The organism is Curtobacterium sp. DN_7.5, from assembly GCF_022655355.1.
GTDB lineage: Bacteria > Actinomycetota > Actinomycetes > Actinomycetales > Microbacteriaceae > Curtobacterium > Curtobacterium luteum.
Window position 1 is genome coordinate 2,916,867 of record NZ_CP093378.1, and the last position, 112,936, is coordinate 3,029,802.

The 112,936-nt window shown below is 71.8% G+C and carries 117 protein-coding genes and 1 pseudogene (1 of these 118 running past the window's edge); 64 read left to right on the forward strand and 54 right to left on the reverse strand.

Annotated elements, in window-relative coordinates:
- The 11 genes from MON03_RS13470 to MON03_RS13520 form a co-directional block, all read left to right on the forward strand.
- Positions 1-287: the 3' portion of a hypothetical protein gene (locus MON03_RS13470; protein WP_022903009.1), read on the forward strand. 289 nt of this gene lie to the left of the window's left edge; only the last 287 of its 576 coding nucleotides appear in the window; its start codon lies beyond the left edge, outside the window; it ends in the stop codon at positions 285-287.
- A 9-nt stretch (positions 288-296) separates the two neighbouring features.
- Positions 297-1,454 carry a helix-turn-helix domain-containing protein gene (locus MON03_RS13475; protein WP_242088917.1) on the forward strand — a complete coding sequence of 386 codons (1,158 nt, stop codon included), beginning with the start codon at positions 297-299 and terminating at the stop codon, positions 1,452-1,454.
- A 187-nt stretch (positions 1,455-1,641) separates the two neighbouring features.
- Positions 1,642-2,091, forward strand: coding sequence for an Asp23/Gls24 family envelope stress response protein (locus MON03_RS13480; protein ID WP_242088919.1), 450 nt, complete (start codon positions 1,642-1,644; stop codon positions 2,089-2,091).
- On the forward strand, positions 2,084-2,275 hold the full coding sequence (locus MON03_RS13485; RefSeq protein ID WP_022902999.1) for a DUF2273 domain-containing protein: 192 nt from the start codon (positions 2,084-2,086) through the stop codon (positions 2,273-2,275). Before MON03_RS13480 ends, MON03_RS13485 begins: the two co-directional genes overlap by 8 nt.
- The gene (locus MON03_RS13490; RefSeq protein WP_242088921.1) at positions 2,272-2,586 is read left to right on the forward strand and encodes a hypothetical protein; all 315 of its coding nucleotides are present in this window, start codon (positions 2,272-2,274) and stop codon (positions 2,584-2,586) included. Before MON03_RS13485 ends, MON03_RS13490 begins: the two co-directional genes overlap by 4 nt.
- A gap of 9 nt (positions 2,587-2,595) precedes the next feature.
- Positions 2,596-3,171: a DUF6286 domain-containing protein gene (locus MON03_RS13495; protein ID WP_242088923.1), complete on the forward strand. Its 576-nt coding sequence runs from the start codon at positions 2,596-2,598 to the stop codon at positions 3,169-3,171.
- Positions 3,168-3,731, forward strand: coding sequence for a hypothetical protein (locus tag MON03_RS13500; RefSeq protein ID WP_242088925.1), 564 nt, complete (start codon positions 3,168-3,170; stop codon positions 3,729-3,731). Before MON03_RS13495 ends, MON03_RS13500 begins: the two co-directional genes overlap by 4 nt.
- A 107-nt stretch (positions 3,732-3,838) precedes the next feature.
- Entirely contained in the window at positions 3,839-4,009 is a 171-nt protein-coding gene (locus MON03_RS13505) for a CsbD family protein (RefSeq protein WP_022903127.1), read from the forward strand.
- Positions 4,010-4,079: 70 nt separating this feature from the next.
- Positions 4,080-5,258: an Asp23/Gls24 family envelope stress response protein gene (locus tag MON03_RS13510; protein ID WP_175327527.1), complete on the forward strand. Its 1,179-nt coding sequence runs from the start codon at positions 4,080-4,082 to the stop codon at positions 5,256-5,258.
- Positions 5,255-5,674 carry an MFS transporter permease gene (locus MON03_RS13515; RefSeq protein ID WP_242088927.1) on the forward strand — a complete coding sequence of 140 codons (420 nt, stop codon included), beginning with the start codon at positions 5,255-5,257 and terminating at the stop codon, positions 5,672-5,674. The genes MON03_RS13510 and MON03_RS13515 overlap by 4 nt, the downstream gene beginning before the upstream one ends.
- Before the next feature lie 36 nt (positions 5,675-5,710).
- Complete coding sequence (locus tag MON03_RS13520; RefSeq protein WP_175327528.1) at positions 5,711-5,887, forward strand: hypothetical protein; 177 nt, start codon at positions 5,711-5,713, stop codon at positions 5,885-5,887.
- 251 nt (positions 5,888-6,138) lie between these two features.
- Here the strand turns inward: MON03_RS13520 and MON03_RS13525 are convergent, their stop codons facing one another.
- The 4 genes from MON03_RS13525 to rimK are packed head-to-tail and all read right to left on the reverse strand — an operon-like array spanning position 6,139 to position 12,261.
- The gene (locus tag MON03_RS13525; protein ID WP_031273618.1) at positions 6,139-7,107 is read right to left on the reverse strand and encodes an NAD-dependent epimerase/dehydratase family protein; all 969 of its coding nucleotides are present in this window, start codon (positions 7,105-7,107) and stop codon (positions 6,139-6,141) included.
- Positions 7,104-9,932, reverse strand: coding sequence for an alpha/beta fold hydrolase (locus MON03_RS13530; RefSeq protein ID WP_502798673.1), 2,829 nt, complete (start codon positions 9,930-9,932; stop codon positions 7,104-7,106). Before MON03_RS13530 ends, MON03_RS13525 begins: the two co-directional genes overlap by 4 nt.
- Positions 9,929-11,011: a 3-oxoacyl-ACP synthase III gene (locus MON03_RS13535; protein ID WP_022903890.1), complete on the reverse strand. Its 1,083-nt coding sequence runs from the start codon at positions 11,009-11,011 to the stop codon at positions 9,929-9,931. The genes MON03_RS13530 and MON03_RS13535 overlap by 4 nt, the downstream gene beginning before the upstream one ends.
- Positions 11,012-11,067: 56 nt before the next feature.
- Positions 11,068-12,261, reverse strand: coding sequence for a 30S ribosomal protein S6--L-glutamate ligase (rimK, locus tag MON03_RS13540; RefSeq protein WP_242088931.1), 1,194 nt, complete (start codon positions 12,259-12,261; stop codon positions 11,068-11,070).
- 71 nt (positions 12,262-12,332) lie between these two features.
- On the opposite strand from rimK, the gene MON03_RS13545 reads away from it, so the two are divergent.
- The 3 genes from MON03_RS13545 (at position 12,333) to MON03_RS13555 (ending at position 14,788) form a co-directional block, all read left to right on the forward strand.
- Positions 12,333-12,794 carry an ATP-dependent zinc protease family protein gene (locus MON03_RS13545; RefSeq protein ID WP_022903892.1) on the forward strand — a complete coding sequence of 154 codons (462 nt, stop codon included), beginning with the start codon at positions 12,333-12,335 and terminating at the stop codon, positions 12,792-12,794.
- Positions 12,791-13,708 (forward strand): serine hydrolase domain-containing protein, encoded by a 918-nt coding sequence (locus MON03_RS13550; RefSeq protein ID WP_242088933.1) that lies wholly within the window; start codon positions 12,791-12,793, stop codon positions 13,706-13,708. The genes MON03_RS13545 and MON03_RS13550 overlap by 4 nt, the downstream gene beginning before the upstream one ends.
- A 408-nt stretch (positions 13,709-14,116) precedes the next feature.
- Positions 14,117-14,788 carry a peroxiredoxin-like family protein gene (locus tag MON03_RS13555; RefSeq protein ID WP_242088935.1) on the forward strand — a complete coding sequence of 224 codons (672 nt, stop codon included), beginning with the start codon at positions 14,117-14,119 and terminating at the stop codon, positions 14,786-14,788.
- A 94-nt stretch (positions 14,789-14,882) separates the two neighbouring features.
- Here the strand turns inward: MON03_RS13555 and MON03_RS13560 are convergent, their stop codons facing one another.
- Positions 14,883-15,773, reverse strand: a complete 891-nt coding sequence (locus tag MON03_RS13560; protein WP_175327532.1) for an alpha/beta hydrolase — start codon at positions 15,771-15,773, stop codon at positions 14,883-14,885.
- Between the two features lie 86 nt (positions 15,774-15,859).
- Between MON03_RS13560 and MON03_RS13565 the strand changes: the two genes are divergently transcribed.
- Positions 15,860-16,330 (forward strand): hypothetical protein, encoded by a 471-nt coding sequence (locus MON03_RS13565; protein WP_242088937.1) that lies wholly within the window; start codon positions 15,860-15,862, stop codon positions 16,328-16,330.
- Here MON03_RS13565 and MON03_RS13570 read toward each other — a convergent pair.
- A complete protein-coding gene (locus tag MON03_RS13570) occupies positions 16,286-16,630 on the reverse strand; it encodes a YciI family protein (RefSeq protein WP_242088939.1) in 345 nt (114 codons plus the stop codon). The genes MON03_RS13565 and MON03_RS13570 overlap by 45 nt on opposite strands.
- Positions 16,631-16,699: 69 nt before the next feature.
- Here MON03_RS13570 and MON03_RS13575 point away from each other — a divergent pair, with 69 nt between their 5' ends.
- Both MON03_RS13575 and MON03_RS13580 read left to right on the forward strand, forming a co-directional pair.
- A complete protein-coding gene (locus tag MON03_RS13575) occupies positions 16,700-18,061 on the forward strand; it encodes a sensor histidine kinase (protein ID WP_242088941.1) in 1,362 nt (453 codons plus the stop codon).
- Positions 18,043-18,726, forward strand: coding sequence for a response regulator (locus tag MON03_RS13580; protein WP_242088943.1), 684 nt, complete (start codon positions 18,043-18,045; stop codon positions 18,724-18,726). The genes MON03_RS13575 and MON03_RS13580 overlap by 19 nt, the downstream gene beginning before the upstream one ends.
- Positions 18,727-18,742: 16 nt before the next feature.
- On the opposite strand, the gene MON03_RS13585 is transcribed toward MON03_RS13580, so the two are convergent.
- Positions 18,743-20,227 carry an LCP family protein gene (locus MON03_RS13585; protein ID WP_242088945.1) on the reverse strand — a complete coding sequence of 495 codons (1,485 nt, stop codon included), beginning with the start codon at positions 20,225-20,227 and terminating at the stop codon, positions 18,743-18,745.
- 205 nt (positions 20,228-20,432) lie between these two features.
- Here MON03_RS13585 and MON03_RS13590 point away from each other — a divergent pair, with 205 nt between their 5' ends.
- Both MON03_RS13590 and MON03_RS13595 read left to right on the forward strand, forming a co-directional pair.
- Positions 20,433-21,314 carry an ABC transporter ATP-binding protein gene (locus MON03_RS13590; RefSeq protein WP_242088947.1) on the forward strand — a complete coding sequence of 294 codons (882 nt, stop codon included), beginning with the start codon at positions 20,433-20,435 and terminating at the stop codon, positions 21,312-21,314.
- An 11-nt stretch (positions 21,315-21,325) separates the two neighbouring features.
- The gene (locus MON03_RS13595; protein ID WP_242088949.1) at positions 21,326-22,387 is read left to right on the forward strand and encodes an ABC transporter permease; all 1,062 of its coding nucleotides are present in this window, start codon (positions 21,326-21,328) and stop codon (positions 22,385-22,387) included.
- Positions 22,388-22,502: 115 nt separating this feature from the next.
- Here MON03_RS13595 and MON03_RS13600 read toward each other — a convergent pair whose 3' ends face one another.
- Complete coding sequence (locus MON03_RS13600) at positions 22,503-23,006, reverse strand: flavin reductase family protein (RefSeq protein ID WP_175327540.1); 504 nt, start codon at positions 23,004-23,006, stop codon at positions 22,503-22,505.
- Positions 23,003-23,518, reverse strand: a complete 516-nt coding sequence (locus MON03_RS13605) for an NADPH-dependent FMN reductase (protein ID WP_242088951.1) — start codon at positions 23,516-23,518, stop codon at positions 23,003-23,005. Before MON03_RS13605 ends, MON03_RS13600 begins: the two co-directional genes overlap by 4 nt.
- A gap of 625 nt (positions 23,519-24,143) precedes the next feature.
- On the opposite strand from MON03_RS13605, the gene MON03_RS13610 reads away from it, so the two are divergent.
- The 11 genes from MON03_RS13610 (at position 24,144) to MON03_RS13660 (ending at position 35,809) form a co-directional block, all read left to right on the forward strand.
- On the forward strand, positions 24,144-25,325 hold the full coding sequence (locus tag MON03_RS13610) for a sugar ABC transporter substrate-binding protein (RefSeq protein ID WP_242088953.1): 1,182 nt from the start codon (positions 24,144-24,146) through the stop codon (positions 25,323-25,325).
- On the forward strand, positions 25,322-26,950 hold the full coding sequence (locus MON03_RS13615; RefSeq protein WP_175327543.1) for a sugar ABC transporter ATP-binding protein: 1,629 nt from the start codon (positions 25,322-25,324) through the stop codon (positions 26,948-26,950). Before MON03_RS13610 ends, MON03_RS13615 begins: the two co-directional genes overlap by 4 nt.
- The gene (locus MON03_RS13620) at positions 26,950-27,987 is read left to right on the forward strand and encodes an ABC transporter permease (RefSeq protein WP_242088955.1); all 1,038 of its coding nucleotides are present in this window, start codon (positions 26,950-26,952) and stop codon (positions 27,985-27,987) included. The genes MON03_RS13615 and MON03_RS13620 overlap by 1 nt, the downstream gene beginning before the upstream one ends.
- A 25-nt stretch (positions 27,988-28,012) precedes the next feature.
- The gene (rutA, locus tag MON03_RS13625; RefSeq protein ID WP_242088957.1) at positions 28,013-29,149 is read left to right on the forward strand and encodes a pyrimidine utilization protein A; all 1,137 of its coding nucleotides are present in this window, start codon (positions 28,013-28,015) and stop codon (positions 29,147-29,149) included.
- Positions 29,146-30,054, forward strand: a complete 909-nt coding sequence (locus MON03_RS13630) for a carbon-nitrogen hydrolase family protein (RefSeq protein ID WP_022903907.1) — start codon at positions 29,146-29,148, stop codon at positions 30,052-30,054. Before rutA ends, MON03_RS13630 begins: the two co-directional genes overlap by 4 nt.
- Positions 30,051-31,754, forward strand: coding sequence for an amidase (locus MON03_RS13635; RefSeq protein ID WP_242088959.1), 1,704 nt, complete (start codon positions 30,051-30,053; stop codon positions 31,752-31,754). The genes MON03_RS13630 and MON03_RS13635 overlap by 4 nt, the downstream gene beginning before the upstream one ends.
- Before the next feature lie 46 nt (positions 31,755-31,800).
- A complete protein-coding gene (locus MON03_RS13640) occupies positions 31,801-33,255 on the forward strand; it encodes an MFS transporter (protein ID WP_277927292.1) in 1,455 nt (484 codons plus the stop codon).
- A gap of 112 nt (positions 33,256-33,367) precedes the next feature.
- The gene (locus tag MON03_RS13645; protein WP_242088961.1) at positions 33,368-33,991 is read left to right on the forward strand and encodes an isochorismatase family protein; all 624 of its coding nucleotides are present in this window, start codon (positions 33,368-33,370) and stop codon (positions 33,989-33,991) included.
- On the forward strand, positions 33,988-34,620 hold the full coding sequence (locus tag MON03_RS13650; RefSeq protein WP_242088963.1) for a TetR/AcrR family transcriptional regulator: 633 nt from the start codon (positions 33,988-33,990) through the stop codon (positions 34,618-34,620). The genes MON03_RS13645 and MON03_RS13650 overlap by 4 nt, the downstream gene beginning before the upstream one ends.
- 22 nt (positions 34,621-34,642) lie before the next feature.
- Positions 34,643-35,476 carry a GntR family transcriptional regulator gene (locus tag MON03_RS13655; RefSeq protein WP_175327548.1) on the forward strand — a complete coding sequence of 278 codons (834 nt, stop codon included), beginning with the start codon at positions 34,643-34,645 and terminating at the stop codon, positions 35,474-35,476.
- 147 nt (positions 35,477-35,623) lie between these two features.
- Positions 35,624-35,809 (forward strand): hypothetical protein, encoded by a 186-nt coding sequence (locus MON03_RS13660; RefSeq protein WP_242088965.1) that lies wholly within the window; start codon positions 35,624-35,626, stop codon positions 35,807-35,809.
- A 69-nt stretch (positions 35,810-35,878) separates the two neighbouring features.
- Here MON03_RS13660 and MON03_RS13665 read toward each other — a convergent pair whose 3' ends face one another.
- Positions 35,879-36,103: a cold-shock protein gene (locus tag MON03_RS13665; protein WP_031273308.1), complete on the reverse strand. Its 225-nt coding sequence runs from the start codon at positions 36,101-36,103 to the stop codon at positions 35,879-35,881.
- 100 nt (positions 36,104-36,203) lie between these two features.
- On the opposite strand from MON03_RS13665, the gene MON03_RS13670 reads away from it, so the two are divergent.
- On the forward strand, positions 36,204-36,491 hold the full coding sequence (locus MON03_RS13670; protein ID WP_188889282.1) for a hypothetical protein: 288 nt from the start codon (positions 36,204-36,206) through the stop codon (positions 36,489-36,491).
- 336 nt (positions 36,492-36,827) lie between these two features.
- On the opposite strand, the gene MON03_RS13675 is transcribed toward MON03_RS13670, so the two are convergent.
- The 3 genes from MON03_RS13675 to MON03_RS13685 all read right to left on the reverse strand — a co-directional run bounded on the left by MON03_RS13675 (position 36,828) and on the right by MON03_RS13685 (position 39,357).
- Positions 36,828-37,052 carry a hypothetical protein gene (locus MON03_RS13675; RefSeq protein WP_148286133.1) on the reverse strand — a complete coding sequence of 75 codons (225 nt, stop codon included), beginning with the start codon at positions 37,050-37,052 and terminating at the stop codon, positions 36,828-36,830.
- A gap of 735 nt (positions 37,053-37,787) precedes the next feature.
- Positions 37,788-38,216: a hypothetical protein gene (locus MON03_RS13680; RefSeq protein ID WP_022903364.1), complete on the reverse strand. Its 429-nt coding sequence runs from the start codon at positions 38,214-38,216 to the stop codon at positions 37,788-37,790.
- Between the two features lie 91 nt (positions 38,217-38,307).
- Complete coding sequence (locus tag MON03_RS13685) at positions 38,308-39,357, reverse strand: YeiH family protein (protein WP_242088968.1); 1,050 nt, start codon at positions 39,355-39,357, stop codon at positions 38,308-38,310.
- Positions 39,358-39,783: 426 nt separating this feature from the next.
- Here MON03_RS13685 and MON03_RS13690 point away from each other — a divergent pair, with 426 nt between their 5' ends.
- On the forward strand, positions 39,784-40,113 hold the full coding sequence (locus MON03_RS13690) for a hypothetical protein (RefSeq protein ID WP_031273302.1): 330 nt from the start codon (positions 39,784-39,786) through the stop codon (positions 40,111-40,113).
- Between the two features lie 129 nt (positions 40,114-40,242).
- On the opposite strand, the gene MON03_RS13695 is transcribed toward MON03_RS13690, so the two are convergent.
- The 3 genes from MON03_RS13695 to MON03_RS13705 all read right to left on the reverse strand — a co-directional run bounded on the left by MON03_RS13695 (position 40,243) and on the right by MON03_RS13705 (position 42,532).
- A complete protein-coding gene (locus MON03_RS13695) occupies positions 40,243-40,677 on the reverse strand; it encodes a hypothetical protein (RefSeq protein WP_242088970.1) in 435 nt (144 codons plus the stop codon).
- A gap of 107 nt (positions 40,678-40,784) precedes the next feature.
- Positions 40,785-41,615 (reverse strand): ABC transporter permease, encoded by an 831-nt coding sequence (locus MON03_RS13700; RefSeq protein ID WP_022903361.1) that lies wholly within the window; start codon positions 41,613-41,615, stop codon positions 40,785-40,787.
- Positions 41,612-42,532, reverse strand: a complete 921-nt coding sequence (locus MON03_RS13705) for an ABC transporter ATP-binding protein (protein ID WP_242088972.1) — start codon at positions 42,530-42,532, stop codon at positions 41,612-41,614. Before MON03_RS13705 ends, MON03_RS13700 begins: the two co-directional genes overlap by 4 nt.
- A 308-nt stretch (positions 42,533-42,840) precedes the next feature.
- On the opposite strand from MON03_RS13705, the gene MON03_RS13710 reads away from it, so the two are divergent.
- Positions 42,841-43,302 (forward strand): DUF4383 domain-containing protein, encoded by a 462-nt coding sequence (locus MON03_RS13710; protein WP_022903359.1) that lies wholly within the window; start codon positions 42,841-42,843, stop codon positions 43,300-43,302.
- Positions 43,303-43,537: 235 nt separating this feature from the next.
- Here the strand turns inward: MON03_RS13710 and MON03_RS13715 are convergent, their stop codons facing one another.
- A complete protein-coding gene (locus MON03_RS13715) occupies positions 43,538-45,274 on the reverse strand; it encodes an APC family permease (protein ID WP_175327555.1) in 1,737 nt (578 codons plus the stop codon).
- A gap of 148 nt (positions 45,275-45,422) precedes the next feature.
- Here MON03_RS13715 and MON03_RS13720 point away from each other — a divergent pair, with 148 nt between their 5' ends.
- Positions 45,423-46,751, forward strand: coding sequence for a flavin monoamine oxidase family protein (locus tag MON03_RS13720; RefSeq protein WP_242088974.1), 1,329 nt, complete (start codon positions 45,423-45,425; stop codon positions 46,749-46,751).
- Positions 46,752-46,840: 89 nt separating this feature from the next.
- Here MON03_RS13720 and MON03_RS13725 read toward each other — a convergent pair whose 3' ends face one another.
- The 3 genes from MON03_RS13725 to MON03_RS13735 all read right to left on the reverse strand — a co-directional run bounded on the left by MON03_RS13725 (position 46,841) and on the right by MON03_RS13735 (position 50,300).
- Positions 46,841-47,998 (reverse strand): Gfo/Idh/MocA family protein, encoded by a 1,158-nt coding sequence (locus MON03_RS13725; protein ID WP_242088976.1) that lies wholly within the window; start codon positions 47,996-47,998, stop codon positions 46,841-46,843.
- The gene (locus MON03_RS13730) at positions 47,995-48,825 is read right to left on the reverse strand and encodes a sugar phosphate isomerase/epimerase family protein (protein WP_242088978.1); all 831 of its coding nucleotides are present in this window, start codon (positions 48,823-48,825) and stop codon (positions 47,995-47,997) included. The genes MON03_RS13725 and MON03_RS13730 overlap by 4 nt, the downstream gene beginning before the upstream one ends.
- A gap of 107 nt (positions 48,826-48,932) precedes the next feature.
- A complete protein-coding gene (locus tag MON03_RS13735) occupies positions 48,933-50,300 on the reverse strand; it encodes an MFS transporter (RefSeq protein ID WP_242088980.1) in 1,368 nt (455 codons plus the stop codon).
- A 156-nt stretch (positions 50,301-50,456) separates the two neighbouring features.
- Here MON03_RS13735 and MON03_RS13740 point away from each other — a divergent pair, with 156 nt between their 5' ends.
- Positions 50,457-51,041: a TetR/AcrR family transcriptional regulator gene (locus MON03_RS13740; protein WP_242088982.1), complete on the forward strand. Its 585-nt coding sequence runs from the start codon at positions 50,457-50,459 to the stop codon at positions 51,039-51,041.
- A 22-nt stretch (positions 51,042-51,063) separates the two neighbouring features.
- On the opposite strand, the gene MON03_RS13745 is transcribed toward MON03_RS13740, so the two are convergent.
- The 11 genes from MON03_RS13745 to MON03_RS13795 all read right to left on the reverse strand — a co-directional run bounded on the left by MON03_RS13745 (position 51,064) and on the right by MON03_RS13795 (position 64,637).
- On the reverse strand, positions 51,064-51,870 hold the full coding sequence (locus tag MON03_RS13745) for a DNA-formamidopyrimidine glycosylase family protein (protein ID WP_242088984.1): 807 nt from the start codon (positions 51,868-51,870) through the stop codon (positions 51,064-51,066).
- Between the two features lie 68 nt (positions 51,871-51,938).
- The gene (arr, locus tag MON03_RS13750; protein WP_242088986.1) at positions 51,939-52,355 is read right to left on the reverse strand and encodes an NAD(+)--rifampin ADP-ribosyltransferase; all 417 of its coding nucleotides are present in this window, start codon (positions 52,353-52,355) and stop codon (positions 51,939-51,941) included.
- Between the two features lie 2 nt (positions 52,356-52,357).
- Complete coding sequence (locus MON03_RS13755) at positions 52,358-52,579, reverse strand: hypothetical protein (protein WP_242088988.1); 222 nt, start codon at positions 52,577-52,579, stop codon at positions 52,358-52,360.
- 162 nt (positions 52,580-52,741) lie between these two features.
- On the reverse strand, positions 52,742-53,599 hold the full coding sequence (locus MON03_RS13760) for a phosphate ABC transporter ATP-binding protein (RefSeq protein WP_031273184.1): 858 nt from the start codon (positions 53,597-53,599) through the stop codon (positions 52,742-52,744).
- A gap of 14 nt (positions 53,600-53,613) precedes the next feature.
- Positions 53,614-54,624 (reverse strand): sortase, encoded by a 1,011-nt coding sequence (locus tag MON03_RS13765; RefSeq protein WP_242088990.1) that lies wholly within the window; start codon positions 54,622-54,624, stop codon positions 53,614-53,616.
- Positions 54,625-54,710: 86 nt separating this feature from the next.
- Positions 54,711-56,771 carry an Ig-like domain-containing protein gene (locus tag MON03_RS13770; protein ID WP_242088991.1) on the reverse strand — a complete coding sequence of 687 codons (2,061 nt, stop codon included), beginning with the start codon at positions 56,769-56,771 and terminating at the stop codon, positions 54,711-54,713.
- Between the two features lie 67 nt (positions 56,772-56,838).
- Positions 56,839-59,586, reverse strand: a complete 2,748-nt coding sequence (locus MON03_RS13775; protein WP_242088993.1) for a peptidase associated/transthyretin-like domain-containing protein — start codon at positions 59,584-59,586, stop codon at positions 56,839-56,841.
- Complete coding sequence (gene pstS, locus MON03_RS13780) at positions 59,583-61,304, reverse strand: phosphate ABC transporter substrate-binding protein PstS (RefSeq protein WP_242088996.1); 1,722 nt, start codon at positions 61,302-61,304, stop codon at positions 59,583-59,585. The genes MON03_RS13775 and pstS overlap by 4 nt, the downstream gene beginning before the upstream one ends.
- Complete coding sequence (gene pstA / locus MON03_RS13785; protein WP_242088998.1) at positions 61,301-62,671, reverse strand: phosphate ABC transporter permease PstA; 1,371 nt, start codon at positions 62,669-62,671, stop codon at positions 61,301-61,303. Before pstA ends, pstS begins: the two co-directional genes overlap by 4 nt.
- A 2-nt stretch (positions 62,672-62,673) precedes the next feature.
- Complete coding sequence (gene pstC, locus MON03_RS13790) at positions 62,674-63,657, reverse strand: phosphate ABC transporter permease subunit PstC (protein WP_502798674.1); 984 nt, start codon at positions 63,655-63,657, stop codon at positions 62,674-62,676.
- A gap of 413 nt (positions 63,658-64,070) precedes the next feature.
- Positions 64,071-64,637: a TetR/AcrR family transcriptional regulator gene (locus MON03_RS13795; protein WP_175327566.1), complete on the reverse strand. Its 567-nt coding sequence runs from the start codon at positions 64,635-64,637 to the stop codon at positions 64,071-64,073.
- Positions 64,638-64,747: 110 nt separating this feature from the next.
- Between MON03_RS13795 and MON03_RS13800 the strand changes: the two genes are divergently transcribed.
- The 3 genes from MON03_RS13800 to MON03_RS13810 all read left to right on the forward strand — a co-directional run bounded on the left by MON03_RS13800 (position 64,748) and on the right by MON03_RS13810 (position 67,731).
- Positions 64,748-64,903 carry a hypothetical protein gene (locus MON03_RS13800; RefSeq protein ID WP_175327567.1) on the forward strand — a complete coding sequence of 52 codons (156 nt, stop codon included), beginning with the start codon at positions 64,748-64,750 and terminating at the stop codon, positions 64,901-64,903.
- 24 nt (positions 64,904-64,927) lie between these two features.
- Complete coding sequence (locus MON03_RS13805; RefSeq protein ID WP_175327568.1) at positions 64,928-65,572, forward strand: TetR family transcriptional regulator; 645 nt, start codon at positions 64,928-64,930, stop codon at positions 65,570-65,572.
- Positions 65,573-65,658: 86 nt separating this feature from the next.
- On the forward strand, positions 65,659-67,731 hold the full coding sequence (locus MON03_RS13810; protein ID WP_242089002.1) for an ArnT family glycosyltransferase: 2,073 nt from the start codon (positions 65,659-65,661) through the stop codon (positions 67,729-67,731).
- A 24-nt stretch (positions 67,732-67,755) separates the two neighbouring features.
- Here MON03_RS13810 and MON03_RS13815 read toward each other — a convergent pair whose 3' ends face one another.
- A complete protein-coding gene (locus MON03_RS13815) occupies positions 67,756-68,034 on the reverse strand; it encodes a DUF4190 domain-containing protein (RefSeq protein ID WP_242089004.1) in 279 nt (92 codons plus the stop codon).
- Positions 68,035-68,121: 87 nt separating this feature from the next.
- Between MON03_RS13815 and mobA the strand changes: the two genes are divergently transcribed.
- From mobA to MON03_RS13845, 6 genes are all read left to right on the forward strand, one after another.
- Complete coding sequence (gene mobA, locus MON03_RS13820) at positions 68,122-68,748, forward strand: molybdenum cofactor guanylyltransferase (RefSeq protein WP_175327571.1); 627 nt, start codon at positions 68,122-68,124, stop codon at positions 68,746-68,748.
- 8 nt (positions 68,749-68,756) lie between these two features.
- The gene (locus tag MON03_RS13825) at positions 68,757-69,023 is read left to right on the forward strand and encodes a DUF6457 domain-containing protein (protein ID WP_204620560.1); all 267 of its coding nucleotides are present in this window, start codon (positions 68,757-68,759) and stop codon (positions 69,021-69,023) included.
- On the forward strand, positions 69,020-70,183 hold the full coding sequence (locus tag MON03_RS13830) for a molybdopterin molybdotransferase MoeA (RefSeq protein ID WP_242089006.1): 1,164 nt from the start codon (positions 69,020-69,022) through the stop codon (positions 70,181-70,183). The genes MON03_RS13825 and MON03_RS13830 overlap by 4 nt, the downstream gene beginning before the upstream one ends.
- 71 nt (positions 70,184-70,254) lie before the next feature.
- Complete coding sequence (gene fdhD, locus MON03_RS13835; protein ID WP_242089008.1) at positions 70,255-71,130, forward strand: formate dehydrogenase accessory sulfurtransferase FdhD; 876 nt, start codon at positions 70,255-70,257, stop codon at positions 71,128-71,130.
- Entirely contained in the window at positions 71,127-73,436 is a 2,310-nt protein-coding gene (locus MON03_RS13840) for an FdhF/YdeP family oxidoreductase (RefSeq protein ID WP_242089010.1), read from the forward strand. Before fdhD ends, MON03_RS13840 begins: the two co-directional genes overlap by 4 nt.
- 93 nt (positions 73,437-73,529) lie before the next feature.
- Positions 73,530-74,414, forward strand: coding sequence for an aminoglycoside phosphotransferase family protein (locus MON03_RS13845; protein WP_242089012.1), 885 nt, complete (start codon positions 73,530-73,532; stop codon positions 74,412-74,414).
- Positions 74,415-74,521: 107 nt separating this feature from the next.
- Here MON03_RS13845 and MON03_RS13850 read toward each other — a convergent pair whose 3' ends face one another.
- The 3 genes from MON03_RS13850 to MON03_RS13860 form a co-directional block, all read right to left on the reverse strand.
- Positions 74,522-75,223 (reverse strand): HAD family hydrolase, encoded by a 702-nt coding sequence (locus tag MON03_RS13850; RefSeq protein ID WP_242089014.1) that lies wholly within the window; start codon positions 75,221-75,223, stop codon positions 74,522-74,524.
- Positions 75,220-76,170 (reverse strand): DUF389 domain-containing protein, encoded by a 951-nt coding sequence (locus MON03_RS13855; protein ID WP_022903393.1) that lies wholly within the window; start codon positions 76,168-76,170, stop codon positions 75,220-75,222. The genes MON03_RS13850 and MON03_RS13855 overlap by 4 nt, the downstream gene beginning before the upstream one ends.
- Before the next feature lie 71 nt (positions 76,171-76,241).
- A complete protein-coding gene (locus MON03_RS13860; RefSeq protein WP_242089016.1) occupies positions 76,242-76,847 on the reverse strand; it encodes a TetR/AcrR family transcriptional regulator in 606 nt (201 codons plus the stop codon).
- Between the two features lie 62 nt (positions 76,848-76,909).
- Between MON03_RS13860 and MON03_RS13865 the strand changes: the two genes are divergently transcribed.
- Complete coding sequence (locus tag MON03_RS13865; protein WP_242089018.1) at positions 76,910-77,557, forward strand: NAD(P)-dependent oxidoreductase; 648 nt, start codon at positions 76,910-76,912, stop codon at positions 77,555-77,557.
- A gap of 123 nt (positions 77,558-77,680) precedes the next feature.
- On the opposite strand, the gene MON03_RS13870 is transcribed toward MON03_RS13865, so the two are convergent.
- Positions 77,681-80,512, reverse strand: coding sequence for an alpha/beta hydrolase family protein (locus tag MON03_RS13870; protein ID WP_242089020.1), 2,832 nt, complete (start codon positions 80,510-80,512; stop codon positions 77,681-77,683).
- A 315-nt stretch (positions 80,513-80,827) separates the two neighbouring features.
- Here MON03_RS13870 and MON03_RS13875 point away from each other — a divergent pair, with 315 nt between their 5' ends.
- The 6 genes from MON03_RS13875 to MON03_RS13900 all read left to right on the forward strand — a co-directional run bounded on the left by MON03_RS13875 (position 80,828) and on the right by MON03_RS13900 (position 85,183).
- Complete coding sequence (locus MON03_RS13875) at positions 80,828-82,291, forward strand: DUF6421 family protein (RefSeq protein ID WP_242089022.1); 1,464 nt, start codon at positions 80,828-80,830, stop codon at positions 82,289-82,291.
- Complete coding sequence (locus MON03_RS13880) at positions 82,288-82,983, forward strand: SDR family NAD(P)-dependent oxidoreductase (protein ID WP_175327580.1); 696 nt, start codon at positions 82,288-82,290, stop codon at positions 82,981-82,983. Before MON03_RS13875 ends, MON03_RS13880 begins: the two co-directional genes overlap by 4 nt.
- A complete protein-coding gene (locus MON03_RS13885) occupies positions 82,980-84,053 on the forward strand; it encodes a threonine aldolase family protein (RefSeq protein ID WP_175327581.1) in 1,074 nt (357 codons plus the stop codon). Before MON03_RS13880 ends, MON03_RS13885 begins: the two co-directional genes overlap by 4 nt.
- 95 nt (positions 84,054-84,148) lie before the next feature.
- Positions 84,149-84,709: a hypothetical protein gene (locus tag MON03_RS13890; RefSeq protein ID WP_242089025.1), complete on the forward strand. Its 561-nt coding sequence runs from the start codon at positions 84,149-84,151 to the stop codon at positions 84,707-84,709.
- Between the two features lie 16 nt (positions 84,710-84,725).
- Entirely contained in the window at positions 84,726-84,920 is a 195-nt protein-coding gene (locus tag MON03_RS13895) for a hypothetical protein (protein ID WP_022902991.1), read from the forward strand.
- Positions 84,917-85,183 carry a hypothetical protein gene (locus MON03_RS13900; protein WP_175327583.1) on the forward strand — a complete coding sequence of 89 codons (267 nt, stop codon included), beginning with the start codon at positions 84,917-84,919 and terminating at the stop codon, positions 85,181-85,183. Before MON03_RS13895 ends, MON03_RS13900 begins: the two co-directional genes overlap by 4 nt.
- An 80-nt stretch (positions 85,184-85,263) precedes the next feature.
- Here MON03_RS13900 and MON03_RS13905 read toward each other — a convergent pair whose 3' ends face one another.
- The 9 genes from MON03_RS13905 to MON03_RS13945 all read right to left on the reverse strand — a co-directional run bounded on the left by MON03_RS13905 (position 85,264) and on the right by MON03_RS13945 (position 91,670).
- Positions 85,264-85,866, reverse strand: coding sequence for a hypothetical protein (locus MON03_RS13905; RefSeq protein WP_022902993.1), 603 nt, complete (start codon positions 85,864-85,866; stop codon positions 85,264-85,266).
- Positions 85,863-88,007, reverse strand: coding sequence for an alkaline phosphatase family protein (locus MON03_RS13910; protein ID WP_242089027.1), 2,145 nt, complete (start codon positions 88,005-88,007; stop codon positions 85,863-85,865). The genes MON03_RS13905 and MON03_RS13910 overlap by 4 nt, the downstream gene beginning before the upstream one ends.
- 126 nt (positions 88,008-88,133) lie before the next feature.
- Positions 88,134-88,925 (reverse strand): aquaporin Z, encoded by a 792-nt coding sequence (aqpZ, locus tag MON03_RS13915; protein WP_242089029.1) that lies wholly within the window; start codon positions 88,923-88,925, stop codon positions 88,134-88,136.
- A gap of 136 nt (positions 88,926-89,061) precedes the next feature.
- Positions 89,062-89,625, reverse strand: coding sequence for a hypothetical protein (locus tag MON03_RS13920; protein WP_242089031.1), 564 nt, complete (start codon positions 89,623-89,625; stop codon positions 89,062-89,064).
- Positions 89,622-90,197: a DUF6286 domain-containing protein gene (locus MON03_RS13925; protein WP_242089033.1), complete on the reverse strand. Its 576-nt coding sequence runs from the start codon at positions 90,195-90,197 to the stop codon at positions 89,622-89,624. The genes MON03_RS13920 and MON03_RS13925 overlap by 4 nt, the downstream gene beginning before the upstream one ends.
- A 12-nt stretch (positions 90,198-90,209) precedes the next feature.
- Entirely contained in the window at positions 90,210-90,524 is a 315-nt protein-coding gene (locus tag MON03_RS13930; protein WP_242089035.1) for a hypothetical protein, read from the reverse strand.
- Positions 90,521-90,712, reverse strand: a complete 192-nt coding sequence (locus MON03_RS13935) for a DUF2273 domain-containing protein (protein WP_022902999.1) — start codon at positions 90,710-90,712, stop codon at positions 90,521-90,523. Before MON03_RS13935 ends, MON03_RS13930 begins: the two co-directional genes overlap by 4 nt.
- A complete protein-coding gene (locus tag MON03_RS13940) occupies positions 90,705-91,157 on the reverse strand; it encodes an Asp23/Gls24 family envelope stress response protein (RefSeq protein WP_022903000.1) in 453 nt (150 codons plus the stop codon). Before MON03_RS13940 ends, MON03_RS13935 begins: the two co-directional genes overlap by 8 nt.
- 279 nt (positions 91,158-91,436) lie before the next feature.
- The gene (locus MON03_RS13945) at positions 91,437-91,670 is read right to left on the reverse strand and encodes a hypothetical protein (protein WP_242089037.1); all 234 of its coding nucleotides are present in this window, start codon (positions 91,668-91,670) and stop codon (positions 91,437-91,439) included.
- Positions 91,671-91,839: 169 nt separating this feature from the next.
- Here MON03_RS13945 and MON03_RS13950 point away from each other — a divergent pair, with 169 nt between their 5' ends.
- The 5 genes from MON03_RS13950 (at position 91,840) to MON03_RS13970 (ending at position 95,159) form a co-directional block, all read left to right on the forward strand.
- A complete protein-coding gene (locus MON03_RS13950; RefSeq protein ID WP_022903002.1) occupies positions 91,840-92,397 on the forward strand; it encodes an RNA polymerase sigma factor in 558 nt (185 codons plus the stop codon).
- Positions 92,394-92,972 carry an Asp23/Gls24 family envelope stress response protein gene (locus MON03_RS13955; RefSeq protein ID WP_242089038.1) on the forward strand — a complete coding sequence of 193 codons (579 nt, stop codon included), beginning with the start codon at positions 92,394-92,396 and terminating at the stop codon, positions 92,970-92,972. The genes MON03_RS13950 and MON03_RS13955 overlap by 4 nt, the downstream gene beginning before the upstream one ends.
- An 11-nt stretch (positions 92,973-92,983) precedes the next feature.
- Positions 92,984-93,334: a hypothetical protein gene (locus MON03_RS13960; protein WP_022903004.1), complete on the forward strand. Its 351-nt coding sequence runs from the start codon at positions 92,984-92,986 to the stop codon at positions 93,332-93,334.
- A 74-nt stretch (positions 93,335-93,408) separates the two neighbouring features.
- On the forward strand, positions 93,409-93,969 hold the full coding sequence (locus MON03_RS13965; RefSeq protein ID WP_175327272.1) for a phospholipase D-like domain-containing protein: 561 nt from the start codon (positions 93,409-93,411) through the stop codon (positions 93,967-93,969).
- Positions 93,966-95,159, forward strand: a complete 1,194-nt coding sequence (locus MON03_RS13970; RefSeq protein WP_242089040.1) for an FAD-binding domain-containing protein — start codon at positions 93,966-93,968, stop codon at positions 95,157-95,159. Before MON03_RS13965 ends, MON03_RS13970 begins: the two co-directional genes overlap by 4 nt.
- 3 nt (positions 95,160-95,162) lie before the next feature.
- Here MON03_RS13970 and MON03_RS13975 read toward each other — a convergent pair whose 3' ends face one another.
- Together MON03_RS13975 and MON03_RS13980 are read right to left on the reverse strand one after the other, a co-directional pair.
- Positions 95,163-95,735, reverse strand: coding sequence for a DUF2510 domain-containing protein (locus tag MON03_RS13975; protein ID WP_175327274.1), 573 nt, complete (start codon positions 95,733-95,735; stop codon positions 95,163-95,165).
- 350 nt (positions 95,736-96,085) lie between these two features.
- A complete protein-coding gene (locus MON03_RS13980; RefSeq protein WP_242089041.1) occupies positions 96,086-97,984 on the reverse strand; it encodes an ABC transporter ATP-binding protein in 1,899 nt (632 codons plus the stop codon).
- Between the two features lie 142 nt (positions 97,985-98,126).
- Between MON03_RS13980 and MON03_RS13985 the strand changes: the two genes are divergently transcribed.
- On the forward strand, positions 98,127-98,666 hold the full coding sequence (locus MON03_RS13985) for a mycothiol transferase (RefSeq protein ID WP_242089042.1): 540 nt from the start codon (positions 98,127-98,129) through the stop codon (positions 98,664-98,666).
- Between the two features lie 97 nt (positions 98,667-98,763).
- Here MON03_RS13985 and MON03_RS13990 read toward each other — a convergent pair whose 3' ends face one another.
- The gene (locus MON03_RS13990; protein ID WP_022902192.1) at positions 98,764-99,705 is read right to left on the reverse strand and encodes a LysR family transcriptional regulator; all 942 of its coding nucleotides are present in this window, start codon (positions 99,703-99,705) and stop codon (positions 98,764-98,766) included.
- A 120-nt stretch (positions 99,706-99,825) separates the two neighbouring features.
- Between MON03_RS13990 and MON03_RS13995 the strand changes: the two genes are divergently transcribed.
- The gene (locus tag MON03_RS13995) at positions 99,826-100,785 is read left to right on the forward strand and encodes a putative oxygenase MesX (RefSeq protein ID WP_242089043.1); all 960 of its coding nucleotides are present in this window, start codon (positions 99,826-99,828) and stop codon (positions 100,783-100,785) included.
- Between the two features lie 20 nt (positions 100,786-100,805).
- Positions 100,806-101,858: a methionine synthase gene (locus MON03_RS14000; protein ID WP_242089044.1), complete on the forward strand. Its 1,053-nt coding sequence runs from the start codon at positions 100,806-100,808 to the stop codon at positions 101,856-101,858.
- A gap of 190 nt (positions 101,859-102,048) precedes the next feature.
- Here MON03_RS14000 and MON03_RS14005 read toward each other — a convergent pair whose 3' ends face one another.
- Positions 102,049-102,252 carry a hypothetical protein gene (locus MON03_RS14005; protein WP_049976492.1) on the reverse strand — a complete coding sequence of 68 codons (204 nt, stop codon included), beginning with the start codon at positions 102,250-102,252 and terminating at the stop codon, positions 102,049-102,051.
- Positions 102,253-102,333: 81 nt separating this feature from the next.
- Between MON03_RS14005 and MON03_RS14010 the strand changes: the two genes are divergently transcribed.
- From MON03_RS14010 to MON03_RS14020, 3 genes are all read left to right on the forward strand, one after another.
- Entirely contained in the window at positions 102,334-102,603 is a 270-nt protein-coding gene (locus tag MON03_RS14010) for a response regulator transcription factor (RefSeq protein ID WP_229728153.1), read from the forward strand.
- A gap of 20 nt (positions 102,604-102,623) precedes the next feature.
- Complete coding sequence (locus MON03_RS14015) at positions 102,624-103,253, forward strand: DUF1345 domain-containing protein (protein ID WP_242089045.1); 630 nt, start codon at positions 102,624-102,626, stop codon at positions 103,251-103,253.
- Positions 103,254-103,537: 284 nt separating this feature from the next.
- Positions 103,538-103,963 (forward strand): PRC-barrel domain-containing protein, encoded by a 426-nt coding sequence (locus MON03_RS14020; protein WP_022902186.1) that lies wholly within the window; start codon positions 103,538-103,540, stop codon positions 103,961-103,963.
- A 106-nt stretch (positions 103,964-104,069) separates the two neighbouring features.
- On the opposite strand, the gene MON03_RS14025 is transcribed toward MON03_RS14020, so the two are convergent.
- The 3 genes and pseudogenes from MON03_RS14025 to MON03_RS14035 all read right to left on the reverse strand — a co-directional run bounded on the left by MON03_RS14025 (position 104,070) and on the right by MON03_RS14035 (position 107,612).
- On the reverse strand, positions 104,070-104,471 hold the full coding sequence (locus tag MON03_RS14025) for a hypothetical protein (protein WP_175327280.1): 402 nt from the start codon (positions 104,469-104,471) through the stop codon (positions 104,070-104,072).
- 936 nt (positions 104,472-105,407) lie between these two features.
- On the reverse strand, positions 105,408-106,442 hold the full coding sequence (locus MON03_RS14030; RefSeq protein ID WP_502798700.1) for an RHS repeat-associated core domain-containing protein: 1,035 nt from the start codon (positions 106,440-106,442) through the stop codon (positions 105,408-105,410).
- A 19-nt stretch (positions 106,443-106,461) separates the two neighbouring features.
- Positions 106,462-107,612, reverse strand: a pseudogene (locus tag MON03_RS14035) (IS3 family transposase).
- A 360-nt stretch (positions 107,613-107,972) separates the two neighbouring features.
- Between MON03_RS14035 and MON03_RS14040 the strand changes: the two are divergent.
- On the forward strand, positions 107,973-110,384 hold the full coding sequence (locus MON03_RS14040; RefSeq protein ID WP_148286029.1) for a hypothetical protein: 2,412 nt from the start codon (positions 107,973-107,975) through the stop codon (positions 110,382-110,384).
- The gene (locus tag MON03_RS14045; RefSeq protein WP_148286028.1) at positions 110,384-110,683 is read left to right on the forward strand and encodes a hypothetical protein; all 300 of its coding nucleotides are present in this window, start codon (positions 110,384-110,386) and stop codon (positions 110,681-110,683) included. Before MON03_RS14040 ends, MON03_RS14045 begins: the two co-directional genes overlap by 1 nt.
- Positions 110,684-111,284: 601 nt before the next feature.
- On the opposite strand, the gene MON03_RS14050 is transcribed toward MON03_RS14045, so the two are convergent.
- Complete coding sequence (locus MON03_RS14050; RefSeq protein ID WP_022902178.1) at positions 111,285-111,629, reverse strand: histone-like nucleoid-structuring protein Lsr2; 345 nt, start codon at positions 111,627-111,629, stop codon at positions 111,285-111,287.
- A 79-nt stretch (positions 111,630-111,708) separates the two neighbouring features.
- On the reverse strand, positions 111,709-112,851 hold the full coding sequence (locus MON03_RS14055) for an ATP-binding protein (RefSeq protein ID WP_031272284.1): 1,143 nt from the start codon (positions 112,849-112,851) through the stop codon (positions 111,709-111,711).
- Positions 112,852-112,936 lie beyond the last annotated feature (85 nt).

Here is a 112,936-nt window from a genome sequence, read left to right on the forward strand (position 1 = left end):
CCGAGTTCCAGGTCTTCACGACCGGCGACCTCCGGGACCCGTCGACGCAGGACGCGGTGTTCGGACGCCTGTTCCGGACGACCGAGGACGTGCTGCCCGGCTGGCTGGTCGAGGACGGCGTGGTCCGTCCCGGCGGTCCCGACGACGCGGTCGCGGGTGCCCTCCTGCACCTCGACGACGAATGGGAGCTCGCGATCCTCGACCGCAGGGCCGGCAGCGGCGTGCGACGGGTCCGGATCGAGCTCACCTCCGGGGCGACGGCGTGGGTCTTCACCCCGGTCGTGTAGACATTCCCCATGAGCACCGCGCCGCCCAACGGGTTCCGGAAAGCGCGGTACACGCACGACGACGGCACCGACTACGCCACGATCTTCACTGCCGAGTACGCGGGCCGCGAGTTCGCGACCGACACCTTCGCGACGGCCGACACCCGGTACGAGTACACGATGGTGGGCGACGACGACCTCACCCTGCGGTCGATGCGGGCGCTCGGGGGGCGTCGGGGCGGTGTGATCGGGCCCCGGACGGACCACGTCGTGTTCTGGTTGACCGCGGGCGAGCTCGAGATGCACTTCCCCGACCGCACCCGTGTCGTCAGACCGGGGACCCCGTACATCGCGTCCGCGTCGGAGGCGTACCGGTTCGAGTCGTCCGGCACCGTCTACCACGGCATCCACATCGCGGACGCGTTCCTCCGGGAGGTCGGTCGCCAGCTCGGCTTCCGGCTGCCGGACGGCCCCCTGCTGTTCGACCAGCAGGACGAGGCGATCGCCCGACGCGAGCCCCTGCGTCACCTGATCCGCGAGCTCCAGGGCTCGCTCTTGGACGACCGGGTGACCGGTCCGATGCGCACGGCACTCAACCGGCGGCTGGCGACCGTCGTCCTCGACACGTTCCCGATCCGCAACCGCGGCGAGGACGTCCCTGTCGCGAACCGGCTGCGGGACGCCGTGCGGTTCATCGAGGAGCACGCCGCGGAACGCCCGTCCGTGACGCGGATCGCCGCGGCCTGCGGACTGAGCGAGCGCGGCCTGCAGGAGGTCTTCGCGCGGACCATGGGCACCACACCCCGCCGCTTCCTCCGGGACCACCGACTCGACCGCGCCCGCGACGAGCTGCTGCAGGCCGACGACCCGTCGGTCGGGATGGTCGCGAACCACTGGGGCTTCACGAACCCGGGGCGCTTCGCGCGGGACTACCGCGAGCGGTTCGGAGAGGACCCGGCGACCACGCGCCGCGACCGGTCGAACCCCCGGGTCCGTGCCGCCGTCACGTTCATCGAGCAGCACCTCGACGGGAGGCTCACGGTCGCGAGCATCGCCGAGGCCGCCGGCGTCCGACCACGTCGGCTCCAGCAGCTGTTCCGAGCCGAACACGGCACCACGCCCACCGAGTTCGTGGCCGATCTGCGGCGCCGGAAGGCCGCGACGGGGGCGCTCGCCGACACGCACTGACGCGGCCGGTTCCGGCGTCGGTGCGAGCCGTTCTCCGCACAGGGGTACAACGTGCACGGCGCTCGGACCCGTTCTCTGGGAGTCGGCTGATTCCTCTCAGGACGGCGTGACGACCGTCGGGGGAGTCCCGTCTCATCCGTGAACAGCAACCGCTGGGAACGCCCGGCGGGACACGGAAGGAGCAATCATGGCTGACACCACGACCACCACCTCGACGACCGCCACGGCGCCGCGCACCGCGGCCGCGGGCAACCTGTCCGGCAAGACCACGATCGACGACACCGTCGTCGCGAAGGTCGCCGGCATCGCCGCCCGCGAGGTCAACGGCGTGCACTCGCTCGGCAAGGGCGCTGCCCGCGCGATCGGTGCGATCCGCGACGCGATCGGGCAGCGGGACTTCGGCCAGGGCGTCAAGGTCGAGGTCGGCGAGAAGCAGGTCGCCGCGGACATCGTGATCGTCGCCGAGTACCCGGTCGCCCTGCAGCAGGTCGCCGATGGCGTCCGCACCGGTGTCGCGCGCGCCCTCGAGCAGATCGTCGGCATGGAGGTCGCCGAGGTCAACGTCACCGTCCAGGACGTCTACATCCCGGGCGACGACGACGAGGCCGACGAGAAGCAGGAGTCCCGCGTTGAGTAACACACTCGTCGGCGCCCTCATCGGCGCCATCCTCGCCGTCGTGGCACTCCAGTTCGGCTTCTGGGGCTTCGTCCTGGTGATCGTGTTCGGCGCGATCGGTGCCCTCGTGGCCGCGATCAGCTCCGGCAAGATCGACCGGGGTGCCCTGACCGACGTGCTGACCGGACGTCGGAGCTCCCGGTGACCGCCGGCCCGGGCGTGCCCGGCCGCGTCGAGGTCACCGCCCGGGCTCTCACCTCGCTCGCGCGGGCCGTCGCAGCCGAACGGCTCGGCGCCCCCGCCAAGCGGGTCCGGGTCGGACTCGGCGACGCTTCCGGAGCCCTGACGCTCGACGTCGAGAGCCCCGTCCGCGCGCAGGACGACCTCATCACCGCCGCCGGCCACGCCGCCGGCGACATCCGGGACCGCGTGGCCGCCCTCACCGGCCGGCGCGTCGGTCCCACCCACGTCGAACTGACCGGCATCGTGCACGAGCACGACGGCCGCGTCCGTTAGGAGGCCACCATGAGCAACGGTTCCGTCGAACGACGCATCCGCCGCCGCAGCGTGCACCCCTCCCGCTCCACGGCGGTGTCGGTCGCGCTCGTGGTGCTCGTCCTCGTGGCTGCGTGGATCGGGACGGAGTCGGTCTTGCAGGCGGTGGGGTCCGCGCCGTTGGTGGCGGACCCGCAGACCGTCGTGGACGCGGCCCTGCAGCCCGACGGCGCGTTCGTGACGATCGCCGAGGTGATCGCTGTGGTCCTGGTGGTCCTCGGGATCGTGCTGGTCGTGCTGGCGCTCAAGCCCGGCCGGCAGCACCGGTCCGCGGTCGAGCACGACCGCGGCGCCGTGGTCATCGACACCGCGATCCTCGCCTCGACCGCCGCGAACGCCGCCGCGCTCGCTGCCGGCCTGCCCGAGGACCACGCCAAGGCCTCCGCCCGCGGCCGGTCCTCCGAGGTCCGCCTCGTGCCCCTGTCCGGGGTGCCCGTCGACCAGGCAGCGGTCCGCTCCGCGGTCGAGGACCGCCTCGGCCGCCTCGACGCCCGGTTCGGCAAGCGGGTGAAGGTCCGCGTGGACGAGAAGGGAACCCTGGCATGACCAAGAGCAACCGCACCCTGAACCGCATCATCCTGCTCGTGCTCGGCCTGGTCGCCGTCATCGCTGGCCTGACCATCGGCGCCGGCGTGCTGCCCGCGGTCCGTGACGCCCTGAAGCCGTACGTGACGTTGCCGAGCAACGTGAGCGTGCCGGCGGCGTCGCTGTGGATCGTCGCCGGCGTGTGTGTCGTGGTGATCGTGCTCGCGTTGGCGTGGGTGTTCACCCGCGGCCGCGGCGGCACCAGCGTCGCCGTCCGGGAACGTAACGGCGAGGACCAGGTCACGATCAACGTCGCGCTCGTGCGGGACGTGATCGACCACGAACTCCACGGCGTCCGCGACGTCGTCGGCGCCAAGGTCGACACGTACCTCGTCAAGCGGCAGCGCGCGGCCCGGATCCGGGTCAACGTCCGCCGCGGCGGTGACGCGGTCACCGTCCTCGACGCCGTCGACCACGCCATCGGCGTGCTGGACCGCACCCTGGGCCGGCAGGTCCCGGTCCTGGTCCACCTCACCGGCGGCACCCGCGCCGCCCTCGCGAAACCCACCCGCGTGCAGTAGACCGCACCACCCACCGACCACCCCAGACCCCGGGAGGCACACCGCGCCTCCCGGCTGCACCACCAAGGAAACCGGGCTGACGCCCGGACGAGAGAGAGGAGCCCGTCATGGGTCTCGACGACAAGATCAAGAACGCTGCCCAGGACCTCGCCGGCAAGGCCAAGGAGGCCGTCGGCAAGGCGACCAACGACGACCAGAAGGTCGCGGAGGGGCAGAAGGACCAGGCCGCGGCCAGCGCCAAGAAGGCCGGCGAGGACGTCAAGGACGTCTTCAAGTAACCCGTCTCGGACCCGGACGCCGCCCGCCCATGGTGGGCGGCGTCCGTCGTCCCGGAGCAAGGAGGAAGTCATGCAGCACGACCCGAACGCCAGGACACAGATCACCGAGGTGCCCCTGCCCGCGGAGCTCACCGAGCCCCTGCCCGCGGACGCCTCGCCCGTCACCGTCGCCGCCCGCACCGCCGCCGAGACCGCACTCGGTGTCCACGGCGTCCACCACCTCGGCAACCTCCTGGCCCGCGCAGCCGACAAGGTGCGCTCCCAGTTCGGCCGCTCCGCCGGGACGACCGGGGTGCAGGTCGACGAGACCGACGGTGCACTCGACGTCGTCGTGTCGATCGTCGTGGAGTACCCCGAGCCCGTGATCGGCGTCGCCGACGAGGTCCGCCGACAGGTCCGCGAGGCCGTCTCGCAACTCGACTTCGCCGCCGTCTCGGTCGACGTCCGGGTGCTTGACGTGCACGGTCCCTTCGACGACGAACCCAGCGCGCTCGACCGGGCCGTCGAGTCCGGGAAGGACGCCGTCGGCCGTGTCCGCGACGCCGCGTCCGAGGCCGCCGCCGACGCCAAGGAGAACGCCGCCGACGTCGCCGAGCGGGCTCGCGATGCCGCATCCCGCGCCGTCGACCGTGCAGGCGACGCCGCGGACACCGCGCGCGAGGCCGTGGCCGACGCCACCGACCGGGCGCGGGACGCGGTCGCGGACGCGACGGACCGGGCTCGCGACGCTGCCGCGGAGACCGCAGACCGCGCCCGCGACGCTGCCGCGGAGCTCGGGGAGCGCGGTCGTGACCTCGCTGACCGGGCTCGTGACGGTGCCGCGGAGGCTGCCGATCGCGCGCGTGACGGTGCCGACCGTGCCCGCGGTGCCGCCGCCGACGCCGTCGACCACGCGGCCGAGGCCGCCGGCGCCGCACGCGACGCCGCAGTGGACGCGGGTGCCGAGGTCGCGGACCGCGCCGCCCGTGCAGCGGACGACGCCGCTGACTCGGCACGGACCGCCGGCGCGCACGCGGAGGACGCGGTCGCCGACGCTGCCGACGCAGCGGACGAGCACGCTGCCGCCGCGGACGCGCATGATGCCGCCGGGGACGCGAACGCAGCCGCCGGGGACGGGCACACGGCCGCCACCGAGGAGTCCGCGGAGGACACCGCCGATGCGCTCGACGAGGCGTCGGCCACCCTCGCCCGTGCTGCGGACGCCCTCCGCGAGGACGCCGAGTCCCACCGCGACGAGGACCGGAAGTGACCACGCTCCGCGGGTTCCGGCGTGGTCGGGGCGGCATGCCTCGTCCGCGCCCCCGCGGGGTGTGGGTGGCGTCGGGGATCGGGATCGTCCTGCTCCTCGCGATCACCCTCGGAGCGTTCTTCCCGCTCGTCGGCTTCCTCGGCGGCGTCACGGCCACCACCGCGGGACTCGTCCCGTTCCCGTTCGTACGGGTGACCCTGGTCGCGCTGCTCGGCGCGGTCGTGGTGCTCGCCCTCGTCCTCCTGGCCCTCACACGCCGGCACACCGCGACCTCCGTCGTCGCGGTCGTGTTCGCCGTGCTCGTCGCCCTCGCGGTGACCATCTACCCGGTCGTCACGGTCGCGATCTCGTCGGCGGACCGCGCCGGCGACGTCTGGCCGATCGTGACCGACCTCTGGCAGCGGTTCACGGGCTGAGGCCCGCGGCACCGCACCCTCGAAGGGAACACCACCATGCGCAACCGCATCATCCTCGTCGGACTCGTCGTCCTGTTCGGCTTCTGGCTCGGCGCTCGTGCCAACCGTCCGGTCGTGAAGGGTTCGAAGGCCGAGACCGCCCGGCGTGCACTGGCTGACCGGCGAGCCCGGAAGCGCCGGAAGGCCCTGAAGCGCCGCTTCGGGCTCGGCTGACGCCGCCTGCACCGACGGCCCGGCGCGAGACTCGGGCGGGATCCGCGACCTGAGACTCGGGCGGGCCGGCGCGAGACTCGGGCGGGCCGGCGCGAGACTCGGGCACAGCGACGGTTCTCGGGCTCCTGCGCGCGAGATATGTCGCTCAGCCCGAGACTCGGGCACAGCGACAATTCTTGCGCTCAAGCCCCCGAGAACTGTCGCTGGGGCCGGATCTCGGGCGCCGGCCCCGGCCGCGGCCGCGGCCAGCGTCAGCGGGCAGCGGCCAGCCGCGCCAGACCCTCGTCGATCGACACGGCCGGCACCCACCGCAGCTCCGCCCGGGTCCGGCGCTGGTCGAACCAGTGCGCCGTCGACAGCTGCTCCGCCAGGAACCGCGTCATCGGCGGCTCGTCCTGCCCCGGGCGGACCCGCCACACCGCCTCGACGACCGAGCCGGCCACCCGGGCGACCCCGGCGGGCACGTGCCACCGCGGCGCCGGCACTCCGGACGCCGTGCAGATCCCGGCGAGCAGGTCGGCCACCGGTCGGGGCTCGCCGTTCGTCACCACGTACGCCGATCCGTGCACGCCGTCGTCCGTCGCACGGTCGAGCGCCGCGACCATCGCCGACGCCGCGTTGTCGACGTAGAGCGTGTCGATGAGCGCGGCGCCGGAGTCGAGCAGCGGCAGCCGTCCGGCGCGGGCCCGCTCGACGATGCGTCCGACGAGCTGGGTGTCCCCCGGGCCCCACACGAGGTGCGGTCGGACCGCCACGACCGCGAAGCCGGGCTCGTCGGCGGCCAGTGCGAGGAGTTCGGCGGCCGCCTTCGTGCGGGCGTACTCCCCGCGCGCACGCTCGGGCTCGGCCGGGCCGGCCGGGGCCCCGGCGAGCGACGTGCCGGTGTGCGCGACCGACGGGGACGACACGAACACGAACCGCTCGGTGCCGGCGGCCCGTGCGGCGTCGAGGAGCGCCCGGGTGCCGTCGACGTTCACGCGGCGGAAGTCGTCCGGGTCGCCGGCGAGCGAGACCTTCGCGGCGAGGTGCACGACGGCGTCGACACGGTCGACCGCGCGGGCGAGGGCGTCCGGGTCGGTCACCGTCCCGAGCACGTCGTCGACGCCGGAGACCCCGGACGGCCGTCGCTGGAAGGTCCTGACCTCGTGCCCGGCCTCCCGCACGGCTGCCGCGGTCGCACGCCCGAGGAAGCCGCTGGCCCCGGTGACGAGGACCTTCACGGCCGCACCATCCGGCCGCCGGCGAGCACGGACGATGCCCACCGGCCGAGTCGCGTCCGGTCGATCTTCGAGTTGTGCCGGACGTCGGTCGGGAGCACGGGCACGACGAGCACGGCGGCCACGGGGACCCCTGCCGCTGCACGGACGGCGGACGCCACCGACGGCGGCGCGAGGCCCGGTCGTCGCTGCGGTGCGACGGTCTCGACGACTGCCACGACCTGCTGCGTGCCCTCCGGACCGATCCCGGTGACACCGGCCCGACGGACCCCGGGCACCCGTTCGATGCGCTGTTCGGGTCCGACCGGCGTGAGGACACCCTCGGGCGTGGTGACGACGTGCTGCAGGCGGCCCTCGACCCACAGCCGGCCGGCCTCGTCCAGGTGCCCGACGTCACCGGTGCGGTGTCCGCGTGCGTCGTCGACGCCGAGGCGCGAGGCCCGGTCCGTCCGCCAGAGCTTGTCGTAGTGGTCACGGACGTGCGGCGCGGCGACGACGATCTCCCCCGTCACGCCCGCGGTGTCGGTCAGCACCCCGGTCGCGGCGCCGCGTGCGTCGAGCGGGGCGATCCGGACCGTGACCCCGGCCGCGGGCACACCGACGCAGACGCCGGACGCGTCGGCGGCAGCAGCCGCCCGGACCCCGTCGAGGTCCACGTCGGTCATGAGGAGCCCCTCCGTCATGCCGTAGGGGGTGTGCGCCGTCGCGTTCGGCATCAGCTCCGTCGCCGCGGCGAGCAGCGAGTCCGCCACCGGCGCTCCCGCGGAGAGGAACAGCTCGACGCGGCGCAGCGCGGTGCGGTCACCTTCCGTCAGCGCGGACGCCGTGGCGACGACGTTCGCGATCGCGGCCGGCGACAGGAAGACCACCGTGGCGTCGGCCGCCCGGACGGCCTCCGCGACGGCGGTCGCCGTCAGGGTCCGCGGCGAAGTGACGTCCATGTCCGGCGCGACCGACCGGGCTCCGAGCGCGGGCCCGAGGAGCGCGAACGGGGCGAAGCCGGCGACGAGCCCGGTGCCGGTGCCGACGCCGTACTGCGTGGCGAGGGCGTCCCGGACGGCGCCGAGCTGCCCGTGCGTGTAGACGACGCCCTTCGCCGGACCGGTCGACCCGGAGGTGAAGAGCACGGCGGCCGTCGAGTCCGGCGTCGGGGCGTCCGGGAGGGCTCCGCCCGCCGCGAGCCGTACGGCCCCGGCCCGGGCCACCTCGGCGAGCGTGTGGGACACGCCGAGCGCGCGACGAGCCACCGTCGGGAGCGCCACGGTCGCGATGCGCCGACCGGGCCACCCGAGCGCGCGTGCCGCCGACAGCCCCGGCAGCGCACCGACGATCCAGTCCGGTCGGGCACCGCGCACGGCTCGCGTCAGGCCGCGCAGCCCGAGCCCGGCATCGGCCACGACCACGACGGCGCCGATCCGGACGCACGCGTAGAGCACGGCGGTCAGGTCGGCTCCGGGCGTCACGAGCAACGACACGCGGTCGCCCGCACGGACGCCGACGACGCCGAGTCCGGCCACGATCTCGTCCACACGGCGCGCCAGGAGCCGCCAGCTGACGCTCCGGACGCCGCCGGGCGCGGCCATCTCGACGAGGGCGGGTCCGTCATCGTCGCGCAGCTCGTCGAGTGCGGCCCAGAGCGGGCGGCTCGCGTCCCCGACGTGGTCGGTGTCGGCCTGGAGGTGGGCCCCACCAGCCGGTTCCGGCGCACCGCGCCAGCGGGGTGACGGCCGTGCCTGGAGGGACGGCTCGGCCCCGGTGGGTACGGTCCCCTCCGGCAGGCGGTCTCCCAGCCAGTCGGTGACGGTCCCGGCGACGTCGACGTCCTCCGGCAGGAGGTGTCCGGCGCCCTCGAACCGGTGCACGTCGGCGTGCGGCAAGCGTCGGAGGAGGTCGTCGAGGTAGCGCTCGAGGAACACCGGGTCGCGCGGCCCCCAGAGGAGCAGTGCGGGGACGTCGAGCGCCGCGACCCCGGCGGCGATCCGGTCGAGCTCGGGCGCGGACGGGTGGGCGCTGTCGACGGGGATGTCCGCCACGAAGCCGCCGATGCCCCCGCGGCGTGCAGCGCCTCGGTAGGGCGCGCGGAAGGCGTCGGCGACGGCGCGGTCGAGCTTCGGGTGCGCGATCGCGAGCGTGGTCTCGAGGAACGCGGGTGTCAGCACCGTGCCCCGGCCGAGCACCCCGGGGCTCAGGGCGAACCGGAGCGGCGCGGGGATCGACGCGTCGCCTGGCTGGTGCACGGCGGTGTTGCACGTTGCGACCCCGACGACGAGGTCCGGGTGGTCGACGGCCCAGCCGAGCGACACCACCCCGCCCCAGTCGTGTCCGAGGGTGACGACGGGACCGGTCAGCGCGAGTGCGTCGGTGAGCGCTCCGAGGTCCGCGACGCGCTGTGCGAGCCCGCGCTGCACGCCGGTCCGCTCCGAGAAGCCCATGTCGAGCTGGTCGACCGCGACGACCCGCCACGCGGGACCTCCGGCGCGGGCGACGTCGAGCGTGCGCTGCGCGACCGAGCGCCACAGGTAGGACCACGTGGGGTTGCCGTGCACGCAGAGCAGGGTGCCCACCGGACGCGCGCCGAGCGCGTCGAGGGAACCGGCCGTGTCGAGGAGGTGCCAGGTGCGCTCGTGGCGATCCGCGCCTCTCCCCACCGGCACGGCCGGACCGCCGCTGGCGCGTCGCTCCGGAACCGGCGGCGTGGGCCCAGGCCGGTCGTCGACACCACCCGGCACGGTGACCAGTCGAGACCAGGCCGGGTCGAGTCCGGGCAGGGGCGGCGGGAGCGTCGCCGGCGCGGTGGTCGCAGCGACGCGGGGGAGGCCGGACCTCACCAGTGCAGTTCCAGCATCGCGGTGTTGATGCCGGAGCCGACGCCGCCGAGGAACACCCGGTCGCCACTGCGGATCGAGCCCTTCGCGACCTCGTCCGCGAGGGTGATCGGGATCGACGCGGGACCGACGTTGCCGAACCGCTCGTACGTCGTCGGCACCTTCGACCGGGGCACCCCGATGGCGTTCACGAACGCGTTGGTGTGCACGTCGGAGACCTGGTGCAGCACGTAGCGGTCCATGTCGGCCCAGTCGAAGTGCGCCTTCGCCTCGTTCCAGGCCTCGACCACGAGCTCCATGCCGCCCTTGAGCAGCATCTTCGCGTCGGTGAACATGCCGTCCGGGCTGCCGACGCACAGGTCGTACCACTGCGTCGCCGCGCGGGTCACGCCGCCGATCAACCGGTGCCCGCGGGGGTGGGCGTCGGTCCGCCCGAGCACGGCGGCGGCGGCGCCCGACCCGAGCGTCAGGCTGGCGAACTCGCTCATGAAGTCCTTGCGGTTCCGGCTGCCCTGGTTGAGGCGGTCGATGGTGTTGAGCTGCACCTGGTCGGCGTCCTCGCCGTCGACGATGAGCGCGTACTGGATCTGACCGGAGTCGATCATGCCCGCGGCGACGCTCATGGCGTTGACGAACCCGAGGCACGCGTTCGCGATGTCGAAGTTGATCGCCGACGACGGCAGCCCGAGGCCGTGGTGCAGCCGCACGGCGACGCTCGGCTCCAGGTGCGGCCGGGTCACCGACGTGTTGATGAGCAGCCCGACGTCGTGGGGCTGGATGCCCGCCTCGGCCATGGCACGGCGTCCGGCGTCGATGGCGGCCTCGTGGAAGGTCTGGCCCTCGCCCCAGTTCCGACGCTCCTTGACGCCCGCCACGCGCTCGAGCAGGCCGCTCGGCAGACGGAGACGACGGAGGGCGCCGCGGAGGCGTTCCTCGATGTCGGCGGAGGTCGTCACGCGGTCCGCGGTGGTCGTCGCGACCGACAGCAACGAGACGTTGCGGTGCTTCGCGGTGGCGTTGCCGGGTCGCACTGTCTCCGCTTCGGACGTCGGGTCGACGGGGCGGTCAGCGAGGATGGTCACCGCCTCATCATTCCGCACATGTGCTGGACGTGCGGTCCGGGTGCCCTGCGCGCGCACTAGGACTGCTCCGTGACCGCGTCCTTTGGCAGTTTCCGGACCTTGCTCCGGCGCTTCCGGCGGTCCGGGATCATCGACCGCATCTCCTCGAGCTTGCCGAAGCAGAGCAGGCGGTCACTGGCCTGCAGCGTCACGCCGCTCCGCGGGTTCGGGATCACCGACGCCCCGCGGTGGAGCGTCAGCACCGTGATGTCGCGGTCCCAGAGCCCGGACTCCTTGATGGTCTTGCCCACCAGGTCGGCGTTCGTGTGCACGAGCAGCTCGGCGACGCCGTACCCCGTCGAGACGCTGAGGCGCTGGCGGACGTCGATCTCCGGGAAGGCCACCTGGTTGCCGATGAAGTCGATGATCGCGCCGGCGACGTCGAGGCCGGTGGCGCGCTCGATGCCCTCGAGGCCCGGCGAGGAGTTCACCTCCATCACGAGGGGTCCCTCGTTGCCCTCGAGCATGTCGACCCCGGCGACCCGGAGCCCCATGATCTGGGCGGACCGGACGGCGGCCTCCTCGTACTCGGGCGTGAGGGTGACCTTCTCGACCGTGCCGCCGCGGTGCACGTTCGACCGGAACTCGTCGCCGGAGGCACTGCGCCGCATCGCCGCGACGACCCGGTCGCCGACGACGAGGGCGCGGATGTCCTTCCCGCGGCTCTCCGAGATGAACGACTGGATGAGGACGTTCTGCTTCGTCGAGTGCAGCGTCTCGACGATGGACTCCGCGACCTTCGCCTCCGGCGCGAGGATCACGCCGATGCCCTGGGTGCCCTCCAGGAGCTTGATGACGACCGGGGCGCCGCCGACGCGGTCGATCGCCCCGCGGACGTCGGCACGGCTGTTCACGAAGGTGGTCGCGGGCATGCCGATGTGGTGCCGGGACAGGATCTGGTTCGCCCGCAGCTTGTCGCGCGAGTTCGTGATGCCCGTGGCCGTGTTCGGCGTGTAGACGTCCATCTGCTCGAACTGCCGCACGACGGCGGTGCCGTAGTACGTGATGGAGTTCCCGATGCGCGGGAGGACGGCGTCGTAGTCGCTGAGGAGCTTGCCGCGGTACAGCAGGTCGGGCTCCTCGGCGGTCAGGTCGATCGCGAACCGGAGCGTGTTCAGCACCTTGACGTCGTGCCCGCGGTCGATCGCCGCGGCGCGGAGACGCTGGGTCGAGTACGCGTGCGGGGCGCGCGACAGGATGGCGAGTTTCATCGGTGGGGCTCCGCTGGGTGTTCGGGGTATCGACGGCGACGTTCAATCAAAGCATGCGACAGGATGGGCACATGAGCCGCACTCCCACGATCGCAGGTTGGCGGGAGTGGGCCGCCCTCCCGGGCCTCGCGCTGCCGTGGATCAAGGTCAAGCTGGACACGGGCGCCCGGAGCTCGGCGCTGCACGCCTTCGACCTCGAGGAGCTGCCCGGCGAGCGGGTGCGCTTCTCGGTGCACCCGTGGCAGGACACCGACGCCGACGCGGTCACCGTCGAGTGCGACATCCACGACCGGCGGACGATCCGCAGCTCCACGGGGCACACCCAGGAGCGCATCGTCATCCTCACGCCGATCACCCTGCACGAGCAGACGGTCGACGCCGAGGTCACGCTGAGCAACCGCGACCAGATGGGCTTCCGGATGCTCGTCGGCCGCGAGGCGCTGCGGCAGGCCTTCCTCGTCGACCCGGCGCGGTCGTTCCTCGGCGGCCGTGCGCCGAAGGCGATCCGCCGGCGGAACCGCGGCCGCGCGTGACCCCGCCGGGACCGCGGCCGGGCGCGACGCCGACCGGACCGTCGCCGGCTGACGCGCTCGCCCGGTTCGTCGCGGCGGTGGGCGACGAGGGGCTCGGCGCGTACGGCGTGCACGTCCGGATCGGCGACGACGAGGTCGCGCACCGGTGGCGCAGCGACGACCGCGAGAACGTGTACTCCGTGTCGAAGGGGGTGTGCGCACTGGCCGTCGGGATCGCCGTCGACGAGGGATTGCTGACGCTCGACACGCGGGTCCCCGAGCTGCTCCCCGGCATCCGGCTCGGAGCGGGCGTCGAGCAGGTGACCGTCCGGCACCTCCTGTCGATGACGAGTGGGATCGACTTCGCCTGGTTCGGCGACGAGCCGGTCCCGGGCGACGACCTCGCCGCGACGATGCTGGCCCTGCCCGCCGACGGGACGGGCGAACGTTTCCGCTACACCGACTCCGGCCCGTACGTGGCGATGCGCATGCTCGCGTCGGTCGTGGGCGACGTGCGCGACTGGCTGCTCCCACGGCTCTTCGGCCCGCTCGGCATCGACAACCCGCAGTGGCACCGCTGCCCGCTCGGCTTCGTCGTCGGCGGGAGCGGACTCGAGCTCCGGACCTCCGAGCTCGCCCGGGTCGGTCGGCTCCTGCGGGACCGCGGCTCGTTCGACGGACGGCAGCTCGTGTCTGCGGCTTGGATCGACGCGATGCACGCGGACTGGGTCGAGGTCAGCAGCGACGGCCCGTTCCGCCGGTACGGCCTCGCGGTCTGGGACGGGCCGGGCGACGCCTGGCGGCTCGACGGGCGCTACGGGCAGTACGTCGTCGTCGACCAGGCGCGCGACGCCGTCGTCACGATCACCGCGCACGAGGAGTCGGCCGACCACCGGCTCGCCGAGCTCGCGGTGTCGACACTCGCCCCGCGCTGAGCTCCCGACCGGAGCACGTTCCCCGTCCGGTGCCTGGCAGTCCTGGTTCGTCGGACCCGGGGATCGCGAACCGGAACTGCCACCGATCGAGCGGAACGTCGGCGCTAGCGTGCCGGGGACCGCCGCGTCCGTCACCGCCGCCCACCGCCGCGCGTCCGCCCGGCACGTCCCCCATGGCCGCACGCCCGCCCGCCGCGTCGGTCTCCGCCGCGTCGGTCTCCGCCGCGTGCACCGTCCCGCGCACACCGCTGCGTGACACTGCGTGACGCGGGCCGTTCCCCGTCGCCGGCGACGTGCCTACGCTCCACGCACCGGCATCGCTGCCGGACCCGACCCGACTCATCCGACCCGACTCGACCCGACTCGACTCGACCCGCCCCGACCCGACCCGACCCGAGGAGCCCCACCGTGACCGACCAGACCATCGCCCGCCAGGTGGACGAGTTCAACGAGGGCTTCACCGCCCAGATCGGCCCGGAGCTCTCCGCGGTGTTCGACGGCGAGCAGCGCGACCTCCGCGACGCCGGCGTCCCGGACGGCGTCCTCACCGAGGGCGACACCGCGCCGGACGCCCCGCTGGTGACCCCGACCGGTGCGACGACGTCGCTCGCCGAGGTCCGCGGGACCACGCCCACGGTCCTCGTCTTCTACCGCGGAGCCTGGTGCCCCTACTGCAACATCACGTTGCGCACCTACCAGCAGGAGCTCCTCCCGGCGCTGCAGGAGCGCGGCGTGCAGCTCGTGGCCGTGTCGCCGCAGACCCCCGAGGGCGCGGAGCAGTCGATCGCGAACGGCGAGCTCGCGTTCCCGGTGCTGACCGACCCGGAGAACGTCCTCGCAGGCCGCTTCGGCATCGTGACGGAGCCGAGTGCAGCCGCCCGTGGCGCACACACGCAGCTCGGGTTCGACGTGGCCGACAGCAACGCGGACGCCACGGCGGCGATCCCGTTCCCGTCGGTGTTCATGATCGACGCGGGCGGCACGGTCCGGTTCGCGGACGTGCACGTGGACTACACGACCCGCACCGAGGTGGCGACGGTCGTCGCCGCGGTCGACGACCTCCTGGTCGCGTCCCGCTGACGCGGACGGGTCGCGCCGCGGGGACCTGCCTGGAGGCGCGGCCCGGGTGACGCGCGTGGCGGACGCGGGGCGGGCCTCCCGTCCGGCACCGGGGTCAGGCGTGCAGGTGCCGCGCGAGGAACGCGATCTGCTGCGGGGCCATGCGTCGCCAGAAGGCGTTGTCGTGCGCACCCGGTTCGAACCCGCCGGCCGGCGTCGTGGTGAACCCGTCGACGTAGGTCCGGACGGCGGGCTCGAACCCGTCACCGGTGCCGACGTCGATCCGGACCGCGACACCGTCGAGCTCGTGCTGGCGTCCGATGACCGTGTTCGCGCGGAAGTCCTCGGCGTCGTCGAAGGCACCGCGGGCGGTTTCGCCCGCACTCGTCCAGAGCGCCGGGCTCAAGGCGGCGACCGCCCGGACCTTCCTCGGCCCGAGGAGGCCCCCGAAGCGGAGCGCACCGTACCCGCCCATGGAGTTGCCGGTGAAGGCGAGGCGGCCGGTGTCGAAGCCGCGCTGCTCGAGCATCGGGACGAACTCGTCGAGCACCATCGCGCCCGGGTCGTCGCCGTCCGCGCGCCGGTGCCAGTAGCGGTTGCCGCCGTCGACGCCCGCGACCGCGAACGGCGCCCCGCCCCGTGCGACGTGCTGGGCGAGGAAGCGCTCGTAGCCGAGGCCGTTCCCGAAGAACGTGCGGTGCGATCCGCCGTAGCCGTGGAGGGCGACGGCGATCGGCAGCGGGCGGTCGGACTGCGGCGCGGCGATGGTCCAGCCGACGGTGCGGCCGCCACGCGCTCGGGAGACGAACGATCCGGAGGTCGTCGGCACGGGCGTCACATCGGGGATGTGGCCGGGCTCGCCGTCCAGTCCGAGGGTCCGGTACATGGTGGAGCGCCCCGGGAGCCAGCGGAGGTCGACGGCCTCGGCGACCGCGACCGCGGCCACCACCGCTCCACCGCCGACGATGAGGGCACGGCGGGTGACTCTGGACCTGGTCGGGTGCACGTCCGCAGCGTAGCGAGCAGCAGCGCGGAGGTGAGCGGTGTTCAGCCGGGTGTTCCGTGTGAGGTCGTGCAGGTGGTCGCCGCGAGGTGGGCACGGACCACCGCGTCCGCGACCGTCCGCGCCGTGGCCGTCCCGGTCCGCTGGTCCCGGAGCCGCATCGCGAGGGCGCCGGAGACGACGAGGAGCAGGTCCTCGGCGAGCGCTGCCGCGTCGGCTGGTCCGACGAGCGGTACGGCGGCGACGGTGAGCCGGCTGCGGAGCGTGTCGGTCTCGCGGGCGAGGACCCGCCCGACCTCCTCGGGGGCGTCGGCGTACTCGGCGGCGGTGCAGAGATCACCCCCGAACGGTCTGCGGCGGGGACGTCGGTCCTGTTCGTCGTGCTCGTGCTCGGACAGGCCGTCGGGGCCGCGGGGCTCGGGGGCCTCGTCGACGGCCTCGGTCCGGCGACGACGTTCGCGCTCGCGGCCGTCGTGACGGCGGCGTGCGCAGCCCTCGCCGTGCGGCGACGGCGGTCAGAGGACCGGCCGGAGCTCGACCTTCCGGTTGCAGGCTCGTGACGCCTCCGTCGCGGTCCTGAGCGCGGTCTCGGCGTCGGGCAGCTCGAGCACCCAGAAGCCGGCGACGTACTCGGCGACGTCGAGGACCGGCCCGGGACGGACGACCGGCTCGTCCCCGCGCGCGTCCACCACGGTCGCGTCCGACGGTGCCGCGAGTCCGACGGCGAGGACGATGCTCCCGTCGCGGTCGAGTCGCTCGTTGAGCGCGTCGACCGCCGCTGCCTCCGCCTCGGTCGCGGACGCGGTCCGACCGATCGTCACTGCCTGGCCGTCGTCGATGACGTTGACGAGGAACCGCATCGTGCCTCCCCGCTCCGTTGCCCCCGAGACTAATCCCGCCCGGTGCCGGCCGTTCGGTACCGTGGTGGCATGGGGGCGATGACGGGTTCGTGGTCGCGGCCGCCGGACACCGCGTGGTCGCGGCCGCCGGACACCGCGTGGTCGCGCTTGCCGGTCGGGCGGCGGGAGTGGCGGCAGGACGTGCTGCTGGCGGCGGTGCTCGCGGTCGGGATGGCGATCACCACCGTGCTGTACGGGGCGTCCGGTGCGTACGACGACGACCAGGCCGCGTGGTGGGTGTCCGCGCTCATGGTGCTCGCGAACACGGCGCCGATCGCGTTCCGGCGGCGGTGGCCGATGACCGCGCTCGTGGTCGTCGCGCTCGCCTTCGTGGGGACGCAGCTGCTGCACGTGCCGGAGCTCTTCGTCGTCAACTTCACGCTGTTCATCGGGATCTACACCGTGGGCGCCTGGTGCTCCGACCGGGTCCGCTCCGAGGCCGTGCGGTGGGTGGTGATCGGCGGCATGTTCGCGTGGCTGTTCCTCGCGATCGTCTTCGGCTGGTCGATGCCGACCTCGCTGCCGAACGACGACGGTGCCGTCATCCCGCCGTACATCGCGTACTCGCTGCTCAACGTGCTCATCAACGTCGTCTACTTCGGGGCCGCCTGGTACGCGGGCAACCGGGCGTGGGGCGCTGCGGTCGCCCGGCACGAACTCGACGTCCGCACCGCTGAGCTCGCCGCCGAGCGCGAGCGGTCGGCTGCGCAGGCGGTCACGCTCGAGCGACTGCGGATCGCGCGGGAGCTCCACGACGTCGTCGCGCACCACGTGGCGCTCATGGGCGTGCAGGCCGGAGCCGCACGACGGGTGATCGGCAGCGATCCCGGGCAGGCCACCGCGTCGCTCGGCGTGGTGGAGCAGAGCGCCCGCACCGCGGTGGAGGAACTCCGGCGGATGCTCGGCACCCTGCGCGACAGCGACAGCGACAGCGACGGCGACGGCCACGGCCACGGCCACGGCGGCACGACCGGATCCGCCGCGGGGGCCGACGGGGACGCGCCGAGCACGGAGGGCATCGGCCGCATCGCCGAGGTCGTCGAGGCGGCCCGCACCGCCGGGCACCCCGCCGAGTGGTCGGTCGTGGGCGACGAGCGTCCCGTCCCGCCGACGGTCGCTTCGGTGGCCTTCCGCGTCGCCCAGGAGGCCGTGACGAACGTGCTCAAGCACGCCGGGCAGGGCGCACGGGCCGACGTCCGCGTGCGCTACCTGACGGACGCGCTCGAGGTCGAGGTGGCCGACGACGGCCGCGGCGGCGTGCGGGACACCACCGGCAGCGGGCTCGGCCACGTCGGGATGCGCGAACGGGTCGCCGCGGTCGACGGCACCGTCGAGATCGGGCCGCGCGCCCGGGGAGGGTACCTGGTGCGGGCATGGCTGCCGACGACCTGACCATCGTGCTGGTGGACGACCAGGAGCTCGTCCGGGCCGGCTTCCGGGTGATCCTCGAGTCGGAACCCGGGCTGCGGGTGGTGGGCGAAGCGGCGGACGGTGCGCAGGCCGTCGACGCGGTCGTGCGGCTCCGTCCGGACGTGGTCTGCCTCGACGTGCAGATGCCCGGCATCGACGGCCTCGAGGCCGCTCGGCGGATCGCGGCGCTCGACGACCCGCCCGCGGTGCTCGTGCTGACCACGTTCGACCACGATGACGCCCTCTTCCAGGCGCTCGAAGCGGGGGCGAGCGGGTTCCTGCTGAAGAACGCCTCCCCCGAGCGACTGATCGAGGCCGTCCGGACCGTCGCCGCCGGGGACGCCCTGCTCGCCCCCGACGTGACGCGCCGGGTCATCAGCCGGGCCACCGCCACGCCCGCACCCCACTCCTCCGCACGTCCGGGCGCTTCCGCTTCCGCCGCCGTCGCCGCGGCCGGGCTCACCGAGCGCGAGACCGAGGTGCTGCGCCTGCTCGCGCGGGGACTCAGCAACGCCGAGATCGCCCGCGAGCTGTTCGTCGGCGACGCCACGGTCAAGACGCACGTGTCGAACGTGCTGCAGAAGCTCGCGCTGCGGGACCGGATCCAGGCGGTGGTCTGGGCGTTCGAGCAGGGCGTCGCGGGCTAGCCCGGGCGACCCGGGCTCAGCCGTCGCGCTTCGCGCAGGTCACGGTGTCCGCGCTCTGCCCGGACACGATGTCCGGCAGCGGCGAGGACGTCCGAGTCGGCGTCCCGGTCGCGCCGGGGGTGCCGGGGGACGCGGAGCCCGTCGGACCGGCCGTCGTCCCACCACCGGGAGCGACCGTCGGCGTCGGCGTCGGCGCCGCAGAGCTGCTCGCCGACGGCGACGCGCTCGCCGACGGGTCGCGGACCGCCGAACGCCCGAGGCTGCCGGAGCCGAGGACGACGGGCTCGTTCGCCTGGAGCACGGCGTCGAGCTGTGCTGCCGCCTCGTCGGCGACGACCACACGGTTGGGATCCGTCGGGTCGTCGACGACGGGGTACTGCACGAACACCATCTCCGACAGCCCGACGTTCTGCACGGCGAGGGCCATGCGTGCCAGCGTCGTCGCGTCGGCGAGCGTGTCGGACAGGGTCATGTGCTTGGCGGCGGTCTCCGCGAGCCGCAGCACCCGCGCCGGGTTCGTGAGGGTGCCCGCCGACACCGATTGCCGGGCGAGCGCGGACATGAAGGTCTGCTGGTTGCTGATCCGGCCGAGGTCGCTCGCGTCGCCGACGCCGTGACGGGAGCGCAGGAACGCGGCCGCTTGGGCGCCGGAGAGCTCCCGGACGCCGGCGGGCAGGTCGAGCGCCGGCGTCACGTCGTCGTCGACGATCGGGGTGGCGAGACAGACGTCCACGCCCCCGACCGCGTCGGCCATCGCGACGACGCCGTCGAACGTGATCATGCCGGCGTAGGGGATCTGCAGCCCGGTGAGGTCCTCGATGGTCTTCGCGACGCACCCGAGTCCGTGCTGCTCGCCGCCGCGCGACAGGGCGGTGTTGAGCATCGCCGCATCGGTCGCCGGGGTCACGGAGCCGTTGTCGTTCGTGCACGCCGGGATCGGGATGACGAGGTCACGAGGGAAGCTGACGACCGCCATGTTCGTGTGGTCGGCCGAGATGTGCACGAGCAGTGTCGTGTCGTTGTTGCCGACACCCGAGCTGGCCCGGCGGTTGGCCGCGTCGTCGAACCCGGCACCCTGTCCGTCCCGGGTGTCGGTGGCGACCAGGAGCATGTTGACCTCGCCGGACTGCGCGGTGAGCTCGGGCGCGGGCTTGGCGGTCGTCCCCGGCATCGCGAGCGACACCGGCGGCTTGGCCGTGCGCACGACCTGCCACGACGCGATCGCCGCGACGGAGCTGGCGCCGAGGACTGCCACGGCGGCTGCGATCGCCAGGGTGCGCGCTGCGAAGCCGAGCGGGCTCCGGGTGCGGAGCCGGCCGTGCCGCACGACACCGGGTCGGTGTTCAGCGGTCTCCGCCCGCGGCAACCCGGTGGCCGCACCGGCGGCGGAGGCCGCCCCGGCGGCGGAGGCCGCACCGTCGACGGTGTCCTGACCGTCCGCTCCCGGCTCCGGCCCGTCCGAACGCTCCGGCCCGTCCGCCCCCTGTACTGCGTCGCCCACGGTCGTCCCCTCGGTGTTCCCGGGCCCTTCGGCACCGATCGCCGCATCGTATCCAGGACCGCCCCGGAACCGCTGTGACCGCCCCACTCCCCCGCGTGGCGGAGGCGACCACACCGGAACACCCGCCGACAGCCGGAGGTGGGCCGTGCCTTCCGGCCGTAGCGTCGGGGTGTCGGCGAGGTGCGCCGACGGGAGGGGACCAGCGATGCTCACCATCGACGGTGTGACGAAGCACTTCGGCGACCGCCGGGTGCTCGACGACGTCGGCTTCGCGGTCGGCCGCGGACGCCTGACGGGGTTCGTCGGCGGCAACGGGGCCGGCAAGACGACGACCATGCGCATCCTGCTCGGGGTGCTCGACGCCGACGCGGGGACGGTGTCGGTCGACGGGACCGCGCTCCGGCCGGCCGACCGGAAGCGGTTCGGGTACATGCCGGAGGAGCGCGGGCTGTACCCGAAGATGCGGGTCGCGGAGCAGGTCACCTACCTGGCCCGCCTGCACGGGGTGGGGAAGCGGGAGGCCGCCGACCGGACCGCAGGCCTGCTGGAACGGCTCGGGCTCGGCGAGCACGCGGACGACGAGGTCGAGAAGCTCTCCCTCGGCAACCAGCAGCGCGTGCAGGTCGCCGCCGCACTCGCGCACGACCCGGAGGTACTCGTCCTCGACGAGCCGTTCTCCGGGCTCGACCCGATGGCCGTGGACGTGGTGCTCGGGGTTCTCCGGGAAGCCGCCGCCGACGGGGTCCCGGTGCTGTTCTCGAGCCACCAGCTCGACGTGGTGGAGCGCCTCTGCGACGACGTCGTCGTGATCGCCGACGGACGGATCCTTGCGTCCGGTCCGCAGGAGGACCTCCGGAGGCAGGCGGGGCCGCCCGCGTGGGAACTGCTCGTCGACGGCGACGTCGCCTGGCTCCGGGACGAGCCGGGCGTCACGGTCCGCGACTTCGACGGCGGCTACGCCGTGTTCGAGGCCTCCGACGCGGTCGCCCAGTCCGTGCTGCAGCGTGCGGTGTCGTCCGGCACCGTCGGGTCGTTCGCTCCCCGGGTGCCCCGGTTGAGCGAGGTCTTCCGGGAGGTCATCCGGTGAACGGTTCGTTCGTGTCCGCCGTCCGGCTGGTCAGCGCCCGGGAGATCCAGGCGCGGGTCCGGAGCAAGGCGTTCATCGTCTCCGCGCTCGTCCTCGTCCTGATGGTCGTCGCGTCGATCGTCGTGTCCGGCATCGTCGGCGGTGCGACGGCCGACGACAAGACCCCCGTCGCCGTGGCGGAGGGCGTCTCCCTGCCGTCGTCCGCGGGACTCGACGTCACGCCGACGGCCACGACCGCGGCCGCCGAACGGCTCGTGCGCGACGGGGAGGTCGACGCCGCGATCGTGCCCTCCGACGACCCGCTCGGGTTCTCGGTCGTCGGGCTCGACTCGACCCCCACGGCGGTCGTGCAGGCGCTCAGCGTCTCGCCGGAGGTCGAGTTGCTCGACCCGGACGCGCTGCCCGAAGGCCTCGTGTACATCGTCGCGCTGGCGTTCGGCGTCGTGTTCTTCGCCTCGGCGGTGACGTTCGGGCAGTCGATCGCGCAGAGCGTGGTGGAGGAGAAGTCCACCCGGGTCGTCGAGATCCTGATGGCGGCGATCCCGGCCCGGGCCCTGCTGGCCGGGAAGGTGCTCGGCAACAGCGTCATGGCGTTCGCGCAGATCGTCGCGGTGGCGATCGCGGCGACCATCGCGCTCGCCGTGACCGGCCAGGACAACCTGTTCACCCTGCTCGGCCCGAGCATGCTGTGGTTCGTCGGGTTCTTCGCGGTCGGGTTCGTGCTCATCGCGGCGCTCTTCGCGGCCTCCGCGGTGCTCGTCTCCCGGCAGGAGGACGTCGGCAGCGTCACCACCCCGGTGATGATGCTCGTGATGATCCCGTACGTGCTCATCATCGTCGCGTACTCGAACCCGACGGTCCTCGGCGTGATGTCGTACGTGCCGTTCAGCGCCGCGATCGGCATGCCGATGCGGATCTTCCTCGGGTCGGCCGCCTGGTGGGAGCCCGTGCTGTCGCTCCTGGTGCTCCTCGCGTCCGTGGTCGTGGTCATCCTCGTCGGCGCGCGGATCTACGAGAACGCGTTGCTGCGGACCGGCAGTCGCGTGAAGCTGGCGGAGGCGATCCGCGGCTGACGCCGCGAGGGACGGACTGGAGGCCCGGATCACGTGCGCAGACCTGCTCACGTGATCCGGGCCTCCCGTCCGTCGACCGGTTCCGGGTCGGTCACGTCGACCGGCCCCCGGTCGGTCACGCGGTGAGCGTCGCGAACCCTGACCGGTGCCAGACGAGCGGGCTGTGCGCGAAGTCCGACATGAGCCCGAGGACCCGCAGGACGACGATGTCGTGGTCGCCCGCCGGGTAGGTGTGCTCGACGGAGCACTCCATCCAGATCGGCGCCCCCTGCAGGAACACCGACCCCGTCTCGGAGACCGAGGTGTCCACCCCGACGAACCGCACGGACTTGTCCTTCGACGCGAGCTGGCGCGTCACCTGGGCGTGCCCCTCGCCGAGCACCGAGACGCCGATGGTCTCGGCGCCGCGCAGCACGGGCCAGGTCGAGGACGTGTGCTGCACCGCGAACATCACGAGGGGCGGGTCCTGCGAGACGCCGACCGTGAACGACGACGCGACGAGCACGGTGGGCTCGCCGTCGACGATCGCGGACAGGGCCGCCACACCGCACGGGAAGCCGGAGAAGGCCTCGCGGAGCGCGGAGAGGTCGGGGGCCTCGGTCGAGTACGGGCTGATCATGAGCGGGTTCCTTCCTGGAGGCTCGTGGCCGCACCGAGGACGACGTCGCGCCAGCGCGCGGTCCAGGCATCCGTCGACGCGGGCTCCGAGTACTGCTTGTCGTTGAGGTACAGGGCGGGGGCGGGCACGGTCGCGCCGAGTTCGACGAGGACCGGCTTGAGGAAGACCTCGGGGGCGAGCGCGTGCGCTGGTCCGGCGCCGAGCATGAGCGGGACGGCGACGACCCCGGCGAGACCGTCAGCGGTGGCGAACTGGTCGAGGAACAGCTTGAGCACGCCGGTGTAGGTCGCCTTGTACGTGGGCGACGCGACCACGACGAGGTCCGAGGCGGCGGTGGTCCGCACGGCCTCGGCCACGCCCTCGTCGCCCCAGCCGAGGAGCCCCGCACCGAGCTCGACGACGTCGACGACGTGGTCGGGTGCACGACCGGTGAGGCGCTCGAGGACGACCGTCGCGGCGTCGAGGGTCCGCGAGGCCGGCTTCGGGTTGCCGACGACGACGGTGGTGATCATCCGGTGCGCTCCTGTGCTCGGGGTGGTGTGGTGGCGGTGTCCGCTGCGTGCAGTCCACTCCCGGCGCGTTTCGCCGTCGTGGCGCGTCGGTGTCGAGTCCGTTACGCCAGGGGCGTCGAGGTCGATCCGCACGGAACGGCCTGGTCAGGACCCAGTCACCGCCGGTCCACGGCGGCAATGCGCCGGTCGCCGACCGCCGACTTGTGAGAGACGTGTTCCCGGAATCCGTCCGTCGCGGGTCCGCCGTGTTGCGCCCACCCGCCGCCGCCCCGGAACGGCGCCGATCCGCACATCGACGCGGGTCCGTGGCGCGGACGGGATCGCCGCGGGCGCGCGGTTCGCGGGTCCGTCCGGGCACCCCGGCACGGTGGCCTAACACCAGCGAAACAAATGCCTAACAGGACCGTTACCGCGCAGGCCCCTGCACGCTCGCCCGGGCCGTTACATTCGCATCAGCCCCACCGGAGCGGCCCCGTCCCACCGACGCCATCGCCGCCGGTGCAGCAGCACCCTCCCCCGTGACCGGTCGTCCCACGCCGTCACGCCCACCCCGCGCCGCGGGGTGTTCGTCGTTCCCGCAGCACCCCCACCCGTCCCCGCACCACGTCCTGGAGGTCACCGACCGATGTCGTCCCCCGCACCGACCCGAACACGCTTCGCCCGCCCCGCGATCCTCGCCGCCGCCCTCAGCGGCGTCCTCGTCCTCTCCGCCTGCTCCGCCACGAGCACCGCGTCCACCGGCTCGAAGGACGACGCGGCCGGCGTGACCCACGCGACCAGGCAGATCACCGCCGCGAGCGTCGACCCCGAGTTCACGTTCGAGGGCAAGCCCTTCGACCTGTCGAAGATCGCCGGCAAGACCATCTTCAACATCCCGAACTCGTCCGCCGTCCCGTTCATCGTCTCCGTCGACGAGGCGGGCGAGGCGCTCGCGGAGCGGTACGGGGCGAAGTGGATCGAGTACACGAACCAGGGCACGCCGACCGAGCAGTCGGCCGGCATCGACCAGGCGATCAGCCGCAAGGCGGACATCATCGTCCTCGCACAGGGCGTCAACGGCGAACTGATCGTCCCGGCGCTGAAGCGGGCGAAGGCGGCGGGCATCCCGGTGCTGGTCAGCCACACCTACCAGACCGGGCAGGCGCTCCCGTCGCAGCTCCAGTCGCTCGTCGCCGCCCAGGTCACCGCGCCGTTCCACGAGGCCGCGAAGCTCAACGCCGACTGGGCCATCAAGGAGACCAAGGGCACGGGTGACGTCCTCATCATCACCTCCTCCGAGGTGCCGCCGTCGAACGGGATCGTCGAGGCCATGCAGGAGGAGTTCGACCAGTACTGCTCCGGCTGCACGGTGAAGGTCACGAACGTCCCGGTCGCCGACTGGGCGACGAAGATCTCGTCGACCGTGCAGTCCGCGATCCAGTCCGACCCGAACCTCGACTACGTGCTGCCGATCTACGACTCGATGGCGCTCTTCGTCGAGGCCGGCGTCACGGCAGCGGGCAAGACCGGCCAGGTGCACACGTCCTCGTACAACGGCACCCCGGCGGTCATGAAGATCCTGCAGCAGGGGAACGTCATGACGATGGACATCGGCGAGAACATGGAGTGGCTCGCCTACGCCACGATCGACCAGGCCGGTCGCGTGCTCACCGACACCCCGATCATCGAGGACGGCGACGAGCAGACGCCCCTCAAGGTCTTCACGAAGGACAACGTCGACGAGACGGGCACGCCGCCCGAGCCGAGCAAGGGCTACGGCGACGCCTACAAGACCGGGTACGAGAAGATCTGGGGCCCGGCGAAGTGACCGACACCCGGGAGGCACGGCTCGGCTCCGCAGCGTCCGCTGCGGCCGCCGGGGTCGGTGCGGACACCGCGCCCGTCCTGCGCATCAGCGGGCTCACCAAGCGCTTCGGCGGACTGACCGCCCTCGACGACGTCGACCTCGAGGTCCGTCCGGGCCAGGTGCACGCGCTGCTCGGCGAGAACGGGTCGGGCAAGTCCACCCTCATCAAGGTGCTCTCGGGCACCTACGCCCCGGACCCCGGGGCGACGATCGAGGTCCGCGGCGACCGACTCCCCCTCCCCGTGCCTCCCGGGCACTTCCGACGCGTCGGCATCAGCTTCGTCCACCAGGACCTCGCCCTCGTGCCGTCGCTCGGCGTGACCGAGAACCTCCGGCTCGCGTCCGTCGTGGCCGGCCGCGGACCGTTCGTCCGGTGGGGGGCCGAGCACCGCGCCGCCGCCGCCCTGTTCGAGCGGTACGGGGTCGACATCGACCCCCGTGCCCGGGTCGAAGCGCTCACGGACACGCAGAAGGCGCTCGTCGCCATCCTCCGCGCGGTCTCCGAGCTCGGCGACGAGCGGTCCCTCATCGTCCTCGACGAGCCGACGGTGTTCCTGCCGCCGGACGACGCCGACCTGCTCTTCCGGGTCGTCAAGGACCTCGTGTCCGACGGTCGGACGTCGGCGCTCCTGGTGTCGCACGACATGTCCGAGGTGCTCGAGTACGCGGACCGGGTCACGGTCCTGCGCGCCGGGCGGGTGCAGGCCCACCGCGACACCGCCACCACCACCGCGGACGAACTCGTGTCGCTCATCGTCGGCCGTGGCGTGGAGGGCCAGACGACCAGGGCCTCGCGCCCGGCCGCGACCGGCGACGCCGTCGTCCGGGTCCGCGACCTCACGGTCGGCCCGGTCGACGGGCTGTCCTTCGACGTCGCGGACGGCGAGGTCGTCGGCATCACCGGACTCGCCGGGTCCGGCGTCGAGGACGTCCTCCCCGGCCTCTACGGCGCCCGGACGGCGACCGGCACGCTGACCCTCGACGGCGCGACGACCGACCTGGCCCGCGCCACCCCGGCCGACTCGATCGCGCGGCACGTCGTGTACGTCCCGGCGGACCGCAAGCGCGAGGGCGGCGCCCTGACGCTCTCGGTCGAGCAGAACGTGACACTGCCGGTGCTCGGACGCCTCCGCGGGCTGCTCGGGCTCTCCCCGGCCCGCGAGCGGTCGCACGTCGCCGGCCTCGTCCGCGAGTACGACGTGCGGCCCGCCGACCCGGCCGCGCTGTTCGGGACGCTCTCCGGCGGCAACCAGCAGAAGGCCGTGCTCGCGAAGTGGATGCAGGACGACCCGCGCCTGGTCCTCCTGCAGGAGCCGACGCAGGGCATCGACGTCGGGGCCCGCGCGGCGATCTTCGCGATGCTCCGGCGCAGCGCGGACCAGGGCGTCTCGATCGTCTGCGCCTCCACCGACCACGACCAGCTCGCCCAGGTCTGCGACCGCGTGGTGGTCCTCGCCCACGGCCGCGTGCACGACGTGCTCACCGGCGACCGCATCGACCGCGACGTCATCGCGGCCGCGGTCGTCGCCAGCACCGTCGACCCTCCCACCCCCGTCGACTCCTCCCCCGTCAAGGAGAACGCCTGATGTCCACCACCGCCGAGCCCGTCCTCGAGACCGGCATCCCCCGCCCCGGCCGCCCGCGCTTCAGCTGGGGCCACACCGAGCGCTACGCCCTCCTCGGCGCATGGCTCGTCATCGTGATCGCGTTCAGCGTCGTGCTGCCCGACACCTACCCGACGCTCGGCAACCTGCAGAACATCCTCGGCTCGCAGTCGGTCCTGCTCATCCTGGCGCTCGGCTTCCTGTTCCCGCTGACGGCCGGCGAGTTCGACCTGTCGGGGGCGTCCACGATGTCGCTGTCGGCGATGACCATCGCGGTCCTCAACGCGCAGGCGGGCGTCCCGCTCGTGCCGGCCATCCTGGTCGGGCTCGTCATCGGCGTGGTCGTCGGCCTCGTGAACGGTCTGCTCACGGTGGCGTTCCGGATCGACTCGTTCATCGTGACGCTCGGCACGTCGACGTTCATGATCGGCCTGATCCAGTGGATGAGCGCCTCCTCCTCCGTGACCGGTGTCGACCCGGCCCTCGTGAACGCCACCGTGGGCTGGCGCGGTCTCGCGGGCCTGCCCCTCGCCTTCGTGTACGGGCTCGTCGCGACCGTCGTCGTGCTGATCGTCCTGAGCGCCACCCCCGTCGGCCGGCGCCTGCTCTTCGTCGGGACCGGCCGCACGGTCGCCGACCTGTCCGGCCTGAACGTCCGACGGCTCCGGGTCGGCGCGTTCGTCGGCGCGGGCTTCACGGCCGCGGTCGCCGGGGTCGTCTACGCCGGCACGCTCGGCGGCGCCGACCCGTCCAGCGGACAGTCGTTCCTGCTCCCCGCGTTCGCCGCCTGCTACCTCGGCGCGACCGCCATCGTCCCCGGACGCTTCAACGCCGTCGGGACCTTCATCGCCGTCTACTTCCTGTTCTCCGGCGTCGTCGGACTGCAGATGCTCGGCGCCGACAACTTCGTCCAGCAGCTCTTCTACGGCGGCGCACTCATCGTGGCCGTCGCGGTCTCCCAGACGATCCGCCGGCACGCCGTCACGAGCGCCGCGAAGGCCGCCGCCAAGCGGTCCTGACCTCCGGCTCCTCCAGCCCTCCCCCATGACCACGACCCTCACCACAGAAAGCGAGTCCCCCATGGACATCGGCGTCTTCATCCCGATCGGCAGCAACGGCTGGCTCATCTCCACCGCCTCGCCGCAGTACAAGCCGTCGTTCGACCTGAACCTCGAGATCGTGCAGAAGGCCGAGTCGTACGGCTTCGACTTCGCGCTCTCGATGATCAAGCTCCGCGGGTTCGGCGGGCCGAGCGGCTTCTGGGACGAGAACCTGGAGTCCTTCACCCTGATGGCCGGGCTCGCCGCCCGCACGGAGCGCATCCGGCTCTTCGCCACGACCGCGGTGTTGACGATCCCGCCCGCGATCGCGGCTCGGATGGCCGCGACCGTCGACTCCATCTCGCACGGCCGGTTCGGACTCAACCTCGTCGCCGGGTGGCAGAAGGCCGAGTACGACCAGATGGGCCTGTGGCCGGGCGACGAGGTCCACTTCAAGCGCCGCTACGCGTACCAGACCGAGTACATGCAGGTGATGAAGGAGCTGTGGGAGACCGGTCGCAGCGACTTCCAGGGCGAGTACTTCCAGATGAACGACTGCCGGATGCTGCCGAAGCCGACGTCGCACATCCCGATCGTGTCCGCCGGGCAGTCGTCCCAGGGCATGGCGTTCGCTGCCGAGTACTCGGACTACAACTTCTCGATGGGCGTCGGCGTGAACACGCCGACCGCCTACGCCGAGCAGAACCAGGCACTCCTCGAGGCCCGGGCGAAGACCGGCCGCGACGTCGGCTCCTACGTGCTCTTCATGGTCATCGCCGACGAGACCGACGAGGCCGCGCAGGCGAAGTGGCAGGCGTACAGCGACGGCGTGGACGTCGAGGCGATCGCCTGGATGACCGGGCAGGCGCTCACCGACGCCAACGGCGAGGAGGGCAACACCGCCAAGCGCATCTCCCTGCCCGAGGGCGCCGTGAACATGAACATGGGCACGCTCGTCGGCTCGTACGAGCACGTCGCGGCGATGCTCGACGAGGCCGCCGACGTCGAGGGCACGAAGGGCATCATGCTCGTGTTCGACGACTTCCTGCAGGGCATGGACGACTTCGGCAACCGCATCCAGCCGCTCATGCGCACCCGTGAGGGCGTCGCCTCCGTCGCACCGAGTGCGGTCACCGCATGACGACCGGCAGCACCGGGCCCGTCATCGAGGTCGCGATCGTGCAGGCCGGCGAGACGCCCGCCGACCACGGACTCGCCCTCGACGGACTCCTGGCCCTGTTCGAGCAGGCGGCCGACGGCGCCGACCTCGTCGTCTTCCCCGAGCTCGCGACCACGCCCTACTTCTGCGGCGTGCGCAACGACGACCGCAAGGCCTGGGCGCAGCCCGTACCCGGCCCCGCCACCGCCCGGTTCGCCGAGGCCGCCCGTCGCCTCGGCACCGCGGTCGCGTTCGGCCTCTACGAGGACGGCGGTGACGCGCTCTACAACAGCGCCGTCCTGATCGACGCCGACGGCAGCGTGGTGCACGGCACGGACGTGCACGGCGAGCGCGTGCCGACCTACCGCAAGACCTCGATCCCGAAGGACGACCTCTCCGACGTCGACGAGAAGCACTACTTCGCGCCCGGTTCGGGTCCGGTCGTGTTCGACGCGCTCGGCACCCGGTTCGGGATGCTCATCTGCTACGACCGGAGCTTCCCGGAGTACTGGCTCGCCTCGCGCGCGGCCGGTGCTGAGGTGATGCTCGTCTTCGTCTCGTCGATGGGCTTCCGGGAGACCCTGTTCACCCAGGAGCTCCAGGTCCGGGCGATGGAGACGCAGGCATGGGTCGTCGCACCGAACCGCGGCGGACAGGAGACGCTCGACGGCAAGACCGTGAGCTACTTCGGCCGGTCGTCCGTCGTCACCCCGCGGGGCGCGCTCGTCGTCTCGGCCCCCGCTCACGAGGCCGGCCCGATCGTCCGCGCGACGATCGACGTGTCCGAGGTCGCCGCCGCCCGGACCGACTTCCCGCTCGGCCGCGACCGGCAGCCCGGCGTCTTCCGGTACCTCGCGGACGCCCACGCCCCGGCGGTGCCGGTGTGAGCGCGACGACCACCGCGCCCGACGTGTTCACGGTCGTGCGCGCGACGATCGCACCGGAGCTGGACCGGGCGCTGGCCGCGAGCCGCGCCCGGCCCCTCCCGGCGTCGCCGTCGTCGCTCGCCGCCGAGCCCGGGCACAGCCGCGCGCTGTTCACCCGGCTCCTGGAGGCGGTGACCACGGCCGCGCCCTCGACGGACCGCCCGACCACGGGCCAGGGAGCGCCGGCCGACACCACGCCGACGACGAGCTCCACCGCGGCGGACCCCGCCGGCGCCACGGTCACCGAGCTCCTCGCCGCCTACGCCGACGGCGCCACCACCCCCACGGCCGTCCTCGCAGCGCTCGCGCCGCTGTGGACGACCGACGCGGTGTGGTCGGACGCCGTCCTCCGGCTCGTGGCCGGTGCCGACGCGGCCGCCACCGAGTCGACCCGCCGCTGGGCCGAGGGCACCGCCCGGCCGCTCGAGGGCGTCCCGTTCGCGGTGAAGGACATCATCGACGTCGCCGACACCGTCGTGACGAGCGGTTCGCTCCAGACCGGCGACCGGGTCGCTCAGGCCGACGCCACGGTGACGGCACGGCTCCGGGCGGCCGGCGCGATCCCCGTCTTCATGGCGGCGACGACCGAGTTCGCCTGCGGCGGTCCGCACAACGCCCGCTACGGAGCCGTCCGCAACCCGTGGGACGCCGAGCGGTGGACAGGCGGCTCATCGACCGGGTCGGGCTCGGCGCTGGCGGCGCGGATCGTGCCCCTCGCGCTCGGGACCGACACCGGTGGGTCCATCCGGGTGCCGTCCGCGCTGTGCGGCACCACCGGCATCAAGCCCACGCACGGGCTCGTCCCGCGCACCGGGGTCACGAGCCTGTCCTGGACGCTCGACCACGTCGGGCCGATGGCCAGGAGCGCCGAGGACCTCGCGCTGGTGCTCGACGTGCTGGCAGGCGACGACGGCGCGGACCCGTCCACGTACCCGGCCGTCCCCGACCTCACCGCGGACCCGGCCCGGGTCGTCGGGATGCGCATCGGTGTGCCGCGGTCCTGGTTCACCGAGCGCGTCGACGCCGCCGTGCTCGCGGCACACGAGGCCGCGGTCGACCGGTTCCACGAGCTCGGGGCCGAGGTCGTCCCGATCGAGTTCGACGACCTCGAAGCCGTCGACTCGGAGTGCTGGACGGTCTTCTACGGGGAGCTCGCCGCCAACCAGGAGGCGAACGCCGCGACCGCCGAACGCTTCGACGCCGGCACCCGGGCGCGCTTCGAGGTCGCCTTCACGCCGAGCGCCGCCGACTACCTCCGCGCACTGCGTCGGCGTCCGCTCGTGCAGGCCGCGATGGTGGCCCGGATGGACGAGGCCCGCGTCGACCTCGTGCTGACGCCCGGCATCGGTGCCACCGCCCCGCGGCTCGACGACCTGACGATGTCCGTCGACGGCGAGCGCCACAACCTGCACGAGGTCGTGCCGCGGAACACACGCCTGTTCGACTACGTCGGCTTCCCGGCGCTGATGATGCCCGCGGGCGTCGCACCGGACGGCCTGCCCGTCGGCGTCCAGCTCGTCGGGCGTCCCTGGGCGGACGGCACGGTGCTGTCGGCCGCGGTCGCGTTCCAGCGCGCGACCGACCACCACCGCCGGGTCCCGCCGGTCTCCGCTTCGCGCTCCACCACCGCCTCCGCCCCGGGAGGGCCGTCCCATCCGTAGTCGCACCACCGACGAGGGCGCCGCCCGCCGCCGCGCCTGGCAGGTCCTGTGCGCGTCGAGCCTCAGCGTCGTCCTCGTCTTCATCTCCTCCAGCGCCCTGCTCGTCGCGCTCCCCGACGTCAGCGCGGACCTCGACGCGAGCGCCCTGCAGTCCAGCTGGGTCCTGCTGAGCTACATGCTCACGACGACGACGCTCATCCTCGTGTTCGGCCGGATCGCGGACCTCGTCGGTCGGCGGCGCCTGTACCTCGCCGGGATCCTCGTGTTCCTCGTCGCGTCGCTCGCGTGCGGCTTCGCCCCCGACGCCGCCGTCCTCATCGGCGCGCGGCTCGTGCAGGGCGTCGGCGCTGCCGCGATCGTCACGAACACGACGGCGCTGCTCACCGACGTGTTCCCGGAGTCGATCCTGTCGCTCGGCCTCGGGGTCAACGCGACGGTGGCCGCCGTCGGCCAGGTCGTCGGTCCGATCGTCGGCGGGCTCGTCGCCGAGTCCCTCGGGTGGCGGTGGATCTTCCTCGCGGGGGTGCCCGTCTCCCTCGCAGGGCTCCTCTGGTCGATCCGACTCGTCCCCCGCGTCGCACGCCCGAGGACCGGCGAGCGGCTCGACGTGCCCGGCGCAGTGCTGTCCGTCGCCGCGGTCGGGTTGCTCGTCGCCGCCGTGTCGACCGGCGGTTCGTCGGGCTGGAGCAGTCCCCCGGCCGTCGCGTCCGGCGTCGGAGCGGTCGTCCTCGGGTGGGTGTTCGTCCGGACGCAGCGCCGCGTCGCACATCCCCTGGTCGACCCGTCGATCTTCCGCGACCGTGCGACGATCACCCTGTTCTCCGCCGCGGGCCTCTGCGCACTGTCCAGCTACGCCCTCGTCCTCCTCGCGTCCCTGACCTTCCAGGCCGTCTCCGGCAAGGACGCCGTCGAGGCCGCGCTCTGGGTGCTCCCGACCCCGATCGGCACGACCGTCGCCGCGGCGAGCGCCGGTGTCCTCGCCCGCCGGGTGCCCGCACGGACACTGTCGACCATCGGCATGCTGCTCATCGCCGTCGGCGCGGCGGTGCTCGCCGTGTCCCTCGCCGACGACGGGGCCTACGGGTGGACCGCGGTCGGCCTCGGCGCGGTCGGGGTCGGGACGGGCGTGTTCATGACGCCGAGCACCTCCGCGCTCATGGTGCGGGTGCCGGTGCACCGTCGCGGGATCGCCAACGCGATCCGCTCGGCGCTGCAGAACGCCGGATTCCTGTTCTCGACGGCGCTCGGCCTGGCCATCGCAACGAGCGGGCTCTCCGCGGCGCAGCAGTCCGCGGCGTACGACGGCAGCCTGCTCGCCCTCTCGACGGCGGAGGTCCAGGCGTTCGTCGACGGGGTCCGCTCGGCCGCGCTGACGTTCGCCGGCTGCGCGGCCCTCGGTGCGCTCATCGTCGCGTTCGGACCGTTCGGTCCACCCGACCGGGAGGCACCGGTCCGGCCCGACACGTCGGGTCCGGTCCCCGAGGCGGGAGCCTCCGGATGACCTCCTGTGCGGGCCGCTCCGCGACCACGCGGCGGACCGACGGCCGCCACGACGGGACCGAGCCGGGCCTCCAGACCGACACCACCGGACCACACGACGGGAGCACGACCGCATGACCGACGACCACGAGGACTACGCAGCGGCCGGGTACACCGGCACGCTGGAGCCGGGACGGCGGGCGGCGCTCGTCGTCGTCGACCCGGTGACCGCCTACATCGACCGGACGTGCGGGCTGTACGCCGGGGTGGAGGAGCCCGTGGACCGGATGCGGGAGCTCACCGCCGAGGCGCGGGCAGCCGGGGTGCACGTCGCCGTCACCACGATGGCGCTGTCCGCCGACGGCTCGAACGCGGGCGTGTTCTTCCGCAAGGTGCCCGCGCTCGCGGCGTACCTGCCGGGGGCGCCGACGGGGGCGTTCATCGAGGGCCTCGCGCCGGAGCCCGGGGACACGCTCGTGCAGAAGCAGTACCCGAGCGCGTTCTTCGGGACCTCGCTGGCGGCGGAACTCGTCGCACGCGGCGTCGACACGCTCTTCATCGCCGGGCTGTCGACGAGCGGCTGCGTCCGTGCCACCGCCACCGACGCCATGCAGCACGGGTTCGTGCCGATCGTCGTCCGCGAGGCCGTCGGCGACCGGCTGCCGAGCGTCCACGAGGCGAACCTCTTCGACATCGCCGCGAAGATCGGCGAAGTGTGGCCGATGGACCGCGTGCTCGCGCACTGGAGCGTCTCGTGAGCGCCGTCGCCACCGGCCCCGCCGTGCTCCGGGGCCGGCCCCGCGACGCGGGGGTCGACGAGGCCGTGCACGCCGCGTGCGTGGCGATCCTCGCGACCGGTGGTCCCGGTGCCTTCACGATCCGCGCGGTCGCAGCCGCCGCCGGGGTCGGTGCCGCCACGATCTACCGGCGGTGGTCCGGCCGGGACGTCCTGCTCACCGAGACGGTCATCCGGCTCATGGAGGAGTCGATCCCGACCGAGCTCGACGCCGCGATCGAGGACGGGGTGCTCGCCCTCACGCGCGGCTGGGTGCACGCGCTCGTCGCGACGCCGGTGGGTCGGGCCCTGCCGATCATCGTCGAGCTCGCCGCCCACCAACCCCGCGTGGCCGAGGCCGTCGCCGCATGGCACCTCGACCGACGGGTCCGCGTGAACGCGATGCTGCAGCGGGCGATGGACGCCGGTGACCTGCGACCGGACGTCGACCTCGGCATCGCGGTCGACCTGCTCGGCGGTCCGACGTTCTACCGGCGGGTGTTCGTGTCGCTCGACATCCAGGCGCCGGACTACGCGGTGCGGCTCGCGCGGGAGTTCCTGCGGTGGGCCGGGTGGACCGGGGACCTCGCACGAGTGGGGGCGGCCTCGTGACCGACAGCCTGGAGGTGGCCTCGTGACCGACACCGTGCCCGAGCCCGGACTCGACGAGCCCGTGGACCGCCGTCCCACTCCGCCCTGGACCGACATGGGCGTCGGGGACGTCCGACCGGGGCACTGGATCGGCTTCAACCGCCGGTCCGACGCCGCACGTCAGGTGTCGGACCTCATCCGCGCCGACATCGTCGCCGGACGCTTCGCGGGGCCGCTCCCCTACGAGTGGGAGCTGCTCGACCTGTACGGCACGACGCGGAACGTCCTCCGTGCAGCCCTCACCCTGCTGAAGGAGCAGCGGCTCATCACCCGTGCTCCCCGGTCCGGGACCTTCGGCGTCCGCCCGGTCGCGTCCGTGAGCCTCGCACGCACGACCGAGGAGGTCACGATCTACGGCGAGACCGCTGGCGGGAGCATCTTCGACTCGCCCCGGTTGAGCATCGTGCACCTCTGCGTCCAGCTCGTCCCCGCGCCGGAGACCGTCCGGCGGAACCTCGAGATGACCGGCACGTCGGCGTACTTCGTCGAGAGCCTCATCTCGTTCGACGGGGAGCCGAGCCGGGTCCGGACGAGCTGGGTGCCGCAGGAGCGCTTCCCGGGCCTCGTGTCCGAGCCGCTCACCGCGTACGTGCCCGACGTCCTGGTGCGCCGGAGCGGCGAGCGGCCGGTCGCACGCCGGCTGCTGCTCAGCACGGTGAACGCCGACCAGTGGACGGCCGACCTGCTCGACATCGACCCCGGGCAGGCGATCTTCCACATCGAGCGGCTGATGTGCCTGGCCGACGGGACCCCGGTGGAGTACGGGTTCTCGCGGTACCGGGGGGACCGGGCGGTCATCGACTCGCGGGTGGTGTGAGGGCGCGCCCCACGGCTGGTGCCACAGTGGCCGGACGGGAGGCCGGACCACCCGAGCGGGTCTGCTCACGTGGCCCGGGCCTCCACCCCGAGGTGTACGCAGGTAGAGCCCTCCCCGTCCGGCAGACTCGACCCGTGGTCCGGCCTCGTGGCCATCGCACTGGCAGAGGCCGGACTGATCGGACGCGCCGTCGTCATCGCGATCCGCAGGGACGGGATCGGACGGGCGAAGGCAGAACGAGGGAGCAGTGCTCCGTGGTTCTGGTCCGGAGTCGAAGTGCTCACCGTCACGGGTCTCCTGCTGATCCTGTGGACCAGCGCGCTCGACCGCTGAGGGGCCGAGGGGGGGTGCCGCGCTGACCTGCCCGCGTGCAGCGCCTTCGGTCAGGTCACCGATGCTCGATCAGATGATCGTGACGCTGTGTGCCCGGAAGAAGTACCCGTCCTGTCCGGCCGGGTAGGGCTCGACCTCGAACCGTACGGTCTGTCCGGGCCGCAGTGAGAGGAAGCCGGGCCCGGTGAGCTCGGAGAAGTGCACGAAGACATCGGACTCGAGCGCCTCTGAACGGAGGGCGCCCCAGCCCTCGTCCTCGCTCCACCAGACACACACGCCATCGACGATCTGCACGATCGCACTGTACTGCGTGTAGACGTCCCACTCGCGGCGCGCTCGAGCCCTGCCACCCAGACCGGCGACCGCGCTCGGCAACGAGGACTTGGATGCCAGCATGCTGTTCGGACTTGCGCCTCGCGCGTTCAGCCTTGCACTCGGCGTGGGAGCGTTGGTCGCGGGCGTGATCATGGCGCTCCTCGGCCTCGTCGTGGGTCCCGACTCCGTCGGCCTCGTCGCAGCCGGGTTCGTCATCGCAGCGATGGGATTGCTGGCCGCCGCCGTCGGTGCGATCGGCTTCGCACTGCACGGGTCCGTTCGATCCGAGCGTGGTGCCACGAAGCGGCAGCCCGACCGAACGCCTGCGACAGCAGAAGCACGCGCGGACAGCGATCACACGGGATGAACCCGCGACCGGATCACCCGAGAAGCGGACGTCGGCGAACGGCGCCGTGCTCCTCCTCAAAACGTGGAGGCGGTCGCATGCTCGCAGCTGCTCGCGGTCCCGGGGGGGGCGGGCGGTGATCGACTCGCGGGTGGCGTGAGGGCGGGACGCGCGGCTGCCGCCACGGTGGTCGCTCGGGAGGCCCGGCCCACGTGAGCGGGTCTGCTCACGTGGCCCGGGCCTCCCTTCCGACGCCGAGGTGAGCCCGGCGGGAACGGCCGAGCGCTACGGTCCTCGGTGCTCCCCACCGCTCACGCTCGATCGAGCGCTGCTGCGTGCGAGCAGCGTCGACATGGCTCAGCCGTGCGATCCCCATCCGGCCCACGCCTCGCATGCACGCATCTGCTGGAAGGTTCCACGGTAGGCGATCCCCTTGCAGGTGTTGACGTTCGGGTACCAGCCGGTGCATTCAGCGCCCTTCTCGTAGGCGCATTCCTTCGCCGAAGCCGGAGAAGCCCCCACCATCACCCCGCCAGCGATGAGCGCAAGACCAGCGAGCACTGCTGCGATCTTCTTCTTCATTGAACGTCTCTTTCCTGTGATTCGAACAGCATGCAACGTCCGCCCCCAGCACAATGCGCCCTGCAGCATCGTGAATTCCTGACGAAGAGCCCCCAGCGGCACGCCCCGCCCATTGCTCACCGCGTGCGGGAGCCGGGTCGAGAAGCGAACGTGACGGCGAGTATTGCATCGTGCAACAGCACCTCGGGTCATCCTTCAGGATGAACACGTCCGTCGACCGGCCATCACCGCGTCTCGAGGAACAGCGGGCGCGGATCGTGTCGACGCGAGTGCTGGTCGCAGAGTCGAACGTCCATGATGTCTACAATGGTGGCCGAACGGCACTGAACAACAGGGGGAAATGCAATGAGCAATGTCAAGCGAGCATTGGCAGGTATGGGGCTGGTCGTGGCACTGGCGGGGGTGGGAATCGTCTTGCCTGCGGCCGCGGCTCCGGCCCACGCAGGTCCGCTCGTGTGTCACTCGTGGACCGAGACCTACACCAAGAAGGGCTGCGACAAGAAGACGCAGATCTGCACGGCGTACATCTACCACAGGATCTGTGACTAGGACCGCGGCAGGGGTCGTGCGATCGCACCGGTCGTGCGTCCCCTGGCCTCGGGGCCGGTGATCAGGCGGTCCAGGACCAGCCCCGAGCGACGGGACCGCCGTCTCAGCATCACCAACGACTGCTCCTGAGCAGGAGTCGCGGGCGCACCGTGGCCACCGAGGGCGTGCCACGCGACGTACTGCCGCTCAGACCTCCCCGAGCACCTTCCGCCAGGCGGCCGTCAGCGTGGCGTACTCGTCGTCCGAGACGAGGTCGCGCACGCCGGTCGCGAGCACTGCGGACCGGACGGCCTCCTCCGCCCCGGCGCGGTCGCGCAGATGCGCGTCCGAGTGCCGAACGGCGCGTCCGGCCTCCTGTGCCGCCTCGATCTCCTCGACGCGTCCCGCTGCGCCGGCGGCGTCGAGCGCGTGCTGCCAGGCGGCGAGGAGGTCGGCGTTCGTGACCATCCGCCCGTCCGCGCCGCCCTGGATCGCGAGCGATGCGCTCGGTTCCGGCACGAGGATGCCCTCGTCGGCCTTCCAGGTGACGTCGAGTGATTCGGCCTCTTCGGCAGTGATCCGACCGGCGCGCTCGATCATCGCCTGCAGTGCACCGTTGCTCGTCGTGTCCGACACTGTGTCCTCTCCGACCGACGCGCTCGCGTGGTCCAGACCATCCTCTCGGCCACCCAGCGCCTCGCGCACAGCGCACACACATGGGGCCTCGTCACAGCATGCCGAACGCCGCCTGCACCCCGAGGCTCGTGCCCGCCACGAGCGCCCACAGCACGATGCCGAGCAGCATCGGCCGGAACCCTGCCCGGCGCAGCGCCCCGAAGTCCGTCGACACCCCGATCGCGCCGAGCGCCACCGTGATGAGGAACGTCGCCACGGTCGCGAACCCGGGTGCCGCAGCCGCGGGCAACACCCCGACGGTCCGGAGCAGCACGACCACGAGGAACCCGATCAGGAACCACGGCACCAGCCGGAACACGCGGACGCCCCCGGCGCGACCGGCACCGTCGACGGACGCGGCCTGTGCGCGGGCGGTGCGCCGTGCCTCCAGGCCGGCCAGTCCGACCACGATCGGGATGATCATGAGGGTGCGGACGAGCTTGACGACGACCGCCGTGTCGGTCGCCTGGCGACCGTAGACGGTCGCCGTCGCGACCACCGACGACGTGTCGTTGACCGCGGTCCCGGCGAAGACGCCGAAGGCGTGCTGCGACAGGCCGAGCGCGTGACCGAGCAGTGGGAAGAGGAAGACGGCCGCGATGTTGCAGAGGAAGATCGTCGACATCGCGTAGGCGACGTCCGCTCCGACGGCGCCGACGACGGGCGTGACGGCGGCGATCGCGGAGGCGCCGCAGATCCCGGTCCCGACACCGATCAGCGTGCGGAGCGTCGACGACACCCGGAGGGCGCGTCCGATGAGCCACGCCCCGACCAGGCACACGACGAGGGTGGTGAGCATCACCGGGAGGGTCTCGGCGCCGATGCGCAGCACCGCGCCGATCGAGAGCTGCGCGCCGAGCAGGACGACGGCCGCCTGCAGCACCCGGCTCGACGCGAACTTCATCCCGGGTGCGAGCAGGCTGAGGCCGCCGTCGGTCCGTCGACGGACCAGCCAGCCGAGCAGTGCCCCGAGGACGACGGCGGGCACCGGGCCACCGACGACGGGCACCAGGGTCCCGACGGCGGTCGCGACGATGCCGACCGCCACGGCGACGGCGACGCCTGGCAGGGCAGGACGGACGGCGGAGGAGGTCAGGGGCACCGTCCCAGCATGGCCACCCGCGCCCCGGTGTGTTACCGGGTGCGCGTCGCGGCGGTGCCGACCCCGAGACTCGGCCGGCGCGACATTGCTCGCGATCGGGAGCGCGAGCGGTGTCGCTGGGCACGAGACTCGGCCTGAGCGACATTGCTCGCGATCGGGAGCGCGAGCACCGTCGCTGGGTACGAGACTCGGGCGGCGCGGACCGAGACTCGGCCGCAGCGACACTGCTCGTGGTCGAGAGCGCGAGGAGTGTCGCGCACGGCGAGACTCGGGCGGCCGCGGCACCCGCCATCGTCCGCCCGGCGCGGAAGCACGCAGGTCGTTTCCGACCCGTGACCGGATCGGCGCCCTCGACGTATCCTTGACCTCCGGAAGCAACGGCGGTTCCGTGTCCCCGCCCTGCCCCACGAGCACGAAGAGCCCACCGTGTCCGAACACCTCATCGAGTACGTTGCCCGCGACCGCACGGGCATCACCGCCGTCGTCACGACCACGAGCGTCATCGACGTCGACACCGTGATCCGCAACATCAGTGCCGGTCACTCCGGGTACTACGTCGCCCGCAACTGGAAACGCACGCCTGTCCGGAGTCTCACCTCGTTCGGTGGCGCGTACCTCTTCGCGAACTGGGACGGCTCGAAGCGGAACATGCTGCACGACCTGGCGTTCCCGAACCAGACGCGCACGCTGCCGCTCGCGCCGCGTCGCCCGTCGCGCTTCCGCGAGGCCCTCGCCGCGGTCTTCGGTCGGCGCTAGCGGACCTCGTCCGCCGGGGCGGGCTCACTCCGGGCGAGCACCCGCAGCGCCCCGTGGTACTGCCACAACGAGGCCACGAGCGCCACGGCGAACATCACGGCCGCGAGCAGGAACAGCCATCGCCACGCATCACCGTCTGAGCGCTGGGCGCTGGGCGAGAGCAGATGCCTTCAGCACGAGCATGCCGGTCACCGTGAGCACCGAGGTCCGCATCAGGGTCACGACCCGCTTCGCGGTGCTCCGGACGAGGCCGTCGGTCCCGCTGGGCGGCTCGACCCGGCCGACGGCCGCCGCGCCGATCCGGCGTCGAGTCCTCCGATCCAAGCGACGGCTCTCGGGTAGGACCGAGGCGCCGAGACGGCCCCGAGCCATCGTTGTCAGGCCCACGGCGATCGCGACGGAGGCACAGCCGAGTCCGACCAGGAGGAACACGAACCGCACGGTGTCGAACGGCTCGTCCTCCGGCGCCAGCCGCAGCACGATCCCCAGCACGATCGCGACCCCCGCCACGACGACGCTCCCGACCTCGGCCCACCGCGGCAACGGCCACTCCCCCGCATCCATGGCCACCAGTCAACACGCGCGGACTGCGCGCAGCACGACGGGAGGCCCGGAGCACGTGAGCAGACCTGCTCACGTGACCCGGGCCTCCAGGCCGACCGTGGACGTCGTCAGACGTCGCGCGTGCGCGCCGCCGTCAAGGCGACCGCACCGACGACGACCACCTCGGCGGCGAGGACGCCGAAGCCGCCCCAGCCGTTCAGGTGCAGGCCGTCGCCCTGCTGACCACCGTCGTCGAAGGCGTAGAGCTGCGCGCCTGCGGAGGACGGCAGGAACTGCGAGGCATCCATGATCCACTGCTGGTTCGTCAGGGCGGCGAAGACCTGCACGATGGTGGGCAGGACGAGCAGGATGCCGAGCGCGATGGCGATCCCGCCGGCACTCGAACGGACCAGGAGCCCGATGCCGAACGCCAGCAGCGCGACCAGGGTCACGTAGACCGAGGACCCGAGGATCGGCATGAAGACCGACGGGTCGGCGAGGTCAGGGTGGATGTCACGACCGGACTGCAGCGACGCCGCGATCGCGACCCCGACCCACGTCGAGACGGCGCTCACCACGAAGGTCGTGACGGCGAGGACCGCGGCCTTCGCGAGTACGACGCCGGTGCGTCCGGGCGCAGCGGTGAACGAGGACCGGATCTGCCCGGTGCCGTACTCCCCCGTGATGATGAGCACGCCGAGCACCGCGACCACGAGCGCGGTGAGCGAGACGCTGACCGTGCCGATCTGCACGATGAGCGCGTTCGCCGCGGCGACCGGGGCACCTCGCGGGACACCGGTGTCGATGCTGCCGAGCAGGAAGGCCATCGCGAGGGTCAGCAGGACGACGATGGCGTAGCACCACACGGTCGACCGGATGCTGCGGAGCTTGATCCACTCGCTCCGGACGAGCCGCGGGAACGTGACGTTCGTGGAGCGGGGCATGGTCACGGCGCTCATCGGGCGCCCTCCGATCGGTACTCGACGTCGTCGCGGGTGAGGGCCATGTACGCCTCCTCCAGGCTGGCGCCCATCGGGGTAAGCTCGTGGACCGGTGCCCCGACCTGCGCGGCGACGTCGCCGATGCGCCGGGCGTCGGGGCCGACGACGACGAAGGCGCCGTCCTCGCGCGGGGTGACGGCGGACGCCTCCGAGCCGATCGCTCCGAAGAGCTGGTCGGGTGCGGGGGTGCGGACGAGCACGCGGTTGGCGCCGCCCGACTCGCCGCCGGCCACGAACTCTGCGATGGGGGCGTCGGCGAGGACCCGGCCGCGGCCGAGCACGACGACCCGGTCGGCGGTCTGTGCCATCTCACTCATGAGGTGGCTTGAGAGGAACACCGTGCGGCCGTCGGCGGCCATGCGGCGGGCGAGCTGCCGGACCCAGACGACACCGTCCGGGTCGAGGCCGTTGACCGGCTCGTCGAGGATCAGGGTCTTCGGGTCGCCGAGGAGCGCTGCCGCGATCCCGAGACGCTGCCCCATGCCGAGCGAGAACCCGCCGACGCGCTTCTTGGCCACGGCGTCGAGTCCGGTCATGTCGATGACCTCGTGCACCCGCGCCTTCGGGATCCCGTGCGTCGCGGCGAGCGCGAGCAGGTGGTTGTACGCGCTGCGCCCGGAGTGGACCGCCTTCGCCTCGAGCAGCGCCCCGACCTGCCGCAGCGGGTCGGGGAAGCTCCGGTAGGGCGCCCCGTTGACGATCGCCCTCCCCGCAGTGGGGCGGTCGAGCCCCATGATCATGCGCATCGTCGTGGACTTGCCCGCGCCGTTCGGCCCGAGGAAGCCGGTGACGCTCCCGGGTCGGACGACGAACGAGACGTCGTTCACGGCGATCTTCTGGCCGTAGTGCTTGGTGAGGTGCTCGACTTCGATCACGCAGCCAACGCTAGGGGGACCCCCAGCCGGCCCGCGTCCCCCGTGCGACGGAGATGTGCTGACCCCCGAACTGGTGTCGCCACAGTGCGCACTCAGCGAACACACACGCCGCACAACGGGCACGCTGGGTCTGAACAGCACCGATCGCGTCCGTCGGAGCAGGGTTCGACGGTCGACGCGGTGTTCACACGGGCACCTCCAAACCGGCGGACCGTCCGCTCCGAAGACCCTGTGCGACGGGAACAGTTCCGCGGCGAACACGCCGCGGGCCCATCGAGTTCGAACCCACCGTTCGGAAGGACCGCACCATGACCGCACACACCTCTCCTGCACGTACCGGCTTCGCCGCGACGCTGACCCAGAAGGTGGCGCTGCTCTTCGGCGTCGTCTTCCTGCTCGTCGGCATCGCCGGCTTCATCCCGGGCCTCACGATGGACATGGGCTCCATGTCGATGGCCGGTCACGGCTCGATGGCGCTCCTCGTCGGCGTCTTCCAGGTGTCCGTCCTGCACAACATCGTGCACCTGCTCTTCGGCGTCGTCGGCCTCATCGCCGCTCGCTCGCACGTCGGCTCGCGCAACTACCTCGTCTTCGGCGGCATCGTCTACTTCGTCGTCTTCATCTACGGCCTGTTCACCGCCGGCATGGCGACGGGTGCGAACTTCGTGCCGCTCAACACCGCGGACAACGTGCTGCACTTCATCCTCGCGGTCGCGATGGTCGTCCTCGGCCTGGTCGTCCCGCGCATCGGCGCGCGCACCGCGCGCTGACGTCGTCCCGGCGGGTCGGGAGACCGACCCGCCGCGTGCGGTCACCCGGATCAGGGGTGACCACTGACGGTCTGGAGGCCCGGTACCAGCTGGTACCGGGCCTCCAGGCCGTCTCGGCGTGCGTGGGCCGCGGGGCGGACACGCCCGCCCCGGCTCCCCTCGCCCACGTGGTCGCGGTGTCGCGCGAGGACCGGGCCGCGGTGCCGCGGCGGGGACCACGGGCCCGCGTGCGTGCTCAGTCGTCGCGTCGCGAGCGCGTCCGGCGGAACCGCTTGCCGGTCTCCTCGTCGACGGCGACGCTGCCGGTCGGCAGGTTCGACAGGTCGGGCGCGATCACCGTCGCCTCGCGGCCGGAGTCCGGCAGACCCATCGTCTCGATGCCGCCCGGGGTGTCGAGGACGAGGACGGGCGTCCGGGCGGTGAGCGTGCGACCGGCGAAGAAGTCGGGCGAACGGACCCACCAGACGACCATGAGCACGACACCGATGAGGATCGCGCCGACACCGACGACCGCCACGGCGCCGATCCCGAGGATCGTGACGTCGTGTCCGGCGTCGTCCTGCAGCCAGTCGGGCTGGGCGAACTGCACGAGCCCGTAGACGAACGTGACGGCGAGCGAGACCCCGCCGAGCAGCGGGACGAGACCGCGCATGAGCGCGTTCCGGACGCTCGAGGTCAGCGTGCGCCGGTACGCCCAGACGCACGCGAACCCGGTGAGGCCGTAGTAGAAGGCGATCATCAGCCCGACCGACCCGATGAGCGCGGTGAGCAGGTTCGTCGAGATGACGGTGAACAGCACGTAGAAGCCGATCGACGCGATCCCCATGCCGACGGTCGACCAGGTCGGCGTCAGGAAGCGCTTGTGGATGCGGGCGAACTGGGTCGGGATCGCCTTGTACGCCGCCATCGACAGCGCGGTCCGGGCGGTCGGCAGGATGGTGGTCTGCGTGCTCGCGGACGCGGACGTCAGGATCGAGAACGCGAGCAGCGCCATGGCCGCGTGCCCGAGGAACGAGTCCCCGAAGAGCGTCGGGCCGATGGCCGAGAAGACGTCGTCGGCGTTCGTCTGGGAGCCGAGCCCGATGCCCTTCGTCCCGACGCCGGCGAACGCGATCGCCGCGATCGACACGAGCGCGTAGATGACGAGGAGCAGCACGGTGCTGATCACGGCGGCGCGGCCGGGGGTCTTGCCCGGGTCCTTCGTCTCCTCGTTGAGGGACACCGCGGTGTCCCAGCCCCAGTAGATGAAGATCGCGGTGAGCATCGCCGGCGCGATCACCGAGCCGAAGTCCATGCCGCTCGGCCAGAGCCACGACAGCGACGGGGCGATCGACCCGTCGACTCCGTGCCCCGTGCCGACGCGGACGAGGGCGACCGAGGCGAACATGACGAGGACGAGCACCTCGACGCCGAGGAGCACGTACTGCAACCGCGCCGAGACCTCGACCCCGACGTAGCAGATGACGGTCATCACGGCGATCCAGAGCACACCGGCGACGGTCGACCACAGGGTGCTGCTCCCGAGCGCGCTGATCGCCGGGTCGTTCGTCACCGTGCCGACGAACGTGTACCCGTACGAGCCGGCGATCTGCGCGAGGTTCGCCATGACGATGACGTCGGCAGCGATGATCCCCCACCCGCCGAGCCACCCGGTGACGGCACCGAACGCGCGGGTCGCCCACGTGAACGTGGTCCCGCAGTCCGGGTCTTCCGTGTTGAGCTCCTGGTACGCCACGGCGATCATCCACATCGGGATGAACGCCAACAGCATGATCGCGGGCGCCTTGACCCCGGCGAGCAGGGCTCCGCCGCTCGCGACCACGAGGCCGAGACTGGCGGCCAGACTGTACGCCGGCGCCGTGGACGAGATGCCCATCACGACACTGCCGAACAGGCCGAGCGTCCCGGTTCGCAACCCCTTGTCGACCGCGGTCGTGTCCGTGGTCGCCGTCACCACTCCGCCATCACGCATGACCAGCCACCTCTCGGATGTGCCAGGCGACGATTTCCGTCGTCGCGGATCCGCAGCACCGCGGATCCGAGCACTGAAACTAGCGCTTCGCGACGGGATCCGCACTACCCTGTGATGATCGTGATCCGCCGTCGAGAGGAGCACCAGCGTGGACACCTCCTCGTGGGACGTCGTCGTGGTGGGCGCCGGGGTCGCCGGACTCGCGGCAGCACGGCTGTTGCAGGACGCCGGACGCCGGGTCGTGGTGCTCGAAGCACGCGGACGCGTCGGCGGTCGTGTGCACACCGACCGGAGCGAGGGCCGGGTGACGGACCTCGGAGCGTCGTGGATCCACGGCGTCGACGGGAGCGCGGTCGCGGCCGCGGCGGACGCGTTCGGGCTGCCGACGGTGGAGTTCACGGTCGGGGGCTACCAGGTCGACGGTCGGCCGATCGCGTACCACGCTCCCGACGGCCGCCGGATGAGCGACGACGAGGCAGCGCGGTTCGCAGCCGACGTGCACACGGTGGACCGCACCCTCGCGGAGGTCGTCGCGGCGTCCGGCCCGTCGGACTCCTACCGCGACGTCGCCGCACGGGCGGTGGTGGCGCAGGGCTGGGACGCCGACCGGTCCGCACGGGTGCTCGAGCACCTGGAGCACCGGAGTGAGGAGCAGTACGGGGTGGCCGCCGACGAACTCGCCGCGCACGGCCTCGACGACGACACGATCGAGGGCGACGAGGTGGTCTTCCCGCACGGCTACGACGAGCTGCCGGCGCGCTTGGCCGAGGGGCTCGACGTCCGGCTGGGCCACGCCGTGTCCGTCGTGACACGCTCGTCCGGCGCGGTGACCGTGGCCACCGACCACGGGCTCTTCTCCGCCGGCGCAGCAGTCGTGACCGTCCCCGTCGGTGTCCTCCAGGCGGGCGTGATCCGCTTCGAGCCGCCGCTGCCGGACCCGCACCGGCGGGCACTCGGGGCCCTGCGGATGAACGCGTTCGAGAAGGTCGTGCTGCGGTTCCCGCAGCGGTTCTGGGACGACGACGTGTACGCGGTGCGGCAGCTCGGTCCGGAGGGGGCGTGGTGGCACTCCTGGTACGACCTCACCCGGATGGACGGGGAGCCGACGCTGCTCACGTTCGCGGCCGGTCCGGCGGCGCACGCGATCCGGGGCTGGTCGGCCGAGCGGGTCCGGGAGTCGGTGCTCGGGCAGTTGCGACGCCTGTACGGCGACCGGGTCGGCGATCCGACGTCGGTGCTCGTGACGGCGTGGCAGGACGATCCGTGGGCCAGGGGTTCGTACGCGCACATGCTGCCCGGGTCGACGACGGCCGACCACGACGACCTCGCGGAGCCGATCGACGGCGTGCTGCACCTGGCGGGCGAGGCGACGTGGACGGACGACCCGGCGACCGTGGCAGCGGCGATGTACTCGGGGCACCGGGCGGCGGAGCGGGTGCTCGGGCGCGCCGTGCCGGTCGAGCGGCTCTGGGCCTGACGTCCGTGACCGCGGACGGACGGGAGGCCCTGCTCACGGTCCGCGCGCGGCGGACGTGCGCAGGGCCTCCAGGCCGTGACCGTGGGTCGTCAGACCCCGGCCGCCACCCCTGACAGCGTGGCCGCGAAGGGGTCGAAGTCGTCCTGCAGCGACGGGATCGGCGCGACGGTCGACTCGACCTCGACGAACGACCGCCGTTCGACGGACTCCTCCACCGCGACCATCGTGTCGAGCACGTGGTACCCGACCTCGCCGGTCGCGATGTGGGTGCCTCCGCCGCGGATCGCCCGCGCCATGTCGAGCACCCCGAGCCCGCGGCCGGCGGTGGGCTCCTCGTCGAGGACCGTCTCCCACTCCTGTTCGAACGGGAACGACACGTCCGCGCCCAGGGGCCGTGCGATGCGGATCGGGTGGCCGCCGCCGAAGGTGTTCGGGTCCGGGAGGACGATCGTGCCCTCGGTGCCGTTCACCTCGAAGACGCCGTGGCGGAACAGCGGGGTGTCGAACGAGAGCAGCGACTGCGCGGACCCGCCCTGCTCGAAGGACGTCAGCACGGAGAGGTGCGTCGGGACCTCCACCGGGAACTCCCGACCGGCGTTCGGTCCCACCACGAGCTGCCGGGTGTCGCGCGACCTCGAGCCGGTCGCGACGACCGAGGCGATCGGCCCGAGCAGGTGCACGAGCGCGGTGAAGTAGTACGGGCCCATGTCGAACAGCGGGCCCGCTCCCTTCGCGTAGAGGAACGACGCGTTCGGGTGGAACACGTCGGGCCCCTGCCACTGGAAGCTCGTGACCGCGGTCAGGGGCGTGCCGATCGCACCGGCCTCGATCGCCCGCTTGGCGGTCTGCCATCCGGTGCCGAGCACGGTGTCGGGTGCGATGCCGAGCCGCAGCCCCAGCGACTCCGCGAGGGCGACGAGCTCGGCGGCCGATCCGCGGTCGACGCCGATCGGCTTCTCGCTCCACACGTGCTTGCCGGCACGGAGCGCTGCGGTCGAGACCTCGACGTGCGTGGCCGGCAGCGTGAGGTTGATGACGATCTCGACGTCCGGGTCCGCGAGGACCTCGTCGCCGGTGCCGGACGCTGCGACGCCCCACTTCGCGGCCGACGCCGCCGCACGCTCGGTGTCGATGTCGCCGATGCGGACGACCTCGACGTCGGGGAACCGTGTGAGGTTCGTGAGGTACTGCTCGCTGATCATGCCGGCGCCGATGAACCCGACGCCGACCTTCCCCGTGCGGGTCATGCCGAGACCGCCTCGGTGTCGGACGCGACGGCGTTCAGCGTGGCGTCGAGCCACCGGTAGGACTGCTCGACCCCGTCGAAGATCTCCCCGTCGAAGCCGTCGAACTCGATGACGGCGTACTCGAGGGCGGGTGCCGCGGCGATGGCCTCGGCGAGCCGGACGTCGCCCTGACCGGCCGGTGTCTGGTCGGTCGGGATCGAGGCCGTCGAGATGTCCTCGTGCATCGGTCCGTCCTTCACGTGCACGGCGACGATCCGGTCGCCGAGCTCCTGGATGAACGGCACGAGGTCGATGCCGGCGGCCGAGGCCCAGTACAGGTCGAGCTCGAGCACCACGGCCGGGTCGAGCAGCGACGCGAGCACCTGCAGCGCGGGCTGCCCGTCGATCTGCGGCCGGAGCTCGTGGTCGTGGTTGTGGTAGCCGACGCGCAGGCCGTGCTCGGCGGCCTCGACGGCGGCGGCGTTCAGTCGGGCGGCGACGCGCTCGACGCCCTCGCGGGTCGTCCACGCATCGGGTCCGACGAACGGGTCGATGACGATCTCGAGGCCGAGCTCCTTCGCGGCCGCGAAGGTGTCGGCGTGCGACGGAGCGGTCATCACGGAACCGTCGGGCAGCGGGATGGTCTCCTCGACGAGGAACGCGTGGCCGGTCTTCGCGGTGATCCCGTGCGCGTCGAAGGCCCGCTTGAGTTCGGCGGAGCGACCGACGAAGGCGAAGGCCTCGACGGTGTCGAAGCCGATCTCGGCGAGGCGGCGGACGCCGCCGTCGAGGTCGGGCTCGAGCGCGGCGTTCACCGTGTAGAGCTGCAGGGAGATGGCGGGTGCCATGGTGGATCCTTTCTGCCCGCGTCGTCGCGGGGTGGCGTGACGGCGGGGAGGCGCGACTCGCGTTGCGGACGCGGGTCGCGCCTCCAGGCCGTCTGCTGGTGACTGCGCTACTTGACCGACTTGATGGGGAAGATGACGAGGGCCCCGAGCAGGACCGCGACGCCGGCGCCCCAGAGCATGAGCGTGTAGTTCTGCCCACCGCCGATGCCGAGGAGGAACAGGCCGACGGCCGGTGCGAGCGACTGGGGCAGGGCGTTCGCGATGTTGATGACGCCGAGGTCCTTGCCGGGGCGTTCCGGGTCGGGCAGGACGTCGACGATGAGCGCGGTGTCGATGGCGGCGTAGATGCCGAAGGCGAAGCCGAGCACGATCTCGGCGAAGTAGAACCCGCCGACGGTGTCGACGTGGGCGAGGATCACGAGTCCGACCGCGGTGAGTGCGGTCGATCCCCAGACGAAGACCTTGCGACGCTGCACCCGGTCCGACACCCAGCCGGAGACGGCCGCGCTGGCGAGGAGCGCGATCGTGTAGAGGAGCACACCGAACGCGACCGCCGGGACGGCCTCCTTCGTCGAGAGACCGATGCGGTCCTGCATGTACAGGACGCGGTAGGTCGTGAACATGAACGTGCCGAAGGTGATGAGGAAGCGGCCCCACCAGGCGAGTCCGAAGTCGCGGTGCTTGATCGGGTTCGTCCAGAACGAGCTGATCAGGTTGATCCAGCTGAACGGCTTGATCGTCGTCGTCGGCAGGTCGTCACGGGCCACGAACGCGTAGATCAGGACCGCGATGATCGCCAGGACGCCGGGTGCGATGAACAGCAGCGGCAGGTTGCCGACGAGGTAGACGGCCAGGTAGAGGCCGGCCAGGATCGCGATGTTCTGAGCGAGCGCGATGACGCTGGAGGCCTTGCCGCGCTGGAACTCCGGCACGTTGTCCGCGAAGCTCGCGGTGAGGGTGGCGAGCACGGTGTTGGCGGCGATCTGTGCCAGCAACCACCCGAGGGTGAGCTGCAGCACGCTGTCCGAGAACGCGATCCAGGCGAGCGCGCCGACGAAGACGACGACACCGCCGACCATGTAGGGGCGGCGACGCCCCCACCGGGTGCGCGTGCGGTCCGAGATCGCGCCCAGCAACGGGTTGGCGAACAGGGCACCGAGGGCACCGAACGGCAACACCGATCCGACGACGGTCTCGGGGCTGGTCGGGTTGAGCTGCTCGGCCTTGATCGACATGCTCACGAAGACCGGGGTGAGCAGGGCGACGAACAGGCCGAACTGGGCGAAGCTCAGGGCCCAGAGGTAGCCGCGACCGACGCGGACCGCGCTGACGGCCTGCGTGATGCCCTCGACCGAGAACGCCCGCGATGCCGCTGCGGGGTCGGCGCTCGTCGCACCGGCGGCCGCGGTGACGGGCGGCGTCGCGGTGCCGGCGAGACCGGACTTGGGTTCTTCCTTCGACGTCGGTGTCGACATGACTCCTCCTCGAGCCACAGGGGGCTGGCGCCCGTCTGAATACCTAGTGCTGGTAGGTGACGGCGACAGTAGCACCCAAAACCTCCGGACGGAAGTTTTTGGTGCGGATGTTTCGCCGGGTCATCGGGAACCCGCGGCGACGCCTAGCCTGGGTCCGTGAGTTCCGACGGTGGAAGCGGTGTCCGGGGGCCCTACGCCAAGGGGGTGCAGCGCCGGCAGGAGATCCTCGACCGCACGCTCGACGTCGTGGCGACGCGGGGCATCGACGGGGCCTCGCTCCGGGCCATCGGCGACGCGATCGGCATCTCGCACGCCGCACTCCGGCACTACTTCTCGTCGCGCGAGGCCCTGCTCCTCGAGGTGCTCCGGCAACGCGACGCCGACTCGGTCGCCCGGGTCGCGGCCGTCGACGGGGTGCTCCCCCGCATGGCGGCCTCGGCGGACCACAACGTCAGCGTGCCGGGCCTCGTGACGCTCTACACGACGCTGCTCGGGGTGTCGGTGGCGGCCCGGAACGAGGAGTCGCGCGCGTTCTTCACCGAGCGGTTCGAGCTGCTGCGGGCGGACCTCGCGACGCAGCTGCGGGACGAGTTGGCGTCGTCGGGGCGGTACTCGGACGCGGACCTCGAGCAGGTGGCGTCGCTCATCATCGCGGCGTTCGACGGGCTGCAGGTGCAGTGGCTGCTCGACCGGCGGATCGACATCGCGGGAACGCTGCGGCTGCTCGAGCGGGTGCTCTGAGCCCAGCCCGGGGACAGCTCGGTCAGGCCGCCGTCGGCTCCGGCTGGCACCGGGGACACCACCACAGCCGTCGGGCCGGCGACCCGACCACCTCGACGTCGTCCCGCGCCCGCACCCGGGTGCCGCAGCGCAGGCACGGGCGCCCCGCACGGCCGACCACCCAGTGCCGTTCGCCCCGTCGGAGCACCCCGGTCGTCACCTGGTACGCGTCCGGCGCGGTCGCTGAGTGTCGGAGCATGCGCCGCGCCGTGTCGAGCAGCGGACCGAAGGCGACCCGGCCCGCAGGGAGGTCCGGGTGCAGCCCGCGCACGAAGCACAGCTCGTTCGCCCAGAGGTTGCCGAGCCCGGCGACCCGACGCTGGTCGAGCAGCACCCGGCGGACCGGTGCGTCCGGGTCGCGTGAGCACCGGCGGAGGGCTTCGTCGCGGTCGAAGTCGTCGTGCAGCAGGTCCGGCCCGAGGTGTCCGACGACCCGGTGTTCCTCGGCCGTGGGGACGAGCTCGACCACGGGCAGGTCGATCCCCCACACCGTCCGGCCGTCCTCGAGCACGAGCCGGACACGGGCGTCCTGCGCGACGTGACGCGGGAGGCGCCGACCGGCCGCGGTGACCGTCCAGGACCCCTGCATCCGCATGTGGGTGTGCAGCGTCACGCCGTCGTCGAACCGGGTGAGCAGGTGCTTGCCGTGCGTGGCGTGCCCGGTGACGACCCGGTCCCCGAACGCTCGGCCGGCGTCGGGTCCACCGCGGAGTTCGCCGGCGACCACCCGCGATCCGTCGACCTGGCGGAGGCGTGCGGCCAGCCGGTGGACGGAGTCACCCTCGGGCATGGCGACACGGTACGACCGACCACCGACACCGCAGCGCACCCGCGGCGCCGTCAGCGGCGACGACGTCGTCAGTTGATGATCTCTGCCCGGCCGTCGCGCATGGTGGTCAAGCGCTCCCGCCACAGCGTGACCGCCTCGGGCGTCAGGCGTGTCCAGTCGTCGACCTCGCGCACGATCCGCAGCGGCGCCGACGTGCGGTACGACCGCGTGGGGTTGCCGGGGAACTTCGTGTCGGTGACGTTCGGGTCGTCCTCGAAGGGCCCGGTCGGCTCGACCTCGTAGACGTGCGGCTCCCCCGCGCCCGCCAGCAGCACCGCCAGCTCCGCCGCCAGACCGCCGCCGTCCCGCAGCGCGGTGAAGTAGACGTGGTTCATCACGACCTCGGGCCGGTAGTTCGACGGGCGCACGGCGACGAGCAGGTCCCCCGGTCGGAGCGCCGCGCGCGTGCCGTGGAAGAACGGCCCGGTCTCGTCCTCGGCGGCCACGGTCAGGCCCGCGGGCGGAACACCGCGATCGGCGGGCCGTCGTCCCCTGCGTCGTGCGTCTCGTCCGTGGCGACCCACGTCCGTCCGTCGTGCTCCACCGTCGCGGGCAGCTCGCCCCGGACGAGGATGCGCACGGCCGGTTCGTCGCCGTCGACCAGGTCGATGCCGAACGCGTCCGGCTCCTCGGCCCCGGCCGGCTGGTTGTCCCTCACGAAGGCGCTCATGCCGCCAGCAAACCCGGCATCGCCGGGAATCCGCCGCATCGGCGGGAGCGGGCAGGCCCGGAGGTGCGCGCGGCCGGACGCGAGCAGGTCCGACGCGAGCACGGTCGGACGGGAGGCGCGGGGCGGGCCCGCACCGTGCCTCCCGTCCGACCGTGGCGGCCCCTACCCGAAGCGACCGTTCACGTAGTCCGCGGTCCGCGGGTCCTGGGGCGTCTCGAACATGGCGGCGGTGGGCCCGTGCTCCACGATCGCCCCGGGCGTCCCCGCCTCGGCGAGGAAGAACGCGCACCGGTCCGACACCCGCTGCGCCTGCTGCATGTTGTGGGTGACGATGACGATCGTGACCTCGGCGGCGAGCTCCGTGATCGTCTGCTCGATGCGCCGGGTCGAGGTCGGGTCGAGCGCCGAGCACGGCTCGTCCATGAGGAGCACGCGGGGCCGCACGGCGAGCGACCGGGCGATGCAGAGGCGCTGCTGCTGACCGCCGGACAGGCCGCCGCCGGGCTGACGGAGGCGGTCCTTGACCTCCTTCCAGAGCCCGGCCTTCGTCAGCGTCTCCTCGACGAGGTCGACCTTCGCCGCCTTGTCGAGGCGGACGCCGGTGAGGGCGAGCCCCGCGAGGACGTTGTCCTGGATGCTCATCGCCGGGAACGGGTTGGGCTTCTGGAACACCATGCCGATCTGGCGGCGCGCCTCGGTGATCCGGCGGGACGCGTCGTAGATGTCGACGTCGTCGAGGAGGACCTCGCCAGCGAGCGACGCGGACGGCACGAGCTCGTGCATGCGGTTCAGGGTCCGGAGGAAGGTGCTCTTGCCGCACCCGGACGGCCCGATGAGCGCGGTGACCTCGCCGGCGGGCATGGTCAGGGACACCCGGTCGAGGACCTTGTGGTCGCCGAACCAGGCGGACACGGACCGGGCGTCGAGCGTCGCGGGCGCGACCGCGGGGCCGGGCCGGTCGGGGGTGCTGTCCCCGAACCAGCTGTCGAACTCGGCGAGGAGGGTTTCGGTGTCGGTCATGGTCTTCTCTTCGGTCACATCAGGTTGGGGAGGAGGACGGTGAGCTGGGACGCGGCGGACAACCCGATCGCCAGGACCACGGGCACCGCCACGACGAGGGTCTGCCGGCGGCCCCAGAACCGCATGCCGACGGCGAACAGCGCGACCATCGCGGCGAGTACGACGAGCCCGAGGACGAGGAACGGCCACACCGAGCCGTCGCCGGCCATCGTGAGCTCCTCGGGCGCGAGCGAGGAGTACCCGATCGCGGGCGTCGGGGTCACGGCTGCCTTCGAGACGAGTTCGGCGTCGACCCGGACGATCGAGTCGGGCAGGAACGGCAGCCCTGCGCCGGACACGAGGGTGAGGCGGCCGTCACCGGCGCCGAGGGGCGCGGGGACGTGGTCGCCGGACCGGCGGACGTCGACGACGCGGTACTCCGCGGTGCCCTGGCCGGTCGTGGTCGTGATGACGGCGCCGGTGCGGAGCTGGTCGATCCGGCCGAAGGGTCCGCCGTACGCCGTCTGACGGCCGTACACGACGCTGGCGCCGACCTGCCCGGGCAGCGGGGTGTCGCGGCGGTGACCCGGTCCGGAGCGGGTGACGTCGGACGTCGTGCCCTGCAGCACGACGGTGTCGAGCCCGAGCGCCGGGACGCGGACGATCGCGACCGGGGTGCCGTCGGGGACGAGTCGGCCGTCCGTGCCCGTCTGGCCGACCGGGGCGGTGGCGTTCGCGAGCTGGTAGCGGAAGGCGTCGAGCGCGAGCTGCTGGTCACGGGCGTACGAGATCTGCGAGACGCCGGTGAACTGCAGCGCGAAGCCGACCAGGAGGAGCCCGAGCACGACGACCGCGGACCCGCCGAAGCGCCACCGGTCGGGTTCGCCGAGGGTCGGGATCGCTCGGGCGGCCGGGCCGGCGGATTCCCGGGACCAGCCGCTGACCGTGCGCGCGGGTCCCCGGGTCCGGCTGCGCCCTCGGCCAGGCTCGGCGCGGCGCGGGGGCCACCAGGAGGGTCGGGGCAGCCAGGAGGTCGAGCTCGTCATCGGTCCGTCCGTCGGGGTGTTCGTGGGGGTGCTCGGGGTGCGGGGAGGTCCGGCCGGCCCGTGCGGGCCGGCCGGACGGGGTGGGACTAGCGGGTGATCTTGGCGGTCGCCGAGGTCGAGCCGGCCTTCCACAGCGAGTCACCGCTGTAGGAGACGGTCAGCTTGTGCGTGCCCGCCGAGAGCCGCGGCAGCGTCACGGTCGCCTTGCCCTTGGTCAGCGTGACCGTGGTCAGCGTCTTGCTGCCCTCCTTCACAGTGACCTTGCCGGTCGGGGTCGCGCCCGCACCGCTCACCGAGACGGAGAACTTCGCGTGGCTCTTCGCCGAGACGGACTTCACCGAACCGGCCTTCACCGTCGGGGCGCCCTTGGCGACCGTGGCGCTCACGGCCGAGCTCGACACGGTGCTGCCACCGGTCGACGCGGGCACGTAGGAGGCGACGAACTTGTAGGAGGCGTGCTTCGGGACGAACGAGATCGTCGCGCTCGTGCGACCGGCGGCCACCTTCGCGGTACCGACCGTCTCCGTGCCGTTCTTCAGCGTGACGGTGCCGCCGGCTGCGTCACCGTTGCCGATCGTGACGGTCGCCTTCGCGGTCGTGCCGACGGTGAGCTTCGGCACCGAGACGGCGACCGTGGTCGCGGCGGACACGGCGACGTTCGACGCACCCGAGGTGCTCGAGGCGACACCGGCGAGGGCGGGGATGAACTGCGCCGTGACCGACGACGTGCCGACCGGCAGGGTCACCGGGGCGGTGACGCTCTTGGCGCCCTTCGCGATGGTGCCGGTCCCGACGACCGTGGAGCCCGTGAGGAAGCGGACGGAGCCGCCACCGGTGCCGAACGACTCGACCGACGCGGTCGCGTCGACGGGCTTGCCGGCGGTCGCGGTCGCGGGCACCGAGAGGGTCGTCGTGCTCAGCGACGGAGCGTAGGCGCGGAGCTGGGCGTAGCCGCAGGTCGTCGCCGCGCTCGTCGCGGGCTCGGGCAGGAACCCGTAGGCCGCGATGGTCGCGGTCTGCTTGCAGACGAGCGAGTCCTTGCCGACGAAGGTCTTCGCGATGGCGCTCGAGGGGTTGTCGGCGAGGCGCGACGGCACGATGTTGTAGACGTCGCGGACGAAGCCGGCGTACGCGGGGTTCGTCGCGTAGGCCGTGCCGCTGCCGGTGGTGGCGGCGGTCTGCGCGCCGTCGGCCTTGCTGAGCGCGGCGAGCTGGACGCCGTGGCGGCGGTCGGTGACCGTGCCGACGCCGTTCGCCTGCGCCACCCACTGGCTCACCGAGAACGGGGCGATCGCGAGGGTCGACTGCGTGGTCTGGTCGACGATCGCGGTGCCGTCGTGCTCCTCGATCGGCTTGCCGCCGTCGGTGTCGGAGACGAAGGGGTTCGTGCTCGTGAAGCCGGAGGCATCGGTCAGGCCGAGCTGGCCGAGGAAGTAGCTGCGGGTGCCCGAACCGAACTTCGGCAGGAGCGGCTGCAGCTGGTACGCGGTCGTGCCGTCGGGACCGGTGGCGTCCGAGCCCACGGAGTTGTACGTGCCGTCGGCGTTGAAGTAGGCGTGCGTCACGTCGCCGCGGTACACGTTCCACAGCGTCGGCGCGTTCTTCGCCTGGGTGCCGTCACCGATGAAGAACGGGACCTTCGCGAGGGCGCTGCCCGGCGCGTAGGCGACGTCGACCGCGTCGCGGGCGAACGGCACGTACGCGAGGACGCCGTCGGCCGACAGGTCCTTGCTCGCCGGGCCGCCGGAGGACCGCGCGAAGTCGAGCTGTCCCACGACGGAGTCGTCGATGGTGGTGCTCGAACCGTCGGCGAGTGCGACGCCGGACTTGTTCGCGATCGCGCCGATCGAGACGAGCAGTTCGTCGCGTCCGGCACCGGAACCCGACACCCGCGGGATCGCCTTGCCACCGGAGCGGGTGACCACGGTCGGTCCAGCGTTCGTGGCGTCGTAGGACGCGATCTGGTTCCCGCCGACGGCACTGGCGACACCGTTCATCACGTCCTGGGTCGTGTCCGAGCCGAGACCGACGAGCGTGCCGAACGCGTTCCCCGCGGGGTCGGCGTGTGCCGGCACGGAGAGGGCCCCGACGAGCAGGGCCGAGGCCCCGAGCGTGACGCCGACCTTGCAGAAGGTGTTGACCTTCATGGCTGGTGTTTCCTTTCGTGGGTTCCGACGCTGCCGCGGTGACAGCCGTCGTTGGGGTGGAACTCGGTCACACACGGGCGGCGGCCAGCATCGCCAGCCTCCGGCCGCGGCGGATCAGGAACGGCCCCACGCCGAGTGCCGGGAGACCGGCGCCGAGCGCTGCCGCGAGCGCCGTGCGGGTCACCGCGAGCGGCTGGTCGTGGGTGCGTCGGTCGGGCGTCGACGACTCGTCGACGTCGTGCGTGGAAGCGGGGGCAGCTGCGGCCGGCGCCTCGGGGTCCGCGGCCGGCGCGACGTCGCCGACGCTGCCCGGGTCCGTCGTCGTGCCCTCGGTGGTCGGCACGGCATCGCCCGTCCCGCCCGCGACCGGGGGCTGCTCGGTGCCGCCGGACGCCGCCGGCGGGGTCGTCGTCGGGCACGCGGTCGCGATGCTCCGGGCGTCGGTGAGCCCGGCCGCGACCTGCTTCGCGGTTGCCGCCATCGTGCTGGTGAGGGGCACGTAGCCCGCGGGGAGCTCGCCCTGCTTCTCCCCTTGCACCTGCCCGGCGCCGGCGGCGTAGCGGATGAACGTGGCGTACGCGGCACGCTCGGTCGGCGACGAGGCGCACACGTTGACCGCGGCGTAGCTGAGCATCGAGAGCGGGTAGGCGCCGGGGTCGCGGTTCGTGGGGTCGGCGAGCAGGACACCACCGGCGGTCGAGGGCCGCATCGTGGCGATGCCCTTGGTGATCGAATCGGTCGTCGGCGCCACGGCCTCGCCGGCGGCGTTGACGATCTTCGCCGTCGGGAGCGCGTAGCGGGCCGCCGATGCCGCGTCGGTCACGGTGAGGACGAACCGCGCGCCCGGCACCTGCGCGCCGAGGGAGGTGTAGCCCTTCGGCTGCCCGAACGGGTTCCACGAGTCCTTCTCGTTCGGGTCCGCCTTGAGGGTCCGGTACGCGCCCTCGTGCATGTCGTTCATGTACGGCCGCATGTCGAGCGTCCCGTAGCCGGTCTCGTCCGGGTCGCCGCCCTTCGCGATCGTGAGGTCGGCCTTCGGGAAGCTGTCGATCGTCGTGTCCGTCCCGAGTGCGAGCGGCAGGTACGCGGGGTTGATGCGCGTCCCCCACTCGTCGGGGCGTCCCTCGAGGAACGCCTGCGCAGCGGGGTCCGCCCGGAGCCAGGCCCAGACCCGGGCGTTGGCGTCCGTGTCCCCGAGCGCCACCATCAGGCCGGCCGGCGCCGAGTCGCTCTTCGACCCGACGAAGGACGGGTTGAGCGCGAGGAACTCGGGGTCGGTGACGATGCTCGTCGGGTTCGCCTGCACGACCGCGTCGCCCTTGCCCCGCCCGGGGACGTCGGCCTGGTACGTCTGGGTGAGCAGCTTCGCGACGAGCCGGGCGTCGAGGGTGAGGTCCTGCGCCTGCAGCCCGTTGCGGACCTTCGCGGGGGCGTCCGGGTACAGCCGGTAGTCGATCGTGAAGCCGATGACGAGCGCGGACTGCGCCACCGGGGCGTACCGGATGGTCGTCCCGGACGCGGTCCCGGTGTCGAGCGGGGTGTTGACGAGGGCGAGTCGTGCCGCGCCGTCGGTCGTCGAGACGATCTGGTGCTGCGCCTCCTCGTCGCCGATCTGCGAGTACCCGTACGTGGTGCCGAGTCGGCAGAGCGCGGGCTGCCACGCGGTGACGGCCTCGGTCGCGGTCTCCGAGCCGACGAGCCGCTGCTCCTTGTTCCCGATCGGGCAGGACTGCGCGACGGACTGGAACCCGAGGTGGAACACCACGCGGTTGCGCCACGCCGAGGCCGACAGGGGCGAGCCGGTGACGCGTCCGGCGGCGGTCGCGGTCGCGGGGCTGCCGTCGAGGTTGTGCGACCCGCGCGGCACGATGACGAGCCAGCACGACCGGGGTGCCGTCCCGGTCGCCGTGCGCACGTCCTGTCCGCAGCCGAGCTGTGGCGCCTCGAGTCCGGACTGCGTCTCGAAGGTGACGCGTCCGGTGCCGTCGCTCGCGGTGCGCGCCGCCGTGACCTCGTTCGTGGTGGTTGCGTCGAACTGCTTCGACAGCTCCGTCGTGCTCTTCGACAGCGAGCCGTCGACCGCACGGAACGGCACCCGGTAGGCGCGGAGGAACGGGTTCTCGACGGGCGGGTCGAGGAGCATGTCGGGGTCCGCGTCGGGACCCGAGAGCGCGGGGTCCTGCAGCGGGTCGTCTCCGATGACGAGGTCGCGCTTGGCCGCGCCGACGCCGGTCAGCGAGGCGATCGTCGAGGACGGGGCACCCCAGACGCACTGCTCGGGCGACGGTCCGGTGGCGGCGTCGCCCCAGCACTGCATGATCTGCACGTAGTTCGTGGCGTACTCGCTCGGGGAGGTCGGCTTCGCACCCGTCCAGCTCACGGTGACGCCCTGGTCGGTGAGGTCCTCGGTCTGGCTGACGGTGAACGACATGGCGGCGAAGTCGGCCGCGTCGGGGTCGGCGGTTGCGGCGGGGTCGGGGGTCGCGGCCGGGTCGGGCTCGGTCGTGGCGGTGCCCGTGTTGCTCGCCGCCGCGGTGCCGGCGTCGGTGTTGCCCGCCGCCGTGTCGGCGGTGCCGGCCGAAGGGCGGCCGGTGGCGCTGCCGCTGCCGCTCCCGGCGCCGGACACCGTGCCGCCGGTCGCCAGCGCCGCCTGCGCGTCCGCCCACGACGTCGTGACCGACGACGACGAGCTCGTGGACGGCGCAGCGGCCGAGGCCGGGAAGCTCGCGACGAGGAGCGAACCCGCGACGGTGGTCGTCACGACGCCGAAGACGAGCGCCGCGGAGCCGAGTCGGACGAGGGTCTGGTGCTTCACTTGCGGATCCTCCGTCGCGACACGAGCACGCCGATGAACGGCGGCAGGAGCACCAGGCCGAGCAGTGCGGCCACGGCACAGGTCATGAGCGTCTTGGTCGGGCTCCACCCGTCGGCGGCGTCGACCTCGACCGGCAGCGCCGCCACGTTCTGGCAGACACCGCTGTCGGCGTCGCACTGCACGGGCGACCCGTCGTTCAGCGCCGCGACCGCGTTGCTGGTGCCGGATCCCGACCCGGAGCCGCCGGCGCTCCCGCTCGAGAGGTCCCCCGCGGTGGTGGTGCCGGAGGACCCGCCGCTCGTCGACCCCGAGCCGGCGTCCGAACTCGCACCGTCGGACCCCGACCCGGAGCCGCTTCCACCGTTCGCCCCGCCGGAGCCCGAGGAGCGTCCCGAACCGCTGCTCGTCTGGGTGGGGGTCGCGGTGCCCTTCGCGCCGCCGGTGCCGGTGTTGCACTGGGTGGCGCCGAGCTTGTCGCACGCGGGCGGCTGGGGAGCCTTCACCGCGAGCGTGTTCTTGCCGTCCGCCGAGAAGGTCGGGTTGTTGCACTTCCGGATGTCGATCGACTTCGCCTGGACGCCGGGGATCCGACGGACCTGGTCGAGTCCGGCCTGCACGAGGTTGATCGGCAGCGGCGAGTAGCCGAGGACCTCGGCCTGCTGCTGGCCCTCGCACAGGAAGTAGTAGTCGAACGCGCCGAGGGTCTTGCCCTTCGCCGTCGTGAGGCTCGCGTCCGTCGTCGTCGGGATGATCATGTAGGAGTACGACGACAGCGGGTACGTGCGCGGGTCCGGGTTGTCGTAGACCCCGTCGAGGATCTGCGTCAGGTAGGACGGCGACTTCTTGTCGGTGTTGATCTTCGCGCCGAGCAGGCCGACCGCGACGTTCGAGGCCGTGGGCTCGACGTAGTAGCCGGACTTGTTGAGGACCTTCGCGACCGGGTACCCCGTCTTCAGGGCGTAGGAGTACTCGACGTACGTTATGGTGCCGACGTTCGCCTTCTGCGCGACGTAGCCCGAGACGCCCTGCGAGTTCGGCTGCGCGATGAAGCCCTTGCCCGGGATCGTCGGGTAGTTCGACGTCACGCCGCACGGCAGCGGACGCCCGGCCTGCTTGCAGTAGGCGTTCCACTGCGACGGGTACTTCTTGCTCATCCACGTGGTGAACTGCGCGGTGGACCCGGAGCCGTCCGAGCGCACGACCGGCACGACCTTGCGCTTCGGCAGCTCGAGCCCGGGGTTGTCCGCCTTGATCTTCGGGTCGTCCCAGCTCGTGATCGAGCCGGTGAAGATGCCCGCGAGCACGGGTCCGGACAGCCGGAGGTTGGTGATCTGCTTGCCACCCGAGGCCAGGTTGTACATGAACGAGGTACCGCCGGCGACGATCGGCATGTACGCGTAGCCGACGGTCGGCGGGACGTCGGTGACGCCGCCGTCCTTGATGCCGTAGGGGATCTCGGAGACGGCGAAGTCGACCGTGCCCGCCTTGAACTGGTTGCGGCCGTCCGACGACCCGGTGCTCGCGTAGCGGACCTTCATGCCGTACTGCTGCACGTTCACCGCCCACTGCTGGATGGCGACGGAGCTCCACGACGAGCCCGCGCCGGAGATCGGCACGTAGGACTCCGCCGCGTGTGCGGCGCTGACGGGGAGGAGCGACACGGCGAGCGCGAGGGCGGCCGTGATCGCGCCGAGCAGGCGGGTTCTGCGGGTGGTCACGAGGGGTCCTTCTTGGAGACGTCGGCAGGGAAGGGGTGGACGTAGCGGCGGGCGTTCCGGCGGACGAAGCGGCCGACCGGACGCCAGGCGGGCCCGGCGGCCTCGACGCCGCGGAGCACGGTGCCCCACGCCGCGGCGATGCGCTCGCGGCGGCGTTCGCGGGTGGCGACGGTCTGGGAACCGATCACGCGGGCGATCACGAACAGCACGAGGACGAGGAACATGAGCACCGCGGCGGCGCCGAAGCCGCGCGCGATCATGTTCGGCTCGGGCGACTTCACGAACTCGAAGATCGCCAGCGGCAGCGAGATCATCGGCCCGCTCGTCGGGTCGAGGTTGAGGTCGGGCGCGAAGCCGGCGGTCAGGAGCACGGGACTCGTCTCGCCGATCCCGCGGGCGGTGGCGAGGATGATCGCGGTCACGAGGCCGGACCGCGACGTCGGCAGGACGACCCGCCAGACCGTCTGCCACTGGCCGGCCCCCAGCCCGATCGACGCCTCCTTGAGGGTCGCGGGCACCAGACGGAGGACGACGTCCGCGGACCGGATCATGATCGGCAGCATCATCACGCTGATCGCGAGCGCCGCGGCGAAGCCCGACTTGTCGAAGCCGAGGCCGACGATGACGCTCGCGTAGATGAAGAGCCCGGCGACGATCGACGGCAGCGCGGTCATCGCCTCGACGATCGTGCGCACGAAGCGGGAGAACGGCCCCGGCACCTCGGTCAGGAACAGCGCCGTGGTCACGCCGAGCGGCACCGTGATCACGAGGGCGATCGAGATCTGGATGAGCGACCCGGCGATCGCGTGCAGCACGCCGCCCGAGCTCATCGGGTCGAGCGGTCCGGTCAGCGCCATGTCCTGCGTGTAGAAGTTCCAGTGCGGCAGGGCGTCCGTGGCCCGCACGACGCTGAAGCCGACCACGAACACGAGCGTCGCGACGACGACGAACGCGAGCGAGTGCACCGCCGCGGACACGACCCGGTCGCGGACCACCGAGCCGCTCTCGTTCGTGGCGACGAGGAGCGCGTAGAACACCAGGAACAGCAGGTAGGCGACCGCGACGAAGGCGATCGGCCCGGACACCGGCGCGAGCTCGGTGAAGACGATCGACGTGACCGAGAGCGACGCGATGGCCGCGCCGACGACGCAGAGCACGTCGCTGATCCGGACGCCGTTCGTGCGGCGTTCCTCGGGTCCGCGGCGGTGCTCCGGCTCCCGCTCGAGTCGGGGCAGCACGGTCCCCGACCCGGCACCCGACGGCGTGGACGCCGGGACGGGCGCGGTGATCAGGGCGGAGGGGGTCCGGAGGGGCACGGTGGGCAGGGGTGTGGTGGCGCCCGACGGCGCCTGCGTGGTGTCGGTCATGGCTAGCTGCTCGCTCCCGAACGCGACCGGGCGACGACGGCGGACGCCGCGAAGTTGATGCAGAGCGTCATCAGGAAGAGCGTGAGTCCGGCCGCCATGAGCGCGGACATGCCGAACGGGGTCGCGTCGCCGTAGCGGAGCGCGATGAGCGACGACACCGAGCTCGCGCCGGCCTGCAGGATGTGCGGCTGGATCACGAACACCGGCGAGATGATCATGTAGACCGCGATGGTCTCGCCGAGCGCCCGGCCGAGCCCGAGCATCGTGCCGCCGATGATCCCGCCGCGGCCGAAGGGCAGGACCACCGCGCGGATCATGCCCCACTTCGTCGACCCGAGCGCGAGGGCGCCCTCCCGCTCCCCGAGGGGCGCCTGCGAGAACACCTCCCGCATGATCGAGGTCACGATCGGCGTGATCATGAGCCCGACGACGATGCCCGCGATGAACGTGGACGCCGTGTACGACGTCGGCGACGCGAGCGGATCGTCGAGGTCGACGCCCGAGACGCGGAACAGCGGGATCCAGCCGAACCACTGCGAGATCCAGCGGGACACCGGCGTGATCTGGCCCTGCAGGAAGAAGAACCCCCAGAGGCCGTAGACGACGCTCGGGATCGCGGCCATCAGGTCGACGAGCCCGATGAAGGCCTTCCGGATCCGCTGGGGCGCGTACTCGGTGATGTAGAGCGCGGTGCCGAGCGAGAGCGGCACCGCGAAGACGATCGCGACCCCGGCGATGAGGATCGTCCCGACGAGCACGGCGGCGATGCCGAACCGGTGCGCGTCCGGGTCCCAGGCCTGCGTGGTGAGGAAGCCGAAACCGGCGACCCCGAGGGCCTGCGACGCCCGGAACGTCAGGAAGAGCCCGACGAGCAGCATGATCGTCAGGACGGCGACACCGCCCGCGCGGGCGATGAACCGGAACCTGACGTCCGAGGGGTCCCGCACGACCGTCAGCAGGCGGGGCGAATCTGTGGACAACGGCATCCTTCGGGATTCCTGTGAGCAGCGGATCGGAGGTGCCGGTGAGCGCTGCTCGTCGTTCCGGCGGGGACGAGATTGGCAGTCGCACAGCCAACAGATGCCCTCTGCTGGGAGTCCGGTCGGCGGACCGCAGGTGAACGAACGGTGTTCCTGAGCGCATTCCGAGGTCCGGGTGCGTCAGGAGACCTCCGTTCGGGGGGCGGACCGACCGTTCCGGGGTACGCCGATCGGGGCACACGCCTCGGGCGTCGAAAAGCCCCGATCAGGGCGATGGTTCGTACCAGGAACCAACGATCCGGACGGGAGGCGCGGGGCGGTCTTGCACCGTGCCTCCCGTCCGTCGGGTGGTCACGACCGACTCGCGCCCCAGCCCGTCCACGAGACTCCGGTCGGCGCGGGTCAGCGCAGGATGCGCCTCAGCGCGCGAGCAGCGCCGCCACGGCGTCGACGACGACCTGCCGCCGGCGCGGCGGCGCCACGGCGGCGACGAGCGCCGCACCCTCCGGTGCGGTCTCGGCCCAGAACGCCGCGAGCTGTTCGACGAGCCCGAGGAGCACCGCGGGCCGGAACGACCGCGGGAGCACGCCGGCCCGCTGCGCGCGTTCGACGGCCGCGACGGACTCGGCCCGGGCTTCGGCGAGCGCCTCGATCGCACGTCCCTCGAGTCGGTGCCAGGTGGTGAGCCGCTGCACCCACGGCCGTCGGACCAGCACGTCGTGGAGGCGGCCGGCGTACTCGGGGAGGTCGTCGACGTCGAGGGGGACCTCGGCGGCGAGCTCGGTCACGGTCTGGACGTAGAGGGCCTCGTACAGGCCGTCCTTCCCGCCGAAGTAGTGGAACAGCTGTGCCTTGTTGCTGCCCGCAGCCGCTGCGATCCGCTCGACCTTCGCGCCGGTGACGCCGTGCTCGGCGAACTCGTCCCGCGCGGCGTCGAGCAGGCGGGCCCGGACGGCGTCGGCCGGCGGCGGGGTGAAGCGGGGCATGCCGACACGCTACCGGTGCAGCGGTCACCCGCGTCCGAGGGGTACCGGCCCGGTACGGACTCGGCATACGCTCGTCTACCGGACGATCAGGGCGTCGAGGGGACATGCACGTGAGCGGGACGACAGGATCGGAGGACCGCTCGAAGGTGCTGCACCTCGAGCGGTTCGAGTTGCTGACGACGGGCGAGTCGATCGCCGTCGTGTGCGACTGCGGCTTCGGGCGCGACCACCTGACCCGACGCGGGGTCCCGGTCGAGGTGCCCTGAGACCACCCTGCCTAGGATCGTCGGATGAGCCAGCGCGAGGAGCAACGAGCGCGGACCCGACGCCTCATCATCGAGGCTGCGGCCCGGGAGTTCGCCCGCCACGGGTACGCGGGTACGACGTTCGCCTCGATCGCCGCCGTGCTCGGCAAGCCGAAGTCGGCGATCCCGTACGACCAGTTCCCGTCGAAGCACGCCATCGCCGCCGCGGTGCTCGACGCCCACTTCGACCGCCTCCGCGCCGCGCTCGACGAGGTCCGCGCCACGGAGGCGCCAGGGCTCGACGCCCTGCTGACCGCGCTCGTGGCCGGTGCCCGGCTCGACGCGACGAGCCCGATCGCCCACGGCGCGATCCGGTTGCTCCTGGAGCACCACGAGGAGATGGCCCCGGCGCGCGCGGCCGACGCCGTCGCGTTCGTCCGCGCGAACGTCGCCGCCGCGGTCGCGAACGGGGACGTCCGGACCGACGTCGACGGATCGGTCCTGACCCGCCGGTTGCTCGTCGGCGCGCTCGGGGCCCACGCCGCGGCCCTCTACCGCCTGAGCCGGACCCCGATCGAGGACACGCTCTGCTCGAGCTGGGCGATCGTGCTGCGGGACGTCGGGGTGCCGGCGACTCGTGTGGACGAGATCATCGCCCGTGCCACCGCAGCCGCACCCGCGCAGCGCTGATCCGCTGAACGCCTCCTGAGTGAACCCGATGCGTCGCATCGGTGCTCGTCCGGCTCCTTCATCGGTGAGCGCAGCACAGTGCCGCCATGAGCACGTCCGACCGCACCGGCACGCGACCCGCCCGCTGGCTGCACCAGACCCGGCGGCACCAGGCCGTCCTCGTGGCCGTCGTCGTCCTCGGCGCCGTCCTGACGAGCTGGAACCTCGCCCGCGGCGGTGACTCCGAGTTCTACGCCGCGGCCGCCCGGTCGATGTCCGAGTCCCTCCCCGCGTTCCTCAGCGGCTCCTTCGACCCGTCCGCCACCGTGACGCTGGACAAGCTCGCGGGCTTCGCGGTCCCGCAGGCGATCAGCGTGCACGTGTTCGGCATGTCCACCGCCGCGCTCGCGCTCCCCCAGGTCGTCGAGGGCGCCGTCACGACGCTCGCCGTGTCGGTGGTCGGCCTGCGTCTGGCCGGAGCCCGGGCGGGCCTCGTCGCCGCAGCCCTCGCCGCGGCCACCCCGATCTTCGTCTCCATGTTCGGCCACCCGATGGAGGACGGACTCCTGACGATGGCGCTGGCCGTCGCCCTCGTCTGGTGGCAGCGTTCGGTCCTGACCGGGCGGTCGTGGCCGCTCCTGCTCGCCGGCCTGTTCGTCGGGATCGGCTTCCAGGCGAAGATGCTGCAGGCCTGGCTCGTCCTGCCGGCGCTCGTCGTCGGCACGGTCGTCGCCCTCGCCGTCCCGGGAGTCCGCTGGCGCCGCGCACTCGGGCACGTCGCGGTGCTCGTCGCGTCGGCGCTCGTGGCGAGCCTCGCCTGGTCGGTCGTCGTCGAGCTCCTCCCCGCTGCGGACCACCCGTACGTCGACGGGTCGACCGACGACAGCGTGTTCGCGATGGTGTTCGGCTACAACGGCCTCGACCGGTTCCTGCCCGGGATCTGGCCGGGTGCGGTGAGCACGATCGGCGGTGCGTTCGCCCGTGCCGGATCGCACCTCGGCCACGCCTTCCACGGTGTCGGGAGTGGGCAGCACGCCGGCGGCCGCACACTCCTCCAGCTGTTCTCCCCCCGCTACGCGAGCCAGGTCGGGTGGTCGTGGCCTGCTGCACTCGCCGGCATCGGCATCGGCGCGGCCCGCTGGTGGCCGGGTCGCACCGGCCGGGAGGCCCGCCCCGCCTTCGCCGCGCTCGTCGCCGTCGTCGTGTGGCTGGTCACCGCGACCGTCGTGCTGTCCGTCATGCGGCTGCCGCACACCGCCTACGTGGCCGGGATCGGCGTGCAACTGGCGCTCCTCGGCGCCGTGGGCTGGTGGGGTGCGGCCGGGATGGTCGGAGCCGCCGACCGGCGCCTCCGGGTCGTGCCGGTCGCCCTCCTCGTCGTCCAGGGCGCGTGGTGGACGTGGCTGGCACGCTCGTCGTCGGAGCCCGTGGCGCTCGGCGCGGTCGCGGTCGGCGCGACGATCGCCGCGCTCATCGCCCTCCTCGTGCGCTGGGGCGGGGTGTCGGTGCGACCCCACGGACGCGGACGGCGCACCGCTGCGGCGCTGCTCGTCGCGTCGGTCGTACTCGGCCCGGCGTGCTTCTCCCTGCAGGCGCTCGACGCGGCCCGGGACGGCAGCGGTGGGGACGCCTCGGTCGGTGTCGGCACGGGTGCCTACGCGTTCGGCGGGCGCACCCCGGACCGGGCCTTCGCGCTCGCCAGGAGCGGCATGCTCGGCGCGGACCGCAGCGTCGTCCCGAGCTCGGCCTTCCACGTCTCCGCCTCGGACGTCTGGGGCGGGCACTCCACGCTGACCCCGGCCGAGCGGGCACTCGTCACCACTGCCGAGCGCGCGGGCGGCGGGCGGGACGGAGCTCCGCTCTTCATGACCGACTCGTGGCGCGTGTCCGCCGACGTGATCGGCGACACCGGGCGCGAGGTCCTCACCGACGGCGGGTTCTCCGGCCACGTCCCGGTCTTCACCGTCGCGCAGGTCGACCGGCTCGTGGCCTCGGGCGCGGAGCGGCTGTTCGTGCTCGCTCCCTCGGCGTCACCCACCGACCCCGTGGTGGAGGCCACCGACGCCCTCGGCTGCCGGACGGTGCGCAGCTGGGGCGCCGTCCCCGTCGGGCACCCGCGGTCGACGAACCCGTTCGGCGACCAGGCCGGCTCGTCGTTCACGCTCGTGCGCTGCCGCTGACCCGGCGGACGGCGCCCGCGGTCGTCACGCCGGTGCGGTACCGCTCTGGTGCACGATCGACACGGCGATCGCGATGCCCGCCGCCCAGACGACCGCGGTGAGGGCGAAGCCCACGATGATCGCCGCCGTCGCCAGGCCCCGCCCGCCCTCGCCCGTCCGGCGGATCTCCCGCAGCGCGACGAACCCGAGCACCGAGCCGACGAACCCGCCGACGAAGGCGACGGCGAACGCAGCCACGGCGATCCCGTTCGTCCGCGGCGCTGCTGACCGCGGCGGCGTCACCTCCGCGTCCTGACCGTCCATCGTGACCACGGTACAGAGCGATCCTCACCGCCGGAGCCGAGCCGTGCCTCCAGGCCGGGTGCCGCACCTGACGAGTACCGTGCCGGTGTGTCCCAGCCGCACCCCTTCGACGCCGTCGTCCTCGCCGGCGGCCGCGCCACCAGGCTCGGCGGCCTCGACAAGGCAGCGCTCGGCAGCCCCGGACGGACGCTCCTCGAGCGTGCCGTCGCCGCGGCGACGGGGGCCGAGCGACTGGTGGTCGTGGGCCTCCGCGACGCCGCCCGTGCTCCTGCCGACGCCGTCCTCGTGCACGAGGAACCGCCCTTCGGCGGTCCGGTGAGCGGGCTCGCGGCGGCCCTCCGTGCGATCCCGGCGAGCGCCCCGACCACGCTCGTGCTGGCGTGCGACCTCGTCCGTCCGGCGGAGGCGGTGGCGGTGCTCCGCGCGGGGACGACCCCGGGGGCGGACGGGTGGATCGCCGTCGACGACGACGGGCGGCGGCAGCCCCTCCTCGCGTGCTACCGGTCAGCGCCCCTCCGCGCCGCGGTCGACGCGCTCGACGAGGTGGACGGCGCGTCGCTCCGTCGCCTCACGGCACCGCTCGACCTCGTCGAGGTCCCGGTGCCGTCGGCGCTCTGCGCGGACGTCGACACCCCGGAGGCGGCGGGACGACTCGCGTCCGGAGGACGCACCTGGACCTGCTCGAACCCCCGGGGGCGTCGCGACCCTGCTTGACTGACGCCATGACCACTGACGACGTCCTCGCAGCGTGGCGGACGGAGCTCGCCGAGGCCCTCGGGCTCCCCGCGGACTCCCCCGTCGACATCAGCACGGTGCTCGACCTCGCGCGTGACGCGGCGCACGGGGTCGCACGCCCGGCGGCTCCGCTCACGACGTTCCTCGTCGGGTACGCGGCGGGCCTGCGTGGCGGGAGCGCCGAGGACCTGGCGGACGCGACCGCGACCGCGACCCGGCTCGCCGTCGCACGGGCCGACCAGGGCGGAGCGTGAGCCCGGCCGCCCCACGCTGGACCGACGCGCGAGCCGCCGCGCACGCGGCTGGGACGCTGCTCCGCCAGACCGGCGAACCGACCGACCTGGCGGCGGCGCTGGGACGCGTCCTCGCCTCGGACCTCCACGCCCCGGGTGCGGTCCCCGGCCACGACGGCGCGGCGATGGACGGGTGGGCGGTCGCGGGTGCCGGGCCCTGGGTGCTCGGCGCTCCGATCGTCGCGGGCGCGGAGCCCTCGACCGGAGCGCTGCGGCCCGGACAGGCACGTCCGATCACGACCGGCGCTCCGGTGCCGCCCGGCACCGCGTCGGTCGTGCGGTCCGAGGACGCCGACGTCGTGGACGGACGGCTCGTGCGCCACACGACCAGCGCCCGCCGGCACGTCCGTCCCGCCGGCGAGGAGGTCGCCGTCGGTCAGCGGCTCTTCCCCGCGGGCACCGTGCTCACCCCGCCCCGCGTGGCGCTCGCGGCAGCCTCGGGCGTGGACGCCGTCGACGTCGTCCCGGCCCCCACGGTGCGGGTCGCGGTGCTCGGCGACGAGATCGTGCAGCACGGCGTCCCGCGGCCCGGGCAGGTGCGGGACGTGTTCTCCACGACCCTGCCCGCGGTGCTCGGTGCGTTCGGGGCGGGTCCGGCATCGACGCTGCGGGTCCCGGACGACCCGGACGTGACGGAGCGGGCACTGGCCGGCGCGGTCGAACGCCTGGTCGTGACCACGGGCGGGACGGCCGGGTCGTCGACCGACCACGTGCGCGGGGCGCTCGGCAGGATCGGCGCCGAACTCGTCGTCGACCGGGTGGACGTCCGTCCGGGTCGACCGGCGATGCTCGCGCGGCGGGGTCGCACGCTGTACCTGTGCCTCCCCGGCAACCCGATGGCCGCGATGGTCGGGGCCGTGCTGCTCGGAGGGCCCCTCGTCGCCGGGCTCACCGGCCGGCCGCTCGCGGCGCCCGGCTCGGTCCGGCTGGCGGTCGACGTACCGGTCGACCGGCCGGGCGCGCTCGTGCTCGCCTACCGGGCCACGCCGGACGGAGCGGTCCCTGCCGCGCACCAGACGTCGGCGATGCTGCGCGGGCTCGCCGACGCCGACGGGCTGATGGTCGTCGACGGGGGCGCGCTGGCGGGCGACGAGGTGCCTGCGCTCGCGCTGCCCTGGTGAGCGACCGGCCGGGAACCGCACCGCGGCCGCGCACCCTGGTCCGACGCGGCCCGGGGTGGTAGACCCGAGCCATGAACCGGATCACCGCCCGGAAGCGGGTCACGCGCATCACCGTCGCCACCTCCCGCTCCGTCCGGGAGGACCTGCTCGCCGTCGAGGAGCCGCTCGAGATCCGCGTCGGGGGCTCGGCGCTCGCCATCACGATGCGCACACCGGGCCACGACGTCGACCTCGCGGCGGGCTTCCTCGTCTCCGAGGGCGTCATCGCCCGGGGTGACGAGTTCGCGGCGGCCCGGTACTGCGCCGGCGCGACCGAGGAAGGACTGAACACGTACAACGTGCTCGACGTCACCCTGGCTGCCGGCGTGCCCGCGCCCGACCCGAGCCTGGAGCGAGCGTTCTACACGACCAGCTCCTGCGGGCTCTGCGGCAAGGCCAGCATCGACGCGGTGCGCACGAAGTCCCAGCACGCGGTGCTCCACGACGACCTCGTGCTCGACCCGGCGCTCCTCGCGACCTTCCCCGACCGGCTCCGCGAGGCGCAGGACGTGTTCGAGAAGACCGGCGGCCTGCACGCGGCGGCGCTCTTCGACGGCACCACCGGGCAGATGCTCGTGCTCCGGGAGGACGTCGGGCGGCACAACGCGGTCGACAAGGTGATCGGCTGGGCCGTGAAGGAGGACCGACTCCCCCTCAGCGGCACCGTCCTCATGGTCTCCGGGCGCGCGAGCTTCGAGTTGACTCAGAAGGCGTCGATGGCCGGCATCCCCGTGCTCGCGGCGGTGTCCGCGCCGTCGTCGCTTGCCGTGGACCTCGCGAAGGAGGTCGGGACCACGATCGTCGGCTTCCTCCGCGGGCAGAGCATGGTCGTCTACAGCCGCCCCGAGCGCATCATGGAGTCGGCCCCCGCCTCCGCCGCACCGAGAGAGACCGTGAGCGCACGATGACGAAGCAGCCACCCACCGACGACGTGACCGACGCCGACCTCACCGTCGGCGAGCCGAAGGACTGGGCGGCGGGCGTCCCCGGCGTCCTGCACTCGATGGGACCGGCGCTCGAGCAGCTCGGTGCCGCGCGGACCGCCAAGCTCATGCTCGCCCTGAACCAGAAGGGCGGGTTCGACTGCATGAGCTGCGCCTGGCCGGACCCGGACAAGCGCAAGACCGCGGAGTTCTGCGAGAACGGCGGCAAGGCAGTGGTGTGGGAGGCCACCCCGGTGACGGTGCCTCGGACGTTCTGGGCCGAGCACTCCGTCGACGACCTCGCCGACAAGACCGAGTACTGGCTCGGCATGCAGGGTCGGCTGACCGAGCCGGTGTGGAAGCCCGCGGGCAAGGACCACTACGAGCCGGTCAGCTGGGAGCGCGCGTACGAGATCATCGCCGAGAAGCTGAACGGCTTGGACAGCCCCGACCAGGCGTCGTTCTACACGTCGGGTCGCACGAGCAACGAGGCCGCGTTCGTCTACCAGCTCTTCGTCCGGGCGTTCGGGACGAACAACCTGCCCGACTGCTCGAACATGTGCCACGAGTCCACCAGCCTCGCGATGGCCGAGGTCGTCGGCATCGGGAAGTCGACCATCGCGTACGACGACTTCGAGCAGACCGAGCTCATCATCGTCATGGGGCAGAACCCCGGCACGAACCACCCGCGCATGCTCACCGCGCTCGAGGACGCCAAGCAGAACGGCGCCGAGATCGTCGCGGTGAACCCGCTGCCGGAGGCGGGTCTGCGGCGGTACAAGAACCCGCAGCGCCCCCGCGGCGTCGTGGGGCACGGCACCCAGATCGCGGACCAGTTCCTGCAGATCCGGCTCGGCGGCGACATGGCGCTGCTGCAGGCCGTCGCGAAGCGGGTCGTCCTCGCCGAGCAGGCGGCCCCGGGCACCGTGGTCGACCGTGCCTTCATCGACGAGCACACCAGCGGCTACGACGCGTTCGTCGAGCACATCCTCGAGGTCGACGACGACGAGGTGGTGCGCGCGACCGGCCTCACCCTCGCGGAGATCGACGAGCTCGCCGACCGCTACCTGCGCTCCGAGCGGACGATCATCACGTGGGCGATGGGCATCACCCAGCACACGAAGGCCGTCGACACGATCAAGGAGATCATCAACCTCCTGCTGCTCCGTGGGAACATCGGCAAGCCCGGCGCCGGCGCCTCGCCGATCCGCGGCCACAGCAACGTGCAGGGCGACCGGACGATGGGCATCTGGGAGCAGATGCCGGACTCCTTCCTCGACGCCCTGGCGGCGGAGTTCCACTTCGAGCCGCCCCGCGAGCACGGTGTCGACGCGCTCAAGGGCATCCACGCGATGCAGCGAGGCGACGTCAAGTTCTGGATGGGGATGGGCGGCAACCTCGTCGCCGCCATCTCGGACTCGCAGCTCGCCGAGCAGGCGTTCCGCGGCACCGAGATGACCGTCCAGGTGTCGACCAAGCTGAACCGGTCGCACGCGGTCGTCGGGGAAGAGGCACTCATCCTGCCGACGATGGGCCGGACCGAGATCGACGTGCAGGCCGCGGGGCCGCAGTTCGTCTCCGTCGAGGACACCGTCTGCTCCGTGCACGGCAGCCACGGCCAGGTGCCGCCCGTCGCCCCCGGACTCCGCAGCGAGGTCGCCATCGTCTGCGAACTCGCCCGAGCCGTCCTCGGCGACCGGGTGCCGATCGCGTGGGAGGCCATGCGCGACGACTACGGCGTGATCCGCGACCACATCAGCCACGTCGTCCCGGGCTTCGACGACTACTCCCGCCGGGCGGGCAGCAAGGAGGGCTTCGTCCTGCCGAACGGCCCCCGCGACTCCCGGACCTTCGCGACGGAGACCGGCAAGGCGATGCTGACGGTCAACGAGCTCGAGCACGTCGAACGGCCCGAGGGCACCCTGCTGCTGCAGACCCTGCGCTCGCACGACCAGTACAACACGACGATCTACAGCCTCAACGACCGGTACCGCGGCATCAAGAAGGGTCGGCACGTCGTCTTCGTGAACCCGGAGGACCTCGCCGAGCTCGGGCTCGAGGACGGCCAGCACGTCGACGTCGCGACCGTCTGGCACGACGGCGTCGAGCGGGTGCTCCGCGACCAGCGGATCGTCGCCTACCCGAGTGCGAAGGGCTGCGCGGCGGCGTACTTCCCCGAGGCGAACGTGCTCGTCCCCCTCGACTCCGCCGCGAAGGGCAGCAACACCCCGGTGTCGAAGGCGGTCCCGGTCCGGCTGACCCCGGTAGTGGCTCCCGTCCCCGTCGGCTGACGCCGGACGCGGGTCCGGCGCCCTGGTCCGGCTCGCTGGGCCGGGCGGCCGGGCCGGCTCGCCGCACGGGCGGCCACGCCGTACGGTGGGGTCATGTGGCCGACGGAGGACGCCTGGCACCGGACCGTCCCGGACCGCCTCGCCGCCGCCGTCGCGCGCTGGGACCTCCGGCCGGGCGCGGTGATCACCGGCGGGAGCGTGTCCCGCGTGCAGGCCGTCACCACCGCGGACGGCGGAGCAGCGGTGCTCAAGCTGTCGTTCCCGCACCGCGAGGCCCGGGACGAAGCGGCAGCGCTCGCCTGGTGGGGCGGCGAGGGAGCGGTCCGACTGCTCGCGGTCGATCCGGACGACCCGTTCGTGCTGCTGCTCGAGCGCTGCGACCCCGGCACACGACTCGTCGACCGGACGGACCTGAGCGCCGCCGAGCGGCTGGCGATCGGTGCGGGCGCCGTCGCACGGCTCTGGGCGGCCGGGGTGCCCGACGCGTCCCCGTTCGAGCGGCTCGTCGACGTCTGCGACGAGTGGGCCGACCTCGCCGAGGAGCGGATGCGGACCCTCGCGCCGCCGCTCGACCCCGGGATCGTCCGGCACGGCATCGCGCTCCTCCGGGAGCTCCCCCGGTCGGCTCCGGCCACGGTCGTGGTGCACGGTGACCACAACCCCGGCAACGTCCTCATGGCCGGACGCGAACCGTGGCTCGTGATCGACCCGAAACCGATGACCGGCGACCCCGCGTACGACCTCTGTCCGCTGCTCGTGCAGGTCGAGGACCCGTTCGCCCACGCCGACCCCGGGACGGTCCTCGCGGACCGGGTCGGACTGCTCGCCGACCGGACCGGCCTCGAGCCCGCACGCGTCCTCGCCTGGTCGGTCGCCCGGATGGTCGAGTCGGCGCTCTGGTACGCCAGTCGCGCGGAGGTCGGGGCAGCGCGGGACGCCGCGGCGCGCGCCGCGCGCATCGCCGACCTGCTCGGGTGAGGCGGCTCGCCCCCGGCGCGGGGGCCGGGTCACATCGGACGGGAGGGGCGGTGCGGGCCCGCCCCGCGCCTCCAGTCCGCTCGTCGGGCCTCGAGCAGGGTCCGCGCTCAGTCGCCGTGGGCCGGCGCGGTGAGCGCCGCGTCGACCAGTTCGTCGAGGGCGGGAGCCGCGTCGGCCGACCGGTCGACGAGCACCGCGCACATGCCGGCACGGCGTGCGCCCGCGACGTCCCGCTCGGGATCGTCGCCGACGAACAGGCACGCTCCGGCTTCGACCCCGAGCCGTTCCGCGAGGATCGTGAACGCTCGCGGGTCGGGCTTCTGGACGCCGATCCGCTCCGAGACGCAGACGGCGTCGAACGCGTCGGCCAGGCCGGTGCGGGCGAGCTTGTCGCGTTGCTGCGCCTCGGAACCGTTCGTGAGCAGCCCGATCCGGTACCCGCGCTGCCGGAGCGTCCGCAGCAGCGGCACGACGTCCGGGAAGACCCGCCAGGCGTCCCGGTACGCGGCGAGGTAGTCGTCGAAGAGGGCGTCGAGCCCGCTGTCGGAGGCGGGGACCGCGAGCCCGAGCTGCGGGAGCACCGTCCGGAGTCGTTCCCGCCGCTGCTCCGGGAAGCCGATCTCGCCGGAGCGCCACCGTTCGTACTGCTCGTCCTCCGCGCGGAACCACGCGGCCAGGACGGCGTCGGTCGCGTCGATGCCGCGCTGTCCGAGGAACCGTCGGACGCCGACGACGGCTGCCCCTCGGTGGTCGAACAGGGTGTCGTCGAGGTCGAAGCCCACCGCCCGGATCGCGCCTCCCCGGCTCACCGGCGGGCCGCCCGACGCTCCTGCAGGCGCCGACCGAGCCGACGGCCGAAGACGAGCTGGACCGCGAGGGTCACCGTGCCCGCGAGCAGCAGCCCGGCGAGGTTCACGAGGAGTTGCACCACGGCAGCCCTCGCCTCGTCCCACGCACCCACCGCCAGCGTCAGCCCGACCGTCCCGACCGCGGGCACCGTGGTGATCGAGATGAACACCCCGACGAGCGCCGAGGGCTTCGCGGACGTGATGGAGAGCACTCCGGCGATGCCGGCGAGCGCCGCGATGACGAAGGACCAGCCGTCCGGCGCGACGATGAACTCGGTCTGCGTGCCGGTCGTCGCCTGCTCGTACGTGATGAGTCCGGCTGCGGACACCGCCGCCCACAGGCCCCACGACACGAGGGCGGAACCGGCGAACCCGGCGAGCAGCGTCGCGACGGCTGACCCGGCGATGCCGAAGCGCCGACGGACCAGGGCGTAGCAGGTCGCCGCGATCGGGGCGAACTCCGGACCGACCACCATCGCGCCGATGATGAGCACGGGTTGGTCGAGCAACCTCCCGATGCCGGCGATGAGCGTCGCGAGGAGGAGGAAGGTGAAGAAGGACACGGAGGGGCGTGCGTCCTCGCGGGCGTCGTCGGCGAGCTGCGCCCAGAGCACCCCGTCGGCCGGGTGTCCCGGTGCCGCCCGTTCGGCTGCGTCCGCGGCGTCGGAGACGACCGTCACCGGGTCGTACACCGCGATCGTTCCGTGCTCGGGCACCCCGGCGTGCCGCAGCATGCGCATGACGTTGTTCGCGTTCTCCCGCGCCATGTCGAAGAGGAGCAGGTCGCCGCTCCCGTCGAGACAGGCCCCGCGCAGCACCGTGACGTCGGACACGGTCGGGTCGGCGGACAGGCGGACGCGGAGTTCCTCGGCGAGCGGGGCGGGAGCGGAGACGCGGACCGAGAGCATGTCGCCAGTGTGTCGGAGAACGTCCTGCCCGGTTCCGGCACGAGGGGACGAGTGTCCCGATCGGTCGGGGATCAGCCCGGGGTGAGCGCTCGGGTCCGGAGGTCCGACGCGAGCATCATGTCGGTCGCGGCGTCGATGAGGCCGTCCGCGTGGGCGCGCTCGAGCCGTCGGGAGGCGACCAGCGCGGCGATGCCCTGCATGGTCGCCGCGAAGAGCATCTTGAACGCGGTCCGTGCTCCCTCGTCTCCCCCGCCGTCCGGCCGAGGACCCATGGCCTGGTCGAGGACCTCGAAGAGGGTCGCAGCGGACTCGCCGGCGGGCCCGGTGCCGCCGCTGCCCTTCGCCTGGAACATCAGCTCCATCAGCGCGGCGTCGTCGATCGCGAAGTCAACGTAGGCACGGGCGACCGCGCGGAAGCGGGCCGCCAGGTCGTCGCCCGACCCGGCGAGCGCCCGGCGGACCGCGCTGGTCAGCCGTTCGAACCCGGTCACGGCGAGGGCGTCGAGCAGCGCCTGCCGGTCGACGAAGTGGCTCCGCGGTGCGCCGTGGCTGACCCCCGCCCGGCGTGCGAGGTCGCGGAGCGACAGTCCGTCCACCCCGGACTCGCGCAGGACTCGGACGGCCTCGTCGAGCAGCACCGCTCGGAGGTTGCCGTGGTGGAAGGGGCGGTCGGGCACGTCTCCATCCTAATCACGAACTAGGCATTGCCTATTTTCTAGCCAGTGCCTAGATTGGCGTCATGCAGATCCTCGTGTTCGGTGCCACCGGCCAGACCGGCCAGCACTTCGTCCGCCTCGCCCTCGCCGGCGGGCACTCCGTCCGGGCCGTCGCCCGCACCCCCGGCAAGCTCACGCTCGTCGACGAACACCTCGAGGTCGTCCAGGGGTCGGTCACCGAGCCCTTCGACCTCGACCGGCTGCTCGACGGTGTCGACGCGGTGGTCGCGATGCTCGGCGATCGACAGGCGCAGGAGACCCGCATGGTCAACACCGAGTTCGTCCGCGAGCTCGTCCCCGCGATGCGCCGCGGAGGCGTCCGGCGGTTCCTCTACCAGGCGGGTGGCCTGAGTGCCGTGCCCGGCAAGCGGCTCCCGCTCGTGCTGCGGATCGTCCGGCGCACGATCGCCCGGAGCTACGACGGACAGCACCGGGACAACGAGGCGGTGATGCGGTACCTCGACACCGAGGCCCGCGACCTGCAGTGGACGGTCCACCGCGCCGGCATCGGGTCGGACGGACCGTCGAAGGGGACGCTCCGGCGCTCCTCGTCGTGGATCAGCATCGGCACGTTCGTCGACTGCGCCGAGTACTCGTTGCGGCTCCTCACGGACGACCGCGCGGTGCACAGCTGCGACGGGAGTGCCTACGCGCGGGGGCGACGCGACTGACCCAGCCCCCATCGGGGGCTCGGCAGCGCCGCAGAGCGGTACCACGCTGGAGCAGCCGGACAGGAGGCGCGGTGCGTGCCCGCCCCGCGCCTCCAGTCCGGCCGTCACCCGGCCGACGGCGTGTCAGCGCCGGACGGTGAAGCTCCCCCGAGCCGCACGGTCCGATCCGTACCCGCGAGCGGTCACGACGTGGGCGCCGACGCTCTGCGTCGTCTTCGCGACGGTCAGCGTCGCGGTGCCCGTCGTGTCGGCGACGACACGGGTGGCCGCGCCGCCGTCGATGCGCACGGCGACCGACTCACCGGGCCGGAACCCGGCGCTCGTGAAGACCACGCGGTGCGCACGCTGCGGGCGGGTGGGGTTGGCGGTGACGGTGCCGGTCCCGGCCTGCGCCTCGGCGCAGGCGTCCCCGGCGCGGCCGACGGGCGGCGCGGACGACACGCTCGTCCCACCGATCGAGACACCGTCGTCCTCACGGAGCGTGAGGGTGCCGGTGCCGTCGCCGAGGACCGCTCCACCCTGCGTCGTGCTGACGGCGAGGGGGTACGCGGTGGTCCGGGACTCCGAGGCGCGGCGGTCCCCGAAGACCGGCACGGCGACCGTGTGGCAGACCTCACCGGGACGGAAGACGACCTCCTGCACGGTCGAGCTGACGGCACCGTCCCAGGCGTCGAGGTCGAACGCGACGGTCGCGGTCTGTTCGGCCGGCCGTGAGAGGACGACGGCGACCCGCGCGGTGCCCTTGGCGTTGCCCTCGTTCACGAACCGGTCGGCGACCCGGACGGTCGGGCGGTCGACCACCTTCGGCGTGCCGAGCGACGAGGCGGGCAGCGCGGACAGATCGCTGAGCAGCAGGCCGCTGCGACCCTTCGGCACCATGACGGCGACCTGCCGGACGTTCGTCAGGTCGATCCCGGTGAAGGCGCTGAGCGGGACCTGCGCCTGCTGGAGCAACGTCTTGCGCACCGCGTCCCGGGAACCGGGCAGGAGCGCACCGGCACGGCTCACGTCGGACAGCCTCCGCGTCGCGCTGGCTCCGGAGGCGTCGGTGACCCGGAGCGACACGTCGGCCGCCGCGGTCGCCCGGTCGTCCGGCGAGAGGCGGACGGACAGGGTCGAGAAGGACGACAGGTCCCCTGCGGCCGGGTCGACCGCGACCTTGACCGCGCCACCGGAGGCCGTCCCGGTCGGGACGACGTGGAGTGCGGGCGTGGCGGGGACCGACGGCGCGAGCCAGGCCTGCACGTAGTCGGGCGCGGTCGTCGCTCCGGTGACGCAGGCCGGCAGGGCGGGTGTGCCGGCGACGCCCTCGGTGCTGGCACAGGTCACCGCCCGTACGGCGCCCCGGGTGGTCACGGCGGGGTCCGCCGCGGTGAAGAGCGCGAGGTCGCGGCGGGTGCCGCCCGGGAGCGACGCGGTGACGCGGACGTCGGCCGTGCCGAGCGCTGACGGCACGCGACCGCTGCCGTCGAAGTACGGCAGGAACTGCTGCTCGCCGCCGAGCGTCAGTCGGAAGTACCCGCTGACGAGGCTCGTGCCGACGGCGTACTGCGCGCTCGAGCTCAAGCGCGTGGTGCCCTTCGCCTTCGCGCCGCACACCGGGTCCTGCTGGTCCCACCAGTCGTCGAACGACGCCTTCGGGTAGGTCGCCGGGGTCCAGACGGAGTTGAAGAAGTTGTGGTTCGCGCCCATCACGAGGACGGAGGAGCGGAGCACGTCGTCCCCGTAGGCCGTCCGGGAGTCGTCGAAGAAGTGCTGGCCCTGCAGGTCGGACACGTCGCCGTCGCAGTACGGCAGCACCACGGCCGTGTCCACGTCCGGGAGCGTCGTGCGGCCGAAGTCGGTGGGTGCGAGCGGCATGACGGCCGTGATGCCGAACGGCTGCTTCCGCTGGGCGTTCAGCAGGGCCGCCCGGACGACGCCGTCACCGCCGCGGGAGTGGCCCATGAGGCCGACGTGCTGCAGGTCGAGCTTGCCGACGAGCGCCGGGGAGAGCCGCGGTTCGTCCCCCGCGTCCGCGCGCTGCAGGAGCGCGAGGTGGTCGAGGACGAGCTGCCCCCGCGCCGTGGCCCCGCCGTCGTCGGCGTACGTGCCGTCGAGGGCGTTGATGGCGTCCGCGGAGATCGACACGACCGCGACCCCGTTGCTCGCGAGCGCCTGGGCGGCAGCGTTGTACCCGAGGTAGCTCGGGATCACGGTCTGGTTCTTCCCGCACGGCCAACCGGCCGCGGTCGGGGTCCCGCCGACGCAGGCCTCGTGCCGACCGTGCAGGAACACCGCGACGGGCCGCTTCCCCGGGGCGTTCGCCGGCAGCCAGACCGCGGCGCGCATCTCGCCCTTGCGCCCCCGGAAGCCGCGGATGGTCTCGGCCTGGTCGCCGAGGTCGTAGTCGGCGCGGACGACGGAGTACGGACCCGCGGCGGCCGGGTCGGCGTCGAGCGGCGCCGGCGTCTCCTCGGGTCGGGCACCCGGCGTCGCCTGCGCTGACACGGACGGCCCGCTCGGGCGCTGCACGCCCCCGGTCGAGCCGAGGACCACGCTCGTCGCGCTCGCGACCGACGGGTCCGTGGTGGTGACGGTGAGGGTGCGCTGGTCGATGCTCGTGCTCGCGATCCCGATGTCCCGGCCGTCGACCACGAGCGTCGGGGCGGCGGCCCGGATCGGCAGGGGCTCGTCGAGCGTGAGGGTGACGACGTAGCCGCCGGCGACCGCGGTCACGGTCCACCCGTCCCCCGACGCGACCGGGGAGTCGCCGGTCGTGATCGTGGTGCCGGTACCGTCCGCGGGGGTGCCGTCGGCGGGCGCGGCGACCGCAGGGAGGGCGACGAGGCTGCCGGCGAGGGCGAGCGCCGCGACGACGGCGGCGGCCCCGAGCGACCGGGCGCCCAGGGATCGCGCCCCGAGGGATCGAGCACCGCGACGGCGGCGTGGTGGCTGGTGGCGGTGACGGTCCACGTCGGGGTCCCCCTGTCGGCGGGTGGTTCCGCGGGCCGTGCGGCACGCGCTGGTGGTCACGGTAGCGAGACCGGTCGGCCAGTCGGATCATCCCGCAGGATGATCGCCCGGGGAAGGTCCGCGCGCCCCGGCGAACACCCGAACGCGCGAAGTCGAGCGTGCCACCCCCGATCGCGTGCGTCGGCCCCGGAACCGCGCAGGAATGCGGCGGGAAGAGGCAAGAATGCCGCTCCGGCTCCTCATTAGGATTCCGTCAGAACCGCCGATCGGTGCGGTCCACACGCGCACGCCGGCCCAACGACGGGGAGGTTCGAGATGTCCCAGTTCGTCCAGAAGTTCACGCAGGACGCCATCATCGGAGAGCCCGAGGTCGTCGAGGACCGCGGTGCCGCACCCGTGCGCGAGGTCGCCGCGAACCCCGCGTGGCTCCGACTCAAGGACGCCGTCGTCGCACTCCAGCGACTGCAGGCCACCGACGGCTCCGTCCCGGACGCAGCCGACCACCCCGCCGCGTCCGAGCTGCTCGCCGTCGTCGTCCCGGCGATCGCCGAGCTCGCGCCCGCGTTCCCGCACGACGCCGCGTACCTCGAGCTGCTCCGCCGGGACTTCGCGGCGTGGGAGGCGCAGGGCTTCGGCGTCCCGGACTTCCTCGACTCGCTGAACGCCTTCCAGCCGCAGCAGCACCGGGTCGACGGCCTCGGGCACCTCGTGGTGTTCCCGATGGTCACGCAGAACGGCAGCGCCTCGCGGTTCGTCGAGGCCCTGCTCGTCGAGGTCATCTGGCCGGACTTCATCGCCGAGCTCGAGGCCGGCGAGTACGGCAACAAGCTGTTCGTCGCGCTCCGGTTCGTCGACTTCACGCCCGGCTACGACACGAACTCGGCCGTGCTGTTCCCCGAGACCGTCGCGATGCGGGAGATCCCGGCGTTCACCTGGGGCGCGATCTTCCAGGACCGCGAGGCCGCCCGCTACCGCCGGGTCGTCCGTGCGGCCGCCGACATCACGAAGCTCGACCTGCCCGAGGACGCCGCGGCGATGCTCGACGACCAGGAGCTCACCGAGCGGGTCTTCGTGATGTGGGACATCATCCACGACCGCTCGCACATGCGCGGCGACCTGCCGTTCGACCCGTTCATGATCAAGCAGCGCATGCCGTTCTTCCTCTACTCGCTCGAGGAGCTGCGCTGCGACCTCACCGCGTTCCGCGAGTCGGTCCGGCTGCAGCGGTCGCTGTCGGCGTTGCCGGACGGGGAGCTGTCGGATGCGCAGCGCTCGATCCGGGACCACGCGGCACTCGTGCAGTACGCCGTCATCTTCGACCGGATCTTCCGCTTCGCCATCACCGGCAGCCGGGTCCGGAACTACGACGGGCTCGGCGGGCAGCTGCTCTTCGCGTGGCTGCACCAGCACGGCGTCCTGCACTGGACCGACACGCAGCTCACGATCGACTGGGACGCGGTCCCCGACGTCGTCATCGCGCTGAGCGACCGGATCAACGACCTGTACTGGCGCTCGATCGACCGGCCGAAGTCGGCGCACTGGCTCGCCGCCTACGAGATGCTCACGCAGACCCTCACTCCGCACCCTGCGTCCGCGTGGGCGAAGGGGCTGCCGTCCGAGACGCTCGCCGGTCCGCCGAAGGGCTACACCGACGCCGTGCTCGACGACGAGTTCCCGCTCTCGATGTTCTACGAAGCGCTGGACAAGAAGATGACAGCCGTCATCCAGTCCACCGCGGGCATCACGGGGACCACCGACGACGCGTCGGTCGCCGCGTGAACGACGGCCCGCTCGCCGGCCGCACGGTGCTGGTCGCGGGAGCGACCAGCACCAGCGGCGAAGCCGTCTCGCGAGCACTGGTCGCCGCCGGAGCGGCGGTCGTCGCCGTCGGCACCCGGGGCGACGGCCTGGAGGCACTGCGCGCGGCCGTCCCGCAGGTCACGACCCAGCGGTGCGACCTGGCGGACCGCAGCGCGGTCGACGGGCTGGTGTCGCGCCTCCAGGCCGACGGGACGCACGTCGACGGCCTCGTGCACCTGGTCGGCGGATGGCGGGGCGGCGGCGGTCTCGCCGGGCAGTCCGACGAGGACTGGGACTTCCTCGAACGGGGCTTCCGTACCCTGCGGAACACGACCCGCGCCCTGTACGACGACCTCGTCGCCTCGCCGACCGGACGCCTCGCGATCGTGTCGTCGACGAGCGTCGACGCCCCCGCCGCGGGTGCCGCGAACTACGCCGCTGCGAAGGCCGCGGCGGACGCCTGGACCCGTGCGGTCGCGCAGGGCTTCCGGAAGGACGCCCCGACCACCGCGGCCGCCACCGTCTTCGTCGTCCGGACGCTCGACGGCCTCGAACGCCGGCTCGGCGAGGAGGTCGTCCGGCTCTGGGCGGCCGACCCCACCGACGTGAACGGCGTCCGTCTGCCCCTCGCCACGGAGCCCGTCGGCACGGAACCTAGGATCGACGCGTGACCCTTCGACTGCACGACCTCGACCTGCGGGGCTTCGCCTCGGACAACTACGCCGGCATCCACCCGGAGGTCCTCGACGCCATCGCGGCCGCGAACCAGGGCCACCAGATCGCCTACGGCGAGGACGTCTACACGGCACGGCTGCAGCAGGTCTTCACCGAGCACTTCGGCGACCAGGCGCAGGCGTTCCCGGTGTTCAACGGCACCGGCGCGAACGTCGTCGGCCTGCAGTCGATGCTCCCCCGGTGGGGCGCCGTCGTGTGCACCTCGACCGCGCACATCCACACCGACGAGGCCGGTGCGCCGGAGCGCGTCGGCGGCATCAAGCTCCTCACCGTGGACGCGCCCGACGGCAAGCTCACCCCCGAGCTCATCGACCAGCAGGCCTGGGGCTGGGGTGACGAGCACCGCGCGCAGCCGCTCGTGGTGTCCATCACGCAGACGACCGAGCTCGGCACGGCCTACACCGTCGACGAGATCAGGGCGATCGCCGACCACGTGCACGGGCTCGGCATGAAGCTCCACATGGACGGAGCCCGCATCTCGAACGCGGCCGCCACGCTCGGGCTCCCCTTGCGCGCCTTCACCACCGACGCCGGGGTCGACGTGCTGAGCTTCGGCGGCACCAAGAACGGTCTGCTCTACGGCGAGGCGGTGGTCGTGCTCGACCCGTCGGCGTCCGAGGGGCTGCACTACCTCCGCAAGCTCAACATGCAGCTCTCGTCGAAGATGCGGTTCGTGTCGGCGCAGCTCATCGCCCTGCTCACCGACGACCTCTACCTCCGCTCCGCACGGCACGCGAACGCGATGGCGGCGAAGCTCCGGGGCGCGCTCGAGGCCGGGATCGCCGACGGCAGCATCCAGGGCGTCGGGTTCAGCCAGGAGACCCAGGCGAACGGGGTGTTCGCGACCCTGCCGGCCGGGGTGGCCGATCGGCTCCGCGAGCACTTCCGGTTCTACGACTGGGACGCCAGCCGGAACGAGGTGCGGTGGATGTGCTCCTTCGACACGTCGGAGCAGGACATCGACGACTTCGTGGCGGCGCTGACGCGGGAGCTCGCGGCCGTCTGACCGCCTGGAATGTCAGGTTTGACGTACGACCGGCACCTGTGTAATTTCGACTACGAGGCCGCGACGAGGCGGCTCCGAGAGCCCCAGGGGGATCGATGTCGAAGCACCGAACAGCCATCACGAGCCTCGTGCTCGTCACTACAGTGATCGCGAGCGCGCTCGTGACTGCACCAGCGGCGACAGCTGCCACGACGATGCCCCGCGCCGGGACGGCCGAACAGACGCACGGCGCCGAGGTCGAGATCAGCCCGGAGCAGCTCGCAGCCGCGCTCGGCGAAGCGAGGGCTGATGGACTGGTCGTGGCGAACAGCGAACGCGCGGACGGGTCGACGGTCACGAGGATCGATCTCGGCGACGGCTTCACGTTCGACCTCGTCACCGAACGCTCCCGCGAGCGCATCGGAGCGGGCACGGACTCGAAGGGCACCTACGTCAGCTTCAACGCGACGGACCAGAACATGATCATCAGTGGCGCAGCCTTCGCACTCGGGGCCGCCGTGTGCGCAGTGAGTGGCGGCACGTTCTGCGTCGTCGTCGGCGCGATCCTCACCGCGGCCACGGTGGCGATCACCGGGAGCGGGGCAATCCGTTGCGGCACGAAACAGCTGCGGGTCTACCCGTTCGCGGGCGGCAAGGTCAAGCCGTGGTGCGCCTGATGGGAGACATGACGTCATGAGGTCGTTCTTGTTGCGCCTGCCCATCGCGCTGACGTGCAGTTCGGCGCTCGTCGTCGCCGGATCGGTCCTCGTCACGGCGCCGACGACCGCCGGCCATTGGGGCAGCACCGTCGGATCCGCGCTGGCCCTGTTCACCGCGATGGTGTGGGCCGGCACCGCACTCCGTCGCCGACGGCACCGACGGCCGTGACCGCGCGCGTCCGTCGGGGTCCGACGGTCGTGATCGTCGGCGGCATCGCAGCGACGATCGGCGCCTGGCTCGCGCTCGGCCTGCTCGACGCCTGCCTCGGAGCGCTCGCCACGCTCGCGTACGCTGCCTCCGCGCCGAGCGTCGTCGGCGCGACCCGTGTCCCGGACGGGGCCGCGCCCGATCCACGCAGCGTCCGGAAGTGGCGCGAGGAGCATCCGGACGCGACGATCAGCGAAGCGATCGCCGCCGTGTCGGAACGGTGACCGACGACGGACGGGAGGCACGGGGCGGAACCGCACCGTGCCTCCCGTCCGCCTTGTGGTCGCGACCGCGACCCCGCCGGTCAGTCGTTCTCGACCTCGAAGTCCCACTCGGCGAGGGTCTTCCCGCCACCGGGTGCCCAGCGCAGCACGCCCTCCCCGACCTTCATCACCGTGCGGAGCTCGAAGGTGACGCGCTGCCCCGCGCGGAGCGTTCGCGGCGGCGTCCCCTTCCCCGCGACCGGTGACAGGCGGTAGACGTTCCCGAGCTGGTCGATCGTCGTCATGTCCGACAGGGAGACCGGCACGCTGCCCGACGTCCCCCGGAGGGACACCGTCCACGTGCACGTCGTCGTCTCCCCCTGGTGCGGCAGCCCCTCGCCCGGGACGACGGGCCCGGTGACCGTCGCGGTCACGGTGGCGCCGTCCTGCAGGTGCACCCGGACGGCATCGCCCTCGGAGGTCAGCGCGGGGTGGGCGGCGCTGCCGTCGAGGACCTCGTCGGTGGTGGAGGGGATCGTCGCGAGGTACGACGGCATCCCGCCGTAGGTGTCCTCGACCCCCGGACGCGTCTGCCCCGTGCACCCGGCGAGGACCGACGTCAGGACGACGACCCCGACGAGCGCAGCGGACCAGGAGGCCGCCCGGGTGAGCGGCCTCCTGGTCCCGGGGTGCGGACGGGTCACCGGCGCCTCGGCGACGCGTTGTTGAACACGTCGGGCCCGAACGGCTCGAGGCCGGCCTGTCCCGCGTACCCGAGGTGTCCGAGCCGGTCGACGCCGCCGGACACGGTGCCGCCGGGCAGCCGCTGGTGGTCGTCGCCCGTGCTGACGCCGAACACGTCCTCCATCGTCCGCAGCCAGCTGTAGTGGTTGTAGTACGTGGTGGAGACGGTCCCGGGCTTGATGAGCGGGCTGATGAGCACGCTCCCGGTGTCGCCGCCGCCGGGGGTCGCGTCGGTGGCGTCGTAGAGCGGGTCGGCGGTCTGCCCGGTGCTGAGGAAGCCGGGCGCCCCCTCGGCGCTGAGCGTCAGGCTCGTCACCGCGCCGGTCGGCGTCACCGGGTTCCCGGCTGCGTCGAGGAGCTGGAACGACCCGCTGACGACCGATCCGGAGGCCGACGTCGGGTACTGCGGGCCGGTGTCGCTCACGGCACCGACGAAGGTGTCGGCCGGGATCGGGCTGGTGCCCCCGGGGCCGGTCTTGTCGGTCGTGTCGACCACGCCACGGCCGGTGTCGTCGGCGACGATCGACTGGTCGACGACGTAGCTGGATGCTGTGTTCGCTGCGACGGCGTCCGTCCGGGCGCCGGGGGTGTTCCCGGACCCGCCTCGGACGATCCCGGGCACGCAGTCGGCGGGGACGAGCGTCGGCGAGGTCTGGGTGCACGCGGAGGGCCGGTCGATGAAGGCGTTGTACCCGGGCCCCGGGTACAGCTGGTTGCCCTTCGAGTCCGTCCCGAGCGTCGAGTTCGGGCCGGTCGGCTCGGTCGCGACGTTCTTGCCGTCGATGTTCTCGCCGGCACGGTCAGCCGCGATGCCCGAGGAGGCGTCGGGCTTGTCCGAGAGGGTCGGCCCGTAGTGGTTCGCGTTGTCGAAGCTGTTGCCGCTGTAGGTGAAGGGCGGGTTGGCCTCGTCGAACGTGACGTCGATCAGGCCGCCGTCCTTGAACGCGGCCGAGCGCTCGATCATCGGGATGTAGTACTTGAGGAAGAGGTCCGAGGCGTAGAGGCCGCCGGTGTGGTTCTTCGGCGTGGTCGACTCCGGCGCCGGGGTGCCGGACTGGTAGACCGGCTGCCCGCTGCTCGTGAACGACCCGGAGAGGTTGTTGCCCTTGCAGACGGCGTCGTGCGCGTCGCTGCAGTTGTTCGGCGTGATCCAGCTGAACGCCGGCGTGGTCTTCTCGTGCTGCAGGTCGCGGAACAGCCCGTTCGAGGACGAGTCGAGGTTCGCGATGTGCGCGGCGTCGCAGTCGGTGCCGCCCTGCGTCGGGGTCGTCAGCGAGGTCGCCGCGCGTCCCTTCGCGCCGGCCGCTCCGGTGAGGCCCTCGAACCACGGGAACGGGAAGTGCTTCGCCACGTACTGGTCGTTCGCCTGGGCCCCGGTGAAGCTCGTCACGCCGGTCGGTGCCGGGTGGTCGGCCGAGGGCGTGAGGTACGTCGGGTTGTTCTCGGGGTTGTTGTCGGCGGTCCCGGGAGCTCCGCAGAGGCCGTCCTCGCGGCCGGGCTGGTTGCCGAGGTCCTGCGCGTAGCCCTTCCAGGTCTCGTGCGCGGCGTCGAGCTGGTTGAAGAGCGTCGGCGTGGAGTGCGGGTAGGTGCAGCCGTTCGAGCCGTCGGGGGCGTTGGCGCCGCTCGGCTGTGCCGCGTTCGCGAGGGACTTGACCTGCCCGCGGTCCTTGCCGGACCCGATGATGCTGTGGTCGGACCCGAAGCGGGTGTCGACCACGTTGCAGTCGGACTGGGTGTCCGCCTGCGGGCCCTGGCCGGACACCATCGAGATGTAGTTGTCCATGCTGTAGTGCCCGGTGCCGTAGTAGTTCTTCAGCAGCACCCCCTGGGCCGGCAGCGTCTTCCAGAGGTAGCTGTTCTGGTTGAGGCCCGTGAACGTCGCGTCGTACGACTTGTTCTCGAGGATGATCAGCCAGACGTGCTTGACCTGGCCGGGACGGAGCCCGGTCGAGGTGATCGTGGTCCCGCGCTGCGCCGTGCTGGCGTCTGCTGCGGAGGCGGTGGTGGTCGCGACGCCCGCGACGGCGGCAGCGAAGACGCCTGCCGCTGCGACGAACGCTGCGGTGCGCCGTCGACCATTGGTCCTGCCGATGAGCTTCATGTGGGAAGTCTCGCCCCGTGGCCGCCCCCGCTCGGGGGACGGCAGGTGAACGGGTCGTGAGGGACCGCACAGCGAGCGGTCCCTCACCGGGGCCGGCGCGCCGGGAGGGGCGCACCGGCCGTCCCGTCAGCTGGTCAGGCGCTTCCGACCCGCCACGCGCACCACGAGACCGGCGACGACGCCGCCGAGGATCGGTGCGACGATGAACACCCACAGCTGGGCGAGCGGCGTCGCACCGCCGTACACCGCGGTCGCGATGGAGCGTGCCGGGTTCACCGACGTGTTGCTCACCGGGATGCTGACGAGGTGGATGAGGGTGAGCGTCAGACCGATGCCGAGCGGCGCCACGGCCTGGTACTCCTGCTTCGCAGTGATCGACAGGATCACGGCGATGAACACCCCGGTCAGGACGGCCTCGGTGAGGAACACCGAGCCGAGCCCGAACCCGCTCGGGCTCGCGTCGCCGTAGCCGTTGGACGCGAAGCCGCCCTCCTGCGCCGCCGCGAACGCGCTCGGCTTGCCGCTGAGGACCGCGGCGATGATGCTCGTCGCCACGAGGCCGCCGACCACCTGGGACACGATGTACCCCGCGACGTGCCGGGCGTCGGTCCGCCCGGCGGCGAGCAGCCCGAGCGTCACCGCCGGGTTGAAGTGTCCGCCCGAGACGTGGCCGACGGCCGAGATCCCGGCGACGAGGGTGAGCCCGAACGCGAGCGCCACGCCGAGGTAGCCGACGCCCTGCTGGTTGTCGGTCGCGCTCGGGATGTTCGCCGCGAACAGGGCGGTGCCGACACCGCCGAGGACCAGCAGGAAGGTGCCGAAGAACTCGGACGCGTAGCGCGCGAGCGGCGACCAGGCGGCCGCGTCCTCGCGGCGCTGTTCGGACGTGGAGGTGCTGACAGGGGTCTTCTTCGCCATGGGGGTCTCCTCATGAAGCACGACAGGACGCTGCTGCGTCCTGCCGTCAGGGTTGATCGAGTGGGTGACCGCCCCGGACCGGCCGGGAGGCGCGGTGTGCCTCCCGGGGTCTGGGGTGGTCGGTGGGTGGTGCGGTCTACTGCACGCGGGTGGGTTTCGCGAGAGCGGCGCGGGTGCCGCCGGTGAGGTGGACCAGGACCGGGACCTGCCGGCCCAGGGTGCGGTCCAGCACGCCGATGGCGTGGTCGACGGCGTCGAGGACGGTGACCGCGTCACCGCCGCGGCGGACGTTGACCCGGATCCGGGCCGCGCGCTGCCGCTTGACGAGGTACGTGTCGACCTTGGCGCCGACGACGTCGCGGACGCCGTGGAGTTCGTGGTCGATCACGTCCCGCACGAGCGCGACGTTGATCGTGACCTGGTCCTCACCGGTACGTTCCCGGACGGCGACGCTGGTGCCGCCGCGGCCGCGGGTGAACACCCACGCCAACGCGAGCACGATCACCACGACACACACGCCGGCGACGATCCACAGCGACGCCGCCGGCACGCTCACGTTGCTGGGCAACGTCACGTACGGCTTCAGGGTGTTCCGGACCGCGGGCAGCACGCCGGCGCCGATGGTCAGGCCGGCGATGACGGCGACCAGGCCGAGCACGAGCAGGATGATGCGGTTCAGGGTGCGGTTGCTCTTGGTCATGCCAGGGTTCCCTTCTCGTCCACGCGGACCTTGACCCGCTTGCCGAACCGGGCGTCGAGGCGGCCGAGGCGGTCCTCGACCGCGGAGCGGACCGCTGCCTGGTCGACGGGCACCCCGGACAGGGGCACGAGGCGGACCTCGGAGGACCGGCCGCGGGCGGAGGCCTTGGCGTGGTCCTCGGGCAGGCCGGCAGCGAGCGCGGCGGCGTTCGCGGCGGTCGAGGCGAGGATCGCGGTGTCGATGACCACGGCGCCGCGGTCGTGCTCGACCGCGGACCGGTGCTGCCGGCCGGGCTTGAGCGCCAGCACGACCAGCACGATCCCGAGGACCACCAGGACCACAGCGATCACCTCGGCGATCGTCACGAACGCGCCGTCGGGCCGCAGCGCCGCGTCCACGACGGTCTGCGGGTCCGCCACCAACGGCGCGGACCCCACCGCCCGCAAGACCGACTCCGTCCCGATCCACGCAGCCACGAGCGCCAGGACGACGAGTGCCACCGAGACGGCACCTGACCGAGAGCGGTGCACGCTCCGACGCTGGATGCGCCGTTCGAGCGAGGTCGTGCTCATGTCTTCCTCCTCCTAGCGGACCCGGCCGTCGTGCTCGTGCACGATGCCGGTCAGTTCGATGTGGGCGCTGCCGACCCGGCGGCCGGACAGCTCTCCGACGCGCTCGCGCACGCGCTCGGCTGCCGCGACGGCCGATCCGACCACGTCCTGCTGCGCGCGGATGGGACCGGTGACCTGCAGTGCGACGGCGCCCGCGTGGTCACCGAGCTCCACGCGGACCCGCCGGGCGGGCGCGCCGAGCCGTTCGGCCGCGACGGCCCGCGCCAGCGAGTTCAACGCACGAGCGGAGATCTCCACGCGGCCCGGCACGTCCGGGCCGCCGGTCACCGGGAGCTCCGACGTCCGGTCAGCACGTCGGTCAGGGCACCCCGGTCGATCTTGCCGGAGCTGATCGCGGCCACGAGGGCACCGATCGCGCCGAACACGATCACCAGGACGAAGCCCCAGAAGCCGAACTGGAGTGCCACGACGGCGAGGATGGCCCCGATGAGGGCGCCGACGAGTGTGTTACTCAACGCGCGACTCCTTCTTGTCGTCGTCGTTGTCGTCGCCCGGGATGTAGACGTCCTGGACGGTGACGTTGACCTCGGCGACCTCCATGCCGACGATCTGGGTCAGCGCGCGGGCGACCGACGAGCGCACGCCGTCGGCGACCTGCTGCAGCGACACCGGGTACTCGGCCACGATCACCACGTCCGCGGCGACCTGCTTCTCACCCACCTCGACCTTGACGCCCTGGCCGAAGTCACGCTGGCCGATCGCGTCGCGGATCGCACCGATCGCCCGAGCAGCGCCGGAGCCGAGCGAGTGCACGCCGTTGACCTCGCGGGCCGCGATGCCGGCGACCTTCTCGACGACGGTGTCGTCGATCGTGGTCTTGCCCGACGGGTTCGAGCCCGCGGCGTGGGTGCCGGCGGCACGGGTGCTGCTGATGGTGTTGGGGGTCGTGGTGTCAGCCATGTCGTTTCCTTCCGTTCGTCCCGCCGGGCGTTCCCAGCGGTTGCTGTTCACGGATGAGACGGGGCACCCCAGACGGAAGTCACGCGCCGCCGGATTCCTCCATCGACTTCCCAGACAAGAGCCGTTCCCGGCCGTTCTTGTCCCCCGATCCGACGTCGGTGCAGGTCGCGGTTCGGAAAGCGGCCGCACGACGACGCGCGATGACCACTAACCGCGCACCGTGCACGTACCCCGATCACCGGCGGTCATCCGACACGGCGCCGTGGTAGTGCGACGGCCTCAGCGCCAGCGCAGGCGGCGACCGGCAGCGGAGTCGTTCCACGAGGCGGTCGCGTCGACGGTCCCCGCGGTGTGGGCGCCGGTGTGACCGTCCTCCCGATCGCACCGCCAGCGGTCGAAGACGCTCATGCAGAGGTCGCGGACGGGCCGCTCGGGGTCGAGTGCTGGAGCGGTCGTGGTGGTCTCGTGCAGGGCGGCCGGTTCGTCGGCGGCGGGTGTGGCGTCGTGGTGCATGTCTTCAGGGAGACGTCACGATCGGCCCGGATGTCACGAAAACGTTCGACCGGCCCGGGTGTCACGAAACCGCTCGACCGGACCGCGCACGGACGTGGCACGGCCGGGAGGTGCATGCTCGGAGGTCCCCGGTCGTCCGACCGGGACACCGACAGCGCGGAAGGCGGGGATGAGCGACGACGATCCCCTGCAGCGCGGGTCCGACGCGACGCTCGTGGCGCGGGCGTCCGACGGCGACGTGCTCGCGTTCGAGGTCCTCGCGCGGCGGCACGGCGGTCTGATGCGTGTCTACGCGGAGCAGGTCCTCGGGTCGACGCTCGAGTCGGACGACGTCGTGCAGGAGGCCTTCCTCACGGGCTGGCGCAAGCTGTCCGACCTCGAGGACCCCGCACGGTTCCGGCCGTGGATGCTCCAGATCACGACCCGCAAGGCACTCGACCGGCTGCGTCGGCGCCGACACCACGAGGACCTCGGGGACGTCGAACCGCACGTCGGGGCCGCTCGGAGCCCGGAGCGTATCGTCGAGACCAGGCTGCAGCTCGACGCGCTGCTGGCGGCGCTCGACCGACTGCCCCCCGACCAGCGTCGGTGCTGGCTCCTGCGGGAGACCGCCGGCTTCAGCTACCAGCAGATCGCCGACGAGCTCGAGCTGTCCCCGTCCACCGTCCGCGGGCTCCTCGCACGAGCGCGACGGTTCCTCGCGGCCGAGATGGAGGGATGGCGATGACCGACCACGACCTCCCCGCGCCCGACGACGAACTCGACGGCCACAGCATCGAGGAGCTCGCCGACTACCTCGACCGTGGTCGCGCGCCCCGCGACCCGACCATCGAGTCCTCCCCCGGGTGCCGCCTCGCCCTCGCGAACATGCAGCGGCTCCGGGAGCTGTCAGCCGGCGCGCTCCAGCGCCGCGCCGAGGCCGAGGCCGACCGCGAGACCGCGTGGATCGACCGGCTGCTCGACACGATCCGTTCCGAGGTCCGCTCCGGTCGGGACGTCCCGATCGCCCACCCCGACCCGCGCTTGCGCCTCGCGATGACCGAGGCCGCCGTGCGCGGGATCGTGCGGCGGGCCGGCGACGCGCTCGGTGGCGTCGTGATGGGCCGCTGCACGCTCGAGGGCGACGTCGACGTCCCCGGCGCTCCCGTGCGGGTCACCGTGACCGCCGGCCTGCTGTACGGCGAGTCCGCCGAGACGACGGCGGACCGCCTGCGCGCAGCGATCGGCACGGCGCTCGCGCGGCACACCGAACTGTCCATCGAGTCGATCGACGTCCACTTCGACGACGTCGTCCTGCCGTGAGGAGCGCCGCCGTGGACGACGAGACCCTCTCCCGCACCCTCACCGCGGCGATCCGGGACGTCCCGGGCGTGGTCGCGGTCTACCCGCCCCGACCGATCGCGCACGCCGCAGCCGAGGCCGTCGCGAGGACACTCGCGCTCCGGGAGCCGGACGTCCTCGTCGACCTGGACCGTCACGGCGCGACGCTCCGGGTGGAGGCCGGCATCGCGGTGAGCGGCGACCGTCCCGCCCCGGACACGGTCCGTGCGGTCGGGGAGCGGGTCCGCGCGCTGCTCGACGCCCAGGTCGACGGCGGCGCCGACCTCGTGACGGTGACCGTCCGCCTGGTGGAGGACGCGGTCGCGCCCGGCGCGACCAGCTGACGGCCGGGAGGCCCGTGGCGGCGCCGCCACGGGCCTCCCGGCCGTCGACGCGGTCACGGTCGTGGTCTGCGGAGGTGCCCACCGATCCGCGTCACTGGTTCCTGACCCGCGACGAACGCGGCAACACCGCCACCGACGTGCACTCCGGCGGTGGCGACGACGGGGCGGCGTGGTCCGACGGCAACGCCGTCCGGCCGCTGGTGCACGGCGCGACCTACTTCGCCCGCCTGCACGCGGAACTGTCCGCGCTCGGCCCCGGCGACCGCGTGTGGTTCACCGACTGGCGTGGCGACGCGGACGAACGCCTGCTCCCGGACGGGCCGACCATCGGGGACCTGCTCGCCGACCTCGCCCGGTCCGGGGTCGAGGTCCGCGGTCTCGTCTGGCGGTCCCACGGCGAACGTGTCTCGGCTTCGTTGAGCGCCCGGTCCAACGAACTGCTCGGGCGGAAGGTCAACGACGCCGGCGGCGAGGTGCTCCTCGACCAGCGCGTCAGGGTGTTCGGCTCGCACCACCAGAAGTTCTTCGTGGTCCAGCACCGCGACGACCCGTCCGCGGACGTCGCCTTCGTCGGCGGGATCGACCTGTGCCACAGCCGCCGCGACGACGCCGGCAGGCGCAGGATGGCGCGGTGACCATCCCCACCCGCGCCGCCGGTCTCGACGCGCTCCACGACTTCGTCCCGCGCGCCGGCGCCGACTACCGGCGCGACCGCAACCACGACCTCGGGCCGTCCCGGACGAACGTCTCCGGGTTGTCGCCGTACATCCGCCACCGGCTGGTGACCGAGGCGGAGGTCGTCGACGCCGTCCTCGACCGCCACAGCCTGCACGCTGCCGAGAAGTTCGTGCAGGAGGTGTTCTGGCGGACCTACTGGAAGGGGTGGCTGGAGCAGCGTCCCGAGGTGTGGCGGCGGTACCGGGCCGAGGTCCGGGAGCTCCTCGCCGGGGACCTGCCGGACGGCTACGAGGACGCCGTCGCGGGTCGGACCGGGATCGACGCGATGGACGCCTGGGCACGGGAGCTCGTCGACACCGGGTACCTGCACAACCACGTCCGGATGTGGTTCGCGAGCATCTGGGTGTTCACGCTCGGGCTGCCGTGGCAGCTCGGGGCGGACTTCTTCCTCCGGCACCTCCTCGACGGCGACGCGGCGTCGAACACGCTCTCGTGGCGGTGGGTCGCGGGGCTGCAGACACGGGGGAAGACCTACCTGGCGACGACGGAGAACATCGCTCGGTACACCGACGGACGGTTCGCGCCGACGGGGCTCGCCACGGATGCCCGGGCGCTCGACGAGGAGCCGTTCCCGCCGGCGACGCCGATCCCCGACGACGAGGAGCCCTCGGCCGTCGGATCACGCGTGGGGCTGCTGCTGCACGAGGAGGACCTCGAGCCGGCCTCGTTGCTCGCGCAGCTCGGGAGCTCGGCTCCGCCGCTCGCCGCAGCCGCGGTGGTCGCCGACGCGTCCTCGCGCTCCCCCGCCGGGGCGTCGTCGCTCGTCCGGGACTTCACCGCCGGGGCCGTCGCCGACACGGCCGCGCGGACACACGACGCCGACGGCGGTGCGGCCACGGTCCTCGGCTCCGCCGGTGCGGCTGCCGTCCTGGACTGGGCGGCGACGGCACGGCTCGACAGCGTCCTCGTGCCGTACGCCCCGGTCGGGCCGGTGCAGGAGCGGCTCGACGCCCTCCGGCCTGCGCTCGACGGTGCGGGCGTCCGGCTCGTCGCGGTGCGACGGCGGTGGGACAGCCGGGCGTGGCCGTTCGCGTCCCGGGGGTTCTTCCCGTTCAAGGAGCGGATCCCCGGCCTCGTGCGGCGGTGACGCCTACGGGAGCATCTGCTGGAACGTCGCCACGACGCGGACGACCCCGACGACGAGGCCGATGGCCGTGACGGCGATGGTCACCCAGAGCGGCCACATCGGACGGCCCGGCGCCACCGTGCGGAGGACGACCGTCCGGCCGATCACGTAGAGGATCGGGGAGAGCAGGAAGGCCCACGCCCACGGGAACGGCCGGACCACGCCGCGACGCTGCAACGTCCGGTGGTCGAAGTACGCCAGCACGACGTCCGCGGCGTACATGAGCAGGGTGAACACCTGCAGGAGGACGTACCCAGGGGTGTAGATCGACGTCGGGTCCACGGTCCGCACGCCCGGCTCGACGACGGTGTACCGGAACTCCGGGTGGTAGAAGAGCGAGACGGGCAGCGCGATGACGGGCAGCAGCACCATGACCCACACGAACACGGTGTCCGTCGACACGTGGTCGGGGATGCGCGGGCGCTGGGTCTGCGCGGTCGCCGGTCCGACGTGCGAGGTCCACCCCGTGCCGTCCCACCACCGGGTGCCGTGCTGACCCGACGGGTCCGGGTACCAGCCTGGGGGTGTCGTGGACATCGGTGCTCCTCGAGGGTCGACGGGAGCACACCGCCCCCGGTACCCGACCGTAGAGCAGCGCGGGCCGGTCCGGGAGGAGGCGGACATGACGGATCGTTCAGGTTCGGCGCACGCTCGCACGGTGTGAGGTCGCCCACACCGGCCGCACGGTGCGAGGTTTCCCGCACCGTCCGCACGGTGCGAGGTTTCCCACACGGTGCGGGCGGGACCACCGGGCACGGTGTGGAGAAGCTCGCACCGTGCCGCGAGCGGCCGTCCGGTGGACCAGCTGTCGCTCAGTGACGACGGACGGGAGGCCCGTGGCGGGTTCGCCACGGGCCTCCCGTCCGTCGTGTGGTGCGGATCGCGACCTACGCTCCGGGCACCGACGCCTCGTCCGGTGCGACCTCCTTCTGCACGGCGAACTGCGTCCGGTGCAGCTCCTCGTACCGCCCGCCGGCAGCGAGGAGTTCCTCGTGCGTGCCGCGCTCCACGACCGCGCCGTCCTCGATCACCAGGATCTGGTCCGCGCTCCGGATCGTGGACAGCCGATGCGCGATGACCATCGCGGTCCGGCCCTCGAGCGCCTCGCTCAGCGCCGCCTGCACCGCGGCCTCCGAGGTCGAGTCGAGCGCCGCCGTGGCCTCGTCGAGGATGACCACCCGCGGTTGCGCGAGCAGGAGTCGCGCGATCGTCATCCGCTGCCGCTCGCCGCCCGACAGTCGGTAGCCGCGCTCCCCCACCATCGTGTCGAGCTGGTCCGGCAGCGACCGGATGAGCGGCTCGAGCCGGGCCCGCCGGACGGCGTCCCAGACCTCGTCGTCGGTGGCCTCGGGCCGTGCGAGCCGCAGGTTCGAGCGGATCGTCTCGTGGAAGAGGTGCCCGTCCTGGGTCACCATGCCCATGGTGTGCCGCAGGGAGTCGAAGGTGACGTCGCGGACGTCCTCCCCCGCGAGCCGCACCGCGCCGCTGTCGACGTCGTACAGGCGTGAGAGCAGCTGCGCGATCGTGGACTTGCCCGCGCCGGAGGTCCCGACGAGGGCCACGGTCTGCCCGGGCTCGATCCGGAACGAGATGCCGTGCAGCACCTCGTCCCCGCCGCGGGTGTCCAGCGTGGAGACCTCCTCCAGCGACGCGAGCGACACCCGGTCCGCTGACGGGTAGGCGAAGCGGACGTCGTCGAACTCGACCGCGACCGGACCGTCCGGCACCGTGACCGCGTCGGGCTTCTCCTGGATCAGCGGCTGCAGGTCGAGGATCTCGAACACCCGCTCGAAGCTGACGACGGCGCTCATGATCTCCACCCGCGCATTCGCGAGACTGGTCAGCGGCACGTACAGGCGGGTCAGGAGGAGCGCGAGCGTGACCACGTCACCGGTGTTCAGCTGGCCCCCGAGCGCCAGGACGCCGCCGAGGCCGTACACGAGCGCGAGGGCGAGCGCGGCGACGAGCGTCAGCGCCGTGACGAACACGAACTGCAGCATCGCCGTCCGCACCCCGATGTCGCGGACGCGGGCGGCCCGGACGCGGAACTCCTCGGACTCCTCGTCGGGCCGACCGAACAGCTTCACGAGGGTCGCGCCCGGTGCCGAGAACCGCTCGGTCATCTGCGTGCTCATCGCCGAGTTGTGGTCCGCGGCCTCGCGGCGCAGCGCCGCCAGACGGCTGCCCATGCGGCGCGCGGGCACCAGGAAGAGCGGGAGCATGACCACGGCGATGACCGTCACGAGCCACGACGTGCTGAGCATCACCGCCAGCGTGAGGACGAGTGCGACCAGGTTCGTGACGACGCCCGAGAGCGTGCCGCTGAACGCCTGCTGCGCCCCGATCACGTCGTTGTTGAGGCGGCTGACCAGGGCGCCCGTCCGGGTCCGGGTGAAGAACGCGATCGGCATCTTCTGCACGTGGTCGAACACCGCGGTCCGCAGGTCGAGGATCACGCCCTCGCCGATCCGCGCGGAGTACCACCGCGTCGCGAGCGACGAGCTGGCGTCGGCCACCGCCACCAGCGCGATGACGACCGCGAGCCAGACGATCGTGCCGACCGCACCCCTGGCCGCGATGACGTCGACGACCTGGCCCGCGAGCACCGGCGTCGCGACCGCGAGGAACGCGCCGACGACCGAGAGCGCGATGAAGATCACCAGCTGGGCGCGGTACGGGGTGGCGAACGTCAGGATCCGCCGGATCGACTCGCGGGAGAACCCGCCGCCGTCCTTGGCGGTCGAGATCTTGTACAGCGAGCTCCAGGCCGCGCCTTCCATGCTCATGGCTGTTCCCTCCGTGCCAGCGGGCTCGACGCGGGCCGAGCCAGGATACGGCGGGCCGGTGACGCTCGCCGCGTTCACGGGATCGGGCCGCGGCCGCGGCCGCGGCCGTGACGATCGCGGTCCCAGGATGGAGACTGGTCCCGTGACCATCGTGCGGGACGCCCTGCTGTCGGAGCTGGGTACACAGCGGCGTCGCGTGGTCGCGACGCTCGCCGGCCTCCCCGACGAGGCGCTGACCCGGTCCGTGCTCCCGTCGGCATGGTCGCCACTTGGGATGGTCCGGCACCTCACCCACGACGTCGAGCGGTTCTGGTTCCGCGGTGTCGTGGCAGGCGAACGGCTCGCCCTGCCGACGGACGACGAGGTGTGGCACCCCACGACCTGGCCGGAGGCGCGCGCCGTCGTCGAGGCGTACGAAGCGGCAGCCGCGCGGTCGGACGCGGTCATCGAGTCCACGCCGCTCGAGGCGCTCCCCTCCGCCGAGGCGATGGCGATGTACCCGTGGGCACCGGCCCGCAGCATGCTCGAGACGGTGCTGCACGTCATCACCGAGACCGCCACGCACGCCGGTCACCTCGACATCGCCCGGGAGCTGTTGGACGGACACCAGCACCTCGTCCTCACCGATTTTGCCGATCCCACGGCCGGGTCGGCCGACGCCCCGGGGACGGGACCCACCTGACGGACGCGCGTCGCGCCTCCAGGCCGGTCCACGAGACGGTCTGGAGGCGCGGTGCCGGGCCGCACCGCGCCTCCCGTCCGTCACGTGGCCGGGTGGGTCACCCGAGCGGTTCGACGCCGTAGCCCACGACCACCGCGCGCAGCTCGTCCAGGTACGTCTGCGCCTGCACGGTGAGGGGGACGGACGCGTGCGCGATCCAGCCGATCTCGATCCGCTCGTCGACGTCGAGCGGGATGGCGACGATCTCCGGGTCGAGGTCGTCGCTGATCAGGCCGGTCGAGATCGTGTACCCGCCGAGGCCGATCATGAGGTTGAAGATCGTCGCGCGGTCCGAGACCCGGATCTCCCGCTTGCTCGACATCGTCGACAGGATCTCCTCCGCCAGGTAGAAGGAGTTGTTCGCGCCCTGGTCGAACGTGAGGCGTGGGAGGTCGGCGAGGTCCTCGAGCGTCGCGCGCTCCCGAGACGCCAGCGGGTTGCGCCGGGCGACGAAGATGTGCGGCTGCGCGACGAACAGCGGGGTGAACACGACCCCGGCGTCTCGGAGCAGCTTCCCGAGGACCTGGCGGTTGAAGTCGTTGCGGTAGAGGATGCCGACCTCGCTCCGCAGGGTGCGGACGTCCTCGATGATGTCCCACGTCCGTGTCTCGCGCAGGGAGAACTCGTACTCGTCCGCGGCCGCCCCCTCGACCATGCGGACGAAGGCCTCGACCGCGAAGGAGTAGTGCTGCGCGGACACCCCGAGCAGCCGACGCGAGGGCTGCCCGCCCACGTAGCGCTGCTCGAGGAGGGACACCTGCTCGACGACCTGTCGGGCGTACCCGAGGAACTCGACACCGTCGACGGTGAGGACCACGCCCCGGGCCGACCGGGTGAAGAGCGGCCGACCGATCCGGGTCTCGAGGTCCTTCATGGCGGCGGACAGGGTCGGCTGGGAGACGTAGAGGAGGTCCGCGGCCGCACTGATCGACCCCTCCGACGCCACCTCGATGAAGTAGCGGAGCTGCTGCAGCGTGATGTCGTTCGAGACACGGGCCATAGGCAGAGGCTATACCGGCGCATAGCGTCTGCGTATTACCTGATGACCCCCACTTCCCGTCATGATCGAGGGACCCTTTCCGAAGTGCCTCCGGGCCGCTCAGCGTACGGACTGCCCAGCATGGCGAACGACCTCACCTTCAGCATCACCAGGACCCGGTTCGACGAGGACTACTCCCCCTCGGACAGCTCCCGCCTGACCACGAACTTCGCCAACCTCGCCCGCGGCGAGCGCCGGCAGGAGAACCTCCGCGCTGCGCTGACGATGATCGACGAGCGGGCGAACGACCTGGCCGGGACACCCGATCGCTACCGCCTGCAGCTCGACATCGTCTCCGTCGCGGTGGCCTTCCCCGACGGTGGCGAGGACGCGGAGTTCCCGCTGCTCGAGATGCTCGACGTCACGATCGTCGACCAGCACACCGGCGAGCGCCACCACGGCATCCTCGGCAACAACTTCTCGTCCTACCTGCGGGACTACGACTTCTCGGTGCTGCTGCCGTCGTCAGAGGGCCTGCCGGCCGACTTCGGTGTGCTGCACGGCGCGCTCTTCCAGCAGTTCCTCTCGTCGTCGGCGTTCCACGACGGGTTCGGTGCCGAGCCCGTCGTCTGCATCAGCGTCTCCACGAGCCAGACCTACCGTCGGACCGGGTACGTCCACCCCGTCCTCGGCGCCGAGTACGAGCACGAACACTCCTCGCTCACCGACGACTACTTCGGTCGGATGGGCATGCAGGTCCGGTACTTCCAGCCCGCCGGAGCGTCGGCCCCGCTCGCGTTCTACTCGCGCGGCGACGTCACCGCGGACTACACGGACCTCCAGCTGATCGGCACCATCGCCACGATGGAGACGTTCCAGAAGATCTACCGCCCGGAGATCTACGCCGCGAACACCCCCGCCGGGGACACGTACCGCCCCAACCTCGACCACGCCGACTTCACACCGACCCCGGTCACCTACGACCGTGAGGAGCGCAGCCGCCTCGGGATCACCCAGGGCCGGTGGACCGAGGAGCACCTCGTGACACCGCACGGTGCGTTCCTGTCCCGTCTCGTCGCCGAACCCGTCCCCGCCCGCTGACCGTCTGGACCGCCACCCCCATGAGCCCTCTCCTCCCCACCTCCATCGTCGGCAGCCTCCCGAAGCCGTCCTGGCTCGCCGAACCCGAGCGCCTCTGGTCGCCCTGGCTGCTCGAGGGCGCGGCCCTGGCCGAGGGCAAGCAGGACGCGCTCCGCTCCGCCGTCCACGAGCAGGAACACCGCGGCATCGACATCGTCAGCGACGGCGAGCAGACCCGGCAGCACTTCGTCACGACGTTCATCGAGCACCTCGACGGGATCGACCAGGAGCGCAAGGAGACCGTGCGGATCCGCGACCGGTACGACGCCGCCGTGCCGACCGTCGTCGGTGCGGTCAGTCGCCCGGAGTCGGTCTTCGTCGAGGACGCGAAGTTCCTGCGCGCGCAGACCGACCGGCCCATCAAGTGGGCGCTCCCCGGTCCGATGACCATGATCGACACGCTCTCCGACCAGCACTACAAGAGCCGCGAGAAGCTGGCGTGGGAGTTCGCCACGATCCTCAACCAGGAAGCCCGGGAGCTGCAGGACGCCGGCGTCGACGTCATCCAGTTCGACGAGCCCGCCTTCACCGTCTTCCACGACGAGGTGCAGGACTGGGGCGTCGCTGCACTCGAACGCGCTGCCGAGGGGCTGCACGCCGCCGAGACCGCCGTGCACATCTGTTACGGGTACGGCATCGAGGCGAACAACCGGTGGAAGGAGACGCTCGGCGCCGAGTGGCGGCAGTACGAGCAGTCCTTCCCGCTCCTGCAGCAGTCGTCGATCGACATCGTCTCGCTCGAGTGCATCCACTCGCACGTGCCGCTCGACCTCGTGGAGCTCATCCGCGGGAAGAAGGTCATGCTCGGCGCGATCGACGTCGCGACCGAGACCGTGGAGACGCCCGACGAGGTCGCGGAGGTGCTGCGGCGGGCGCTCGAGTTCGTGGACGCGGACAAGCTCATCCCGAGCACGAACTGCGGCATGGCGCCGCTGGCCCGGGGTGCGGCGCTCGCGAAGCTCGGTGCGCTGTCCGCGGGTGCGGACATCGTGCGGGCGGAGCTGGTCGGGGCGGCGGTGCCGGCCGGACGCTGACCCGGCCAGGCGACGTCCGTCACCCGCCCCCGGCGCGGCCTGTCCGCGACGGCCGTCAGCGACCCCCGGCGCGCCGCAACGTCGCCGGGGCTGCGCGATGGCGGACGGTAGGCGCGGTCCAGAGGAGACCGCGCCTCCCGTCCGGCACATCGCAGGTGTGGCACACCGCAGGAGCGGCACACGACGTGGGTCAGGGGCGGAAGACCGCCCGGACACACCCGTCGGTCTTCTCCTTGAACATCGCGTAGCCCGCCGGCCCCTCGTCGAGCGGCATGACGTGCGTCACGAGGTGCTCGGTGACGATCTCGTCCCGCGCCATCCGTTCGAGGAGCATCGGGATGTACCGGTGCCCGTGCTGCTGCGCGGAGCGGATGGTGAGGCCCTTGCGAACCACACTTCGTTCCTGTGGCCCCGGACGTCCACCGCCGCGCCGGACGACTTCGTGCGCGCGACGGTGACGGCGTGCGAACGCGCCGTGGGCACCGTGGCCTGCGGTGTCGTCGTCCTCTCCCCCGCCTCCGGGCTGCGCGGCCTGACACCGCGCGAACTGGAGGTGCTCGGCCACCTCGTCGAGGGCTGCTCCAACCACGAGATCGCCCGTGCACTCGCGGTCACCCCCCGCACCGTGGCCGCCCACGTCGAGCACATCCTCGTCAAGCTGAACGCCACCTCCCGGACCCTCGCGGCCGTCCGTGCCGAACGGGCCGGGCTCTACATCCCCCTCATCGCCGCCGGCCTCGTCTGACGGCGCAGGAAGGAATCGCGATGTCCCATCTCTCGATGCAAGCCGGTGTCGCCGGCATCGTCGGCCTCGTGGTGGCGTTGGCAGCCGTGGTCCTCGGCGCGCCCGACCTGGCCCTGCTGCTGGGCTGGGTGGTCGCCGCCGCGGTCTTCCTGGCGTGGGCGTGGTCACGAGCCTGGCCCGCCGACCCCGACACCACCCGCTCACTCGCGCGGCACGAGGACCGGTCGCGGAAGCTCGTCGACTCCCTCATCATCACCGCGACCCTGCTCAGCGTGGTCCTCGTGGTCTTCGGGCTCGTGCGCAGCCAGCAGAAGAACCCCGTCGGTTCTGCAGCGGCGATCCTCGCGGTGGTCGGGGTCGTGGCCGCCTGGGCGCTCATCAACACCGTCTTCGCCTTCAAGTACGCGCGGATGTACTACATCGACGACCGGCACCGCTTCGACTTCGACCAGGACGAGGATCCGGCGTACAGCGACTTCGCGTACACGGCCTTCTCGATCGGGATGTCGTACAGCGCGAGCAGCATCACGAAGTCGTCCACCCCGTCACGTCGGGTGGCGATGGGGCACGCGCTCCTGTCGTACTTCTTCGGGACCTTCGTGGTCGCGGTCGCCATCAACCTCATCACGAGTCTCACGCAGGGCGGGTGAACCGGAACGTCGCGGGTACGGCTACGGCTCCTGCCGCACCCTCGGACCGGCCTGGAGGCGCGGCTGCTGTCCGCCCCGTCCGTCGCGTTGGGAGCGCGCGCGTCTCCGGCTCGCGGCCGCTGATGGCGGTGCGTCCTCGGCGCTCGGCGGTCCGTGCTCAGCGGTCCGTGCTCAGCGGTCCGTGCTCAGCGGTCCGTGCTCAGCGGTCCGTGCTCAGCGGTCCGTGCTCAGCGGTCCGTGCTCGGCGCCTGCGAAGCGTCAGGCGGACGGCGTTGACTGCCTCCATGATCTCGAAGAGCGACATCCACCAGATCGAGAGCGCGACGGTCCGTGATCGCGAGGGCGCGACGGTCGGCAAGGTCACACAGGTGTTCCCCTCCGACGAGGACGGCAGCGCCGCCTACGTCAGCGTCGCGACCGGGTTGCTCGGGAGGCACCACGCGCTCGTCCCGGTCGAGGACGCCACCCTCGACGGCGGAGACCTGCACGTCGGGTACACGAAGGACGCGATCAAGGGTGCGCCCTCGATCGGACCCGGGAACACCCTGTCCCCTGCCGAGGCGAACGCTGTGCGCAAGCACTTCGGGCTGTCACCGGTCGGCAAGGCGACCGGTGACATGGGCGACCGGGACGAGAACCTCGACCAGGCCGGGACCGGTCTGCCGGGCACGGACGACACCGAGGGGGCGGGGACGACGCCGCCGGCGTGACCGGCGTCAGCACTTCCCTCTGCACCCCGGCGTGCCGGCCGCCGACCGGCCAGCGGCCTGTCCGATGCTGCTCGATGCACGCTTCCGGCACCCATGAGCGCACAACTCAGTCGGGCTGCGCGGCGAAGTGGACGACCGTTGCAGCGAGAGCGAACAGGGCGACGATGGTGAGGACCGCTGCCGCTCCGCACATCCATGCGCGACGACGGGCACGCCGGCGGCGTTCAGCAAGCGACGCCCAGAGCGCGATGCTGACGACGGCCGCGATCGGGAATCCGATCCAGGCGACCGATCCGGCGGTGTCGTTGCAACCCCCACCAGCACAGGCGTCGAAGGCCATCATCGAGAGCACGACGCCGAACCAGCCGACAGCGAGCATCGGCAGGGTCAGACCGAACAACGTCAGGGTGACTGCGAGATCCTTCCAACCTGCAGGAGTGTGGATCGAGAGCGTGTGGCGGTCAGGGCGCCCGAGCGGGAAGAGATCGTCTGCGTCGTCCTGCTTCATGGCGACAGTGTGCCGGACCTTGTCCGCCGACGCTCGCACCATCAACCCGTCTCAGTGGCGGATCGACTATCGAGATACTGCTCGCATCAGGACAAGCAATCTGGCAGTAAAGCCGGACATCGACCTCGTGGCAGGGGCCTCGCGGCGCCGGTTCAAGACGCATTGGGTGCCGGCCGACAGGAGCGGCGGCACTTCTCGAGAAGAAGTGCCGCCGCTCTGTCGACGCCGGGCTTTGCTACCGCGTTAAGACGGCACTCGCCTCTTGAACACGACCCGACCGACGGCGAATCCGACCGTACAGATTGCTCCCACAATGAGCAGCGGTAGCCCCCAAGGCGCTCCTGCCACGACGAGCAGGATCGGCGCGAGAATCAGGCCGCTCACCCAAACGCTCGCCCAGAATCTTTTAACCTGCTGGGGATAAGGGGTGCCGTCTGTCATAAGTTAGCAGTTCCCGTCTGACGAGAGGTAGTAGATCCCGAATGCAGTGGACGTCACCCCCGTGAGGAACGACCCTCACGCCAAGCACTCCAGCTGCGATCGGGATCGTCAGGCTACCGGTGAAGGTCGACAGGACGAGCGCAGCGCCGGCGAGTGCGAAGGATGCGATGCCGGTTGCCAATCCCGTCGACGACCCACATGCTCGTGGCACCGTCAGTGGCCTGCAAGTCCAACGGCTGCCCCCCCCCCCCCCGTCACCGGCTCGCTGATCACGGTCGAGTCGCCGTCCTGCCTACGCGTTCTCACCAGGGCGTCGCGAACGTAAGCGACGAGCATTGAGAGCTGCGAGCACGCCGACCACCGCAGCTAGCCCGGAAAGCACGCATCCGATGATTATTTGATTGTGAACAATAAGCACCACACCGACAATGACCATCAGCAAACAAAGCAAGGCGGTAATCACACTGTGGATTAGCAGTCTTTTCGTCATATTAATCACAAACATCCCACCGCGAGAACGCCACCAGTGATGGTGCTGATTGCTCCGACGGTGAAGCTAATCCCTTCTACTGCTGCCGCTGCGCCCGCAGCGGCGCTCACCCCTCCTGTCACTGGAGCCGCCGCGGCTCCAGCAACGATACTTGCTGCCACAACGCCCGTCCCGAGCGCAACGACGCCGGCGATGGCAAGCACCGCGCCAAAGGTGGACGCGCCTGACTTACAAGCCCTCCCAGTCGGGTCGGACCCGTTGATGGGGTCGCATCCAACGAACGCGTAGCGATTGGCATTGTTTGGGTCGAGGGGCGCATCAAGGGTGTCCCGCTCGATCCATGTGCCGGTCGTGGCGGACAACCACCGGTACCCGAACTTCGTGATACCACTGTCGCTGTTGCTGGAGCGGAGGCCGGTCTTGTACCCGTACGGGTTCTGCTGCCACTGCGCGCTGGTCCCACCCTTGGTGACGGTCTCGGAACCGTAGGGGTCGTAGGACACCTGGTAGGCGATCTTGCCCGTGTCGGCGATCGACGTGGTCGGGTTCCCGATGCCGTCGAGGACGTAGACGCTGGTGACGTTGTCGCTGGTGCGGAGGTCGAGTGGCTGCCCGGTGACCGGGTCGGTCAGCACTGATGCGGTGCCGGTGCCGATCTGCTCGCGGGTAGCGATCACGGGAACACCGTTGGAGTCGGTGGTGCCATACGTGTAACCGTATTCCGCTCCCCCGTCCGTGGACTGCCAGAGCAGCTTGTTCATGTCCGCGCCGGCGTACTCGTAGCTGGTCTTCACCCCGTCCTTCGTGGACGAGGTCAGCTGCTGCGCCCCGTTGTACGTGTACGTTTCCCCCGGCGCCTTGGTGAGGTTGCCGGTCCCGTCGTACGTGTACCCGTCCGTGGTGATCTGCGAGACGGCGTTGTAGGTCAGCTTCTGGTCACTGATCACGGCACTGGTGGTCGCGTTGGTGGCCTTGGCTTCGGTGCGGTTGCCAGCGTCGTCGTACGTGAACGCCCAGTTCGTCGGGTGGGACTGCTGCAGGTTCGGTTGACTCGTTGATTTAGGCCGCGAGTGCGACCTGTGGGTTGATGATTGCTTCGTACTCGATGGGCGTCAACTTCCCGAGCCCGCGTTGCCGACGTTTCCGGTGGTAGGTGCCCTCGATCCAGTGCACGATCGCGAGGCGCAGCTGCTCCCGCGACGCCCACCGGCGCCGGTTGAGGACGTTCTTCTGCAGGAGCGCGAAGAAGGACTCCATCGCCGCGTTGTCCGCGCACGCGCCGACCCTGCCCATCGACCCCAGGAGCCCGGCGTCAGAGAGCGCCCGAACGAACCGTTTGGAACGAAATTGACTGCCCCTGTCCGAGTGGACGACCGTGCCGGACGGGTTCCGGCGCGAGATCGCCATTTGCAGCGCCGCAACCGCGAGGGAGGACCGCATCCGGGCGTCGATCGAGTAGCCGACGATGCGGCGGGAGCAGGCGTCCTTGACGGCGCAGAGATATAGCTTGCCCTCGGCCGTGTTGTGCTCGGTGATGTCGGTCAACCACAGCCGGTCCAGGTCCGGGGCGGTGAATGCCCGCCGGACCCGGTCATCGTGCACCGGCGGGCCCGCTTTCCGAGTCAGTCCCCGTTTCTTGGCATGCAATGACCAGAGCCGCTGCTGCGAGCACAACCGCCACACGCGTCGCTCCGAGACTCGGTGGCCGGCGGCGGCGAGGTCGTCGGCGATGAACCGGTACCCGAACGTCGGGTCGTCACGGTGCGCATCGACGGCGGCGTTGGTCAGGTGCGCGTTCTCCCAATCACGACGACTCACCGGGTCCTTTCGCCAGGCGTAGTACGCCTGCTTCGAGAAGCCCAGCACCCGGCAGGTCACCGCGACCGGGATCCGGTCGGCGGCGAGTTCACGGACCAGCGGGTACATCATTTTGGGAGGTGCGCTTGGGAGAGATACGCGGCGGCACGGCGGAGGATCTCGTTCTCCTGCTCTAGCAGCCGGTTCCGTTTCCGAAGCTCTCACAGCTCGACGTTCTCGGTCGTCGTGGTCCCAGACCGAACCCCGTCGTCGATGTCGGCTCGACGCAGCCAGTTCGTCACGGTCCCCTCGGAGATCCCGAAGTCCTTCGCGACCTGCGTCAACGGGATCTCACCCCGTCGCGCGACCGCGATCACGTCGCGTCGGAACTCCTCCGGATAAGGCTTGGCCATGATCGACATCCTTCCAGCGAGGACCACGTCCCCACAGGTCAGGAGTCAACCGAACCGACAGCAGTCCCGTCTCAGTCGTTGAGTAGTTGACCTCGCGAAACGGCGACCGAACCTGTCACGACGAGGCATCGTGAGGCGATGGCCGATCGGCCACCCCTTCCTCCGACAGAGCGATATTCGGTGAACGATCACTCATACCGTTCCGGTACGACCGCACTTGACCAGGGTTTTAGTTCCCGGCCCTCGTTTGGGTGACGCGTTGCGCAGGCTGCGCTGCTCCTACGCTGCGAGGACGAACAGCAATCCGTGCCGTTCACTCAAAGAGGGGGTCTCGTGCGACCAGTCCTGCACGCTCCGCGGATGAGGAAGCGCAGCCTGGCTGCCGCAGTCCTCGCCGCGGTCGCACTCATCGCATCACTCCTGGCGGCCACACCAGTGCATGCATTGAACGACACCGGGACGGGTGGCGTGTTCGTTCCCGCGACGGGCCGCATTCTCGACACGAAGACGGGCACCGGCGGCTTCAGTACGCCGATGGAAGCGGGCACGTATCGGACCATCAAGGTGACCGGTCTTGCAGGGCTGCCGACTGATGGTTCCGTGGGCGCGGTGTCGTTGAACGCAACGGTCGGATCCTCGAGCGGCGCCGGCACGTTGTTCGGTCGGCCCGATGCCAACTCGGGTCGGACGACGATGCTGATCTACAACGGCGTCTCCGGCCAGTACACCTCCAACAGCGCCACCATCGCAGTCGGTGCTGACGGCACGATCCAGGTAATGACCGAGACCAGTGCCCGGCTGATCCTAGACGTGCAGGGCTACTACACCGCGAACACGGACGGCACCGCCGCGGGCGGGTTCGTGCCGGTCGCGAAGCGCATCGTCGACACCCGCTCCGGCCTCGGAGCCACCAAGGCGACGATCGCCCCCGGGGGCAGCGTCGACGTACAGATCACCGGCTCCAACGGGGTCCCGTCCGGGGCGTCGGGTGTGGTGGTGAATCTCCTCGCCATCAACAGCACCAGCAGCGACGGCTACCTCACCCCCTACGCCACCGGTTCGACGAAGCCGCAGAACGCGCTGCACTACGCCCCGTCCATCACCACAGCGATGCAAGCGCAGGTGCCCCTGTCCTCGGACGGGAAGATCACCATCGCGAATGGCTCATCGACCGTGAACCTGGTCATCGACCTGCAGGGCTACTTCACCGCCGCCGGTACGAGTGGCGCGAACTTCACCCCCTCCTATGGGCGCGCATACGACTCCAGGGCGACCGGGAACACGGCACTGGCGAAGAGTGAAACCCGGTCCATTCAGATTGCCGGCAAGGGCGGCGTGCCTGTCATGGGCTCTGGGATCACCGCGGTGACGCTGACGCTGATCGTCTCCCACGCGGGCAGTGCTGGCTACGCCCAGGTGTACGCCGACGGAACTACCAATCCCGGCACGACCGCGATCAACTTCCAAGCCGACGACATCCGAACCAACACCATCACCGTTCCCCTCGGAGACAACGGCAAGATCGCGCTTCGTAACATCGCCGACGCGTCAAACTACATTGTAGATGTGCAGGGTTGGTATTCGAAGCTTGGACCCGCAACGATTTCTTGCCCAGACGCGACCGTTGGCTCCTGGCTCAAGTCGGTACCTAGCGACGGCATCGATTGCACCATTGTTGCGCGACCCGCTGACCACTCAGGTGAAACCGTCTCGTACATCCTCGACGACAACGACGAAGTCACCGCGAACCTCTCTGAAACTGCACCAACGAGCGTCTCGGTTCACGTTTCGGGAACGGCCGGGAATCACACGCTGGCTGTCTATCAAGACCAGTCTGATGGCATCGTTAGCTCTACTCAGTGGTTTGCCACGTTTGGTGACTGGACTACGGTCAACACATCGAACATGCCCGCAGACGGCGATAGTGTGTCGCTCAACCCAGAACTATCGGTTTGGACGGAGGATGTCGGACTCCCAAGCAATGCCGTCTACAACTACAAAGTGTGGCATGGCACTGATACCTCAGTAGCACCAATCACTACAAGTGGGGATCAGTACGGCGAATGGCCTATCCCCCAGGGAGTGCTCGTAAGCGGCGAGACTTACAGTTGGACCGCCACCGTAACTGCCGATATGGGCGGCCAGACAGGCGACTTCACTACACCGCCGTCCACGTTCCTGGCCGACAGCTCCGTAACTAATGATACGGGCAAGCCTGATGATGCGTCTTCTTACAGCACCGTCGACCAGGCTGATGCGAACGCGGCAAGTGACAGCGGGCGGGCACCTACTGTCTCCCTCGCGTCCTCCGTGGTCCGGCAGCCTAAGGTTGGCGACGTGGGCGGCTGGCGGTCGGCGCAGACCATGCAGCTTGCGTCCGTTCAAGGACCAAAGGGCGGCGGTCTGAGGTGTGACCATAAGTATCTTTACACTGCATACGAGGCCACCTTCTCGCTTCGAAGACTTTGCTCGTCGCCAAACATTACAGCTTGGGGTTTCCTTATTTCTGTTACTCAGTGCCAAGCCGCAATTGGTAACGCCACAGAAATAGGCCTGCAGTGGTGGGATCACACCACTAGACAGTCAAGTCAAAACGCTAAGCACTATGAGCATTGCACATACCATTTTCACGGATCAATCACGGGACCCACAGTGGGACACTACGTAAGTTATTATGACTATGTCTCATTCCCTGCCGTAAGAGGATTTGAGACTGGTACCGCATATGTAGACACGTGGGGGGCATTTACAATCACGAATAAGCATTACTAATGACCAAGATTTATGAACTGCAACCTCAAGCTGAAAGCGTACTAAAGCTCTTACTCAGCACTGAAGAGCGAGAGACTATGCAGCTCGAGTTCGCTGATTCGTCCGGCGCCCAATTGACGTCAACCTCAACGGTTGCGGACGGTGATCTTGTGCACGTTTTGTTTCCGGACGATTTGTTTATCTTCAATCTTTCTGCAGCGGAATCAGCACCTGCCTATGCCGAGAGGTTCCGCTCCGAACTAGCGGACTTCATTGCTACCAGCACTTTCGGGTGGGGTGAGAATCGCGATATTCGATAAACACACGGGGGCGGATTCGCCACATGGTGAATAACGAGATGACCCAGCACATCTCTTCTGGACAGCATCGATGGACATTTCTCGAACTCCGGCACTACACAAAGGTTGGATCTAGTACAGGCTGGGAGAGCCCGATTGAGCAGCCCGCTTCGTACTTCGGATTTCAAATTGAAGCGTTTGTGCAACGACGGCGGAGTCGATTATTATTCGACCAGGCAGCCTGATCGAGGATCATGAGAAAAATACACGCAGTAGTCGGCATCCAAGGGTGGGCCTTTCTTGGGTGTTAAATAGTGCTTTATCCATCAGCAGCAATTCTTTTTAAGGCTTGGGGTTGGCGTTTTCCGGGGTGGTTGTGGCTAATCATGATCGCCGTACCATTGATGAGCCTCGTGGCCGATTATCTCGCTCGATGCAATCGACCGCTTGGTCGAGCGAAGGAACGAATCGACGAGTTGGGGGGGATTGAGTGACTTTTGTCGCCTCGCCCGAATGATCTGCTCGGAGAGAAGTCAGCTGCCATGACTCTGCCGTATCGGTGAGAACGAGAACAGCCGACCACCTCGAGGGGTGGTCGGCTGTTGCGCGTGGGGGAGTGGCGTCAGTGTGCGGCGTCGTACGCGTCGCGGACAGCCTGGCTGATGCGGCCGCGGGAGGAGACATCGTGGCCGTTTGCGTTCGCCCACTCGCGGATCTTCGCGAGCTCCTCTGCGTTCCCGCGCTTCGGGGCACTGCCGCCGGTGGTTCGGCCCGACCGGCCACTCACCTTGCGAGCGGCAGCGACGTAGTCCGAGAACGCTTCGCGCAGCGCGTCGGCGTTGTCGTCGGTGAGGTCGATCTCATAGTTGCTACCGTCGAAACCGAAGGTAACCGTTTGGCCCTTGCCGTCTTCAATGGTGTCGCCGGTGAGGTCGTCGACGAGATGCGTGGTGACTTTCTGCGCCATTATTCAAGCTCCAATCAGGGTTACACGCATAGCTTGACACATCGGCGTGCATATGTCCGCATTGAGGCGTAGAGTGCTGCTACTCGTTGTTGTGGACGAACGCCCCGAATCCGGGAATCGTGAATTCAAGCATGCCACGATCGGCCGGCTGGATGAGTCCCTTATCAATCAGCCGAGCGCGGGGCGTGGAGAGTTGATTACTGCCCGTATGCAAAGCCTCCGCGATTGCGGATCGAGGCACAGGCCCGTCGCCGAGGTTCGCCATCGCGGTCAGCATGCGCCGCTCGGCGGGCGAGCACACGGCCCACCGTGCGCGGAACAGGGCATCGAGATCGGCTTGCATGGCGATATGGCCGCGCTCGACCGCGCCCACGTCGATAACGCCGCCTGGGTTGGGTCGTCCTGCGACTGTCCATGCGGCGTCAGCGATGAGTTGCACTGAATACGGGTACCCCTGCGCGATCTCGAGCGCCCGGTCCACGGCGCCCTGGCTCCAGTGCACGCCAAGGGCGCGGGCGGGTCCGATCAGGGCTAGTTCTTCCGCGTCCCGGTGCAGCGGTCCGAGGGGCCGATACGCGAGGCGCTCACTGAACGTGACGATGCTCGCAATGGTTTCGGGCGCGTTGGGCAGGCCCGCAGCGAAGACAGCGGCGGGCACGTCGACGCCCTCTGCTTGGAGGTGCTGCCACGCGTACACGAGGGTGCGGAGCCCGGCCGGGTCGGCGGACTGGATCTCGTCGATGAGGACCACTAAGGGCACCTCCGTGGTGGCGGCCTTGATGACGGCCTCGAGTGCCCGCGCTCCGGACTGGTCACCGTCGGCGTTGTTCGCGGGATGGAAGGTCCCGGTTGCGGTCGCGATGCCCGGAACCCCGACCGAGAGCTGCAGTGTCTCGATCCTGCTGCGCAACGCCGCACGAGTCTTGTCGCCAAACCCGTCCGTGACGCGCCGGAGCTCTGCCGCGATCTGCGTGACGAGCCCCTGCTCTTCGCCAGCGGTCACCCACACGGTTGTGGCCCCGCGGGCAGCAGCATGTCGCTGATACTCGCGGAGGAGGGACGTCTTCCCGAACCCACGGGCCGCGTGATCGACTCTGATCCGACCGACGAGCCGCCCGAGATCGATCAGCGTTGACAAGCGCTCGTCGACTTCCGCGAGCTGCTGGGCGCGACCTGGGACGGAGCGGGCGACCTCGCCTGGCGTGTAGGGGCTTGGCTGCATCAACATCCTCGATGGGTCGTTATGAAACGGTGCGTTCATAACAAAGTATCGCAGCTGGGCGGTAGCCCAGCCTCACACGCCCCTC

Coding starts and splice junctions, on each gene's coding strand:
- MON03_RS13695 (WP_242088970.1), bottom strand. CDS start 40,677: ATGGATGCGGGGGAGTGGCCGTTGCCGCGGTGGGCCGAGGTCGGGAGC.
- rutA (WP_242088957.1), top strand. CDS start 28,013: ATGACCACGACCCTCACCACAGAAAGCGAGTCCCCCATGGACATCGGC.
- MON03_RS13725 (WP_242088976.1), bottom strand. CDS start 47,998: ATGACCCGCACGGGGAAGGTCGGCGTCGGGTTCATCGGCGCCGGCATG.
- MON03_RS13805 (WP_175327568.1), top strand. CDS start 64,928: ATGAGCCAGCGCGAGGAGCAACGAGCGCGGACCCGACGCCTCATCATC.
- MON03_RS13520 (WP_175327528.1), top strand. CDS start 5,711: ATGCGCAACCGCATCATCCTCGTCGGACTCGTCGTCCTGTTCGGCTTC.
- MON03_RS13845 (WP_242089012.1), top strand. CDS start 73,530: ATGTGGCCGACGGAGGACGCCTGGCACCGGACCGTCCCGGACCGCCTC.
- MON03_RS13825 (WP_204620560.1), top strand. CDS start 68,757: ATGACCACTGACGACGTCCTCGCAGCGTGGCGGACGGAGCTCGCCGAG.
- MON03_RS14050 (WP_022902178.1), bottom strand. CDS start 111,629: ATGGCGCAGAAAGTCACCACGCATCTCGTCGACGACCTCACCGGCGAC.
- MON03_RS13755 (WP_242088988.1), bottom strand. CDS start 52,579: ATGAGCGCCTTCGTGAGGGACAACCAGCCGGCCGGGGCCGAGGAGCCG.
- MON03_RS13715 (WP_175327555.1), bottom strand. CDS start 45,274: ATGCGTGATGGCGGAGTGGTGACGGCGACCACGGACACGACCGCGGTC.
- MON03_RS13675 (WP_148286133.1), bottom strand. CDS start 37,052: ATGAAGAAGAAGATCGCAGCAGTGCTCGCTGGTCTTGCGCTCATCGCT.
- MON03_RS13735 (WP_242088980.1), bottom strand. CDS start 50,300: ATGTCGACACCGACGTCGAAGGAAGAACCCAAGTCCGGTCTCGCCGGC.
- pstA (WP_242088998.1), bottom strand. CDS start 62,671: ATGACCGACACCACGCAGGCGCCGTCGGGCGCCACCACACCCCTGCCC.
- MON03_RS13875 (WP_242089022.1), top strand. CDS start 80,828: ATGTCCCAGTTCGTCCAGAAGTTCACGCAGGACGCCATCATCGGAGAG.
- MON03_RS13895 (WP_022902991.1), top strand. CDS start 84,726: ATGAGGTCGTTCTTGTTGCGCCTGCCCATCGCGCTGACGTGCAGTTCG.
- MON03_RS13975 (WP_175327274.1), bottom strand. CDS start 95,735: ATGTCCACGACACCCCCAGGCTGGTACCCGGACCCGTCGGGTCAGCAC.
- MON03_RS13770 (WP_242088991.1), bottom strand. CDS start 56,771: ATGAAGGTCAACACCTTCTGCAAGGTCGGCGTCACGCTCGGGGCCTCG.
- MON03_RS13950 (WP_022903002.1), top strand. CDS start 91,840: ATGAGCGACGACGATCCCCTGCAGCGCGGGTCCGACGCGACGCTCGTG.
- MON03_RS14045 (WP_148286028.1), top strand. CDS start 110,384: ATGACCAAGATTTATGAACTGCAACCTCAAGCTGAAAGCGTACTAAAG.
- MON03_RS14015 (WP_242089045.1), top strand. CDS start 102,624: ATGTCCCATCTCTCGATGCAAGCCGGTGTCGCCGGCATCGTCGGCCTC.
- MON03_RS14040 (WP_148286029.1), top strand. CDS start 107,973: ATGAGGAAGCGCAGCCTGGCTGCCGCAGTCCTCGCCGCGGTCGCACTC.
- MON03_RS13710 (WP_022903359.1), top strand. CDS start 42,841: ATGACCGCACACACCTCTCCTGCACGTACCGGCTTCGCCGCGACGCTG.
- MON03_RS13910 (WP_242089027.1), bottom strand. CDS start 88,007: ATGAAGCTCATCGGCAGGACCAATGGTCGACGGCGCACCGCAGCGTTC.
- MON03_RS13855 (WP_022903393.1), bottom strand. CDS start 76,170: ATGCTCTCGGTCCGCGTCTCCGCTCCCGCCCCGCTCGCCGAGGAACTC.
- MON03_RS13955 (WP_242089038.1), top strand. CDS start 92,394: ATGACCGACCACGACCTCCCCGCGCCCGACGACGAACTCGACGGCCAC.
- MON03_RS13475 (WP_242088917.1), top strand. CDS start 297: ATGAGCACCGCGCCGCCCAACGGGTTCCGGAAAGCGCGGTACACGCAC.
- MON03_RS13670 (WP_188889282.1), top strand. CDS start 36,204: ATGCTGTTCGGACTTGCGCCTCGCGCGTTCAGCCTTGCACTCGGCGTG.
- MON03_RS14055 (WP_031272284.1), bottom strand. CDS start 112,851: ATGCAGCCAAGCCCCTACACGCCAGGCGAGGTCGCCCGCTCCGTCCCA.
- MON03_RS13890 (WP_242089025.1), top strand. CDS start 84,149: ATGTCGAAGCACCGAACAGCCATCACGAGCCTCGTGCTCGTCACTACA.
- MON03_RS13510 (WP_175327527.1), top strand. CDS start 4,080: ATGCAGCACGACCCGAACGCCAGGACACAGATCACCGAGGTGCCCCTG.
- MON03_RS13810 (WP_242089002.1), top strand. CDS start 65,659: ATGAGCACGTCCGACCGCACCGGCACGCGACCCGCCCGCTGGCTGCAC.
- MON03_RS13495 (WP_242088923.1), top strand. CDS start 2,596: ATGAGCAACGGTTCCGTCGAACGACGCATCCGCCGCCGCAGCGTGCAC.
- MON03_RS13765 (WP_242088990.1), bottom strand. CDS start 54,624: ATGACGAGCTCGACCTCCTGGCTGCCCCGACCCTCCTGGTGGCCCCCG.
- MON03_RS14000 (WP_242089044.1), top strand. CDS start 100,806: ATGAGCCCTCTCCTCCCCACCTCCATCGTCGGCAGCCTCCCGAAGCCG.
- MON03_RS13865 (WP_242089018.1), top strand. CDS start 76,910: ATGCAGATCCTCGTGTTCGGTGCCACCGGCCAGACCGGCCAGCACTTC.
- MON03_RS13500 (WP_242088925.1), top strand. CDS start 3,168: ATGACCAAGAGCAACCGCACCCTGAACCGCATCATCCTGCTCGTGCTC.
- MON03_RS13760 (WP_031273184.1), bottom strand. CDS start 53,599: ATGACCGACACCGAAACCCTCCTCGCCGAGTTCGACAGCTGGTTCGGG.
- MON03_RS13795 (WP_175327566.1), bottom strand. CDS start 64,637: ATGCCCCGCTTCACCCCGCCGCCGGCCGACGCCGTCCGGGCCCGCCTG.
- MON03_RS13980 (WP_242089041.1), bottom strand. CDS start 97,984: ATGAGCATGGAAGGCGCGGCCTGGAGCTCGCTGTACAAGATCTCGACC.
- MON03_RS13730 (WP_242088978.1), bottom strand. CDS start 48,825: ATGGCACCCGCCATCTCCCTGCAGCTCTACACGGTGAACGCCGCGCTC.
- MON03_RS13920 (WP_242089031.1), bottom strand. CDS start 89,625: ATGACCAAGAGCAACCGCACCCTGAACCGCATCATCCTGCTCGTGCTC.
- MON03_RS13505 (WP_022903127.1), top strand. CDS start 3,839: ATGGGTCTCGACGACAAGATCAAGAACGCTGCCCAGGACCTCGCCGGC.
- MON03_RS13745 (WP_242088984.1), bottom strand. CDS start 51,870: ATGCCCGAGGGTGACTCCGTCCACCGGCTGGCCGCACGCCTCCGCCAG.
- MON03_RS13940 (WP_022903000.1), bottom strand. CDS start 91,157: ATGGCTGACACCACGACCCCCAACACCATCAGCAGCACCCGTGCCGCC.
- MON03_RS13645 (WP_242088961.1), top strand. CDS start 33,368: ATGACCGACGACCACGAGGACTACGCAGCGGCCGGGTACACCGGCACG.
- MON03_RS13600 (WP_175327540.1), bottom strand. CDS start 23,006: ATGATCAGCCCGTACTCGACCGAGGCCCCCGACCTCTCCGCGCTCCGC.
- aqpZ (WP_242089029.1), bottom strand. CDS start 88,925: ATGGCGAAGAAGACCCCTGTCAGCACCTCCACGTCCGAACAGCGCCGC.
- MON03_RS13945 (WP_242089037.1), bottom strand. CDS start 91,670: ATGCACCACGACGCCACACCCGCCGCCGACGAACCGGCCGCCCTGCAC.
- MON03_RS13925 (WP_242089033.1), bottom strand. CDS start 90,197: ATGAGCACGACCTCGCTCGAACGGCGCATCCAGCGTCGGAGCGTGCAC.
- MON03_RS13700 (WP_022903361.1), bottom strand. CDS start 41,615: ATGAGCGCCGTGACCATGCCCCGCTCCACGAACGTCACGTTCCCGCGG.
- MON03_RS13480 (WP_242088919.1), top strand. CDS start 1,642: ATGGCTGACACCACGACCACCACCTCGACGACCGCCACGGCGCCGCGC.
- fdhD (WP_242089008.1), top strand. CDS start 70,255: ATGAACCGGATCACCGCCCGGAAGCGGGTCACGCGCATCACCGTCGCC.
- rimK (WP_242088931.1), bottom strand. CDS start 12,261: ATGAAACTCGCCATCCTGTCGCGCGCCCCGCACGCGTACTCGACCCAG.
- MON03_RS14020 (WP_022902186.1), top strand. CDS start 103,538: ATGATCTCGAAGAGCGACATCCACCAGATCGAGAGCGCGACGGTCCGT.
- MON03_RS13990 (WP_022902192.1), bottom strand. CDS start 99,705: ATGGCCCGTGTCTCGAACGACATCACGCTGCAGCAGCTCCGCTACTTC.
- MON03_RS13620 (WP_242088955.1), top strand. CDS start 26,950: ATGTCCACCACCGCCGAGCCCGTCCTCGAGACCGGCATCCCCCGCCCC.
- pstC (WP_502798674.1), bottom strand. CDS start 63,657: ATGCCGTTGTCCACAGATTCGCCCCGCCTGCTGACGGTCGTGCGGGAC.
- MON03_RS13630 (WP_022903907.1), top strand. CDS start 29,146: ATGACGACCGGCAGCACCGGGCCCGTCATCGAGGTCGCGATCGTGCAG.
- MON03_RS13840 (WP_242089010.1), top strand. CDS start 71,127: ATGACGAAGCAGCCACCCACCGACGACGTGACCGACGCCGACCTCACC.
- MON03_RS13815 (WP_242089004.1), bottom strand. CDS start 68,034: ATGGACGGTCAGGACGCGGAGGTGACGCCGCCGCGGTCAGCAGCGCCG.
- MON03_RS13995 (WP_242089043.1), top strand. CDS start 99,826: ATGGCGAACGACCTCACCTTCAGCATCACCAGGACCCGGTTCGACGAG.
- MON03_RS14025 (WP_175327280.1), bottom strand. CDS start 104,471: ATGAAGCAGGACGACGCAGACGATCTCTTCCCGCTCGGGCGCCCTGAC.
- MON03_RS13610 (WP_242088953.1), top strand. CDS start 24,144: ATGTCGTCCCCCGCACCGACCCGAACACGCTTCGCCCGCCCCGCGATC.
- MON03_RS13580 (WP_242088943.1), top strand. CDS start 18,043: ATGGCTGCCGACGACCTGACCATCGTGCTGGTGGACGACCAGGAGCTC.
- MON03_RS13590 (WP_242088947.1), top strand. CDS start 20,433: ATGCTCACCATCGACGGTGTGACGAAGCACTTCGGCGACCGCCGGGTG.
- MON03_RS13605 (WP_242088951.1), bottom strand. CDS start 23,518: ATGATCACCACCGTCGTCGTCGGCAACCCGAAGCCGGCCTCGCGGACC.
- MON03_RS13570 (WP_242088939.1), bottom strand. CDS start 16,630: ATGCGGTTCCTCGTCAACGTCATCGACGACGGCCAGGCAGTGACGATC.
- MON03_RS13545 (WP_022903892.1), top strand. CDS start 12,333: ATGAGCCGCACTCCCACGATCGCAGGTTGGCGGGAGTGGGCCGCCCTC.
- MON03_RS13575 (WP_242088941.1), top strand. CDS start 16,700: ATGGGGGCGATGACGGGTTCGTGGTCGCGGCCGCCGGACACCGCGTGG.